General features: G+C 65.5%; 84 protein-coding genes and 1 pseudogene (1 of these 85 running past the window's edge). 55 read left to right on the forward strand and 30 right to left on the reverse strand.

Annotated features, from left to right (window positions below):
- The 4 genes and pseudogenes from ACT531_RS09670 to ACT531_RS09685 all read left to right on the forward strand — a co-directional run.
- Positions 1-2,396, forward strand: partial view of a DNA internalization-related competence protein ComEC/Rec2 gene (locus ACT531_RS09670; protein WP_476017269.1) — the 3' portion only. 172 nt of this gene lie to the left of the window's left edge; the window shows 2,396 of its 2,568 coding nt (coding positions 173-2,568); the start codon falls outside the window, past its left edge; its stop codon occupies positions 2,394-2,396.
- Between the two features lie 85 nt (positions 2,397-2,481).
- Entirely contained in the window at positions 2,482-3,996 is a 1,515-nt protein-coding gene (locus tag ACT531_RS09675) for a circularly permuted type 2 ATP-grasp protein (RefSeq protein WP_476017270.1), read from the forward strand.
- Position 3,997: 1 nt separating this feature from the next.
- Positions 3,998-4,066, forward strand: a pseudogene (locus ACT531_RS09680) (alpha-E domain-containing protein); the annotation flags it as partial.
- 71 nt (positions 4,067-4,137) lie between these two features.
- Positions 4,138-5,097, forward strand: a complete 960-nt coding sequence (locus tag ACT531_RS09685) for an alpha-E domain-containing protein (RefSeq protein WP_476017271.1) — start codon at positions 4,138-4,140, stop codon at positions 5,095-5,097.
- 35 nt (positions 5,098-5,132) lie between these two features.
- Here ACT531_RS09685 and ACT531_RS09690 read toward each other — a convergent pair whose 3' ends face one another.
- Complete coding sequence (locus ACT531_RS09690; protein ID WP_476017272.1) at positions 5,133-5,414, reverse strand: VF530 family protein; 282 nt, start codon at positions 5,412-5,414, stop codon at positions 5,133-5,135.
- 149 nt (positions 5,415-5,563) lie between these two features.
- Positions 5,564-6,481: a LysR family transcriptional regulator gene (locus tag ACT531_RS09695; protein ID WP_476017273.1), complete on the reverse strand. Its 918-nt coding sequence runs from the start codon at positions 6,479-6,481 to the stop codon at positions 5,564-5,566.
- Positions 6,482-6,673: 192 nt separating this feature from the next.
- Here ACT531_RS09695 and ACT531_RS09700 point away from each other — a divergent pair, with 192 nt between their 5' ends.
- The 4 genes from ACT531_RS09700 to ACT531_RS09715 all read left to right on the forward strand — a co-directional run bounded on the left by ACT531_RS09700 (position 6,674) and on the right by ACT531_RS09715 (position 14,154).
- Positions 6,674-7,555, forward strand: coding sequence for an alpha/beta hydrolase (locus ACT531_RS09700; RefSeq protein WP_476017274.1), 882 nt, complete (start codon positions 6,674-6,676; stop codon positions 7,553-7,555).
- Positions 7,556-8,026: 471 nt separating this feature from the next.
- Entirely contained in the window at positions 8,027-9,289 is a 1,263-nt protein-coding gene (locus ACT531_RS09705) for an efflux RND transporter periplasmic adaptor subunit (RefSeq protein ID WP_476017275.1), read from the forward strand.
- A gap of 34 nt (positions 9,290-9,323) precedes the next feature.
- Positions 9,324-12,557: an efflux RND transporter permease subunit gene (locus ACT531_RS09710; protein WP_476017276.1), complete on the forward strand. Its 3,234-nt coding sequence runs from the start codon at positions 9,324-9,326 to the stop codon at positions 12,555-12,557.
- A gap of 100 nt (positions 12,558-12,657) precedes the next feature.
- Complete coding sequence (locus ACT531_RS09715) at positions 12,658-14,154, forward strand: efflux transporter outer membrane subunit (RefSeq protein WP_476017277.1); 1,497 nt, start codon at positions 12,658-12,660, stop codon at positions 14,152-14,154.
- A gap of 882 nt (positions 14,155-15,036) precedes the next feature.
- Here the strand turns inward: ACT531_RS09715 and ACT531_RS09720 are convergent.
- The gene (locus ACT531_RS09720) at positions 15,037-16,209 is read right to left on the reverse strand and encodes a pyridoxal phosphate-dependent aminotransferase (protein WP_476017278.1); all 1,173 of its coding nucleotides are present in this window, start codon (positions 16,207-16,209) and stop codon (positions 15,037-15,039) included.
- A gap of 88 nt (positions 16,210-16,297) precedes the next feature.
- Here ACT531_RS09720 and ACT531_RS09725 point away from each other — a divergent pair, with 88 nt between their 5' ends.
- Together ACT531_RS09725 and ACT531_RS09730 are read left to right on the forward strand one after the other, a co-directional pair.
- Complete coding sequence (locus ACT531_RS09725) at positions 16,298-17,734, forward strand: NAD-dependent succinate-semialdehyde dehydrogenase (RefSeq protein WP_116749398.1); 1,437 nt, start codon at positions 16,298-16,300, stop codon at positions 17,732-17,734.
- A 168-nt stretch (positions 17,735-17,902) separates the two neighbouring features.
- On the forward strand, positions 17,903-18,676 hold the full coding sequence (locus tag ACT531_RS09730) for a hypothetical protein (protein WP_476017279.1): 774 nt from the start codon (positions 17,903-17,905) through the stop codon (positions 18,674-18,676).
- A 25-nt stretch (positions 18,677-18,701) separates the two neighbouring features.
- Here ACT531_RS09730 and ACT531_RS09735 read toward each other — a convergent pair whose 3' ends face one another.
- The 6 genes from ACT531_RS09735 to ACT531_RS09760 form a co-directional block, all read right to left on the reverse strand.
- Positions 18,702-19,424 carry a formylglycine-generating enzyme family protein gene (locus tag ACT531_RS09735; protein ID WP_015013362.1) on the reverse strand — a complete coding sequence of 241 codons (723 nt, stop codon included), beginning with the start codon at positions 19,422-19,424 and terminating at the stop codon, positions 18,702-18,704.
- Positions 19,425-19,710: 286 nt separating this feature from the next.
- A complete protein-coding gene (locus ACT531_RS09740; protein ID WP_015013363.1) occupies positions 19,711-20,679 on the reverse strand; it encodes a porin in 969 nt (322 codons plus the stop codon).
- A 455-nt stretch (positions 20,680-21,134) separates the two neighbouring features.
- Positions 21,135-23,324, reverse strand: a complete 2,190-nt coding sequence (locus ACT531_RS09745) for a TonB-dependent siderophore receptor (RefSeq protein WP_476017280.1) — start codon at positions 23,322-23,324, stop codon at positions 21,135-21,137.
- 87 nt (positions 23,325-23,411) lie between these two features.
- Positions 23,412-24,167, reverse strand: coding sequence for a TonB-dependent receptor (locus tag ACT531_RS09750; protein ID WP_476017281.1), 756 nt, complete (start codon positions 24,165-24,167; stop codon positions 23,412-23,414).
- Positions 24,168-24,422: 255 nt separating this feature from the next.
- The gene (locus tag ACT531_RS09755) at positions 24,423-24,647 is read right to left on the reverse strand and encodes a hypothetical protein (RefSeq protein WP_476017282.1); all 225 of its coding nucleotides are present in this window, start codon (positions 24,645-24,647) and stop codon (positions 24,423-24,425) included.
- Entirely contained in the window at positions 24,644-25,846 is a 1,203-nt protein-coding gene (locus ACT531_RS09760) for a PepSY-associated TM helix domain-containing protein (RefSeq protein WP_476017283.1), read from the reverse strand. The genes ACT531_RS09755 and ACT531_RS09760 overlap by 4 nt, the downstream gene beginning before the upstream one ends.
- A gap of 476 nt (positions 25,847-26,322) precedes the next feature.
- Here ACT531_RS09760 and ACT531_RS09765 point away from each other — a divergent pair, with 476 nt between their 5' ends.
- Positions 26,323-27,081 (forward strand): hypothetical protein, encoded by a 759-nt coding sequence (locus tag ACT531_RS09765; RefSeq protein ID WP_476017284.1) that lies wholly within the window; start codon positions 26,323-26,325, stop codon positions 27,079-27,081.
- Positions 27,082-27,249: 168 nt separating this feature from the next.
- Here ACT531_RS09765 and ACT531_RS09770 read toward each other — a convergent pair whose 3' ends face one another.
- The 5 genes from ACT531_RS09770 to bfr form a co-directional block, all read right to left on the reverse strand.
- The gene (locus tag ACT531_RS09770; RefSeq protein WP_476017285.1) at positions 27,250-29,436 is read right to left on the reverse strand and encodes a TonB-dependent receptor; all 2,187 of its coding nucleotides are present in this window, start codon (positions 29,434-29,436) and stop codon (positions 27,250-27,252) included.
- 176 nt (positions 29,437-29,612) lie between these two features.
- Positions 29,613-29,945, reverse strand: coding sequence for a DUF3325 domain-containing protein (locus ACT531_RS09775; RefSeq protein ID WP_476017286.1), 333 nt, complete (start codon positions 29,943-29,945; stop codon positions 29,613-29,615).
- A 5-nt stretch (positions 29,946-29,950) separates the two neighbouring features.
- Positions 29,951-31,774, reverse strand: coding sequence for a PepSY-associated TM helix domain-containing protein (locus ACT531_RS09780; RefSeq protein ID WP_476017287.1), 1,824 nt, complete (start codon positions 31,772-31,774; stop codon positions 29,951-29,953).
- Positions 31,771-32,079: a DUF3649 domain-containing protein gene (locus ACT531_RS09785; protein WP_476017288.1), complete on the reverse strand. Its 309-nt coding sequence runs from the start codon at positions 32,077-32,079 to the stop codon at positions 31,771-31,773. Before ACT531_RS09785 ends, ACT531_RS09780 begins: the two co-directional genes overlap by 4 nt.
- A 445-nt stretch (positions 32,080-32,524) precedes the next feature.
- Positions 32,525-33,001 (reverse strand): bacterioferritin, encoded by a 477-nt coding sequence (gene bfr / locus ACT531_RS09790; RefSeq protein ID WP_015013372.1) that lies wholly within the window; start codon positions 32,999-33,001, stop codon positions 32,525-32,527.
- A 284-nt stretch (positions 33,002-33,285) separates the two neighbouring features.
- Here bfr and ahpC point away from each other — a divergent pair, with 284 nt between their 5' ends.
- The 7 genes from ahpC (at position 33,286) to ACT531_RS09825 (ending at position 42,888) form a co-directional block, all read left to right on the forward strand.
- A complete protein-coding gene (ahpC, locus tag ACT531_RS09795) occupies positions 33,286-33,861 on the forward strand; it encodes an alkyl hydroperoxide reductase subunit C (protein ID WP_056061816.1) in 576 nt (191 codons plus the stop codon).
- Positions 33,862-34,015: 154 nt separating this feature from the next.
- Entirely contained in the window at positions 34,016-35,629 is a 1,614-nt protein-coding gene (gene ahpF / locus ACT531_RS09800; RefSeq protein ID WP_476017289.1) for an alkyl hydroperoxide reductase subunit F, read from the forward strand.
- Positions 35,630-36,309: 680 nt separating this feature from the next.
- Positions 36,310-37,587: a TolC family protein gene (locus ACT531_RS09805; RefSeq protein WP_476017290.1), complete on the forward strand. Its 1,278-nt coding sequence runs from the start codon at positions 36,310-36,312 to the stop codon at positions 37,585-37,587.
- Positions 37,588-37,622: 35 nt separating this feature from the next.
- Positions 37,623-38,195 carry a hypothetical protein gene (locus tag ACT531_RS09810; RefSeq protein ID WP_476017291.1) on the forward strand — a complete coding sequence of 191 codons (573 nt, stop codon included), beginning with the start codon at positions 37,623-37,625 and terminating at the stop codon, positions 38,193-38,195.
- Entirely contained in the window at positions 38,192-39,322 is a 1,131-nt protein-coding gene (locus tag ACT531_RS09815; RefSeq protein WP_476017292.1) for an efflux RND transporter periplasmic adaptor subunit, read from the forward strand. Before ACT531_RS09810 ends, ACT531_RS09815 begins: the two co-directional genes overlap by 4 nt.
- Before the next feature lie 9 nt (positions 39,323-39,331).
- Positions 39,332-42,451, forward strand: coding sequence for an efflux RND transporter permease subunit (locus ACT531_RS09820; RefSeq protein WP_476017293.1), 3,120 nt, complete (start codon positions 39,332-39,334; stop codon positions 42,449-42,451).
- Positions 42,452-42,489: 38 nt separating this feature from the next.
- Positions 42,490-42,888, forward strand: a complete 399-nt coding sequence (locus ACT531_RS09825; RefSeq protein ID WP_295940137.1) for a hypothetical protein — start codon at positions 42,490-42,492, stop codon at positions 42,886-42,888.
- A gap of 235 nt (positions 42,889-43,123) precedes the next feature.
- Here ACT531_RS09825 and ppsR read toward each other — a convergent pair whose 3' ends face one another.
- A complete protein-coding gene (gene ppsR, locus ACT531_RS09830; RefSeq protein WP_015013375.1) occupies positions 43,124-43,945 on the reverse strand; it encodes a posphoenolpyruvate synthetase regulatory kinase/phosphorylase PpsR in 822 nt (273 codons plus the stop codon).
- A gap of 264 nt (positions 43,946-44,209) precedes the next feature.
- Between ppsR and ppsA the strand changes: the two genes are divergently transcribed.
- The 4 genes from ppsA (at position 44,210) to ACT531_RS09850 (ending at position 49,749) form a co-directional block, all read left to right on the forward strand.
- Positions 44,210-46,600, forward strand: a complete 2,391-nt coding sequence (gene ppsA, locus ACT531_RS09835; RefSeq protein WP_476017294.1) for a phosphoenolpyruvate synthase — start codon at positions 44,210-44,212, stop codon at positions 46,598-46,600.
- 76 nt (positions 46,601-46,676) lie between these two features.
- Positions 46,677-47,021: a DUF4212 domain-containing protein gene (locus ACT531_RS09840; RefSeq protein WP_476017334.1), complete on the forward strand. Its 345-nt coding sequence runs from the start codon at positions 46,677-46,679 to the stop codon at positions 47,019-47,021.
- Entirely contained in the window at positions 47,014-49,110 is a 2,097-nt protein-coding gene (locus ACT531_RS09845; protein ID WP_476017295.1) for a VC_2705 family sodium/solute symporter, read from the forward strand. Before ACT531_RS09840 ends, ACT531_RS09845 begins: the two co-directional genes overlap by 8 nt.
- A gap of 123 nt (positions 49,111-49,233) precedes the next feature.
- Positions 49,234-49,749 carry a hypothetical protein gene (locus ACT531_RS09850; protein WP_476017296.1) on the forward strand — a complete coding sequence of 172 codons (516 nt, stop codon included), beginning with the start codon at positions 49,234-49,236 and terminating at the stop codon, positions 49,747-49,749.
- Positions 49,750-49,892: 143 nt separating this feature from the next.
- On the opposite strand, the gene ACT531_RS09855 is transcribed toward ACT531_RS09850, so the two are convergent.
- From ACT531_RS09855 to ACT531_RS09865, 3 genes are all read right to left on the reverse strand, one after another.
- A complete protein-coding gene (locus ACT531_RS09855; protein ID WP_476017297.1) occupies positions 49,893-50,252 on the reverse strand; it encodes an FKBP-type peptidyl-prolyl cis-trans isomerase in 360 nt (119 codons plus the stop codon).
- A 154-nt stretch (positions 50,253-50,406) separates the two neighbouring features.
- Complete coding sequence (locus tag ACT531_RS09860) at positions 50,407-50,715, reverse strand: winged helix-turn-helix transcriptional regulator (protein ID WP_015013381.1); 309 nt, start codon at positions 50,713-50,715, stop codon at positions 50,407-50,409.
- A 205-nt stretch (positions 50,716-50,920) separates the two neighbouring features.
- Positions 50,921-51,823: a LysR family transcriptional regulator gene (locus ACT531_RS09865; protein ID WP_476017298.1), complete on the reverse strand. Its 903-nt coding sequence runs from the start codon at positions 51,821-51,823 to the stop codon at positions 50,921-50,923.
- Positions 51,824-51,942: 119 nt separating this feature from the next.
- Here ACT531_RS09865 and ACT531_RS09870 point away from each other — a divergent pair, with 119 nt between their 5' ends.
- The 3 genes from ACT531_RS09870 (at position 51,943) to ACT531_RS09880 (ending at position 55,274) form a co-directional block, all read left to right on the forward strand.
- Entirely contained in the window at positions 51,943-52,920 is a 978-nt protein-coding gene (locus tag ACT531_RS09870) for a hydroxymethylglutaryl-CoA lyase (protein ID WP_476017299.1), read from the forward strand.
- A 23-nt stretch (positions 52,921-52,943) separates the two neighbouring features.
- Positions 52,944-54,158: a CaiB/BaiF CoA transferase family protein gene (locus tag ACT531_RS09875; RefSeq protein ID WP_476017300.1), complete on the forward strand. Its 1,215-nt coding sequence runs from the start codon at positions 52,944-52,946 to the stop codon at positions 54,156-54,158.
- A gap of 78 nt (positions 54,159-54,236) precedes the next feature.
- The gene (locus tag ACT531_RS09880) at positions 54,237-55,274 is read left to right on the forward strand and encodes a Bug family tripartite tricarboxylate transporter substrate binding protein (protein ID WP_476017301.1); all 1,038 of its coding nucleotides are present in this window, start codon (positions 54,237-54,239) and stop codon (positions 55,272-55,274) included.
- 204 nt (positions 55,275-55,478) lie between these two features.
- Here ACT531_RS09880 and ACT531_RS09885 read toward each other — a convergent pair whose 3' ends face one another.
- The 4 genes from ACT531_RS09885 to dnaG form a co-directional block, all read right to left on the reverse strand.
- The gene (locus tag ACT531_RS09885; protein WP_476017302.1) at positions 55,479-57,053 is read right to left on the reverse strand and encodes a methyl-accepting chemotaxis protein; all 1,575 of its coding nucleotides are present in this window, start codon (positions 57,051-57,053) and stop codon (positions 55,479-55,481) included.
- Positions 57,054-57,102: 49 nt separating this feature from the next.
- Positions 57,103-58,131, reverse strand: coding sequence for a Bug family tripartite tricarboxylate transporter substrate binding protein (locus ACT531_RS09890; RefSeq protein ID WP_209817041.1), 1,029 nt, complete (start codon positions 58,129-58,131; stop codon positions 57,103-57,105).
- Positions 58,132-58,475: 344 nt separating this feature from the next.
- Positions 58,476-60,854: an RNA polymerase sigma factor RpoD gene (rpoD, locus tag ACT531_RS09895; protein ID WP_476017303.1), complete on the reverse strand. Its 2,379-nt coding sequence runs from the start codon at positions 60,852-60,854 to the stop codon at positions 58,476-58,478.
- Positions 60,855-61,121: 267 nt separating this feature from the next.
- Positions 61,122-63,194 carry a DNA primase gene (dnaG, locus tag ACT531_RS09900; RefSeq protein WP_476017304.1) on the reverse strand — a complete coding sequence of 691 codons (2,073 nt, stop codon included), beginning with the start codon at positions 63,192-63,194 and terminating at the stop codon, positions 61,122-61,124.
- A 58-nt stretch (positions 63,195-63,252) separates the two neighbouring features.
- On the opposite strand from dnaG, the gene ACT531_RS09905 reads away from it, so the two are divergent.
- The 3 genes from ACT531_RS09905 (at position 63,253) to ACT531_RS09915 (ending at position 67,789) form a co-directional block, all read left to right on the forward strand.
- Positions 63,253-64,359, forward strand: coding sequence for an ABC transporter substrate-binding protein (locus ACT531_RS09905; RefSeq protein ID WP_476017305.1), 1,107 nt, complete (start codon positions 63,253-63,255; stop codon positions 64,357-64,359).
- 13 nt (positions 64,360-64,372) lie between these two features.
- The gene (locus tag ACT531_RS09910; protein WP_476017306.1) at positions 64,373-66,040 is read left to right on the forward strand and encodes a diguanylate cyclase domain-containing protein; all 1,668 of its coding nucleotides are present in this window, start codon (positions 64,373-64,375) and stop codon (positions 66,038-66,040) included.
- 102 nt (positions 66,041-66,142) lie between these two features.
- Entirely contained in the window at positions 66,143-67,789 is a 1,647-nt protein-coding gene (locus ACT531_RS09915) for an acyl-CoA synthetase (protein WP_476017307.1), read from the forward strand.
- Between the two features lie 9 nt (positions 67,790-67,798).
- Here the strand turns inward: ACT531_RS09915 and ACT531_RS09920 are convergent, their stop codons facing one another.
- From ACT531_RS09920 to ACT531_RS09930, 3 genes are all read right to left on the reverse strand, one after another.
- Complete coding sequence (locus ACT531_RS09920; protein WP_476017308.1) at positions 67,799-67,939, reverse strand: hypothetical protein; 141 nt, start codon at positions 67,937-67,939, stop codon at positions 67,799-67,801.
- Positions 67,940-68,058: 119 nt separating this feature from the next.
- Positions 68,059-68,556, reverse strand: coding sequence for a hypothetical protein (locus ACT531_RS09925; RefSeq protein WP_176886469.1), 498 nt, complete (start codon positions 68,554-68,556; stop codon positions 68,059-68,061).
- A gap of 191 nt (positions 68,557-68,747) precedes the next feature.
- On the reverse strand, positions 68,748-69,635 hold the full coding sequence (locus tag ACT531_RS09930; protein ID WP_288853598.1) for a helix-turn-helix transcriptional regulator: 888 nt from the start codon (positions 69,633-69,635) through the stop codon (positions 68,748-68,750).
- Between the two features lie 131 nt (positions 69,636-69,766).
- Here ACT531_RS09930 and ACT531_RS09935 point away from each other — a divergent pair, with 131 nt between their 5' ends.
- From ACT531_RS09935 to ACT531_RS09950, 4 genes are all read left to right on the forward strand, one after another.
- The gene (locus ACT531_RS09935; protein WP_436075478.1) at positions 69,767-70,333 is read left to right on the forward strand and encodes a carboxymuconolactone decarboxylase family protein; all 567 of its coding nucleotides are present in this window, start codon (positions 69,767-69,769) and stop codon (positions 70,331-70,333) included.
- A gap of 217 nt (positions 70,334-70,550) precedes the next feature.
- Complete coding sequence (locus tag ACT531_RS09940) at positions 70,551-71,180, forward strand: pyridoxamine 5'-phosphate oxidase family protein (RefSeq protein ID WP_099729827.1); 630 nt, start codon at positions 70,551-70,553, stop codon at positions 71,178-71,180.
- Positions 71,181-71,363: 183 nt separating this feature from the next.
- On the forward strand, positions 71,364-72,119 hold the full coding sequence (locus ACT531_RS09945; RefSeq protein WP_056743307.1) for a sulfite exporter TauE/SafE family protein: 756 nt from the start codon (positions 71,364-71,366) through the stop codon (positions 72,117-72,119).
- A gap of 79 nt (positions 72,120-72,198) precedes the next feature.
- On the forward strand, positions 72,199-74,148 hold the full coding sequence (locus ACT531_RS09950; protein ID WP_476017309.1) for a sensor domain-containing diguanylate cyclase: 1,950 nt from the start codon (positions 72,199-72,201) through the stop codon (positions 74,146-74,148).
- A 146-nt stretch (positions 74,149-74,294) separates the two neighbouring features.
- On the opposite strand, the gene ACT531_RS09955 is transcribed toward ACT531_RS09950, so the two are convergent.
- The 5 genes from ACT531_RS09955 to ACT531_RS09975 all read right to left on the reverse strand — a co-directional run bounded on the left by ACT531_RS09955 (position 74,295) and on the right by ACT531_RS09975 (position 81,522).
- Positions 74,295-74,936, reverse strand: a complete 642-nt coding sequence (locus ACT531_RS09955; RefSeq protein WP_476017310.1) for a hypothetical protein — start codon at positions 74,934-74,936, stop codon at positions 74,295-74,297.
- Positions 74,937-74,987: 51 nt separating this feature from the next.
- On the reverse strand, positions 74,988-76,835 hold the full coding sequence (locus ACT531_RS09960) for a gamma-glutamyltransferase family protein (protein ID WP_476017311.1): 1,848 nt from the start codon (positions 76,833-76,835) through the stop codon (positions 74,988-74,990).
- A 264-nt stretch (positions 76,836-77,099) separates the two neighbouring features.
- Entirely contained in the window at positions 77,100-78,683 is a 1,584-nt protein-coding gene (locus tag ACT531_RS09965; protein ID WP_476017312.1) for an alkaline phosphatase D family protein, read from the reverse strand.
- Positions 78,684-78,852: 169 nt separating this feature from the next.
- The gene (locus ACT531_RS09970; RefSeq protein ID WP_476017313.1) at positions 78,853-80,388 is read right to left on the reverse strand and encodes a GGDEF domain-containing protein; all 1,536 of its coding nucleotides are present in this window, start codon (positions 80,386-80,388) and stop codon (positions 78,853-78,855) included.
- Between the two features lie 159 nt (positions 80,389-80,547).
- A complete protein-coding gene (locus ACT531_RS09975; protein WP_476017314.1) occupies positions 80,548-81,522 on the reverse strand; it encodes an NADPH:quinone oxidoreductase family protein in 975 nt (324 codons plus the stop codon).
- A gap of 184 nt (positions 81,523-81,706) precedes the next feature.
- Between ACT531_RS09975 and surE the strand changes: the two genes are divergently transcribed.
- From surE to ACT531_RS10090, 23 genes are all read left to right on the forward strand, one after another.
- On the forward strand, positions 81,707-82,495 hold the full coding sequence (surE, locus tag ACT531_RS09980) for a 5'/3'-nucleotidase SurE (protein WP_015013404.1): 789 nt from the start codon (positions 81,707-81,709) through the stop codon (positions 82,493-82,495).
- Complete coding sequence (locus tag ACT531_RS09985) at positions 82,495-83,277, forward strand: protein-L-isoaspartate(D-aspartate) O-methyltransferase (protein WP_476017315.1); 783 nt, start codon at positions 82,495-82,497, stop codon at positions 83,275-83,277. The genes surE and ACT531_RS09985 overlap by 1 nt, the downstream gene beginning before the upstream one ends.
- A 12-nt stretch (positions 83,278-83,289) precedes the next feature.
- Positions 83,290-84,219, forward strand: coding sequence for a peptidoglycan DD-metalloendopeptidase family protein (locus ACT531_RS09990; RefSeq protein ID WP_476017316.1), 930 nt, complete (start codon positions 83,290-83,292; stop codon positions 84,217-84,219).
- Positions 84,220-84,224: 5 nt separating this feature from the next.
- Complete coding sequence (locus tag ACT531_RS09995; protein WP_476017317.1) at positions 84,225-85,265, forward strand: RluA family pseudouridine synthase; 1,041 nt, start codon at positions 84,225-84,227, stop codon at positions 85,263-85,265.
- A 147-nt stretch (positions 85,266-85,412) separates the two neighbouring features.
- On the forward strand, positions 85,413-86,150 hold the full coding sequence (gene scpB, locus ACT531_RS10000) for an SMC-Scp complex subunit ScpB (protein ID WP_476017318.1): 738 nt from the start codon (positions 85,413-85,415) through the stop codon (positions 86,148-86,150).
- An 11-nt stretch (positions 86,151-86,161) separates the two neighbouring features.
- The gene (locus tag ACT531_RS10005) at positions 86,162-87,724 is read left to right on the forward strand and encodes a pseudouridine synthase (RefSeq protein ID WP_476017319.1); all 1,563 of its coding nucleotides are present in this window, start codon (positions 86,162-86,164) and stop codon (positions 87,722-87,724) included.
- 83 nt (positions 87,725-87,807) lie between these two features.
- Entirely contained in the window at positions 87,808-88,233 is a 426-nt protein-coding gene (gene ndk / locus ACT531_RS10010) for a nucleoside-diphosphate kinase (protein WP_015013410.1), read from the forward strand.
- A 90-nt stretch (positions 88,234-88,323) separates the two neighbouring features.
- On the forward strand, positions 88,324-89,436 hold the full coding sequence (gene rlmN, locus ACT531_RS10015) for a dual-specificity RNA methyltransferase RlmN (protein WP_291441702.1): 1,113 nt from the start codon (positions 88,324-88,326) through the stop codon (positions 89,434-89,436).
- A 34-nt stretch (positions 89,437-89,470) separates the two neighbouring features.
- Entirely contained in the window at positions 89,471-90,307 is an 837-nt protein-coding gene (gene pilW / locus ACT531_RS10020; protein ID WP_295940028.1) for a type IV pilus biogenesis/stability protein PilW, read from the forward strand.
- A gap of 16 nt (positions 90,308-90,323) precedes the next feature.
- Positions 90,324-91,241 carry a helix-turn-helix domain-containing protein gene (locus ACT531_RS10025; protein ID WP_476017320.1) on the forward strand — a complete coding sequence of 306 codons (918 nt, stop codon included), beginning with the start codon at positions 90,324-90,326 and terminating at the stop codon, positions 91,239-91,241.
- Positions 91,241-92,521, forward strand: coding sequence for a flavodoxin-dependent (E)-4-hydroxy-3-methylbut-2-enyl-diphosphate synthase (gene ispG, locus ACT531_RS10030; RefSeq protein ID WP_291441705.1), 1,281 nt, complete (start codon positions 91,241-91,243; stop codon positions 92,519-92,521). Before ACT531_RS10025 ends, ispG begins: the two co-directional genes overlap by 1 nt.
- A gap of 154 nt (positions 92,522-92,675) precedes the next feature.
- Entirely contained in the window at positions 92,676-93,938 is a 1,263-nt protein-coding gene (hisS, locus tag ACT531_RS10035) for a histidine--tRNA ligase (RefSeq protein ID WP_476017321.1), read from the forward strand.
- Between the two features lie 14 nt (positions 93,939-93,952).
- Positions 93,953-94,645: a YfgM family protein gene (locus ACT531_RS10040; protein ID WP_476017322.1), complete on the forward strand. Its 693-nt coding sequence runs from the start codon at positions 93,953-93,955 to the stop codon at positions 94,643-94,645.
- Between the two features lie 2 nt (positions 94,646-94,647).
- Entirely contained in the window at positions 94,648-95,811 is a 1,164-nt protein-coding gene (gene bamB, locus ACT531_RS10045) for an outer membrane protein assembly factor BamB (RefSeq protein WP_476017323.1), read from the forward strand.
- Positions 95,812-95,824: 13 nt separating this feature from the next.
- The gene (gene der, locus ACT531_RS10050) at positions 95,825-97,168 is read left to right on the forward strand and encodes a ribosome biogenesis GTPase Der (protein WP_295940017.1); all 1,344 of its coding nucleotides are present in this window, start codon (positions 95,825-95,827) and stop codon (positions 97,166-97,168) included.
- Positions 97,169-97,273: 105 nt separating this feature from the next.
- On the forward strand, positions 97,274-97,528 hold the full coding sequence (hfq, locus tag ACT531_RS10055; RefSeq protein ID WP_015013419.1) for an RNA chaperone Hfq: 255 nt from the start codon (positions 97,274-97,276) through the stop codon (positions 97,526-97,528).
- A gap of 93 nt (positions 97,529-97,621) precedes the next feature.
- Positions 97,622-98,773 (forward strand): GTPase HflX, encoded by a 1,152-nt coding sequence (hflX, locus tag ACT531_RS10060; protein ID WP_476017324.1) that lies wholly within the window; start codon positions 97,622-97,624, stop codon positions 98,771-98,773.
- A gap of 53 nt (positions 98,774-98,826) precedes the next feature.
- Positions 98,827-100,200, forward strand: coding sequence for an FtsH protease activity modulator HflK (gene hflK, locus ACT531_RS10065; RefSeq protein ID WP_476017325.1), 1,374 nt, complete (start codon positions 98,827-98,829; stop codon positions 100,198-100,200).
- Positions 100,201-100,209: 9 nt separating this feature from the next.
- Entirely contained in the window at positions 100,210-101,118 is a 909-nt protein-coding gene (hflC, locus tag ACT531_RS10070) for a protease modulator HflC (RefSeq protein WP_476017326.1), read from the forward strand.
- 29 nt (positions 101,119-101,147) lie between these two features.
- Positions 101,148-101,327 (forward strand): DUF2065 domain-containing protein, encoded by a 180-nt coding sequence (locus ACT531_RS10075; RefSeq protein ID WP_476017335.1) that lies wholly within the window; start codon positions 101,148-101,150, stop codon positions 101,325-101,327.
- A 90-nt stretch (positions 101,328-101,417) separates the two neighbouring features.
- Positions 101,418-102,566, forward strand: coding sequence for an ATP phosphoribosyltransferase regulatory subunit (locus tag ACT531_RS10080; protein ID WP_476017327.1), 1,149 nt, complete (start codon positions 101,418-101,420; stop codon positions 102,564-102,566).
- Positions 102,567-102,593: 27 nt separating this feature from the next.
- Positions 102,594-103,970, forward strand: coding sequence for an adenylosuccinate synthase (locus ACT531_RS10085; protein ID WP_422849219.1), 1,377 nt, complete (start codon positions 102,594-102,596; stop codon positions 103,968-103,970).
- Positions 103,971-104,025: 55 nt separating this feature from the next.
- Entirely contained in the window at positions 104,026-104,550 is a 525-nt protein-coding gene (locus ACT531_RS10090; protein ID WP_060986468.1) for a phosphoribosyltransferase, read from the forward strand.
- Positions 104,551-104,664 lie beyond the last annotated feature (114 nt).

A 104,664-nucleotide genomic window follows, 5' to 3' on the forward strand; every position in this document is an offset into this window, starting at 1 on the left:
GGTTGTTGATGGCTGGCCTGCTGCTGGGCGGTGGTGCGGTGGCTGCCGCGCGGCGGCACCCCGGGCTGCGCCGGGCTCGCAGTGTGATCGCCATGTCGCCCTGGCTGATGTTGCTGGCGGGGGTGCTGGCCATGTTTGGCGGCACCGGCCTGCGGGCCGTGGCCTACCAGGCCCAGGCGTTGCCTGCCGCACTGGAGGGCAAGGACCTGCGCATCACCGGCGTGGTGGCCGCCATGCCGCAGGTCAACGAGGCTGGAACCCGCTGGCGCATGGCGGTGGAGTCCGCAACGCTGCAGGGCATACCCGTGGCCATGCCGCCGCAGATCGATGTGGCCTGGTATGGCGGCGCCTTTGGCGGTGGTGGCGAGGTGCTGGACCTGCAACGCCAGCCCGCGCCTGTGCGGGCGGGCGAGCGGTGGCAGATCACCGTGCGCCTGAAGGCGCCCCATGGCCTGCGCAACCCGCACGGCTTTGACTATGAGCTGTGGATGTGGGAGCAGGGCGTACAAGCCACAGGCTACGTGCGCGCCGGACCCAAGGACGAGCCACCGGTGCGTGTGGCCGCCACTTGGCAGTACCCGGTGGAGCAGCTGCGCCAGCGCGTGCGGGACGCCATCATGGAACGTCTGGTGTTTGGGCACGATGGGGCGGCCAATGAATCCGCTGACACCACCCGCACGCGCACTGCAGGTGTGGTGGCGGCGCTGGTCACGGGCGACCAGCGCGCCATCGACCGTGCGGACTGGGATGTGTTCCGCGCCACCGGGGTGGCCCACCTCATGAGCATTTCGGGCCTCCACATCACGTTGTTTGCCTGGCTGGCCGCGTTGGGGGTGAGGGCGCTGTGGCGGCGCTCACCCCGGCTGAGCCTGGCGGTGCCAGCGCAGTCCGCCGCGCTGGTGTCGGGTGTGTTGCTGGCCACGGCGTACGCGCTGTTCAGCGGCTGGGGCGTGCCCGCGCAGCGTACCGTGACCATGCTGGCCATCGTGGGGCTGCTGCAGCTGAGCGGGCGCCGCTGGCCCTGGCCCCAGGTGTGGCTGCTGGCCTGCGGGTCCGTGGTGTTGCTGGACCCATGGGCGTTGGCGCAGGCAGGCTTCTGGCTGAGCTTTGTCGCGGTGGGTGTGCTGTTTGCTACCAATCCGATAGCTACTCAGGCAAATAGCACTAGCGCTATAGGCCATTTTTATGCCTTGGTGCGTGAACAATGGGTCGTGACACTGGCATTGACGCCCCTGGGCTTGTTGCTGTTTGGCCAGGTGTCGCTGGTGGGTTTTGTGGCCAACCTGGTGGCCATCCCCTGGGTGACGCTGGTGGTCACGCCGCTGGCGCTGGGTGGCGTGCTGTGGGCGCCGTTGTGGAGCGTAGCAGCCATCAGCTTGCAGCCGCTCACCGCATGGCTGCAGTGGCTGGCGCAGTGGCCCTGGGCCGCCGTGTTTTTGCCGGCAGCGCCGCTCTGGGCAGGCGTGGCGGCGGTGGCCGGGGGTGCGCTCTTGGCCATGCGTCTGCCCTGGCGCCTGCGTTTGCTGGCGCTGCCTTTGCTGCTGCCGGTGTTGTGGTGGCAGCCCGCGCGGCCCGCAGCGGGGCAGTTTGAGCTGCTGGCCGCCGACATTGGCCAGGGCAATGCCGTGCTGGTGCGCACGGCCACGCACACCCTGCTGTACGACGCCGGGCCGCGCTTCAGCCGCGAGAGCGATGCGGGCCACCGCGTGCTGGTGCCGCTGCTGCGGGCGCTGGGAGAGCGGGTGGATGTGCTCATGCTCAGCCACCGCGATGCCGACCACACGGGCGGCGCGGCGGCCGTGCTGGCCCAGCAGCCCCGCGCCGAACTCACCGGCTCCATCGAAGCTGAGCACGCCCTGCAGCGCCTGCGCCCCAGCCGCCCCTGCCTGGCCGGACAGCGCTGGGAATGGGATGGCGTGGTGTTTGAGGTGCTGCATCCCCTGTCTGGCGACGACGCACCGGGGGCGGCCAAGCCACCGCGCCCCAATGCGCTCAGCTGCGTGCTGCGCATTTCCGCCGCAGGCACCGAGGGCGCGTCGGCCTTGCTGGTGGGCGACATCGAGGCACCGCAGGAGCAGGCCCTGCTGGCGCGTGGCGCACCGGTGCGGGCTGACTTGCTGCTGGTGCCCCACCATGGCAGCAAGACCTCGTCGTCGGCGGCTTTTCTGGAGGCCGTGCAGCCGCGCACCGCTTTGGTGCAGGCTGGGTATCGCAACCGCTTTGGCCATCCTGCGCCAGATGTGCTGCAGCGCTACCGCGCGCGCCAGATTGCGGTGGTGGAGTCGTCGCGCTGCGGGGCGGCTCGTTGGTCCTCGTCACAGCCGGGCCAGGTGGCCTGCGAACGCGACACCGGCGAGCGCTACTGGCAGCACCGCATGGTGCCACGGGACAACTGAGTCGGGGCCCATGGCGCAGCGCCGTCAGGGGTGTTGTGCGGGGGCGGGCTCACAACTTGCTATCCTGACTGCAGGAGGCCCGTTCATGCAGAAATTTGACGAGATGTACGCCATGCTGCCGTTTGATGGCAGCGACGTGCGGGAACACTACAAGCGCTACGCGCAATGGTTGAGCAAACAGCCCCCTGACGTGATGCAGGCCCGCAGGGCCGAGGCCGAGATGATCTTCCGGCGCGTGGGCATCACCTTTGCCGTGTACGGCGCCAAGGACGAGGGCGGTGCAGGCAACGAGCGGTTGATTCCGTTTGACCTGATCCCCCGCATCATCCCCGCCCACGAGTGGGCCAGCATGCAGCAGGGGCTGGTGCAGCGCGTCACGGCGCTCAACCGCTTCATCAATGACGTGTACCACGGCCAGGACATCATCCGCGCCGGCATCGTGCCCGCCGACCTCATCCTGAACAACGCGCAGTACCGCCCCGAGATGGCCGGTGTGCATGTGCCGCAAGACATCTACGCGCACATCGCCGGCATCGACATCGTGCGCGCTCCCGATGCCCAGGGCAACGGCGAGTACTACGTGCTCGAAGACAACCTGCGCGTGCCCAGCGGCGTGAGCTACATGCTCGAAAACCGCAAGATGATGATGCGGCTGTTCCCCGAGCTGTTCAGCCTGCACAAGGTGGCGCCCGTGGCGCATTACCCCGACATGCTGCTCGAAACCCTGCGCGCCAGCGCCCCGGCCACGGCCGACGAGCCCACGGTGGTCGTGCTCACGCCCGGCATGCACAACAGCGCCTACTTTGAGCACGCCTTCCTCGCGCAGCAAATGGGCGTGGAGCTGGTCGAAGGGCAGGACCTGGTCGTCAAGGACAAGTTTGTGTACATGCGCACCACGCGCGGCCTGCAGCGGGTGGACGTGATCTACCGCCGCGTGGACGACGACTTCCTCGACCCGCAGGTATTCCGTCCGAATTCGACGCTGGGCTGCTACGGCCTCATGGAGGCCTACCGCGCGGGCAACGTGGGCATCTGCAACGCCGTGGGTACGGGCGTGGCCGACGACAAATCCGTGTACCCCTACGTGCCCGAGATGATCCGCTTCTACCTCGGTGAAGAGCCCATCCTGAAAAACGTGCCCACCTGGATGTGCCGCAAGCCGGACGACCTGCAGCATGTGCTGGCCAACCTCAAGGACCTGGTGGTGAAGGAAGTGCACGGCGCAGGTGGCTACGGCATGCTCATCGGCCCAGCCGCCACGCAGGCCGAGATCGAGGACTTCCGCCGTGCGCTGATCGCCAACCCCTCGGGCTACATCGCGCAACCCACGCTCAGCCTCTCTAGCTGCCCCACGTATGTCGAAAGCGGCATCGCCCCGCGCCACATCGACCTGCGCCCCTTCGTGCTCAGCGGCCGTGAGGTGCAGATGGTGGCAGGCGGGCTCACGCGCGTCGCACTGCAGGAGGGATCGCTGGTGGTGAATTCGTCGCAGGGCGGAGGCACCAAGGACACCTGGGTGCTGGGCGAAGGCCGCAGCACCACGCCCATGACACAGTCGCAGACCCTGGGCGGCATGACCCAAACGCAAGGAGGGTTCTGAGATGCTGAGCCGCACCGCCGACCATTTGTTCTGGATGTCGCGCTATACGGAGAGAGCAGAAAACGCCGCCGAAGGCGGGGTTTCACTACAACACAGCCAGCGTGCGCAGCACGCGCGGGGTTCTCTGCCCGGGGAGGAAAAATGCTAAGTCGCACTGCCGATCATCTGTTCTGGATGTCCCGATATACAGAGCGGGCAGAGAACACCGCGCGCATGCTCAATGTGAGCTATGAAATGTCCCTACTGCCGCAGTCCGCCGACGCAGCGCAGGCGGGCTGGGAAGGCCTGCTGTCCATCAGCGAACTGATCCCGGCCTACACCGCCAAGCACGGCGAAGTGACGCCTGTCAACGTGCTCGAATTTATGGTGCGCGATGGCAACAACCCGTCGTCCATCCTGTCGTGCCTGCGTGCCGCGCGCGAGAACGCGCGGGCCGTGCGCGGCGCGCTGACCACCGAGGTGTGGGAGACGCAGAACCAGACCTGGCTGGAGCTGCACCGGCAGCTGGAAGGCGGCGCCTTCGAGCGCGACCCGGGCCAGTTCTTTGAGTGGGTGAAGTACCGCTCGCACCTGTCGCGTGGCGTGGTGCTGGGCACCATGTTGCAGGACGAGGCGTTTCACTTCCTGCGCATGGGCACCTTCCTGGAGCGGGCGGACAACACGGCGCGCCTGCTCGATGTGAAGTTCCACGCCGTCAAGAACGACTTCTTCGGCCGCACCAGCGACCGCAACCAGGAGAGCGACTTCTACCACTGGAGCGCCATCCTGCGCAGCGTGTCGGCGTTCGAGGTGTACCGCAAGGTGTACCGCGATGTGATCACGCCCGGCCGCGTCGCCGACCTGCTGATCCTGAGCCGCGACATGCCGCGCTCATTGCACGCGTGCCTGCGCGAGGTGGTGGACAACCTGGCTGTGCTTGCCAACGGTCAGTCTGCCGAGACCAGCCGCAGGGCAGGGCGCCTGCTGGCCGACCTGCAGTACGGCCGCATCGACGAGATCCTGGCGACGGGCCTGCACGCGTTCCTCACGCAGTTCCTGGACCGGGTGAACGACCTGGGCGGCGGGATCAGCCGCGATTTTTTGGTGACCTCGGGCGACTGAGAGCGCCCTGAAAACGGCGTAGTGCGTGGACTGGTTCAGTCCTGCGCGTTGCGCCGCTGGTCGCGCAGCATGAAGAGGTAAAGGCTTTCCACCTTTTCGCGCGCCCACGGCGTCTTGCGCAGGAACTTGAGGCTGGAACCCACGCTGGGGTCGATCTGGAGGCAGCGGATGGGAATCTGACGCCCCAGCTCGTCCCAGCCAAAGTAATCGGCCAGGCCCACGACCATGGCTTCGAGTGTCACGCCGTGCAGGGGATTGCGCGGCTGGGCGGGCTTGTTGGCCGGTGGGGCGGGCGGCGGGGGCTCTGGGGTGCTCATGGCGCGAAGCATACAGACTGGGAACGTACCCGGGCTCTTGTTGCGGTCCTGTCGTTTGTTGCAGACGAGAAACCCACTGGCGCCGCTGCAGGGCTGGCCGCGCCAGACCAGGGTTCGCGTCACCCTGGACGGGCGACGCAAAGTGAGGTTCAGGCTTTGCGTTGCAGATGGTCTTCCCGCTGAAAAAGCTCGGCCGCCCAGTCCACAAAGGCGCGTACCTTGGCGCTCAGGTGCCGGTTGGGGGGGTACACCACATACACGGGCAACAGGGGCTGGGTCCAGTCGGGCAGCAGTTGCTCCAGGGCTCCGCTGGCCAAGTAGCGCTGGGCTTGCCAGCTGGTGATCTGGCCAATGCCCAGGCCCGCCACGATGGAGGTGACGTAGGCGTTGGCCTCGTTCACGCTCAGCTGGTAGGGGCCGGTGATGTCGATGGACTCATCCCCCCGGCGAAACTCCAGCGGGTAGTGCCGCCCGCTTTGGGGCGAGAAGTAGATGACGCTGGCGTGTTTCTCTTCGATCTCCAGCGGGTGCGTGGGGGTGCCTTTGCGCTCTAGGTAGGCGGGTGCGGCGGCGGTGATGAACTCCAGGTTGCCAATGCGGCGCGCCACCAGCGACTGGTCGCTCAGCTCGCCGCCCCGGATCACGCAGTCCACGTTGTCGCCGATCAGGTCCACCGTGCGGTCGCTCACGCCCAGATCCACCTGGATGTCCGGGTAGCGGGCATGGAACTCCGCCAGGTGCGGAATGATGAGCAACTGAGCCACCGACGTGCCCACGTCGATGCGCAGCCGCCCGCGCGGGTTGGCGCGCGCGTTGGTCATGCTGGCCTCGATGTCGTCCAGATCGGTCAGCAGCCGCACGGTGCGGTCGTAGTAGGCCGCACCGTCGGGTGTGACGGTCACGCGGCGGGTGGTGCGGTTGAGCAGCTTCACGCGCAGCCGCTCCTCCAGCGCCTGCACATGCTTGGTCACCGTGGCTTTGGGCAGGTTCAGCGAATCTGCTGCCCGGGTAAACGTGCCGGCCTCCACCACCCGCACGAATATGCGCATGGCCTGAATCTGGTCCATGGCTTCTCCTTGAGTCTTCAGCACCCAGATTGGGTGCTGGGGAATTCTCACACGGGCACCCTGGTTTGATTGTTGAGCTTTTAGAAACAGTGCGGTGGTGTTTGACCTGTTTATCAGAAAAGCCCAAGCCACTACATTTCATCCATCGTCAACCGATGCTCCACCTCATCACCTAACTACTGGGTACCTGCCATGCAGCCCGACCACCCGTCCTCGTCCTCTTTGCCCACGCAGCCCGCTGCGGCGCCTGCCAAGGCGTCTGGTGTGGCTTCGTCCGTCTGCACTGATTCCACCATTGAGGTGGCCCAGGGGCAGGACGTGGCGGTGCGCATGTACGGCCGCAAGAAGACCGGCCACACGTCGCCGGTGGTCGTGCACTTCCATGGCGGGGCCTTCATGTCGGGCGACCTGGACAACGGCTGCACCGTGGCCTCGCTGCTAGAGAGTGCCGGGTCGGTGGTGGTGTCGGTCGCGTATCCGCTCACGCCCTTTCCGCAGCCGGTGGACACGGGCTACGGGGTGCTCAAGTGGGTGCACAAGCACCGCACCAAGCTTGGCGGGCAGGGCGCTGCCGTGTACCTGGCGGGCGAAGAAGCCGGGGGCAACCTGGCGGCGGCTGTGGCGCTGATGGCACGCGACCAGTCGCACCCTCCGCTGGCCGGGCAGATTCTGCTGTCGCCCATGCTGGACCCCTGCGTGGGCACCGCGTCGCTGCGCGAGGCCACGGGGGATTCCACCGGCTGCAAGTGGACCGAAGGCTGGCGCAACTTTCTGCGCTGCCCGCGCGATGCTGAGCACCCCTATGCCGTGCCGGCCGGTGCACAGCGCCTGGCGGGGCTGCCACCCACGCTGATCCTGGTGGGCGACACCGACCCCATGCACGACGAGGCGCTGGCCTATGCGGCCCGGCTGGAGGCCGCCGGCCTGCAGGTCACCCGCCATGTGTTCTCCAAGAACCCGCAATGGCCCGATGCCCTGCTGCAGACTGGCCCGCACGAATGTCCGTGTGCGGCGGGGGCGCAAGAGCAGTTCCGGCAGTTCTTTGCCGCCACGCGAAGTCCGGTGCCGTCCTGACGACGGCCCCTGACACCTTCTCACACCCCTGACTGCTGCTGACCTCCACCCCGGTGGAGGCAGAGAAACGCGGGCTCTGCGCGAGCCCCACTCCCTTTTTGCACCTTGATTTCCGGCCTGGCGTGCCGGAGGGGAAGCGCTTGCCTGGCGTTACCCGCTCCGCACGTCCTGCGGCCCACGTTAGCCATTCAAACAACACGGAGGAAAGAACACACCATGCATGCATTCCTGACCACACCGGCCTGGGGCGACTGCCATAGCGCACCCGGCCGCACCGTCTTTTGACGATTCCCTGCAGGCCGCCCTGGTGTTTGTCGCCGGGGTATTGACCTTTCCACCGTGTCATTGCCGAGACTGCATCCCGCCCCCTTTGCATTGACCCCTGCCTAGCGCAGCCCACAGGCGCCAGCGCACGGCAGACCCATTTCACAGCGTGCTTCACAAGGGCACACCTACTGATCGAAAGTGACCATGAACTTCCCATCCTTCTCCAAGTTCTCCCAGCGCCGCCCCCTGGGTCTGGCCACCCTTGCCACGGCCTTGACGGCCACCGTGGCGGCTGCCGTTCTGGTGTTCCAGGCGCCCGTGGCGCAGGCAGATAGCGCCCCTGCCGCACCCCCTGCCATGCCGGTGTCGGTAGCCGCCGTGCTGCAAAAAGACATCGCCCTGTGGGACGAGTTCTCTGGCCGACTCGAAGCCGTGCAGCGCGTGGATGTACGCCCCCGTGTCTCGGGTGCTGTGCAGGCCGTGCACTTCCGCGAAGGCTCGCTGGTCAAGCAGGGCGACCTGCTGGTGACCGTGGACCCGGCCCCCTACGCCGCCGAGGTGGACCGCGCCGAAGCCCAGGTGGTGGCCGCGCAGGCCCGCCTGTCGTACACCCGCAGCGAGCTGGAGCGTGCCACCCGCCTGCTGGACGAAAAAGCCATTGCCCAGCGCGAGCATGACGAACGCCTGAACGCCCAGCGCGAGGCCGATGCCAACCTGCGTGCGGCCCAGGCTGCGCTGCAGACCGCCAAGCTGAACCTCTCGTACACCCAGGTGCGTGCCCCCGTGGCGGGCCGTGTGGGTCGCATCGAAGTCACGGTGGGCAACCTGGTGGCGGCCGGTGCGGGCGCCCCCGTGCTGACCACGCTGGTGTCGGTCAGCCCCATCTACGCGAGCTTCGACACCGATGAGCAGATCGTGGTGAAGGCCCTGGCGGACCTGCAAAGCGGCCAGCGCGGCAACAGCGCCCGCCAGCTCATCGAGCGCATCCCGGTGCAGATGGGCACCGGCACCACGGGCGGCACGCCGCACGCCGGCCGCTTGCAGCTCATCGACAACCAGGTTGATGCCAAGAGCGGCACCGTGCGCGTGCGCGCCGTGTTCGACAACGAAGACGGCTCGCTGATCCCCGGCCAGTTCGCCCGCATCCGCATGGGCCAGGCCCGCAACACGCAGGCGCTGCTGATCAACGAGCGTGCCGTGGGCACCGACCAGAACAAGAAGTTCGTGATGGTGGTGGGCGAGGGCAACAAGGCCGAGTACCGCGAGGTCACCCTGGGCGCGCCGATTGACGGCCTGCGCGTGGTCACCTCGGGCCTCAAGGCGGGCGAGAACATCGTCGTCGCCGGCCTGCAACGCGTGCGCCCCGGTGCCGTGGTCGCGCCCCAGTCCGTGCCCATGACCGCCAAGGCCGAGATTGCGGGTGATCGCAAGGAAGCCAAGAACAACAGCAAGTCGCCCGCCGCCTGAGCGTGCGAAACAGCGACGCAAGGAATTTGCATCCATGAATCTGTCCCGCTTTTTCATCGACCGCCCCATCTTCGCCGGGGTGCTGTCGGTGCTCATCTTCCTGGGGGGGCTCATCGCATTGCGCGGTCTGCCCATCTCCGAATACCCTGAAGTCGCGCCGCCCTCCGTGGTGGTGCGCGCACAGTACCCGGGCGCCAACCCCAAGGTGATCGCCGAGACCGTGGCCACGCCGCTGGAGGAATCCATCAACGGCGTGGAAGGCATGCTCTACATGGGCAGCCAGGCCACCACCGACGGCGTGATGACGCTGACGGTGACGTTTGCCCTCGGCACCGACCCCGACAAGGCCCAGCAGCTGGTGCAAAACCGCGTCTCGCAGGCCGAGCCGCGCCTGCCCGAGGAAGTGCGCCGCCTGGGCGTCACCACCGTCAAGAGCGCGCCGGACCTGACCATGGTGGTCCACCTGGTTTCGCCCAACAACCGCTACGACATCGACTACCTGCGCAACTACGCTGTGCTCAACGTGAAGGACCGCCTCGCGCGCATCCAGGGCGTGGGCCAGGTGCAGATCTTTGGCGGTGGCGACTATTCCATGCGTGTATGGCTGGACCCGCAGAAGGTCGCGCAGCGCGGCCTCTCGGCCAGCGATGTGGTGACCGCCATCCGCGGCCAGAACGTGCAGGCCGCCGCCGGCGTGGTGGGCGCATCGCCCGGCCTGCCCGGCGTGGACCTGCAGCTGTCCATCAACGCCCAGGGCCGCCTGCAGACCGAAGAAGAGTTCGGCGACATCATCGTCAAGACCGGTGCTGATGGCGCCGTGACGCGCCTGCGCGACATCGCCCGCCTGGAGCTGGGCGCGGCCGACTACTCGCTGCGCTCGCTGCTCAACAACGACCCGGCCGTGGGCATGGGCGTGTTCCAGGCCCCCGGCTCCAACGCGCTCGACATCTCGGCCAATGTGCGCAAGACCATGGACGAGATCCAGAAGAACATGCCCGAAGGCGTGGAGTACCGCATTGCTTACGACCCCACACAGTTCGTGCGGGCGTCCATCCAGTCCGTGATCCACACGCTGCTCGAAGCCATCGCGCTGGTGGTGCTGGTGGTGATCCTGTTCCTGCAGACCTGGCGTGCTTCCATCATCCCGTTGCTGGCGGTGCCGGTGTCGGTGGTGGGTACGTTTGCCGTGCTGCACCTGCTGGGCTTTTCGATCAACGCACTCTCTCTGTTCGGCCTGGTGCTGGCCATCGGCATCGTGGTGGACGACGCCATCGTGGTGGTGGAGAACGTGGAGCGCAACATCGAGGCGGGCCTGACCCCGCGCGAGGCCACCTACCGCGCCATGCGCGAAGTGTCCGGCCCCATCATCGCCATCGCGCTGGTGCTGGTGGCCGTGTTCGTGCCGCTCGCTTTTATCAGCGGGCTCACCGGCCAGTTCTACCGCCAGTTCGCGGTGACGATTGCGATCTCCACGGTGATCTCGGCCATCAATTCGTTGACTTTGTCGCCCGCGCTGAGCGCCTTGCTGCTCAAGGGCCACGACGAGCCCAAGGACGCGCTCACGCGCGGTATGGACAAGGTGTTTGGCGGCCTGTTCCGTGGCTTCAACCGCATGTTCCATCGCGGCTCCGAGGCGTACAGCGACGGCGTCAAGCGCGTCATCGGCCGCAAGGCGCTGATGTTCGTGATCTACCTCGCGCTGGTGGGTGCCACCATGGGCCTGTTCAAGATCGTGCCCGGCGGCTTCGTGCCCGCTCAGGACAAGCAGTACCTGATCGGCTTTGCGCAGCTGCCCGACGGCGCCACGCTGGACCGCACGGAGAACGTGATCCGTCGCATGGGCGAGATCATGAAGGAGAACCCGAATGTCGAAGACGCGATCGCCTTCCCCGGCCTGTCGATCAACGGCTTCACCAACAGCTCGAACTCCGGCATCGTGTTCGCTACGCTCAAGCCCTTTGCCGAGCGCACCCGCGCCGACCAGAGCGGTGGCGCCGTGGCGGGCCAGCTGAACCAGGCGTTCGGCAGCATCCAGGACGCGTTCATCGCCATGTTCCCGCCACCCCCAGTGGCGGGCCTGGGCACCACGGGCGGCTTCAAGCTGCAGATCGAAGACCGCGCATCGCTGGGCTACGAAGCCATGGACAATGCGGTGAAGGCCTTCATGGGCAAGGCCTACCAGACGCCCGAGCTGGCGGGCCTGTTCACCAGCTGGCAGGTCAACGTGCCGCAGCTGTACGCCAACATCGACCGCACCAAGGCGCGCCAACTGGGCGTGCCGGTGACGGACATCTTCGACACGCTGCAGATCTACCTGGGCAGCTTGTACGCCAACGACTTCAACCAGTTTGGCCGCACCTACAGCGTGCGCGTGCAGGCCGATGCAGCCTACCGCGCGCGGGCGGAAGATGTGGGCCTGCTCAAGGTGCGTTCCAGCACCGGCGAGATGGTGCCGCTGTCGGCGCTGATGAAGATGGAGCCCAGCTTTGGCCCCGAACGCGCCATGCGCTACAACGGCTACTTGGCTGCCGATGTGAATGGTGGGCCTGCGCCCGGTTATTCATCGGGCCAGGCGCAGGCAGCCATCGAGCGCATCGCCAAGGAGACGCTGCCCCAGGGCATCACCTTCGAATGGACCGAGCTGACCTACCAGGAAATCCTGGCCGGCAACTCTGCCGTGCTGGTGTTCCCGCTGGCCATCCTGCTGGTGTTCCTGGTGCTGGCCGCGCAGTACGAAAGCCTTACGCTGCCCATCGCCATCATCCTGATCGTGCCCATGGGCATCCTGGCCGCGATGACGGGCGTGTGGCTCACCAAGGGCGACAACAACGTGTTCACGCAGATCGGGCTCATCGTGCTGGTGGGGCTGTCGGCCAAGAACGCCATCCTGATCGTGGAGTTTGCGCGTGAGCTGGAGTTTGCCGGGCGCACCCCCGTGCAGGCCGCCATCGAGGCCAGCCGACTGCGGCTGCGCCCCATCCTGATGACCTCGCTGGCCTTCGTGATGGGCGTGCTGCCCCTGGTGCTGTCCACTGGCGCGGGCGCCGAAATGCGCAGCGCGATGGGCGTGGCGGTGTTCGCCGGGATGATCGGGGTGACGGCCTTCGGCCTGTTCCTCACGCCCGTGTTCTACGTGCTGCTGCGCAAGCTGGCGGGCAACCGCCCGCTGGTGGAGCATGGTGCGCATGTGGCGCCCATCTCGCACGCCCCGGGTTCTGGTGGTACGGCCCACCCCGTGCTGGCCGCGTCGCGCAAAGAGCACGAGTGATGCTTCTGACCACGGTGACAACACAAATTTTTGTGGCCCTCGCCACGTGCTCCGCGCTGCCGATTGCAGCGGGTGCAGCGGCCAGGGCAGGAGAACAACCATGACCGATTTGCTTTTGACAAAAAACTCCACCGACGGAGCCCTCGCAGGGCGCAAACGCAGCCTGCTGGCGCCCCTGGCCGCCGCCCTGGTGCTGGCCGGTTGCATGACCCAGCCCGTGGCCCCCGCGCCGCATGCGGGTGTGCCTGTGCCCGCCAGCTTCACGGCAGGGGGCGATGCGTTGCCCACAGCCCCCTGGACGGTGGCGGCCCCCGCTGAGGCGCAGCCGCGCGGCGAGTGGTGGCTGGGCTTTCAAGACCCGGTGCTGGCCGACCTGGTGCAGCGCGCGGGCACGGCCAACACCAGCATCCAGCAGGCGGCCGCACGGCTGGCCGAGGCGCGCACGCTGCTGCGCTCGGCCGACGCCGCGCGCTCGGTGCAAGTGGGCGCATCGGCGGGTGTGACGCGCCAGGCGGGCGCTGCCACCACGGGCAGCGCTGCCCCTGCCACGCTGGGTACGGCGGGGCTCAACGCCTCGTACGAGCTGGACCTGTTTGGCCGCCTTTCGCAGACCAGCGACGCCGCGCGCCTGGACGCCGATGCGCGCGAAGCCTTGCTGCAAAGCACGCGCCTCATGGTGCAGGCCGATGTAGCGCAAACGTACTTGCAACTGCGCGCCGTGCAGGCCGAGCAGGTGCTGGTGCAAGAGAGTCTGGCCGCGTACCAGGACACCCTGCGCCTCACGCAGCGCCGCCTGCAGGCGGGCGACGTGGCCGAGCTGGACGTGGCCCGTGTGCAGACCGAGGTGGCCGCCACCGAGTCTGATGCACTGGCCTTGCAGCGCCAGCAGGCCCTGCTCACCAATGCGCTGGCCGTGCTGGCGGGCGAGGTGGCCAGCGGCTTTGTGCTGCCGCCAGCGACGGGCGATGCTGCGTTGCCCGTGATCCCACCGGGCGTGCCCGGCACGGTGCTGGCGCGTCGTCCTGATGTGTCGGCTGCGCAAGCCGCTGTGCTGGCCGCGCAAGCCCGTGTAGGTGTGGCGCAGAAGGCGTGGTTCCCGGCCGTCACGCTCACGGGCAATGCGGGGCATGCGTCGCCCGAGTTGGGGGACCTGTTCAAGTGGTCGGCTCGCGCCTGGGGCGTGAGTGCGCTGCTGTCGCTGCCGATCTTTGACGGCGGCCAGCGCGATGCCCAGATCGAAGGTGCCAAGGCACGCCTGGAGGCTGCGCTGGCGGACCACCGGGGGCAGGTGCTCAACGCGTTTCGTGACGTGGAGGACCAGCTGACCTCGCTGCGTTTGCTCTCCGGCCAGGCCGAGGCGCAGGGGCGGGCGGTGACGGCTGCGCGGCGGGCGACGCAGTTGTCGGATGTGCGGTATCGCAATGGGCTGGTGAGCCAGCTGGAGTTGCTGGACGCGCGGCGCAGCGAGTTGCGCAATCGGCGGCAGGAGTTGCAGGTACGGACGGCGCAGTATGTGGCGACGGTGGGGTTGATTCGGGCGCTTGGGGGGGCGTGGGGGGATCAGCCTGCGGTGAAGATGGCTGCGGTGTCGCAGTAGCTTTTTTCGCGGATTTGGCTGCTTGCGCTAGTGGGATATGCGGTGGTTGCTATTGATTTTGTAGTATTGGTTTTTGTGCGCTGATTGAGCCGCATGCCTCGGTTGAGTGCGGAGGCCGGGAGTCGCCCCGGCGGGCGAGGTACTTTTCTTTGCTTCGCCAAAGAAAAGTACCCAAAAGAAAGGCGACCCCCAGTCTGCGACCCCTGCGCTTCGCTACGGGGCCAACCTGCGGCGGGTCGGTTGCGGGGTGCGCCGCAGAACTCACTGCGCGCTGGCGCGCTCCGTTCAGACAACTGCGGCGAGTCAGTTCACGAAGCATGGGCGCTTCGACGCCCATGCTCACCCCACATCCGCCCCGCCGCAGGCGCAGCCAGCAGGGGTGGGGATCCGAACATCCAGACAACCGAACAGCCGAACAGCCGGACATCCATTCGGGCCATCGCTGCGCTCGGCTTGGCCTGCGCAGCGCGTGGCGCTTGCGCCCGCGAGAATGGGCCGAGCGAAGCAAAGGCCCGTGTGGATGTTCTGCCCCCTTTGCCCCTCTGGATGCGCCGAGGAGCGCAGGGTTTGGCGGATCAGGGCTCGCGATTGTCTGAGCGAAGTGAAACGGAGCGAGTTCGAGCGAGACCCCGCCAAACCCGAGCACCGCAGGTTGCCCCGGAGCGCAGCGCAGGGGACGCAGACAGTGGGGTCGCCCTTTCTTTGGTTCCTTTCTTTCGGCGACGCGAAAGAAAGGGACTCGCCTGCCGGGCGACTCCCGGCCTCCGCCCTCAACCTAGGCATGCGGCCAGCTCAGCGCCCCCAAGAAAACACTACAAAATCAATAGCTACCAGTGCATATCCCACTAGCGCTTGCGGCCAAAAAAGCTCAAAAACCTCAGCTCACCCCTTCAACCACCCCCTCAACCTCCCCACGCCTTCCTCCAATCTCCCCACATCCCGACTCGCAAAACACCACCGCAACCACCCCGACGCCTCTCCCCCAAACGCACTGCCCGGCGCCAACCCCAACCCCGCCTCCCGCACCAGCCGCTTGGCCAGCGTCAGGCAGTCGTCATGCCCGTCGATGTGGAAAAACGCATACATCCCGCCACGCGGCGTGGCCACCGACACTCCCGGCACATCGGCCAGCAACGGCACCAGCGTGTCCCGGCAGTTGCGCAGATGGTTCACCAGCGCAGGTGTCACCTCCTCCGTGCGCTGCAGCGCCACCGTGGCCCCACGCTGCACAAACACCGGTGCGCACGAGGTGTTGAACTCGATCAACTTGCCGACGGCATGCGTCAGCGACGGCGGCAGCACCAGCCAGCCCAGACGCCAGCCGGTCATCAGGAAGCTCTTGGAAAAACTGTGCGTCACCACCAGCCGGTCTTCCGGCTCGGCCACGTCCAGAAAGCTGGGCGCGGCGCCGTTGAGCGTATCGCCCGCGTAGTACAGCCGCTCGTACACCTCGTCCGCCAAAATCCACGTACCCGTGCGGCGGCAGTGCGCCAGGATGGTGGCTTGCTCCTCGCGCGTCAGCGTCCAGCCCGTGGGGTTGTTGGGGGCGTTGATGACCAGCAGGCGCGTGGTGGACGTGATGGCACTGAGCAGTGCGTCCATGTCCAGGCGCCAAGCGCCCTGTGAGTCGGCCACCAGCGGCACGGTGCGCACCTGCGCACCCAGAATGCGCGGCTGCGCCACCAGGTTGGGCCATACGGGCGTGACCAGCACCACTTCGTCGCCCGCGTCCACCAGGGCCTGCACGGCCACCATTAGGCCGTTCACGCCGCCCGATGTGACTGCTATGCGGTCGAACCACGCATCGGTGTGCTGCTGCGGGTGCAGGCCGTGCATGTAGCCCGCAATCGCGTGGCGCAGTTCGGGCAGGCCCAGGTTATGGGCATAAAAGGTTTCACCGTGCTGCAGCGACGCAATGGCCGCCTCGCGGATGAAATCGGGAGTCACCTCGTCGCTCTCGCCAAACCAGAACTTCAGCACATCGCTGCGTCCCAGGCCTTCGTTGGCCACTTCGCGGATGCGCGACTCTTCGAGGCTTTGGACTACTTCTCGCATGCAATCTCCTTGAAATACACAGCCATCATCGCAGGCGTATAGTCGTTTTTTTGATTTTTTCACCACAGTGGCTGACCAACCAACGCTCATGACCTATCCCAACACCCAGCTCTTCATCGCAGGCCAGTGGCAAGACGCCGCCGAAGGCAAGACCCTTGCCGTGTTCAACCCCGCCACGGGCAAAGAAATCGGCCGTGTGGCCCACGCCACCAAGGTGGACCTGGACCGCGCGCTGGACGCCGCACAAAAGGGCTTTGAAGCCTGGCGCGACATGCCCGCCGCCGAGCGTGCCAAGACCATGCGCCGCGCCGCCGCCCTGATGCGCGAGCGCGCCGAGGCCATCGCTGCCATCATGGTGCAAGAGCAGGGCAAGCCCCTGGCCGAAGCCAAGGTCGAGACCATGGCGTCCGCCGACATCATCGAATGGTTTGCCGACGAGTCGCTGCGTGTGTACGGCCGCATCGTGCCCTCGCGCAATCTCAAGGCCACGCAGATGGTGCTGAAGGACCCGGTGGGCCCCGTGGCGGCCTTCACGCCGTGGAACTTCCCCATCAACCAGGTGGTGCGCAAGCTGGCCGCTGCGCTGGGCGCAGGCTGCTCCATCCTGGTCAAGGCACCCGAAGAAACCCCCGCCAGCCCGGCCGAGCTGATCCGTGCGTTTGCCGATGCGGGCGTGCCCGCAGGCACCGTGGGCCTGGTCTATGGCGACCCTGCTGAAATCTCCAACTACCTGATTCCGCACCCCATCATCCGCAAGGTCACGTTCACCGGCTCCACGCCCGTGGGCAAGCAGCTGGCGGCATTGGCCGGCAAGCACATGAAGCGCGTGACGATGGAACTGGGCGGCCACGCACCGGTCATCGTCGCGGAAGACGCCGACCTGGAGCTGGCCATCAAGATCGGCAGCGGCGCCAAGTTCCGCAATGCGGGCCAGGTCTGCATCTCGCCCACGCGCTACCTGGTGCATGAAAGCATCCGCGCCGACTTTGCGGCCGCGTTCGCCAAATATGCCCAGGGCCTGAAGGTCGGCGACGGCCTCGCGGCTGGCACGCAGATGGGCCCGCTGGCCAACCCGCGCCGCATCACTGCCATGGCCGATTTGCTGGCCGACGCGGTGCAGCAGGGCGCCAAGGTGCTGACCGGTGGCGAGCGCATCGGCACCGAGGGCAACTTCTTCCAGCCCACCGTGCTGAACGATGTGCCCCTGTCGGCCCGCATCGTGAACGAAGAGCCCTTTGGCCCCGTGGCCGCGATTCGCGGGTTTGAGAAGATTGAAGACGCCATAGCCGAAGCCAACCGCCTACCGTTTGGCTTGGCGGGTTATGCGTTCACCTCGTCGCTGAAGAACGCACACCTGCTGGCCCAGCGCCTGGAAGTGGGCATGCTCTGGATCAACCAGGCCGCCGCCCCTGCGGCCGAGCTGCCCTTTGGCGGCCTGAAGGATTCGGGCTACGGCTCAGAGGGTGGCCCGGAGGCCATCGAGGCGCACCTGAACACGCGCCTGGTGTCGATCATGAACGTGTAACCATCGCGATCTTTGCTGCTTGGACACAGGCCCCCGGTGCCATGGGCATCGGGGGCCTTTTTGCTTTTGGAAGACTGCACAGGGCGGCACAATGGCGTGGCGTTGAAGACCTGCGGCCACCAAAGGTGGCAGTTACCCACCGTCCCCCATGTCAGGAGTGCCCCGCCCATGCTGCCCCGGCAATGCCTCGCCCTCATCATTGCGCTGGCCTGCGTGCCCCTTGCCTGGGCGGGCGAGGAGAAGGAGAGCTCCAGTCAGCGGCCCGGACTGTTCTTTGCCTGGCTGTCGCCCGACGATGGCCCGGTGTGGGCACACTTTGAGAACCCCGCGCACCTGCAGCAACTGGTGCGGCACTGCAATGCCCGTACGCCGGTATTTGCGCTGCAATCAGGCACCCGCTACCAGTGCAAGGCAGAACTGCCGCCGAAGTCTGCCGGGCAGGAAGAACCCTACGCCGCAGCCCTGACCGTGCAGGGGCCCAGGCCCCAGACAGACAACCCGCAGTACCGGCTCTTCGCCCTCACGCCGCCGCGCACGCCCCAGTGGCTGGTTGCCAAACCCGACGCCGAGCAGCTTGGCGCACTGCAGTCGTTCGTGCAGTCGGACGACCGCCGGTTTGGCGCGCTGCGCCGCCAGCTCCAATGGGGTGCTGCACGCACGATTCAGCAGCCCCAGGGCGCACGCACCACCGTGGTGGTGCCTGGCAGGGTGGTGCGCGACCCGGACGCTTTTTACGGAGCCCAGCGGCACCATGTTTTTGTGCGTGGCAGTAGCGGCTATGCCTACATGGGCGAGGTGCCCGGCAAGCCCGACAGCTACGTGGACATCGACGGCAACGACCTGCCGGGCCTTGTGGTGTCTGAGGGGTGTGACGGCTGGTGCGTATCGCTGTGGGGCCTTACGGGCGGGCTGCGGCAGGTAGCGAGGTTCGGCGGGCACTGAGTTCGCACCCGCACAGTACGGGTTCTCAGCGCTGTTTCACCGGGTCGTACACGCAGCGAAAGCCGATGTACACCGCATAGAAGTCCGCAGGCTTCCAGGCCTCGACATCCGCGCGCATTTGCGAGGCGGGATACCACCAGGATCCGCCCATCGTGCGCCGCTCGTCGCCACGCGCATCGGCCGCCCATTCCCACACATTGGCGCCCATGTCGTGCAGGCCGTTCACTCCGGCCACAGTGGCGTTGACGGGCGCGGCGCGGGGCCAGGGGTCGGGGTCGCTGGTGTTGGCGCCCTGCGGGCTGTGGCCCGTGGTCCAGGGGTAGGTGGTGCCACGCACCCAGGGCGTGGGTGGTTGGCTGCGCAGCTCGGTAAAGCCGGCGGTGCGCCACTCGGCGGCGGTGGGCAGGCGGCCGCCGGCCCATTGGCAGTACGCCTGGGCCTCGGTGTGGGTGAGGTGCACGGCGGGCAACTGGTCGGTGTCGGGCGGTGAGCCGTCGGGGCGCTGCCAGGTCCAGCCCGCGCGGCGCTGCCAGCCGCCCACGTATTCAAAACCGCCGCCTTCGCGCTCGGCACGGGTGGTGGTGCCGGTGGCCCGCGCGTAGCGCGCAAACTGGGCGATGGTGACTTCGGTCTTGTCGATGCGCAGGCCGTGCAGGTCGTCCAGCACCACGGGCGCTGGGGTCTGGGCAGATGCGGCCAGGGCCCAGAACGCCAGGGTGGCGATGACTGCGTGGCGCGGTGTTGGCATGGTCCTGTGCTCCCCGTTTCACAGCCAGGCAGCCATTGCCGGGCCTGTGTGGCGCAGAGTATCGGCCGCTGCAAAAGCCTGTGGGCGGGGCTGGGTTTGCAGTGGCTGAACGGCCCTGTGGGGGGCGCCGGGTTGGGTGGTCGGCGCCGCGTCCGCCCAAGGGCTGTGTGCCTTTTCCAACCGGTAGCAGGCATAAAAAACCCCGCACTCCCAAAAAAAGGAGTGCGGGGTAATTGGCTGTGTGTCTGCCCTCCCACCAGTCAGGGCAGCAGCGTGTGGGGCGCTATCAGAAGTTGTGGCGCACGCCCACGGCGAAGGAGCTGAAGTCGTTACCCGGAGCCGACACGCCGTAGGTGGCTGCCTGGCTGTTGTTGATGCGGGTGTAGTACGTGTAGATCTTGGTGCGCTTGCTCAGGTTGTAGTTGTAGCCCAGTGTGTACTGGGTGGCGGCGCTGTTGGACACGTTGGAGTAGTTGCCAGCACGGCCCACGTTCACGTGGAACTCGGACACACCCATGATGTAGGCGGCCGACAGGCGCAGGTTGGTGCGGTTGCCGCCGTTGGCGATGAACACGTTCTTGTCGCGTTGCACGTAGGCGCCCATCACGAAAGGACCGGTGGAGTACGAAGCGCGCACTGCGAACTGGTTCTGGTCGCCCAGCTTGGAGTAACCAGCGCCCAGGCCCAACTTGCCGATTTCGTAGTTGGCAGCCAGGTCCAGGCTGTTCTTGCCGCCGGTGCCGCTGGGCTGCTCGTGCTGGGCCCAGCCGGCTTCGAACGTTGCGCCGCCCAGGCTGGGGGTGCGGTAAGCGATCTTGTTCACGTCACGGGCGGGGTAGGCGTACAGGGCGTCAGCCGACGAGCCGGTGTCGTGGTTGTGGTTGCTGATGAAGTCGGCCGTGGCGTAGTACGACTCGGACGTGAAGTTGCCCAGGCGTACCATGCCGAAGCCGCCGGACAGGTTCACTTCGCTCTGGCGGGCAAAAATGCCGCGCGAGTCGGAAGCGCCGGAGCTGGAGTCAAAGCCGCTTTCCAGTTGGAAGCCAGCCATAAGGCCGCCGCCCAGGTCTTCCTGGCCCTTGAAGCCGAAGCGGGAGGAGTTGTTGAACAGACCGGTCTTGGAGACATCGCCGTCTTTTTGGTGTTCGAAGGTCGTGTTGACCCGGCCGTACAGGGTGACGCTGCTCTGTGCAAAGGCAGCAGACGTACCCACCAGGGCCAGCGCGGCGAGGGCGCAGCGGTTCAATGTTTTCATTCGCGAGGTTCCTTAAATCAAATTTTGTTTGACGACAAATAATCACCGGCCAAAAACGCACAGGGGTGATGCCTTCGGGCCGCCGCTACAAGCAAGTTTGATGCCTGTGGTGATGTGATCGTTGCACTTTGCAACGGAGGGGGATGCTACTGGCCGCCGTGATTGGCCGCCAGCGGGGTAAACACCTTTTTGTCATCCAAATGTCGTTGCGGCGCAACATGGTTCTGGTATGGCGCGCCAGAACCCAACTTCGGGTGGAGCCCGGAGCCCCTTTGAGTCCCTTGGAGCCCCTTGGAAGGTCGCGAATGTGGTGCAAGCCCCGCGCGGGCTGGCACCGGCGTGGCGCTGCGTACAGGCCACTGCCGCCGTGCGAGCCCTGCACGGCAGCTTGTGGCGTGGCGGCGATCCCTTGACTATCCCTTGTGGGATCGCCAACCGGCGCCTAGAACCGGGACTTAGAACCGGTACGTCGAGGTCAGCGTGTAGGTGCGCGCCTGTCCGTAAAAGCAGTCCCCGCGTGCCAGGCACTGGGTGATATGCACCTTGTCGGTCAGGTTCACCACGTTGAAGGCCACGCGCCAGTCGCCAGCGTCGTAGGCCACCATGGCATCGGCCAGGGTGGCCGCCGGGGTGGTGATGGCGCTGGTGCCCGTCCACTGCGAGCCGGTGTAGCGCACGCCCGCGCCCACCACCCAGCCGCCACGCCCCTGCGCTGCAAAGCGGTGGCTCAGCCAGGCCGATGCAGTGTGCCGGGGCACGCCGGCCACGGCCTGGCCCTGGTCGCCTGCGTTGCTGCGGCTGATCTGGGCGTCGGTGAAGGCGTAGGCCAGCGTAAAGTCCCACTGGCGCGCCAGGCTGGCCTGCACTTCGGCCTCGAAGCCGTTGACCTTCACTTCGCCGATCTGCAGGCTGTTGAGCGGGTTGCTGGGGTCGGTGGTCTTGCGGTTCTTTTCGCGCAGGGTGTACACAGCGGCAAACGCGCTGATGCCCTGGCCCGGCGGCTGCCACTTCACACCCGCCTCCCACTGTTCACCGCGCTGCGGCTTGTAAGGGGTGCCGTACGCGTCAAGCCCGCCCAGGGGCTGGAACGATTCGGAATAGCCCACATACGGCGCCCAGCCGCCGTCCATCTGGTACGTCACGCCCGCACGTTTGGTCCAGGCTTTGTCGTCCACGGCAGCGGCAGGGCGGCCCTCGGTATCGGTCTGGGCGCTGTCATGGCGCAGGCCCAGCGTGGCCGTCCAGCGGCCCCATTGGATCTGGTCTTGCGCGTAGAAGCCCAGCTGCTTTTGCACCACGCTGGGCTGGCGCACCAGCTGTGCCGCCGTGGGCGGCGTGAAGTTGCCGTACACCGGGTTGTACACATCGATGGACGACGCCACCGCGCGCCAGGCCTGCTGGCCGGTGTGGTTGCGCTGCACGTCCAGGCCGGCCAGCAGCGTGTGTGCGGTGCTGCCCGCCTGCAGCTTGCCTTCGAGCTGCGTGTCGATGAGCAGCATGCGGCCGGTGTTGAGGTTCCACACCGCGTCGCGTACCAGCGTGCGGTTGTCGCTGTTGAACACCGGGCGCGCAGGGCGGCCCGTGGCGGCGTTGGCGGTGAAGCTGGTGTAGATGGTGCGGTAGTCCACCTCGCTCACGGTGCGGCGCAGGTTCTGGCGCACCGTCCAGTCGCTGTTCAAACGGTGACTGAACAGGTAGCCCCACGAATTGTTGCGGGTGTCGTATGCATCCCAGCCCGGCTCGCTGATGAAGGTGTTGCGCGGAATCTGGCCGTACTGGCTGGGCAGCTGCGTGCCTTGCCACGGGAAGAATCCGATGAGCGAGCCGCTTTGATCCTTCTGGTGCAGCGCCTGCAGCGTGAGCGACGTGTCGGCGTTGGGCTTCCAGGTGAGCGATGGCGCAAACACCACGCGGTTGTCGTCCACATGGTCCACCTGCGTGCCGCTGTCGCGGCCCACGGCCACCAGGCGATAGAGCCACTGGCCGTCCTGGTCGAGCGCGCCCGTCAGGTCGGCCGCGATCTGCTTGCGTGCGTTGTTGCCCAGCTGCACCTGCACCTCGCGCAAGGTGTCGGCCTGCGGGCGCTTGCTGGTGAGGTTGAGCACGCCGCCCACGCTGCCCTGGCCGTACAGCACGGAGGTGGGGCCACGCAGAAACTCCACGCGCTCCAGCGTGTAGGGGTCTGGCCGGCTGGTGTTGTAGGTGCCATAGGTGCGCAGCAGGCCGTCCTGGTATTGCGAGACATCGCCACTGCGTGCCTTGAAGCTGTCCACGCGGCTGTCAAAGTAGTTGGACACCGCGCCTGCGGTGTACGCCGTCACCTGCCGCAGCGTCTGCACGCCCTGCGCCTCCATCTGGTCGCGGGTGACCACGCTGATGGCTTGCGGGGTTTCGATGAGTGGCGTGTCGGTCTTGGTGGCGCTGAGCGCACGCTGGGCCACAAAGCCGGTGACCGGTGCCGTCGGGTTCTCTTGCTCCGCGCCCGAAGACACGGTGACCGGGGCCAATGTGGCCTCGGCAGTGGGCGACGGGACGGTGGTGGTCTGCGCCTGGGCCGCGGCACTGCACAGCACCAGCACGGCGGCCTGTGCAACGGCGGTGCGCGGCGCGCGGCATGCGCGCGAACGGGATGGGAAAGGAGGCATGGTTTGCTATTGATTCGATAGCTGCTTGGGCATGTTCGACTAGCGCAAGCGGCCGGTTTTGCTTGAATTGCTTGAAATGGGCGCTGATCAGCGACCAGCGGGTGCGGGCGTGGCCGCTGGCGGCAACGACGGCGAGGGCATGCCCTCGGCCAGCACAAAGCTCAGCGTCGTCACGTAGCTGGCTTCGCCGTACGGCGCGCCGTGCGCCTCGCCCGGCGTCTTGTCGCTGTGCTTCACCTCGGCCACGTACTGGCCCTTCCAGGGGGTGACAAAGGTCACCCTGCCGTCTTCACCCGCCTCGGCCTCGCGCGTCCAGCCCGAGGGCGCGGCCAGTTGCACCTTGGCCTTGGGCAAGGGGGCGCCCTGGTAGACCACTTTCAGCTCACCGGGCTTACCGGTGGGCACCAGGTCCAGCGCAGCGGTGGGTGCCACGGGCTTGGCCAGGCTTGCTACCCAGCGGGCCGCGGGCTGCCAGTACATCGCGGGCAGGTTGCGCTTGCTGCGGTCGATCACGGGGTAGGTAGGCGTTGCAAACAGCGTGTCTGGGCTGCCGGTGGTGGCGTAGACGAAGGCATCTTTGCCCAGTTGGCCGTCCACGCGCTGCGCCGGGGCGCCGGTGCGTTGTTGTTCCAGCAGGGGCACGCCCTTGAACTGGTCGAGCCGGCCAGGCGATGTCTCGCGCAGGTTGTCGTTGAACTCGCCAAAGTGCAGGCGCGCCTGGCCCCCGGCGTTCTCCAGCCACACCTGGTGGGCGTGGGCAGGGGCCAGGGCAGATACGCCGGCAATGGCCAGCACGGCAGCCAGCCAAGGGCGTGGGGAGGTGGGAGCGCAAGACATGGACATGGATATTTCCTCTCTTTGGTTTGGGATTCCGGAGCGCTGCTCCAAACGCAGCGCGCAGCCCGCTGCACCACCGCAAGGGTGGGTGCAGTGAAGCTCATTTTCTGATAGCTGCCTGCGCTTGATGGATGAGCGCTGGGTGGCTTTTTGATCTGAACGTTGCAGCGCTGGGCTCACACCGGGCGACAGCGCAGACGGGGGCATGAGAGCCGCTTCAGCGGCCGTCATAAGGGCGTCATGTCGGCCGCCAGTAACCGCTTACCGCTCCACGCTTGCGCGCGGGTTCTTCGTTGGAGGCGTCGGCTCTGGCGCGCGCGGCCGGCCGTACCAGCCCATCACCGCGACGGGGACGCCCAGCCCCACCCACGACCACCAGTCGCCCCAGGTGTCGGACACCAGTGCGGTGATCAAGCCGGTGGTGGTGAGCACACCCATCACGATGGGCCCGCCCCACAGGGCCCAGAAAGGGCGGTGCTTTTTCATGCGGTGCCCTCGGTGGAGCGCGCAGCGCCCGATGTGGGCAATGCGCTGCCCGCAAAACCCCCCGTGGCGCTGCCTGCGGTGGGTGTTGCGGAGCTTGCCGCCTGCACGCCCTTGCGCAGCCACAGATACAGCCCGCTGCCCAGCACCATGATGGTGGCGATGTCCAGCAGCGCCCACAGGATCTTCATCGGCATGCCGCCGTAGTCGCCAAAGTGCAGCGGCTGCGACACCAGCAGCGCGGTCAGGTACCACGGCAGCTGGGGCGACGCGGTGACCTGCGCGGTGCGCGCATCCACCAGCACCGGTTGGAGCAGCTTGGAGGTCAGCGGCTCATTGCCGCGCAGGAAGAACGTGTTGTGGTGCGGGCTGGAAAACGCCGTGCCCGGGAACGCAATGAATGACAGCTTGGTGCCCTGCGCCTGGGCCTGCGCGGCCTCCAGCGCCTGCTGCAGCGGCCCGCGCTCGGCCACGGGCACGATGGGCTGGCCTTCGTAGGGCTTGAGCAGCGCCGAGAGCTGGTCGTGCTGCCAGTACTTGATGAGCAGGTCGGCCCACGTATTGATCATGCCCGTGCCGCCCACCACAAACGCCCACACCAGCGTGACGATGCCCAGCAGGTTGTGCAGATCGAGCCACTTCACCCGCGTGGACCGACCGCGCCGCACCTCGCCAAACGCCAGCTTGCGCATGAACGGTGCATACAGCACCACGCCCGTGACGATGGCCACCAGCAGCAGCAAGCCCATGAAGCCCAGAAACAGCTTGCCCGGCAGCCCTGCGAACAGGTCCACGTGCAGCTTGAACATCACGTACATGAAGCCTTCGTCAAACCGGGGCTGCGCTAGCACCTGCGCCGTGCGCGCGTCCACCGCCACCGAGCGGAAGTCATCGGTGGGCGCCGGGGTGGGCGTGAGCGTGACGAACCACACGTTGTCATCGTCCTCGGCGTGTGATGCGAACTGCACCACCCGGTCCGGGTGCAGCGCTTTTGCCGTGGCCAGCACCTGGTCCAGGCTGGCGCGCGGCGTGTTGGCGGGCATGGCGGGCGCCTCGACCTCGGTGCCCAGCAGGTGGCCGATTTCGTGGTGAAAGATCAGCGGCAGGCCGGTGATGCACAGCAGCAGCATGAAAACGGTGCACACCAGGCTGGACCACTTGTGGGTCCAGCTCCAGCGGCGCAGGGCGGTGGGGCTCAGCATGGCGTGGGGGCGGTGTGGCAAGGGCCGTCGGGCAGTCGCACCACCGCCAGCGCCGCCCCAGGCACAGGGTGCGCTGTCGCAACAGAAAGGGCGAACAAGTGATTCATCAAGCCAGACAACCCGGAAACATCGGAAGACGGTGGGTGCTGGCTGCAGCCGGGAGGCCTGTGAAAAGGCTCGCGGCAAGGGCTATGGCTGGCGGAAATCCAATTTTACATTGCAAATGGGAATTGTTTGTATTCGTGATGGTGTGTGGGGCAAGGATGTTGCGAAATCGCTGCGGCCTGCTCCCGACCGGACACTGCGAAGGAGAGGAAGCATTGCGCGCGCGGGGGCTGGGGCGCAGGGCGGGGTGGGCGCCTGCAGGCTATAGTGCCGTCGCCCCAGCGTGCTGGTTTTGCAGACATTCACACCCGCGTTTGCGACCCTTGCATGGGCTTCATCCCCCGGCTGCGAGCCGCTTTCAGGAGAGTTCCGTGTCCACGATATTCGGCGCCGTTCAGCCCGTTGCGCACGCATCTGCGAGAGGCATGGGGGCTTTGTACCGGACGGCCTTGCCATGGCTCGCTGTGGTGGCCATTTTGTGTACAGGCAACGTACGCGCCACAGACGAAAGCACCTCTGCGGAGCAAAAGGCACGGCTTGCAATACCCCCCGAGTTTCGGCATCCCGATTTTGTCTGGACCACTGCAGAAGGCGACTTGAACGGCGATGGCATCCCTGACCTGGCCCTGTTGCTGACAAAGCAAAAAGGAGAAGGCCAGCGAGAGGAGCGGTTGCTTGTCCTGACCGGGAGGGCGGATGGCAGCTATCAGGTGCTCTCAACGTCCGGCGAGTTCTGCTACCCCAGCAAGTTCTACAACCTGGAAATCAAGAGCAATTCATTGTTCGTTCAGGCGGTCTACTACGCAGACGCCGCCCGGTTCTCGGGCTTCACGCTGCAGTTCCGCTACAACGCCAAGATCAAAGACCTGGAACACATCGGCGAGCAGCAGGACGATGAAGACTATTCCAGCAATGCCTCCCACCGCGTGAGCCTCAACTACCTGACCAACGCCACCATTGATTCGCGGCGTGCTGGCAAGAAGTACAAGGAGGCCCGAGGCCGGATCGTTGGTGGTCCGGGTGTGCTTCCTTTGAATGGGTTCGTCTGCGAAGGCTATGGCATGACGGGGTCATCGGTCTACCTGGATGAAAGCTTCAAGGTGCACAAGATGGGCGTGACACCTCCGTGATGCCAAGCGGGTTCGCCGCAAGAGCCCGCAGTGGGGGTTGATGACAGCCACGCCCTGTTCCAGCACGCGGTTGCGGCCGATGGAGCGCCGGTTTTGGGCATCCGGCGGAAGAGGCCACATTCCTTTGAAACTGGGGCCCTTGGCTCACTTCCGCCGTTCACTTGGGCCTCAGAACCGCGTCCGCAACGTCACCTGCACCGCACGCGGCGAGCCGGGCAGGATCAGGTTGTCGTTGCTCCCGTGGGCCGACACGTAGTACTTGCGGTTGGCCAGGTTCTTGATGTTTACGTCCACATCCCACTGACCCAGCGTGTACTGCAGGGCGGCGTCCACCGTGGTGTAGCCGGGCAGGGTGACCAGGTTGGTCAGCGAGGTGAAGCGCGCGCCCACGTAGTTCACGCCGCCGCCCACGCGCAGGCCGTGGCCCAGGTCCTTCATGGCCCAGAGGAAGGCGGAGTTGCGAGGCGTGAGCGCGGGCACCTTGCCCTGGGCCGCGATGGCAGCGGTGGGCAACTGGGTGGAGGTGGTGGTGGCCAGTGATTTCGTCATGCGGCCGTCCAGCCAGGCGTAGCCTGCGCTCACGTCCCAGCGGCCGGGCAGGCGGCCGTTGGCGGTCAGTTCCAGCCCGTTGGTGCGCTGGGTGCCCACGTTGATCTGGCGCGAGGGGTTGGTCGGGTCGGTGTTCTTGATGTTGGTGCGCTCCAGGTTGAAGAGCGCGCCGGTCACGTTCATACGGCCATCGAGCAGGTCGAGCTTCACGCCGATTTCCTTGTTCTCGGTGATCTCGGGCTCGGCGCCGGTGGTGTTGGCGGCGAGCGCAAAGGTCTCGGCCGAGGGCTGGAACGACTTGCTGTACGACACGTAGTACGACACGGTATCGCTGGGCTGCCACACCAGGCCCGCGCGGGGGCTGAACTTCTTGTCGGTGCGCGACAGTGTGCTCAGCTTGCGGTCGAACGTGGTTTCTTGCCAGAACACGTCGTAGCGTGCGCCCACCAGCGCCTTCCATTGGGGCGCGAGCGTGATCTGGTTTTGCCAGTACAGCGCGGCCGTGTCTTGCGTGGTGTGGCTGGGGATGGCGCTGTCGGCGTTGTAGCTGGCGGCCGGGATGGCCGGGGCGGGGCGGTTGCCGGGGTTGAGAATGGGCACGCGGTCCGCGCCGCCCGAGACGGACTCGGCGCGCTTCTTCTGCTGGCCCAGTTCCACGCCCATTAGCCACTCTTGCTTGAAGCCGCCGAGCTGGTTGCGCCAGGTCACATCCGTCTGGTTGAAGAAGCCTTTTTCGTCGCGCAGGATGAACGAGCGCGTGCGGCCCACGGTCATGTCCACGGGGTTGGTGGTGCCGCCGGGCAGGGTGTTGTAGCGGTCCAGCGTGTAGTCGTACAGGCGCGTGACGTTGCGCACCGACCAGTCGTCGTTGAAACGGTGGTTGAGTGTGGCCGCGAACGACTGCATGGTGCTGGTGGTGGTGTCGTCCTGCGCCGCGTTGCTCGAGCCGTAGTAGGTGCCGGCGGGCACGTTGACGGGGCGACCGTTCAGCGCGGGGATGCCGAAGTCCGTGAGGCGCTTGTCGCGGGCGTTGGTGTACTGCAGCAGCAGGTCGGTCTGCGCGGCGAGTTTGAGCGCGAGCGAGGGCGCGAAGTTGTGCCGCTTGACGAACTGCTGGTCGCGGTAGCTGCCCGAGTCCTCGACGGCGGCATTGATGCGGAAGGCTGCGGTGTCGCTGATGCCCAAGTTCACATCGGCCGTCGCGCGCCGGTAGTCGAAATTGCCCAGGCCCAGCGATGCCTCGCCCGAGGTCTCGCCGAATTTCGGCTTCTTGGTCACGCGGTTGATCAGGCCGCCCGATGAACCCCGCCCGTACAACACGGCGGCCGGGCCCTTGAGCACTTCCACGCGCTCGATGTCGGCGAGATCGCGGAAGTACAGCGCGTCGTCGCGCACGCCGTCCACAAACTGGTCGGCAATGGCCGTGAAGCCGCGTATCACCACCTGGTCGCGCTGGCCGTCGCCATGGCTCATGGCCACGCCGGGCACGTTGCGCAGCGCGTCTTCCATCGACCGCGCGCCCTGGTCGCGCATGAGCTGCTCGGGCACCACGTTCACGGCCTGGGGCACGTCGCGCAGCGGCGCGCTGCCCTTGGTGGCCGAGGTACTGGCGGCGGGCGAATAGCCGTCATCGTCGCTGGTGGACTGTACGGTGACCTCGCCCAGCGTCTGGGTGGGGGTAGCAGGCGCCGGGGTTTGTGCCAGCGCGGTGCCGCAGAAAGCGACCAGGATGGCTGCAACCAGCGGGTTCATGGCCTGCGGGTGGCGGAACGACTGTTGGAGGGAGTTGTGTTGAGGTGCGTGCATGCTTTGTCCTTGGTGTGTGCGCAACGCGGTGGAAAACGGCTCCGCAGGCACCGGGCCTGGCGCGGGCCTTTGGGGCCGTGGCTGGGAGGGGTGCGGAGAGCGGGAGAAAAGGAAGCAGAGGAGGGCGGTGGATCAGAAGGAGCGACGGGCCCGCAGGGCCGCTGCATCCCTCGCGCTTACCACCCCCAGGTCCAGGCGCCGAGGCCGGCCACCAGGGCCATCCCTGCCAGCAGCGGTGCGCGCCGGGGCTGCCAGGTCACGGAGGCCGTCACGGCCACAGCGGCCATCGACAGGGCCACCGTCCATTTGGTCACGCCCAGCGAGGCAGGCACACCATCGGCGGGGTGTGCGGCCAGCCACAGCGACAGCAGCAGCAACAGCCACCCGGTGCGGCGCAGCTGTTGCAGGCTGCGGGCCGCGCCTTCGCGGCCTGTGGCGTCTTCGTGGTGGCGGTCCATGCCCAGCGCAATGGCTGACCAGGCCGCAAAACACAGCAGAAAAGCGGACATGGTGCTCAGGCCCCCGAGGTGGACGCGGATACATCGCTGGCCGCAGGCAATGCAGCTACCGGGGTTGTGCGCTGTGCCTTGGTTGCAGCGGCTTTGCCCCGGGGTGCGCGGCCTGGGCGCAGGCGCCACGACAGCCCGCCCAGCAGCAGCCCGGTGGCCAGGAAGGCCAGGTCCATGCTGGCCCACACCCACTCGCCCGCAGGCAGCGTGGTGCCCAGGTGGGTGTGCGTGGTCAGCGCATTGATGACCGGCAGCAGCGCCCACACCAGGCCTGCCGCGCCCAGCGGCACCGACCAGCCCATGCGGCTGGGCCGCACCACGGCGCAGGCCAGCGCCCACAGCAAGGCCAGGCCCCAGGCGCTGAAGAACCAGGCCAGTTCCACATCGGCCCGGCCCTCCACGTTCAGCGGGACCAGGCGGTTGGAGGCGATGTACACGCCGCAGGCCAGGGGCAGGCCCGCCAGCGTGGCGATGTTGATGGCCGCCACCAGGCGCTCGCCAAACGGCGCCTTGGGTGTGGCGGTATCAGCTGCGTTGGCAGCCCCTTTGCGGCTGGCCTGCGTCTGTGACTTGGCGCTGCGCTTGACCGACCACAGCACCATGCCGGTGGCAATCATCAGGCTGCCCAGCACACCAAAACCAAACAGCGCCCAGCGCAGGCCCACATCGGCAAACCGCGCCATGTGCAGGCCGTACAGCACGCCGTAGGTCTTGACGGCAGGGCCGGTGGCATCGGCCTGGTCCAGCCACTGGCCGGTGGGGGCATCAAACAGCAGGCGCGGCGGGCGGTATTGCAGGCGGTCGCCCTCGTGGCGGGTGACTTCGACCACGGCGCGGCCCTTGGCATCGCGGCGTGCCTGCACGCTGCCAATGCGCCCGCCGTCCCAGCGGGTGCGGGCCTCGGCCAGGATGGGCGGCAGGGCGATGGCGGGCAGGGGCTCCACCTTGTCGCCGGGGCCGCGCCGGGGGCGGCTTTCGGCCTTCTCGCCCTGCAGGTCGGCAAAGTACGCGTTGGAGTCCACGCCTTTCTCACCCTGGTAGGCCGTGGCAATGCCCGCAGGCATGTACAGCGTGTGGAAGATCATCAGCCCGCTGAAGGTGATCATCAGATAGAAAGGCAGCACCAGCACGCCGGTGACGTTGTGCGCGTCTAGCCAGGCGCGCTGCCCGCCCTTGGCGGGGCGGAAGGTGAAGAAGTCCTTGAAGATGCGGCGGTGCGTGATCACGCCCGAGATCAGCGCCACAAACATCAGCATGGTGGCCACGCCCACCACCCAGCGGCCCTGCAAGGTCCAGCGGCCCTTTTGCGCGGTGCGCAACTCGAAGTGAAAGCGGTAGAAGAAGTCGCCGCCCATCGTCTGGCGGGTGTCGATGGCCTCGCCGGTCTGCGGGTGCATGCGCAGCGTTTCGAAGCGGCCATTGCCCGTGTCGCGCCACAGGATGTTGACGGCGGGGTCGCGGTCGTCGGGCAAGTGCATGATCCACTGCGTGGTGTTGGGCACCTTGCGCACCAGCGCGTCCAGGGCCCTCTGCGCCGTTTGCGCCACCTGGGGGGCGGCGGCCTCCACCGGCTGCAGGCCGTGCATCTCGGGGCGCATCCACAGGTTGAACTCGTTCTTGAAGAACGACAGCGTGCCGGTGAGGAAGATCGCAAACAGCAGCCAGCCCAGGATGAGCCCCGCCCAGGTGTGCAGCCACGACATGGCCTGGCGAAAGCCCTCGCGGTCGTTGAGCGCCTTGGGTGGTTTGGCTTTGCGGGCTTGTTCAGAAGCGGTGCTTGCAGATGCCCGATCGACTGGCTGGCATGCAGGGGCCGTGATGCGGGTCATGCGGCGGCCCTCATCCATTGAGGTGCCGTGGCGCATGCGCCCAGCACCATTGCGGGCAGCAGCGTGCCACCCCACGCGCCCCAGGCGGTGCGTGCATAAAAGGCCCAGCCTGCGGCGATGGCATACACCACCCACGACAACATGGTGGCCGTGAGCACGGCTTCCACCCGTGGCATGCACTGCGCCAGCAGCAGCGACAGCGCCGCAGTGAAACCGGCGGCCAGCGCATAGCCGCCCCCTATTGCGGCCACGGCACGCGAGGTGATGGCCAGCCGGTAGCGTCCATCGACGCGAGTGGCCTTCATGGCTGCGAGACCATCGGCGCAGTGACTGGGCGATCAGGGGGGGACAGCGCCTCCGAAGGGCAGAGGCGGGCAAGGCTGCGCAGCATGGGCAAGGGCTCCAGTCGTTGGATGGGTGAACAAACCAAACGCTGGCTGTTGCCGGTGATGCGGGTCACCGGCTGGCTGGCTTCCAGGTGAAGTCATCGCCCTGCGGGAGCAGGCGCTTGCCTGCTCATGCGCACTGCAACGGGAGCCGGTGCGCAGGATGCGGCAGGGGATGATCGACCGCTATTTTAATGTGGTTGCAAATCATTCGTATTAACTAACAAAGAAACTGCGAGGTTTGATGTGCAGTTGCAACAGAGTGTGCGCAGTTCGCGCCAGCACGGGCGAAAAAAAACGGGCCGAGGCCCGTTGGGAGGTCAGAGGGGGGCCATGTCGGGGTACCCCTTAGTCACTCATTGGCTCACTCGATCTCGCCCATCTGCGATTGCAGGTAATTTTGCAGGCCCACTTTACCGATCAGGTCGATCTGGGTTTCGAGGAAGTCGATGTGCTCTTCGGTGTCGTCCAGGATCTTTTGCAACAGGTCGCGCGACACATAGTCACGCACGCTTTCGCAGTGGGCAATACCCTCCTTGATGGTGGCTTGGGCGCCCTGCTCGGCGCGCAGGTCACAGGCCAGGATCTCCGGCACGTCTTCGCCCACCTGGATCTTGGCCAGGTCCTGAAGGTTGGGCAGGCCGTCCAGCGTAAAGATGCGGTCCATGAGCCAGTCGGCATGCTTCATCTCGCCGATGGATTCCGAATACTCCTTCTTGGCCAGCTTGTCGAAGCCCCAGTGCTTGAGCATGCGGTAGTGCAGAAAGTACTGGTTGATGGCCGTAAGTTCGTTCTTGAGCTGGGCCTGCAGATGGCCAATGACCTGTGCGTCACCTTTCATGGGGACTCCTTGTAATGTGTGAATTCGGCGCTGATTGTCGTGACCCGCATCAAGCAGCGCAAGGCAAGCCCCTGCTATGGCGTGCGGGCTGCGTGTGATGCTGAGAGGCGTTCGCGTTCACAGGCTGAGTTCCCCGTGGCGCACCAGGGTTGTCATGGGGAGGCCACAGTGGGAGTTGTATAGTAATTGACAATTGATTCAATGCAATCAATTAATTGGATTGATGGCTTGGAAATGCCTAAACTTCAGTCCTGTTCAGTCAACCAACCACTAAGGAAACAGCAATGTCCCTGATCAATACGCAAGTTCAGCCCTTCAAGACCACCGCTTTCGTCAACCGTGGCGGCAAGGGTGAATTCATCGAAGTGACCGAGCAGTCCCTCAAGGGCAAGTGGTCCGTGCTGATCTTCATGCCCGCAGCGTTCACCTTCAACTGCCCCACCGAAATCGAAGACGCTGCCGACAACTACGCTGAGTTCCAGAAGGCCGGTGCCGAGGTCTACATCGTGACGACCGACACCCACTTCTCGCACAAGGTGTGGCACGAAACTTCCGACGCCGTCGGCAAGGCCAAGTTCCCCCTGGTCGGCGACCCAACGCACCAGCTGACCAACGCCTTCGGCGTGCACATCCCTGAAGAAGGTCTGGCGCTGCGCGGCACGTTCGTGATCAACCCTGATGGCGTGATCAAGACGATGGAAATCCACTCCAACGAAATCGCCCGCGACGTGTCGGAAACCCTGCGCAAGCTCAAGGCTGCCCAGTTCACCGCCGCCAACCCTGGCCAAGTCTGCCCCGCCAAGTGGAAGGAAGGCGCCAAGACGCTGACGCCTTCGCTGGACCTGGTCGGCAAGATCTAATCCACGGCTCCCCCAAAGCCGGACAGCGTCATGGCGCCATCGCGCCATGCCGTCCGGCTTTTTTACGCCCGGACGTTGACCAGCAGGCTTGAACTGCAGCCCTTTTGGCATCAACCTCCCAGGCAGAACGACTCAAAATTGAAAGGACACCACCATGCTCGACGAACAACTCAAGACCCAACTCGCCGCCTACCTGGAGCGCGTGCAGCAGCCGTTTGAGCTGGTGGCTTCCCTGGACGACAGCGAGACTGCGCGCGACATGCGCGAGCTGCTGACGACCATCCAGTCGCTGCGCGGCGACAAGATCACCCTGCGCACCGACGGCAACGATGCGCGCAAGCCATCCTTCAGCCTGGAGCGCGTAGGCGCCAGCAACAGTCTGCGCTTTGCCGGCCTGCCGCTGGGCCATGAGTTCACTTCCCTGGTGCTGGCCCTGCTGTGGACGGGTGGTCACCCGCCCAAGGTGGAGCAGGACGTGATCGATTCCATCAAGGCCCTCCATGGCGACTTCAACTTCGAGGTCTACATGAGCCTGACATGCCACAACTGCCCGGACGTGGTGCAGGCCCTGGCGCTCATGGCCGTCGTCAACCCGAAGATCAAGACCACCGTCATCGAGGGCGGCGCCTTCCAGCAGGAAGTGACCGAGCGCGAAATCATGGCCGTGCCCATGGTGTTCCTCAACGGCCAGGTGTTCGGCTCCGGCCGCATGACGATTGAAGAAATCGTGGCCAAGCTCGACACCGGCTCTGCCGCCCGCGAAGCCGCCAAGCTGTCTGCCAAGGACCCGTACGACGTGCTCATCGTCGGCGGTGGCCCCGCTGGTGCCGCAGCCGCCGTGTACGCAGCCCGCAAGGGCATCCGCACCGGCGTGGCCGCCGAGCGTTTTGGCGGCCAGGTGAATGACACGCTGGCCATCGAGAACTACATCTCGGTGCTCGAAACCGACGGCCCCAAGTTCGCCGCTGCGCTCGAAGCCCACACCCGTGCCTATGGCGTGGACATCATGAACCTGCAGCGTGCCGACAAGCTCATCCCTGCTGCGCAGCCCGGTGGCTTGATTGAAGTGCAGCTGGCCAACGGCGGCTCGCTCAAGGCCAAGACGGTGATTCTGTCCACCGGCGCCCGCTGGCGCAACGTGAACGTGCCCGGCGAAGCCGAGTACAAGAACAAGGGCGTGGCCTACTGCCCGCATTGCGATGGCCCGCTGTTCAAGGGCAAGCGCGTTTCGGTCATCGGTGGCGGCAACAGCGGTGTCGAAGCCGCGATTGACCTCGCTGGCGTGGTGGCCCACGTCACGCTCATCGAGTTTGCCGACCAGCTCAAGGCCGATGCCGTGCTGGTCAACAAGCTCAAGAGCCTGCCCAACGTGACCATCCACACCAACGCCCAGACCACCGAAATCACGGGTGCTGACGGCAAGGTGAACGGCCTCAAGTACAAGGACCGTGCCACGAACGTGGAGCACACCGTGCAGCTCGAAGGCGTGTTCGTGCAGATCGGCCTGGTGCCCAACACCGAATGGCTCAAGGGTACGGTGGAGCTGTCGCGCTTCGGCGAAATCATTGTCGATGCCCACGGCCGCACCAACATCCCCGGCGTGTTTGCGGCGGGCGACTGCACCACGGTGCCGTTCAAGCAGATCGTGATTGCAGCGGGCGAGGGCTCCAAGGCAGCGCTGAGCGCGTTCGATCACCTGATCCGCATGCCCGTGGTGGCTGAAGGTACCAAGGCGCAGGCCGCGCAGCCCGAGGCAGTTGCTGCTTGATGTAGCGGGGGACGAGGGGGCAGATGCTGCCCTCGTCCCTGCGGTGGTGCGGCCTGTAGGCCTTCCATCCTCCAAAGTCCTTTGAATCGGTCCGGGCGATCCGCTGTGTTTGTAGGGGTTCTACAAACCTCCCTAGAATCCGGCTGCCCATGCGCCGCTTGCTTTTGATCTTTCTATTGGTGTTCATGCCGCTCCAGTCCATCTGGGCGGCCGCTTCGCCTTATTGCGGGCATGAAGCGGCACCGCAAGCCTCGCACTTTGGCCACCACGTACACGATCACGTGGCCCACGAGTCCCCCGCCCATCCCGCCAAGACAACCACAGCCACCCCGGCGGACATGGACTGTCACGCCTGCCACGGCGCGGGTAGCGGTCTCGCGCACAGTCTGGGTGACCACGCCATCGTGGTGACTGCAGCCCGCCCGCCGGCCCAGGCGGCACCAGCCTGGCCTCCAGCCCCCCTTTCACGCCCCGAACGTCCCAACTGGCTCGTCCTCGCCTGAGCGGCGAGGCGGGGGCTCCGGGCTGTCCCGTTTTCATTTGGATGTGGATCGAGACCGGCCTCGCGGGGCAGTCACGACGCGTGCGCTGACGCTTGCGCGCGCTCTTGATCGTTTCTGACCACCATCGCGCCTCGCCGATTTCAACCTGTGGCCCTCCGGCCATTGCAGAGGAATCGGATGCAATCAACGAAACAACGACAACACACGCCCATCGCCGCGCTGGTGGTGATGGCGCTGGGCTGGGCACTGCTGGGCAGTGCCGCACAGGCCCAGACTTCTAACCCCCGCACAGGGCCCCTCACGCTCCAGGCCCTGTTTGACCAAGCCTGGCAACGCCAGCCTGAGGCGCAGTCTGTCGCTTTGCGGCGCGAGGCCGCGCAGGCCACACGCAACGCAGCGACAGCCTGGACGGCCGAGCCGGTGGCGCTGGAGCTGTCCACCAAAACAGACCGCCCTGGCAGCAACCAGGGCAGCCGCGAAGCCGAGGTGGGCCTGGCCCTGCCGCTGTGGTTGCCCGGCGAGCGCGCCCGCAAGGCCGCGCTGGCCGACGCCGAAACGCAGGCGCTGGACAGCCGTCAGCGCGCCGCGCAGCTGCAACTGGCCGCCAGCGTGCGCGAAGCGTGGTGGGCCGCGCAGCGCGCGCAGGCCGATCAGGCACTGGCGCAAGACCGGCTGCTGAACGCGCAGCGCCTGGCCGCCGACGTGGCGCGCCGCGTGCGTGCGGGAGACCTGTCGCGCGCCGACCAGGCGCAGGCCGACGGCGCCGTGGCCCAGGCCGAAGCCGCCATGGCCGAGGCCCAGGGCGCACGGGACGCAGCGCAGGCCGCACTGGCTGCCTGGGGCGTGCAGGCCGCGCCCACCCTAGCGCTGGCGGACGGGGCAGAGCCCGAGCCCCCCGTGCCAGAAGCCACGGCAGCCGCTGCCCAGCACCCAGCGGCGGCCGACTGGCAGGACCAGGCCGAGGTGGCCCGCCGCGCCGCCGACCTGGCCGCCGTGCAAACCCGTGCCAACCCCGAGCTGACGGTGGCCGCCACGCGCGGCCGCGAGCAGGCGGGCGACCGCTACCAGCAGACCTTCACCGTGGGCCTGCGCGTGCCCTTGGGCGGAGGCGATCGGGCGCAGGCCAAGCAGGCCGCCGCCCGCGCCGAAGCCCTGGCCGCAGAAGCACGCGCTACGGCAGAGCGTGACCGGCTGGCTGCCGACATCGCCGCCGCCGTGGCGCGAGTGAAGGCCACACAGACCCAGCGCGATGCCTTGGCACGCCACGCAGCGCTGGCGCAGGGCACACGCGGCTTTATCGACAAGGCCTTCCGCCTGGGCGAAGCCGACGGCCCCACGCGCCTGCGCGTAGAACTGGAGGCCGCCCAGGCCGAACGCCAGTTGGCCCGCGCCCGCATCGACGCAGCAGCCGCCATCTCCCATCTGCGCCAGGCCCTGGGCCTGCTGCCGCAATGACGCCCTTGAGGCCCTCACCACTTTTGCTGAACACCATGAAACTCTCTTCCACTTTCTCCACTCTGGGCCTGGCCCTGCTGCTGGGCTTGCTGCCGCCGACCGCGCTGGCTGGCGCAGGCCATGACCATGGCGAAGCCCCCGCTGCCGCAGCGGGCACGGCCCTGCCGCGCTTTGCCGCCACCTCCGACCTGTTTGAGCTGGTGGGCGTGCTTGACGGACAAAAAATCGCGCTCTATTTAGACCACGCGGGCGACAACAGCCCCGTGAAAGACGCCCGGCTGGAGCTGGACATTGCGGGCACCAGCGTGCCCGTCACCCGCGTTGCGGAGGGCGAGTTCCAGGCCACCTTGGCTGCCCCGCTGGCCCAGGGCGTGAGCCCCGTCACCGCCACCGTGGCCGCAGGCAATGACACCGACCTGCTGGCAGGCGAGATCGACCTGCACCCCGCCGCCCACACCGATGCCGCCCCCGCAGGGCTTGCCCGCCGCACCGCGCTGATCGCAGGCGCCGCAGCCGCCGTGCTGCTGGCGCTGGTTGCCGCATGGCGCCTGCGCCGGGGCCGTGCTGCCCGTATGGGCAACGCCCAGCGCGTGGGAGGTGCCGCATGAAGCGCCTGCACCCCGTGCCCTCTTTGCCCACCCTGCTGGCCCTGCTGATGGCCACCGCGCTCAGCGCTCCCCTGCCAGCCCTGGCAGGCCCCGGCCACGACCATGGCGACGCGCCGCCCGCGCCCACCGGCAACGGCCCCAATCGCCAGCCCGATGGCAGCGTGTTTTTGCCCAAACCCGCGCAGCGCCAACTGGGCGTGCGCACCTTGGTGACTGCCGCTGGGCAGCACGCCAAGGCCTTTGAACTGGCGGGCACCGTGGTGATGGACCCCAACGCGGGCGGCAAGGTGCAGGCCGTGCTGGCCGGGCGGCTGGAGGCCGGGCCCAAGGGGCTGCCCGGTGTGGGCCAAGCCGTGCGCAAGGGCGAGGTGCTGGCCTATGTGGTGCCCACGGCGGGCGCCATCGAGCGATCCAACCAACTGGCCCAGCAGGCAGAGCTGCGCGCTGCACGCGACCTGGCCGCACGGCGCGTGGCGCGCCTGCAAGAGCTGGCCGACACCGTGCCGCGCAAAGACATCGAAGCCGCCGAGAGCGAGCTGCACAGCCTCACCCAGCGCCTGGGCGCTGTGGGCGCGGGCTTGGCCACGCGCGATGCGCTGGTGGCCCCGGTGTCGGGCGTCATCGCTTCGGCCAACGCCGTGGCCGGGCAGGTGGTGGATGCGCGCGAACTGGTGTTTGAGGTGGTGGACCCATCGCGCTTGCGCATCGAGGCCCTGGCCTACGACCCGGCACAGGCCCAGAGCGTGGCCGGTGCCACGCTGGCCGTGGGCGGGCAGCGCGTGCCGCTGCGCTTTGTGGGCGCGGCGCGCAGCCTGCGTGATCAGGCGCAGCCGCTGCAGTTTGCGGGCGACTCCACCGCGCTCGGAAATCTTGCCATCGGCCAGCCCGTGCGCGTGTTCGTGCAGTCCACCGACAAGGTCGATGGCATGCAGGTGCCCGCTGCCGCGCTGCTGCGCAACCCGGCCAACCAGACCATCGTGTGGGTCAAGGAGTCGCCCGAGCGCTTTGCGCCACGGGTGGTCACGGCGGTGCCACTGGATGGCACCTCGGTGGCCGTGACCTCGGGCCTGCAGCCCGGCGACCGCGTGGCCACGCAGGGCGCCACGCTCATCAACCAGGTCCGCTAAGGAGTCACGATGTTCAAGTGGCTTCTCGAAAACAGCCTGACCAACCGGCTGCTGGTGCTCATCGCCGCCGCCGTGCTCATGGCCTACGGCGCCTTCACGCTCTCGCGCACGCCGGTGGACGTGTTTCCCGACCTCAACAAACCCACCGTCACCCTCATGACCGAGGCGGGCGGCATGGCCGCTGAAGAGGTGGAGCAGCTCATCACCTTTCCGCTGGAGACCACGATGAACGGCCTGCCCGGCGTGGAAAGCGTGCGCTCCACCTCCAGCGCGGGGCTGTCGTTCATCTACGTCACCTTCGACTGGAGCACCGACATCTACCGCGCGCGCCAGATGGTGTCTGAACGCCTGTCGTCCATGGAAGAGGGCCTGCCCAGCGGCATCACGCCGCGCATGGGGCCCATCAGCTCCATCATGGGCGAGATCATGCAGGTGGCCATCCCCATCGACGCGGACAAGACCACGCCCATGGCCGTGCGCGAGTACGCCGACTGGGTGCTGCGTCCGCGCCTCATGGCCATCCCTGGCGTGGCGCAGGTGATCCCCATCGGTGGCGAGGTGCGCCAGTTTCAGGTGCTGCCCGACACGGCACGCATGGCGGCGCTGGGCATCACGCACGACCAGCTCACGGGCGCGCTCAAGGGCTTTGCGGCCAACACCTCGGGCGGGTTTCTAGAGCTGGGCGGGCGCGAATACCTCATCCGCCACCTGGGCCGCACCTCGCGGCTCGAAGACCTGCAGAACCTGGCCCTCACCGCCAAAAACGGCCAAAGCGTGCTGCTGCGCCAGGTGGCCGACGCCACCTTTGCCGCTGCTACCAAACGGGGCGATGCAGGCTTTGAAGGACTGGGCGCCGTCATCCTGGGCATCCAGAAGCAGCCCACGGCCGACACCATCGGCCTCACGCGCAGCATCGAGGTCGCGCTGGTGGACCTGAAGAACTCGCTGCCCGCAGGCATGGAGGCGCCCCGCGTCACCTTCCGCCAGGCGAGCTTCATCGAGGCCTCGGTCACCACCTTGCAGGGCAAGCTCATGGGCGCCTCGGTGTTTGTGGCGGTGATTTTGTTCGTGTTCCTCGGCACGCTCAGGCCCACGGTCATTGCGCTCACGGCCATCCCGGTGTCCATCTTCATCACGGCGCTGGTGTTCAAGTATTTCGGCCTGTCGATCAACACCATGACGCTGGGCGGCCTGGCCATTGCCATCGGCGGCCTGGTGGACGACGCGGTGGTCGATGTGGAAAACGTGCTGCGCCGCCTGAAGATGGACCGCGCCAAGCACCCCCACCACCGCCTGCATCCCATTGAGGTGGTCAAGCTCGCGTCGATGGAAGTGCGCTCCGGCATCCTGTATGCCACGGCCATCATCGTGCTGGTGTTCCTGCCGCTGTTTGCGCTGCCGGGCATCGAGGGGCGGCTGTTCGTACCGCTGGGCATTGCGTTCATCGTGTCCACGCTGGCGTCGCTGCTGGTGTCGGTCACGGTCACGCCGGTGCTGGCCTTCTATTTGCTGCCGCGCATGAAGAACCTGGACCACGGCGACACCCGCGTGGTGGCCTGGCTCAAGGCGCGCTACCGCAACGGCCTTGCAGCCGTGCTGGCGCGCCCGCGCAGCGCCCTGGCCGTGAGCGCGGTGGCGGTGGCGCTGTCGGCAGCGGCGGTGCCGTTCTTCCCCACCACCTTCTTGCCGCCGTTCAACGAAGGCACGCTGCTCATCGGCATGCGGCTCAACCCCGGTGTCACGCTGGCCGAATCGAGCGCGCTGGCCCGCCAGGCCGAGGGGCTGGTGCGCCAGGTGCCCGAGGTCACCCACGTGGGCCGGCGCAGCGGCCGAGCCGAGCTGGACGAGCATGCCGAAGGCGTGCACGTGAGCGAGCTGGATGTGGGCCTGCTGCCCGCAGCACAACTCCAGCGCAGCATGGCCGAAGTGCAGGCCGACATCCGCAGCCGCCTTGCCCACCTGCCTGCCGCCATCGCCATCGGCCAGCCCATCTCGCACCGCATTGACCACATGCTGTCGGGCGTGCGCTCGCAGATCGCCATCAAGCTCTTTGGCGACGACCTGGACACCCTGCGCGGCCAGGCCGAAGCCCTGCGCGCACGGCTGGCCACCATCCCCGGCCTGGCCGACCTGGAGGTAGAAAAGCAGGTGCTGGCGCCGCAGATCACCGTGCGCGTGGACTACGCCGCCGCTGCCCAAATGGGCGTGCCCGCCCCCCAGGTGCTGGCCGCGCTGCAGACCCTGGTGGAGGGCGAAAAAGTGGCCCAGGTGGTGGAGGGCAGCCGCCGCTTTGCGCTGGTGGTGCGCCTGCCCGACAGCGCACGCTCCATCGACGGCCTGGCGCGGGTGCTCATCGACACGCCCCGTGGCCCCGTGCCGCTGTCGCGCCTGGCCACCATCGAAGAGGGCGACGGCCCCAACCAGATCAGCCGCGACGATGGCAAGCGCCGCATCGTGCTGTCGGCCAACGCGCAGGGCCGGGCGCTGTCCGACGTGGTGGCCGACATCCGCCAGGCCGTGGGCGACACCCGCCTGCCCGAGGGCTACTTCATCACCCTGGGCGGCCAGTTCCAGGCGCAGGAAGAAGCCAGCCGCCTGGTGGGCCTGCTGGCCATCGTCTCGCTGGTGCTGATGTTTGTGGTGCTGTACACCCGCTACCGCTCGGCCACGCTGTCGGCCCTCATCATGGCCAACATCCCGCTGGCCCTGGTGGGAGCGGTGCTGGGGCTGTGGGTGTCGGGCCAGCCGCTGTCGGTAGCGGCGCTGATCGGCTTCATCACCCTGGCGGGCATCTCGGTGCGCAATGGCATTTTGAAGGTGAGCCACTACCTCAACCTGATGCGCGTGGAGGGCGAGCGCTTTGACACCGCCATGATCGTGCGCGGCTCGCTAGAGCGCCTGAGCCCCGTGCTCATGACGGCGCTGGTCACGGCGTTTGCCCTTGCCCCGTTGCTGCTGGAGGCCGAACGTCCCGGCACCGAAATCCTGCACCCGGTGGCGGTGGTCATCTTCAGCGGCCTCATCAGCTCCACGCTGCTCGACACCTTCCTCACCCCAGCAATGTTCTGGCTGTTTGGCCGCAAGGATGCCGAACGTCTGCTGGACGACAAGAACGCCGAGGCGTTCTGAGCTTTGCTTTTTTTCATCCACCCTTTGAAAGGACTCCCATGAAAACCACCCGCCATCTCTTCACCGCCCTGGCCCTTGCCGCTGTGGCCACCACCGCCGCCCATGCCGCAGGCGACCACGGTGCAGGCCACGACCACAAGCCCCAACACGGTGGCATCGTCGCCGAAGCCAACGACATGGACTACGAACTCGTTGCCCAGCCCGACACCCTGACCCTGTACCTGCGCGACCACGGCAAACCCGCCAAGACCGAGGGTGTGAGCGCCAAGCTCACCCTGCTGAACGGCACCGAAAAATCCGAGGCGGTGCTGGCGCCTGCGGGCGAGGGCAAGCTCGAAGCCAAGGGCGCCTTCAAGGTGGCTGCTGGCACCAAGGTGGTGGCGCTGGTGACGCTGCCGGGCAAAAAGGCAGCGAATGTGCGGTTTGCGGTGAAGTAGGGCGGCGTGTGAAGAGGGGCGGTGGCCCCTTGCACCGCCTGCCACCGCTGCGTCTTGCGGAGCCTGCTGTTCTGCGTTGCAGCGGATTTTTACGCAAAAACGGGCGCGAGCGCTAGTGCATCATGCGCCTGTAGCTATAAATTTGATAGTTGTAGCAGCATCAATGGAACCGTGAGCGCCGAGCCGAGGGGAAACACAGGCGCCGTGCTGAACCTGGCTGCAGTGCGCGCCAGGGTCAATACACCAGCCGCTCCGGCCGCACTTCCTGCAGGATGGTGGTGGCAATCTCTTCGATGGACTTGGTGGTGGTGGACAGCCACCGGATGCCCGCGCGGCGCATCATGGCCTCGGCCTCGGCCACCTCGGCGCGGCAGTTTTCAATGCTGGCGTACTTGGAGTTGGGCCGGCGCTCGGCGCGGATCTCGGCCAGGCGGTCGGGGCTGATGGTCAGGCCAAAGATCTTGCTGCGAAACGGCACCAGGGCTGGGGGCAGCTGGCGGCGCTCGAAGTCTTCGGGGATCAGCGGGTAGTTCGCCGCTTTCAGGCCGCACTGCATGGCCAGATACAGGCTGGTGGGGGTCTTGCCGCTGCGGCTCACGCCCACCAGGATCACGTCGGCACCGGCCAGGTCGCGGTTGCTCTGGCCGTCGTCGTGGGCCAGGCTGAAGTTGATGGCCTCGATGCGGTCGGTGTATTCCTTGCTGCGGCTCACATCGCTGAAGCGGCCCACGCGGTGGTGCGACTTGATGCCCAGCTCCTGCTCCAGCGGGTGCACAAAGGTGCCAAACATGTCCAGCAGCATGCCCTTGCAGCCGTCCTGGATCACTTTAAGCACCTCCATGTTGACCAGGGTGGTGAAGACGATGGGCTTTTTGCCCTCGACCTCGCCGGTGTGGTTGATTTGCCGCACCGCCTGGTGGGCCTTGTCCACGGTGTCGATGAAGGGCAGGCGCACATGGCGCGGCTTCATCTCAAACTGGGCCAGGATGGCGTTGCCGAAGGTTTCGGCGGTGATACCGGTGCCGTCAGAGACAAAAAATACGGTGCGCGAGTGCATGGAGCCCCTTTTTTTGGATGCGGCTTGCGCCAGCGGGGTGGACACCACCAAAAGGTGGCAATGACCCGTTTTGCGTCAGTCGCGTGAAAGCGTCAGCCCGTTGCCAGAAGCTCGGGCCTACAATTGTCACAATTATCCAATTCTCACCATGCACCGCGTCGGCCCACAACCACAACGACAAAGCCTCAGGCCGTGCATGGCCGCCTGCCAGGAGCCATCCAGGGCCCGGCACGCAGACCCGGTTTCAACTTCTGGAGCTTTCCCATGTCTGCACTTTTCAGCCCGACCGCCCTGGTCGTACCGTTTGAAAACCTGAGAATGACCGATGTCGAGGTCGTTGGCGGTAAAAACGCCAGCCTCGGCGAGATGATCTCCCAACTGCCGCAAGGCGTGCGCGTGCCCACCGGGTTCGCCACCACCGCCCACGCGTTCCGTGAATTCCTGGCCTACGACGGCCTGGCCGACCGCATCAGCTCCAAGCTCAAGAGCCTGGACACCGAAGACGTGCGCGCCCTCGCGCAGGTCGGCGCCGAAATCCGCGCCATGGTCGAGGCCCAGCCCTTCCCGGCCGACCTGCAAAAGGCCATTGCTGACGAATTTGCCAAGCTGAGCGCGGGCAACCCCGCTGCCTCGTTTGCCGTGCGCTCGTCCGCCACGGCCGAAGACTTGCCCGACGCATCGTTTGCCGGCCAGCAGGAAACCTTCCTGAACGTGGTGGGCATCGACGAAGTCATGCACAAGATGAAGGAAGTGTTCGCGTCGCTGTACAACGACCGCGCCATCTCCTACCGCGTGCACAAGGGTTTCGAGCACGACGTGGTCGCCCTGTCCGCTGGCGTGCAGCGCATGGTGCGCTCCGACCTCGGCGCAGCAGGTGTGATGTTCACCATCGACACCGAATCCGGCTTTGAAGACGTGGTGTTCATCACCAGCAGCTACGGCCTGGGCGAGACGGTGGTGCAGGGCGCCGTGAACCCCGACGAGTTCTACGTGCACAAGCCCATGCTCCAAGCGGGCAAGAAGGCGCTGATCCGCCGCAACCTGGGCAGCAAGCTGATCCAGATGGTGTTCTCCACGCCCGAGGAAAAGGCCGCCAGCGGCAAGCTGGTCAAGACCATTGATGTGCCCACCGAGCAGCGCAACCGCTACTCGCTGACCGACGCCGACGTGGAGCAACTGGCCCGCTACGCGCTGGTGATTGAACAGCACTACGGCCGTCCCATGGACATCGAATGGGGCAAGGACGGCACTGACGGCCAGCTGTACATCCTGCAGGCCCGTCCCGAGACGGTGAAGAGCCAGGCCAAGGGCCAGGCCGAGCTGCGCTACAAGCTCAAGGGCCACGGCACCGTGCTGGCCGAAGGCCGCGCCATTGGCCAGAAGATCGGCACCGGCCCCGTGCGCCTGGTGCACAACATTTCCGAAATGGACAAGGTCCAGCCCGGTGATGTGCTGGTGACCGACATGACAGACCCCAACTGGGAGCCCGTGATGAAGCGCGCCAGCGCCATCGTCACCAACCGGGGCGGCCGCACTTGCCACGCCGCCATCATTGCGCGCGAGCTGGGCATTCCGGCGGTGGTGGGCTGTGGTGACGCGACCGAGCGCCTGAAAGACGGCACGCTGGTCACGGTGAGCTGCTCCGAGGGCGACACGGGCAAGATTTACGACGGCCTGCTCGAAACCGAGGTGACCGAAGTGCAGCGCGGCGAGATGCCCTCCATCAAGACCAAGATCATGATGAATGTGGGCAACCCCCAACTGGCGTTTGACTTTGCCCAGCTGCCCAACGCTGGCGTGGGTCTGGCCCGCCTCGAGTTCATCATCAACAACAACATCGGCGTGCACCCCAAGGCGATCCTGGACTACCCCCAGATCGACGCCGATCTGAAGAAGGCCGTGGAATCCGTGGCCCGTGGCCATGCATCGCCCCGCGCGTTCTATGTGGACAAGGTCGCTGAAGGCGTGGCCACCATCGCTGCCGCCTTCTGGCCCAAGCCCGTCATCGTGCGTTTGTCGGACTTCAAGTCCAACGAGTACCGCAAGCTCATCGGCGGCAGCCGTTACGAGCCCGAGGAAGAAAACCCGATGCTGGGCTTCCGCGGCGCCGCCCGCTACATCAGCGAAGACTTCGGCGAAGCCTTTGCGATGGAATGCGAAGCGCTCAAGCGCGTGCGCAACGACATGGGCCTGACCAACGTGCAGGTGATGGTGCCCTTTGTGCGCACGCTGGGCCAGGCCGAGCGCGTGACCAAGCTGCTCGCATCGCATGGCCTGCAGCGCGGCAAGGACGACCTCAAGGTCATCATGATGTGCGAAGTGCCCAGCAACGCCATCCTGGCCGAGCGCTTCCTGGAGTTCTTCGACGGCTTCTCCATCGGCTCCAACGACCTGACCCAGCTGACCCTGGGCCTGGACCGCGACTCGGGCCTGGAGCTGCTGGCCCAGGACTTTGACGAGCGCGACCCTGCCGTCGAGGCACTGATCCACCAGGCCATCAAGGCCTGCCTGGCCCAGGGCAAGTACATCGGCATCTGCGGCCAGGGCCCCAGCGACCACCCTGACTTTGCGCAGTGGTTGGCCAAGGAAGGCATCTCGTCGATCTCGCTCAACCCCGACAGCGTGATTGCCACCTGGCAGCAACTGGCAGGCTGACGCACCGACCGGGCTGCCCTGTGCACCATGTGCCCACTGCACCACCCGCCATCGCGTCCGTGATGCCGCGCCCGTGATGCCGTTGCAGCAGCCCGCCAAACGCCCCGCCGACGCCGAGATGGCGGGGCCGTTTCCCCCCGATTTGCACGACGTGCGCCATCTGTGGCTCAAGGCAGGTTTGCTCCTGCTCTGGGCCCTGGTGTCGTTTGGCGCCACCTACTTCGCCCGCGACCTGCAGGTGCTGGTGGTGGGGGGCTGGCCCCTGGGCTACTGGATTGCGGCGCAGGGTGCGGTGCTGGTGTTCATCGCGATCGTGGTCGCTTACGGCTGGGCCATGAACCACTTTGAGCGGCAGGACCAGCAGCAGCGCGAGGCGCTGGAGCTTTCCGCCCCTGCCGCAGAAGACCGCACCCATGGCTGAGCGCAAGCCGGGCAGCGCTGCGGCGGACCGCGCCTATTTGTGGCGGTTGCACCGCATCCTGGCGCTGTACGTGGCGGGGGTGCTGGGTTTTCTGGCCCTGATGACCTGGGCCGAGCACCAGGGGCTGTCGCGCCACTGGATCGGCCCGATTTTTCTGTTCCTCACCGTGATGGTGTACGCCGGCATCGGCGTGTACGGCCGCACGACCGACCCTGAGGACTACTACGTGGCGGGGCGGCGCATTCCGCCCATGTACAACGGCATGGCCACGGCGGCCGACTGGATGAGTGCGGCGTCCTTCATCAGCCTGTCGGGCGCGCTGTACCTGCAGGGCTTCTCGGGCACGCCAGGGCAGGCCGGTGGTTTGGCCTATCTGCTGGGGTGGACAGGGGGCTTCTGCCTGGTCGCCATGCTGATTGCGCCGCACCTGCGTGCCATGGGGCTGTACACGATTCCCGATTTTTTCCATGTGCGTTTTGGCGGGCGCTGGCCGCGCGTCATCGCTGCGCTGGCTGCCGTCTTGTGCTCGTTCACTTACGTGGTGGCGCAGATCTACGGCGTGGGGCTGATTGCGTCGCGCCTCACCGGCGTGCAGTTCGAAATCGGCATCATGCTGGGCCTGGGCGGGGTGCTGCTGTGCTCGTTCCTGGGCGGCATGCGGGCCATCACCTGGACGCAGGTGGCGCAGTACGTGGTGCTGCTGCTGGCGTTCATGATCCCGGTGTCTTGGCTGGCGTACAAGCAACTGGGCAACCCGCTGGCGCCGCTGGTGTATGGCGCGCAGATCAGCAAGATTGCCGACCTGGAGGCGCAGCTGCTCGACTCCCCGGCCGAGCACCAGGTGGTACAGGCCTACCTGCAGCGCGCCAAGGACTTCGAGGCACGCCTGCAGGATGTGGATGCGGCCCTTGAGCGAGAGCGTGAAAAGGGCCGTGAGCGCATCCGGGCGCTGCGTGCGCAGAACGCGGATGTGGGCCTTATCGTCTCCGCCAGCCGCGAGCTGGCCGCGCTGCCGCGCGATGCGGCTTCTGCGCGCGAACGCTGGACCCGCGAGATGCGCGAGAACTACGAGCGCGCGCGCCCCCTGGGCGGGCTGCCGCCCCACAGCCAGGCCTATGCGGGTGACCCCCATGGCACGCCGGAGGAGCAACGCGACTACGAGCTCACGCGCCGTAACTTCCTCGCGCTGATGTTCTGCCTGATGGTGGGCACCGCCGGGTTGCCCCACCTGCTGACCCGGTACTACACGTCGCCCACGGTGTCGGCGGCGCGCGCGTCGGTGGGCTGGTCGCTGTTTTTCATTGCGCTGCTGTACCTCAGCGCGCCCGCGCTGGCGGTGCTGGTGAAGTTCGAGGTCATGCAGAACCTGGTGGGCAGCAGTTTCGAGGCCCTGCCCACCTGGATGGCCCAATGGGCGCGGGTGGACAGCTCGCTGCTGTCGGTCGAAGACGTGAACGGCGATGGCCTGATCCAGTTTGGCGAGATCCGTCTGGGGGCCGACCTCATCATGCTGGCTACGCCCGAATTGGGCGGGCTGCCCTATGTGGTGTCGGGCCTGGTGGCGGCGGGGGGGTTGGCAGCGGCGCTGTCCACGGCCGACGGTTTGCTGCTCACCATCAGCAACGCGCTGGTGCGCGATCTCTATTTTCAGGACACGCGCCGCCAGGCGTCGCCTGAGCAGCGCGTGATCTTGACCAAGTTCACGCTGCTGGCCGTGGCCTTGTCGGCTGCGTTTGTAGCAGCGCTCAAGCCGTCCGAAATTTTGCCCATGGTGTCGGCCTCGTTCTCGCTGGCGGCGTCGGCCTTTGTGCCGGTGATGGTCCTGGGCATCTTCTGGCGGGGCACCACGCGGCAAGGCGCGGTGGCCGGCATGCTGGGCGGACTGGCCATCACGGTGTACTACATGCTGTCGCATGTGCCGGCCATGCAGGTGCTGCCGCGTTGGCTGCTGGCCGACGGGTTGTGGTTTGGCATCCAGCCCATCTCGGCGGGGGTGTTTGGGGTGCCGTGTGGCCTGCTTGTGACCCTGGTGGTCAGCCGGATCACCCGGCCTGCGCCGCCGCTGCCCCGCATCCGCTCGGAGATGTGAGGGTGGGCACTGCGCGGGGGTTATGTGTAAACCCCGATTTGCAGAGGTGCCAAAACATGGGATTCTGGTTTGCGGGTGATAGTCTTGCGGCCTTCCCCACCCTTGCTCATAACTAGGAGACTCATGGTTCTCGTCAAAACCCCCGCAGGCCAGGAAGCACTCAAGGACCGCCACGGCAGCCTGAGTTCACGCCAGCGCTCGGCCTTCATTTTGTTTGACGGCAAGCGCACCACGGGGGAGATTTTGGCGGCCACGGCGGCCATGGGCATCACGCAGGACGACGTGCAGGCCATGATCGCCCAGGGGCTGCTGGCACCGGTGGGTGGGCAGATGCCTGCGGCTGCAGCCAACCCGGTGGCTGGCCAAGCCGCCCCTGCGTTGGCAGAGGCTCCTGCCACCGATCTGGGCACCGTGGAGTCGCCGGTTGAGGGCTCGGGACGCTCTCCCATGGAGCGCTACAAGGCGGCCTATCCCATCGCCACCGAGCTGACGGCGGGTCTTGGCCTGCGCGGTTTTCGCTTGAATCTGGCGGTAGAAGGTGCTGGCAGCTTTGAAGACCTCGCCGCCCTGGCCCCCAAGATCCGCGAGGCGGTGGGTGATGCCAAGTTCGAGCGGCTGGACAAGGCACTGTTTGATTGAGGCTCTGGGGTTCTGGCGCGCTCTGGCTGGATAGGAGCGTGGGGACTCAAACTCTGCAGACCGTTCGCCAGACAGGCGAGCATGAAAAAAGCGGCCCGAGGGCCGCTTTGGTTTTGGCGATGCAGACCGGAAGGGGGCTGAGATCAGCGGCCCACCTTCAGCAGTTCCACGTCGAACTTGAGCGTGGCGTTCGGGGGGATCACGCCGCCCGCGCCGCGTGCGCCGTAGCCCAGGGCGGCGGGGATGATCAGCGTGCGCTGGCCGCCGATCTTCATGCCTTGCACGCCTTCGTCCCAGCCCTTGATGACCATGCCGGCGCCCAGTGCAAATTCAAAGGGGTCGTTGCGGTCGCGGCTGGAGTCGAACTTGGTGCCTTGCTCGCCGTTGTTGTACAGCCAGCCGGTGTAGTGCACCGACACGTTCTGGCCCTTGGTGGCTTCGGCGCCTTCGCCCACGGTGGTGTCTTCGTATTGCAGGCCGGATGCGGTGGTGGTCAGTGCCATGGGAATTCCTTGGTTACTATTAAAAGTATAGCTTCAGGCGCATGTATTGATTGCGCTTGAAGCTATTTTGACCCCCATTTTAACGAAAGCCCCGCGCGGAGGTCCGGCGGGGCTTTTCCCTGCGGGGCAGGGCAAACGGGGGAGGGAAGAGGGCTCAGGCCTTCTTGGCGCGGCCTGCGACCCAGCGGGTGGCAAAGGCCTGCACGTCCGACAGGCGCTTGAGCAGGTCAGCGCCCGAGGGGGTGACGGTGTAGCCGTCGCTGCCATGGTCCACAAAACCGGCTTCGCGCAGCTCTTTGATGCGGGTGTTCAGCGTGTTGGGGGTGATGCCACCCACGCTGTCCTGCAGCAGGCGGAACGTCTGGGGGTGGCCGTCCTTCAGGGCCCACAGCACGCGCAGCGCATAGCGGCATTCAAGTTTCTCGAAAAGCTGGTTGATGGAAGCATTTTCTTTGGAGCTCATGGACGCTTCTCCTCGCGCAAGTGTTGGATCTGGATTCAGTGCGGGCGGCCGTCAACCGGGCCCGCTGATGCGCTGAGACTATAGCGCGGAACCCATTTTGCTACAAGTTTAGTAGCTCAGAACGCACAGCACACATGCGCTAGTGGCGAAAAATACAATGTTGCGTATCAAACTGTTGCGACAGGGCCACGGTTTTTGGCCCTGGTCAGGCACGCCCCAGCCCCGCCAGATGCCCCACCAGCAACTGGGCCGCAGGGGGCAGCCACTGGGCGCTGCGGTAGCAGATGGCAAAGCGCCGCTGGGCCCAGGGGTCGCTCAGCGGGACGATGCGCACCGGCGCCAGCTGGGCAAACGGCAGGGCCACCTCGCGCGGCACCACGCTGATGGCGAGGTTGGCGCGCACCACCCGCAGCGCGGCGTCAAAGTTGGACACCAGCACGCGGTGGGCCAGCATTTTCCCTTCCACGGCAGCGGCGCGCGCCAGCAGCACCTGCACCGCGCTCAGTGCAGGCATGCTGACGAATTCATGCTCCAGCACGTCGGCAAACCGCACGCTCTGCAGCTGGGCCACGGGGTGCGACTCGTGCGCCACTACGGCCAGGTGGTCGCTGCGGTAGGCGCTGGTTTCCAGACCCGACAGGTCGGCCGCGTCCCAGCAGATGCCGATGGACGCGCTGCCGTCGCGCACGCCTTGCACCACGTCCGGGCTCACGCGTTCTTCCAGGCTGATCTGGATATTGCGGTGCGCCGGGTCTTGCAAGAAGGCCGCCACGTCGTCGGCCAGCGACTCAGCCATGACCGAGGCCGTGACCAGCATGCGCACATGGCCGCGCGTGCCGGTGGCGTAGGCCGCCATGTCGCGCTCGATCTGCCCCACGCTGGCCAGCATGGTGCGGGCGTGCTCCAGCAGCGTCTCGCCCGCCGGGGTGGGCACCACGCCCCGGCGCTTGCGCAGCAGCAGCGGCGTGCCCACGGTGTCTTCCAGCTGCGCCAGCCGCTTGCTGATGGCCGAGCCCACGATGGACTCCTGCTCCGCCACGCGCGCAATGCTGCGCTGCTCGCACACGGCGGCAAAGAGGCGCAGGGTCTGCAGATCCAGGTCGCGCATGGCAAACCTCCAAGTATTGTGATGTTCCGTTTGGGAATGTTATGGCTTCCGAGATGTATTTTCTGATTCATTCGGGAATTTTTAGAATCTTGCCCAGACCCACCCCAAAGAGACATCCCGTGCACACCTCCCCGATCCCGTCCGACCTGCAGCCCCCGGTGGCCCGCGCCATCGTCCGCGAAGTGGGCCTGCGTGACGGCCTGCAAAGCATTGCCACGGTGGTGTCCACCGCGCACAAGATCGACTGGCTCAACGCCGCCTACGCCGCCGGCCAGCGCGAGATCGAGGTGGGCTCCTTCGTGCCCGCCCGCCTGCTGCCCCAGCTGGCCGACACGGCCGAGGTGCTGGCCCATGCCAAAACGCTGCCCGGCCTGGTGGCCTCGGTGCTGGTGCCCAATTTAAAGGGCGCCGAGCGCGCGCTGGAGCAGGGTGCCGACTTGATGATCGTGCCCCTGTCCGCCAGCCACGCCCACAGCATGGCCAACCTGCGCAAGACCCCCGACGAGGTGGTGGCCGAGGTGGCCCGCATCCGCGCGCTGCGCGACGCGAGCGGCAGCCGCACCCTGATCGAAGGTGGCGTGGGCACGGCCTTTGGCTGCACCCTGCAGGGCGAGGTGGCTGAGAGCGAAGTGCTGCGCCTGATGCAGGCGCTGCTGGATGCGGGCGCCGACCGCGTGAGCCTGGCCGACACCGTGGGCTATGCCGATCCGGCTGCGGTCGCCCGCCTGTTTGGCAAAGCGCGTGCGCTGGTGGGCGACCGCCTGGCCTGCGCGCACTTCCATGACACGCGCGGCATGGGCCTGGCCAATGTGTATGCCGCCTGGCAGGCAGGCATCACGCGCTTTGATGCCTGCCTGGCGGGCATCGGCGGCTGCCCGCACGCGCCGGGCGCCAGCGGCAATGTCACCACCGAAGACCTCGTGTTCATGCTGGAGCGCATGGGCATCGCCACCGGCATCGATGTGACTGCGCTGCTCGCGCTGCGCCAGCGCGTGGCCGGATGGCTGGCGGGCGAGACCCTGCATGGCACCCTCTGGCAGGCCGGGCTGCCGCAGAATGCCGCACCCGCCGTGCTGCGTGAAGCAGCAACGGCCTGAACCCCTTTCTGAACGCTCTGAACATGCACGACACATCCGCCCCTCTCTCGTCCCCCCGCCTGCCGCTGGAAGGCCTGCGCGTGGTGGAGTTCACCCACATGGTCATGGGCCCCACCTGCGGCATGGTGCTGGCCGACCTGGGGGCCGAGGTCATCAAGGTCGAGCCGGTGGACGGCGACCGCACCCGCCACCTGCTGGGCGCGGGCGCGGGCTTCTTCCCCATGTTCAACCGCAACAAGAAGAGCATTGCGCTCGACCTGCGCAGCCCCGAGGGCCTGGCGGTGGCGCGCAAGCTGGCCGCATCGGCCGACGTGGTGGCGCAGAACTTCAAGCCCGGCGTGATGACCAAATACGGCCTGGACTATGCCGCGCTGAGCCAGGTCAACCCGCGCCTCATCTACGTCAACCACACCGGCTTCTTGCCCGGCCCGTACGAGCACCGCACGGCGCTGGACGAGGTGGTGCAGATGATGGGCGGCCTGGCCTACATGACCGGCCGCCCTGGCGACCCGCTGCGCGCGGGCAGCAGCGTGAACGACATCATGGGCGGCATGTTCGGTGCCATCGGTGCCATGGCGGCGCTGATGCAGCGCGGCATCACCGGGCGCGGGCAGGAGGTGGACTCGGCCCTGTTCGAGAACAACGTGTTCCTGGTCGGCCAGCACATGATGCAGTACGCCGTCACCGGCAAACCGGCCGCGCCCATGCCCGACCGCATCTCGTCCTGGGCCGTGTACGACGTGTTCAGCGTGAAGGACGGCGGGCAGATCTTTTTGGCCGCCGTGAGCGATGCGCAGTGGCAGACCTTCTGCGACGCCATGGGCTATGCCGACCTGAAGGCCGACACCAGCCTGGCCACCAACAACGACCGCGTGCGCGCCCGCCCCACGCTGATGCCCCTGCTGCGCGAGCGTCTGGCGCAGCACACGGCCGACGAACTGGCGGCCATCTTCGAGCGCCACGGCCTGCCGTTTGCCCCCATCCGCCGGCCCGAAGAGCTGTTTGACGACCCACACCTGCAAGCCACGGGCGGCCTGGCCGACATCACGCTGCCCGATGGCGAGCGCGCCGGGCAGACCGCGCAGATCACGCTGATGCCGTTGCGCATGGACGGCCAGCGTCTGGATGTGCGCTGCGACCCGCCGCGCCTGGGCCAGCACACGGCCGAGCTGCTGCGGGGCCTGGGCTACACCGCCGATGAAGTGGCCGCGCTGCAGGCCAGCGGAGCCATTGCCTGATTTTTCCTTGACGACCGGGGCACCTCACGCGGCGCAGACCGCAGGCCCCGGATTCCAACCCCACTACCGGAGACAACCGTGCCCCAGCCCACCCCCGCTTTTGACTCGCCCCGCATAGCGCCTGACCCCCACGGCCTGCCTACGCGCCGCCAGGCCCTGGCCACCGGCGCCGCCGCGCTGGCGGCTGCGGCCTGGGGCCTGCCGCGCGTGGCCCGCGCCCAGGGCGACGGCAAACCGTTGCGTGTGATCCTGCCGCTGTCGGCGGGCTCGGGGGCTGACGGCGCCATCCGCGCCATCAGCACCAGCCTGGCCAAGGCGCTGGGCCAGCCCATCGTCATCGAGAACCTGCCGGGCGCGGGCGGCATCACCGGCACCACGCAAATCGTGAGGGCGCCCAAGGACGGCTCGGTGATCGGCGTGGTGTCCAACAACCACGTGGTCAACCCCAGCGTGTACAAGAACATCCCGTTCGACTCGCTGGCCGACATCACGCCCATCACCATCCTGGGGGCCACGCCGTTTGTGCTGGTCGCGCACCCTGCGGTACCCGCCAAGACGGTGCAGGAGCTGATCGCGCTGGCCAAGTCCAAACCGGGTGTGCTCAACTACGGCTCGTCGGGCAACGGCACCATCCTGCATCTTGGTGCGGCCATGTTCGTGGACCAGGCCAAGCTCGACATCAAGCACATCCCCTACCGGGGCATGGGCCCGCTGATGAACGACATTTTGGGCGGGCAAGTGCAGCTGGGCGTGGTGGCGGTGGCACCGGCGGCTGCGCACATCAAGGCGGGCTCATTGCGCGCCCTGGGCGTGACCACGGCCACCCGCGTGGCGGCATTGCCGGGCGTGCCCACCATCGCCGAGCAAGGGCTGCCGGGCTATGAGCTGGACGGGTGGATTGCCCCGGTGGCGCCTGCGGGCCTGCCCAAGGCGGAACTGGCGCGGCTGTACAACGGCTTCAAGGCCGCCATGGAGATGCCCGAGGCGCGCGACGCGCTGATTGCGCAGGGTTACGAGATCAAGCTCACCCCGCCTGAGCCAGCAGCCGCCTTCTTCCGCAGCGAAGCGGCGCGCATGGCACAGGTGGTGAAGAACGCCAACGTGAAGATCGACTGACGCAGCGCAGAGAGAGGCCGCCTGCGGCGTGTTTTTGCAGGGCGTCAGGCCGGTTTTGAGGGTTTTTCGGCGCATGCGCAAGTGCAATATGCCTGAGCAGCTATCGTATTAATAGCATTCGCGTGAACGCTAGGGCACTGCCTCCGCAGGCCTGCGGTGCCATCGCAGGTCAGCGTGAGGGGCAACTGCTCTGCGCGCCCGATGTCAGGCGCGCGGCGCGGGCAGTGCAGTGTGGGTGTGGCGCAGGCGGAACACCTCCACGGCCTGTACCAGTTGCTGCGCTTGCCCGCTCAGGCTGCCTGCGGCGGCGGCGCTTTCTTCGACCAGGGCAGCGTTCTGCTGCGTGGCCTCGTCCATGCGTACGATGGCCTGCGTCACGCGCAGCATGTCGCTGGTCTGCGCGGCGCTGGCCTGGCTGATCTCTTCCATCAGCGCGCTCACGCCCTGGATGGACGACACCACCTCGGCCATGGTGGTGCCTGCATTGCGCGCCAGGTCCGAGCCGGCCTGCACGCGCTCCACGCTGGTCTGGATGAGCTGCTTGATCTCGCGCGCGGCGCTGGCGCTGCGGGTGGCGAGGTTGCGCACCTCGCTGGCCACCACGGCAAAGCCCCGGCCTTGTTCGCCCGCGCGCGCGGCCTCGACGGCGGCATTGAGCGCGAGGATGTTGGTCTGGAACGCGATGCCGTCGATGACGCCAATGATGTCGGCAATGCGGCGCGAGCTGTCCTGGATGCCCTGCACCACCTCCACCATCTGTGTGACCACATCGCCCCCCCGCTGCGCCACGGTGGCGCCGTTGCGCGCCAGCTCGTTCGCGCGCTGGGCGTTGGAGGCGTTCTGCTGCACGGTGGACTGCAGCTGCTGCATGGACGAGGTGGTCTCGTCCAGCGACGAGGCCTGCTCTTCGGTGCGATGGCTCAGGTCGGCGTTACCCTGGGCGATTTCAGCGCTGGCGCTGGCCACGCCTTCAGCGTTGCTGCGCACGCCGGAGACCACGTTTTCGAGGTTGTCTTGCATGGCCCGCAGGGCCTCCAGCAGGCGCGCGGGCTCATCCTTGCCCTCGACCTCGATGCGTGTGGTCAGGTCGCCCGCCGCCACCTTGTGCGCCACCGACACCGCCACACCCAACGGGCGCACCACCGACCGCGTCAGCAGCCAGCCCGCGCAGGCCCCCAGCGCCGTGACCAGTGCAAGGGCGACCAGACTGCTGAACAGTGCGCGCCGGGCGTCTTGCGCTGCTTCCTGGGCGATGGCCGCACTGCTCGCGGCCACCTGCTGGCTCAGCTCGGTGAGCAGCTTGGCGGGGCCCTGGTCGATGTCGGCCACGTCCGCATCGCCGGCCGACGGCACAAAGCCGAGCGACTGGAACACTTCAAAGCCTTTGCGGTAGCCCTGCGCCATCTGCGCGTGGGCCTGGGTGAACTTTTGCAGCGCCGCTTTTTCCTGCGCGTCGGTCAGCTGGGGCTCCAGCGCCTTGGCGGCATCGGCCACCCGCTTTTCACTGGCCTGGAACGCGTTCCAGTGCAGCTCGCGCTTGCGCGAGTCCTCGCCCCGCAGCAGGGTGTTCTTCCACTCCAGCACCTGGGTCTTGAACTCGCTTTCCATGCGGCTCACGGCACGCTCCTGCGCGACGCGCTGTTGCACCGTGGTGTCGTAGGTGCCCAGCGTTCGGTACAGAGCGGCGATGCCGAACAGCGCGGCCCCCAGCAGCAGGGCCAGCACCAGGCCCAGGGCCGTTGCCATGCGTGCGCCGATGGAGTAGTTGGACATTTTCATCAGAGGCTCCAAAGGTTCTGCAGTGGACCCGGAGGGCCTGGTGGTGAGATCAGGCCTTCAGCTTGAGCAAATAGACCATCACGCGGGCGGTGGTGAGGTCCAGTTCCATGAACTCTGCCAAATCCTTGCCGGTGAGCCAAGAGGGTTCCCACCGGTTCTGTTTGAGCGTGCGCAGCCAGGATTCGTGGTGGGTGGCGGCCTCGACAGCGGCCAGCATCTCCGCAGCGCGCGCGGCGGGCACGCCCTTGCCGGTGAACACGCCCCGCCAGTTCGCCATCACGGCGTCCAGCCCTTGTTCGCGGAACGATGGCAGACCAAAGACGCTGCGGCGCGACGACACGCCCACCGCGCGCAGCTTGCCGCTGGCAATCGCATCGTTGAACTCGCTGTAGCCCGACAGGCCCAGCGCTGCGTTGCCTGACAGCACGGCCTCGACCACCTCGGCACCACCGGGGAAGGGCTTGTAGACCAGTCCTTCGGGGTTGGCCTTGGCCGCACGCGCCAGCACGCCCGCGTAGATGTGGTCCACGCCACCCGCAGAGCCGCCGGCAATCGGTACGGCCTTGAGGTCAGCGCGCATTGCGTCGGCCAGGTCCTTGGTGGTCTTGATGGGCGAATTGGCTGCCACAGCGGCCACCAGGTAGTCGCTGGTGAGTCGCGCCAGGGGCTGGATGTGGGTCATGTCCACCGCAGGCTTTTGCAGCGCCACGGCGCCCACCATCACCATGCCGCCCATCAGCAGCGTGTTGGGGTCGTTGCTGTACTTTTCGGCGTACTTGGCCAGGCCAATGGTCCCGCCCTTGCCGCCGATGTTTTCGTACTCCACCTGGTCCGCAGCGCCCGCAGCGACCATGGCGGCGCCCAGGGCGCGGCCTGTCTGGTCCCAGCCGCCACCGGCATTGGCCGGGATCACGATGCGCACGGTGCCTGCCAGCTTGGCTGCCTTGGCGGCTGCCGGGGCAGGGCGTGCAGCCGTCGCAGCGCTCTGTGCCCAGGCGGAAGGGCCGAGCGTGCTCCAGGCCAGGGCGGTAGCGACAGATTGGGCGATGGCCCGGCGGCGGTCGATGGCTGCAGACATGGAAAGTCCTTTGACAAGTGGGGAGGCAGGAAAGGCGTCGGGAATCAGATATTCAGGCCGCTGCAGGAGCGCCCTGAGTGTGTTTGCGCGTTGCCACGCCGAGGCAACGCCGTCAGCCGGTGGGGTATGCGCAGGGAAGGACCTGCGCACCACCACCTGGGCTGCGCGCAATGGTCGCCAGCCAAGCTGTCAGTCTGCTGTCGCTGGCATCAGGGTAAACGCGGGGTTGGGGGCGCCATCCAGAGCGGTCGAGCGGATCTGTGCACCATGAAAAACGCCCTGCGCCGCAGGTGCGGGGCAGGGCGTTGGAGCCAGCAAAGGCTGGGTTGAGACGCTTACGGCGCTTACAGCGAGTCGATGAAGCTGCGCAGCTTGTCGGAGCGGCTGGGGTGCTTGAGCTTGCGCAGCGCCTTGGCTTCTATTTGGCGGATGCGCTCGCGGGTCACGTCGAACTGCTTGCCCACTTCTTCCAGCGTGTGGTCGCTGGTCATCTCGATACCGAAGCGCATGCGCAGCACCTTGGCTTCGCGCGGGGTCAGGCCATCGAGGATGTCCTTGACCACGTCGCGCAGGCCGGCCTGCATGGCGGCTTCGATGGGGGCGGTGTTGGCACCGTCCTCGATGAAGTCGCCCAGGTGGCTGTCGTCGTCGTCCCCGATGGGCGTTTCCATGGAGATTGGCTCCTTGGCGATCTTCATGATCTTGCGGATCTTGTCCTCGGGGATTTCCATCTTGGCCGCCAGGATGGACGCATCGGGCTCGAAGCCAAACTCTTGCAAGTGCTGGCGGCTGATGCGGTTCATCTTGTTGATCGTCTCGATCATGTGCACCGGGATACGGATGGTGCGCGCCTGGTCGGCGATCGAGCGGGTGATGGCCTGGCGAATCCACCAGGTGGCATACGTCGAGAACTTGTAGCCCCGGCGGTATTCGAACTTGTCCACCGCCTTCATCAGGCCGATGTTGCCTTCCTGGATCAGGTCGAGGAACTGCAGGCCACGGTTGGTGTACTTCTTGGCAATCGAGATCACGAGGCGCAGGTTGGCCTCGATCATTTCCTTCTTGGCATCGCGCGAGGTGGCTTCACCTTCGTTCATGCGCTTGTTGATGCCTTTGAGCTCGGCCAGCGGCACCACGACGCGCGACTGCAGGTCGATCAGCTTTTGCTGCAGATCCTGGATGGGCGGGATGTTGCGCGCCATCACGGCCGACCAGGGCTTGCCAGCGGCGGCCTGCTTCTCGACCCACTGCAGGTTCAGCAGGTTGGGCGGGAAGTCCTTGATGAAGGTCTCCTGCGGCATGCCGCACTTGTCCACGATGATGCGGCGCAGCTCGCGCTCTTTCTTGCGCACATCGTCCACCTGGCTGCGCACCATGTCGCACAGCTTCTCGATGGTCTTGGCGGTGAAGCGGATGGTCATCAACTCGGCCGACAGGGCCTGCTGGGCCTTGATGTAGGCAGGCGTGCCATAGCCTTCCTTGTCGTACACCTTGTGCACTTTTTCAAACAGCTCGCGCAGCTTGTCAAAGCGCTCCAGCGCCTGCTTCTTGAGTTCTTCGAGCTTCTTGGTCAGCGCCTTGCTGCCGCCCTTGCCGTCGTCGTCGTCGGCTTCGTCGAATTCGTCGAAGTCTTCTTCGGCCACATAGTCGTCGGCCTCATTGGGGTTGGAGAAGCCGTCCACGATGGTCGAGATGACGACTTTGCCTTCGCGGATTTCCTCGCCCATGTTGAGGATCTCGGCGATGGTGGCGGGCGATGCACTGATCGCCTCCATCATGGCCATCAGGCCGCCTTCGATGCGCTTGGCGATTTCGATTTCGCCTTCGCGGGTCAGCAGCTCCACCGTGCCCATTTCGCGCATGTACATGCGGACCGGGTCGGTGGTGCGGCCGAATTCCGAGTCCACGGTGGACAGCGCGGCTTCGGCAGCTTCTTCAGCTTCTTCTTCGGTGGCACCTGCGGGAGCGTTGTCCGTGATGATCAGCGCTTCGGCGTCAGGCGTCTGCTCGTACACCGCCACGCCCAGGTCGTTCAGGGTGGTGATGACGGCTTCGAGGGTTTCGGCATCGACCAGCTTGTCGGGCAAGTGGTCGTTGATTTCCACGTGCGTGAGGTAGCCGCGGGTCTTGCCCAGCTTGATCAGGGCCTTCAGGCGCTGGCGGCGCTTTTGCATGTCTTCTTCGGACAGGACGGTTTCGTCCAGGCCGAATTCCTTCATCAAGGCGCGTTCCTTCGCCTTGCTGATCTTCATGCGCAGGGGCTTGACCTTCTCGACCGTGGCGGCGGCCTCAGGGGTCTCTTCGATCTCGCCTTCGAGGTCGGCTTCGATGTCCGACAGGTCGGTATCGTCCACGCTCTCATCGCCACCGGCGGCTGCCTTGGGCTTGCGGCCGCGCTTGGCGGGGGCTTTGGCTTCGGCGGCACCAGCGGCCTTGGCAGGGCGGCCAGGCTTTTTCTTGGGCGCTTCTTCGTCGTCGGCAGCTGCGGCGACGGCCTTGGCGCGGGCAGGTTTTTTCTTCAGCAACTCATCGGCAGCTTTGATCAGCTCGGCGGTACTTTTCACGGGCACAGTTTTCACTTTCTTGGCGACCGGGGCGGGCGCAGCGGCAGCGGCCTTTTTGGGGGCCGCCTTGGCCGGCGCTTTGGCCGCGGTTTTGGAGACAGCCTTTGCGGCAGTGCCTGAGGCAGACTTGGGCGACTTCGCGGACTTTTGAGCGGGCATGGAGCAACCTCAGAATCAAAAACGGACACAAAGAAAACGCAAGCGCCTCAGATCCCGGCGCGGGTGGCAACGCAAAGCAACAGGGGCTTTGCGCTTGAGGGGGAGCCCTCAGCGGCAAGATGTCTGGGCGATCATTTGGTGTGCAGTCCTTGCGATAAGTGGGCCCATCAGCGCATAGGTGCGCGTTTGTCACGGTGGCCCGGCTCGGAGGTGCTGCTGTCGCTCTTGCCTAATAACTAACCTTATATTATACCGCCCCCACCCGATTCAAGTGGTTTTTGGCGCTATTTGCTCCAGCTCCTTGCGCTTGTCGGCCAGCGCCCGGTAGCGCTCCAGGGCAGACGGGTCTTGTGCCACCTGCAGCACCAGCACTTTTTGCTGCTCCTTGATGTCTTCGATCTGCATGCGGGTAAGCAGGTCGCGCAGCTCCAGCCGCAATTCGTGCAGCTCGCCCTCGGTCTGCGCGTGCGAGCCGGTCATCACCTTGACGGCCAGTTCTTCGCACTCGTGATCGCGCAGGCTCTCGCGCAGCACGGCCCAAGCCAGGGGGCCGTGTTCGTGGAACTGTGCCTCCAGCCACGCGAACAGCGGCCCATGGGGCCCCGGCTGGGCCGCCAATATGGTGTGGTCGTCGTGCGTCAGCTCTTCCAGAAACGCCATGTGCGACAGCAGCAGCCGCGCGGCGTGGTCGGCGCGGCTCATGGCCGGCGTGCGGGGCAGGCGGGGTTGGGGCGGCCAGGGGGCGTCCTTGTCGCGCTTTTTCCAGCCGCCGCCGCTTTTCCAGTCGCCCCCCTTGCGAAATGGGGGCTTGCTGCCGCCATAGCCGCTTTGGCCACTGTGACCGTTTGGGCCTCCGTAGCCGCCCTGGTGGCTGTAGCTGCCGTATCCGGGGTCGTAGGCCGGGCCCGCAGATTCGGGGTGGGGCTGCCAGCCATCGGCGTCGGGCGGGGCGTCCCAGCTGGGGGCGTCATCGGCCGTGGGGCGGGGCTGTTGGCGCTGGGGGGGCGCGTGGTGCGCGGCGCGCACGCCGTCGCGGGCGGCAGCCTGGCCCCACAGGTCCGACAGGTCGCGGGCATTGAGCTGGGTCAGCTCGGCCAGCTCGCCCAGCAGCTGGCGTTTGAGTACGCCATCGGGCAGCGCCGTCCACAGTGGCCGTGCGTTGCTGGCCATGTGGGCGCGGCCCTCGGCGGTGGCCAGGTCGCAGCCCTCGCTGGCTGCTTCCACCAGAAACCGGCTCAGCGGTGTCGCTTGCTCGACATGGCGCGCAAACGCGTCCGTACCGTGCTCGCGGATGAAACTGTCCGGGTCGTGCTCGGCGGGGAGGAACAGAAACTTGATGCTGCGCGTGTCGGTCGCATGGGGCAGGGCGCCGTCCAGCGCCTTGCGGGCCGCACGCCGCCCGGCGCTGTCGCCGTCAAAACTGAAAACCACCGCGTCCGTAAACCGCAGCAGCTTTTGCACATGCTCGGGCGTACATGCCGTGCCCAGCGTGGCCACCGCGTTCGGAAAGCCCAGCTGCGCCAGCGCCACCACGTCCATGTAGCCCTCGGTGACGAGTGCGTACCCCGCCTCGCGGATGGGCGTGCGGGCCTCGAACAGGCCGTACAGCTCGCGCCCCTTGTGGAACACCGGGGTTTCGGGGGAGTTGAGGTACTTGGGCTTGTCGTCGCCCAGCACCCGGCCGCCAAAGCCGATGTATTCGCCTTTGACGTTGCGGATGGGGAACATCACCCGGTCGCGAAACCGGTCGTAGCGTTTGCCGCCGTCTTCGTCGTTGACGATGACCAGGCCGCTTTCCTCCAGCAGCGGGTCGTCGTAGCTCGGGAACACGCTGGCCAGGCTGCGCCAGCCCTCGGGTGCGTAGCCCAGGCCATAGCGCTTGGCCACCGCGCCCGAGACGCCCCGGCCCTTGAAGTACCCGATGGCGCGCTGCGACTCGCGCAGGTGGCGGCGGTAGGCGTCGGCGGCTTTCTCCAGCACCTCGTTCAGCGTGGCTTGTTTCTGTCGCGCGGCGGCGGCGCGTTCCTTTTCCTGCGGGGAGATGTCGTCATCGGGCACCTGCAGGCCCACGCTCTGGGCCAGGTCCTGGACGGCCTCGACGAACCCCATGCCCGCGTGGTCCATCAGAAAGCTGATGGCATTGCCGTTCTTGCCGCAGCCAAAGCAGTGATAGAACTGCTTGGCGGGGCTGACGCTGAAGGAGGGCGACTTCTCTCCGTGAAAGGGGCACAGCCCCATGAAATTGGCGCCGCCTTTTTTCAGCTGGACGTAGCGCCCCACGATGTCCACCACGTCCACACGGGTGAGCAGTTCCTGAATGAAAGACTGAGGGATCGTCACGCGCCCTATTGTCCGCGTAAACTCTTTGTAACCAGTTATTGCTGGAAAGGCTTTTGGCATGGGGTTCGCGGCACGGGGGCGGGTGTGGTGGGGTGGGGCGCTGCACAGGTGGTGCGCCAGCCTGCCCGCCTTTCTGCTGGCCCTGGTGGGGCTCACGCTGCTGCTGCCGGGGGCTGCGCGGGCCGAGGCGGTGCTGCGGGTGCTGGCCTGGCCGGGATATGCGGACCCTGACTTTGTGGCGGTGTTCGAGAAGCGCCATGGGGTCAAGGTGGAGATCACCATCGTGGCATCGGACGACGTCTTGCGCGCCAAGATGGAGAGCACCGAGGGCCCGGGGTTTGACCTGGTGGCTGCCAACACGGCAGAAATTGCGCGGCTGATCCTGCACGACAAACTCGCACCGTTGCCGCTGGGCAACATCCGCAACACCGCCGGGCAGCTGCCCCGGTTTCGCCAGCTGCACACCATCTCGGGCATTGGCTGGCGGGGCGAGGTTTACGCCATGCCCTTCACCTACTCCGAGATGGGGCTGGTGTACGACCGCCAGCAGTTCAGCACGCCCCCGCAGTCGATTGCTGTGCTGTGGGACCCGCGCTGGCAGGGCAAGGTGCTGGCTTTTGACGGCAGCAGCCACGGTTTTTCGCTCGCGGCCATGCGCCGGGGCCTGCCGCCGTTTCGCATCGACCCGGACCGCTTCAGCCCCCTGGCCAAGGACCTGGTCGCACTGCGGCGCAACGTGCGGTCGTTCTACAGCCTGCCGGAGGAGTCGGTGGAGCTGTTTCGCAAGCACAAGGTGGCGGTGATGCATGCCAACTACGGCCAGCAGCAGCTCAAGCAGCTGCGCGATGCAGGGCTGGATGTGGGCTATGTGGTGCCCAAGGAGGGCGCGCTGGCCTGGCTGGACTGCTGGGCCATCACCCGCCGCTCCACCCAGGTGGCGCTGGCTGCCGAGTGGATCAACTACATGCTCGACCCGGCCGTGAGCCGCGAGTTCACGCGGCGCCAGGGCCTGGCCAACACCCTGGACGAGCCGCCTGCGCTGGCGGGCGAAGTGCCGGGGGGCACCATGGGCCCCATCGTGTGGCTGGAGCCGGTGGAAGACGAAGCCCTGCGCGCCCGCCTGTGGCAACGCATCGTGTCGGGCGACCGACCCAACCGGTTCTGACAGGTTCTGACCCATGGCCCGCTTCCAATGGAGCATCGCGCTGAAGCTGGGGGCCCTGTTGGCCTCGTTCAGCGTGTTCGCGGCCATTCTGGCGGGCTATTACACCTTTGATTCGAGCCGCGAACGCCTGCAGGGTCGGGCTGAGCGCTCGCTGCTGGCCACCACGCAGGTGCTGGCGCGGCACATGCAGGCGGGTTTTGGCACGGTGGCGCGCGACACGGCCTTTCTGGCCGACGCCGCTGCCGTCGAACAAGACCAGGGGCGGCTGGCCGACCTGTTCAAGGCCAACCTGCAGGCCCATCCTGCGTATTTGCAGATCCGCTACATCAGCGCCAGCGACTATGGGCTGGAGCTGGTGCGCATCGACCGCCAGGGCGACAAGCTGGTGCGCGTGCCTGATGACCAGCTGCAGGAGAAGTCGCACTTTCCGTTTGTGTTCGAGGCCCTTAGCCTGCCCGACGGCGAGGTGTATGTGTCCGAATTCGGCATCAACCACGAAGACGCCGCACAGGAGGCTGCCGTGCCCGTGTTCAACATGGCGTCGCCCGTGGTGCAGGGGGGGCAGCTGCGGGGCGTGGTGGTGGTGCGGGTGGCGGCGGCGCCGTTCCTGCACAACTTCAACGCCGCGCTGCCCACCCCCTACGGGTTTTATCTGAGCAACCGCTGGGGCGACTTTTTAGTGCACCCGGACGCCACGCAGACCTTCGGCTTTGACCGGGGCCAGCGCATCCTGATCCAGGAGTCGTTCCCGCAGGTGGCCGCGCTGGTCGATGGTCGCGCCGAAGAGGCGGTGCTGAGCCAGCCAGGCACCGACGACGAAGAGGCGCGCGTGTTCGCCTTTGTGCGCATGCCCTTTGGTAACGCGGAAGAGGGGCGCTTCATGGTGGTGGGGCTCTCGCAGCCGCTGGCCGTGGTGCAGGGCGAGGTGCTGGACCTGGGGCGCAGCATCCTCAAGATCTTGCTGGTGCTCAGCGTGGTGGGTGTGGCCCTGGCGGCCGGCGTGTCGCGCCTGGTGACCCAGCCGCTGCAGGCCATGGTGAAGGCGGCGCAGGCGTTTTCGCGCGGGGAATCCCACGGCGCGTTGCCGGTGCACCGGGGCGACGAGGTGGGCGAGCTGGCCCGCAGCTTCCAGGACATGGAGCAGCAGATCAGCCGCCAGCTGGCCGAGCTGAACCTGAGCCGCGACGCCATGGCCCACCTGGCGCACCACGACGCTCTCACCGGCCTGCCCAACCGCCGCATGTTCGAGCAGCGCCTGGGCCAGGTGCTGGAGCTGTCGCGTCGCAGCGGCCGCAGCTGCGCCCTGCTGTTTGTGGACCTGGACGACTTCAAGGCCATCAACGACACGCGCGGGCACGCCGTGGGCGACCTGGTGTTGCAGGCCGTGGCCCGCACCATCGTCGGCGCTGTGCGGCAGGTGGACACCGTCGCCCGATTGGCCGGGGATGAGTTCACGGTGCTGTGCGAAAACGTGGATTCCGAAGAGGCCGCGCTGCAGATCGTGACCAAACTGCAGCACGCCTTCGAGCCGCCGCTGGACATTGACGGTGAGCCGCTGGCCGTGCGCGCCAGCATCGGCCTGAGCCTGTTTCCCCGCGACGCGCAGGATGCGCGCACACTCATGGCCAGTGCCGACGCGGCCATGTACCGCATCAAGCAAGGCCACAAGCGCAAGTTGTGAGACTGCGCGCTGCGGCCCACCTTGTCCACGCGCCGGCCCGTGTTGCTTTCGTGTCAGCCTGCGGCGCTAGGCTGTGTGTCGTTCACCTTCTTGCACTGACCCATGACCTCCATCTTTGACCAGCACCTGCCCCGCAACGAAGCCAACTTTGCCGCCCTGTCGCCCCTGTCGTTCATCGAACGCACGGCCGAGGTCTACCCCGACCGCCTGGCCATCGTGCACGGTGACTTGCGCCAGACCTGGGCCCAGACCTACGCGCGTTGCCGCCAGCTGGCCAGCGCGCTGACGAACGCGGGCATCGGCAAGAACGACACCGTGGCGGTGATGCTGCCCAACACGCCCCCAATGGTGGAGGCGCACTTTGGCGTGCCCATGGCGGGCGCGGTGCTCAACACCCTCAACACCCGGCTGGACCCGGAGGCCATCGCCTTCATGCTGGACCACGGCGAGGCCAAGGCCGTGATCGTGGACCCGGAGTTCACCGGCACCATGGCCAAGGCGCTGGCCCTGCGCACCGCCAGCACGCCCATCCGCGTGATCGAGGTGCAGGACGCGCTTTATGGCCCCGCCGTTCAAAGCCTGGGCGGCACCGACTACGAAGCCTTTGTGGCCAGCGGCGACGCGGCCTTTGCCTGGAGCCTGCCCGCCGATGAGTGGGATGCGATTGCGCTCAACTACACAAGCGGCACCACCGGCAACCCCAAAGGCGTGGTCTACCACCACCGGGGCGCCGCCACCAACGCCATCAGCAACGTGCTGGAGTGGGACATGCCCAAGCACGCGGTGTACCTGTGGACGCTGCCCATGTTCCACTGCAACGGCTGGTGCTTTCCGTGGACCATTGCGGCCCGCGCAGGCGTCAACGTCTGCCTGCGCCGCGTGGACGCGCAGGCCATCTTCGACGCCATCCGCAACCACGGCGTCACGCACTACTGCGGCGCGCCCATCGTGCACGGGCTGCTGGTCAACGCGCCCGAGGCGATGAAGGCGGGTGTGCCATCTGGCGTCAAGGCCATGGTGGCAGGCGCGGCGCCCCCGGCGTCGATGATCGAAGGCATGGAAAAAATGGGGTTTGACCTGACCCATGTGTACGGCCTGACCGAGGTGTACGGCCCGGCCACCGTGTGCGCCAAACACGAGGCCTGGGATGCCCTGGACATCGGCGAGCGTGCCCGCCTCAACGCCCGCCAGGGCGTGCGCTACCACCTGGAGCGCGACGTGCGCGTGCTCGACCCCGAGACCATGCTGCCCGTGCCGCAGGACGGCGAAACCATGGGCGAGATCATGTTCAAGGGCAACATCGCCATGAAGGGCTACCTCAAGAACCCCAAGGCCACCGACGAGGCCTTTGCGGGCGGCTGGTTCCACAGCGGCGATCTGGCCGTGCAGTACCCTGACGGCTACATCAAGATCAAGGACCGCAGCAAGGACATCATCATCTCGGGTGGCGAGAACATCTCGTCCATCGAGGTCGAAGACGTGCTCTACCGCCACCCCGACGTGCTGGCCGCTGCCGTGGTGGCCAAGCCCGACCCCAAGTGGGGCGAGACGCCCTGCGCGTTTGTAGAGCTGAAGGCCGGTGCGCAGACCACGCCCGAAGACATCGTGGCGCACTGCAAGAAGCACCTGGCGGGCTTCAAGGTGCCACGCGCCGTGGTGTTTGGCGAGCTGCCCAAGACCAGCACCGGCAAGATCCAGAAGTTTGAGCTGCGCAAGCAGGCCGGGTCGGCGGCCGCCATCAACGTCTGATCACCCGGCTCAGCCAAAACCGCACGCCAGCGTCTGCCGACCGCCCTCCAGGTTGTATTCGGACTTCCAGTAGTGCCGGTCTTCGATGGCGGTGAACTCCACGCCAGGCCCGGTCGGGTAGGCCGTCGCGAAAGGGCGGCGCAGGATCACGAGCAACTCGCACCGTGGCGGCCAGTCCGCCACCTCGTCGATAACGTTGCCCTGCGCCAGTTCGGCCTCCAGGATCGCACGCAGCGGGGCGGCCAGCGCGGCGAGAACCTGCTGGCGGCTTATGCGCAGGGCTGGCTGGCGGCAAGGGGCCTCGCCGACCGCTGGGTCGCCGCATCGTCCAGCAGCCGCTGCAGCGCCTGCACCTGCCACTGGTGTTCCGGCTCAAACGCCGAGAGGTCTTGCACCGCATACCCGCCATAGGCATACACCGTGGCATAGGCCGCGTAGCTGGCGGCCTCCAGCGCCCGGCCCGCCAGCGCGTTGGCCACGGCGTAGGTGGCCGACACGGCGGCATGGGCCGACCCGTCCAGCGACTGCGAGCCCCGGTGGTGCGAGGCCACCGCTTTCAGCCGCTCTGCTGCGTTGGCCAAAGTGGCCGCATCCACTGTGCCCGCCGTGAACGCGGCCAGCACGTCGAGGCCGGCGATGGCCTCCGGATCTTCCAGCAGATGGCGCACGCGCTGCACACAGGCCAGGCCAAAGGCCAGGCGCAGCGGGGTGTGGGCGTCGCTGGCCAGCCCGCAGTCGGCTGCCAGTTGGGTGAGAGCGGCGTTCATGGCGTGAATCCTTTCCGGCGGCTGATCCATTTACAGAGTTTTGCTATCATTTACATAGCTTTTTGCGCAATCAGGATAAGCGCCAGGGCCTGTTTTTATCAAAATCCTGGAGCTGCGCAGCCGACGCAGGAAATTGTGGCGGCCCGTGGGCCGCGCGTCCAGCCGGGCAGAGGAGGTGGCGGCTTAGCTCGCTATGCTGCAAGGCCCTCCAGCCAGACCCGTGGCGACATGCCCACCTTCTGCGCAAACACGCGCGACAGCGCCGAGGGGTTGGCGTAACCCAGCTCGTTGGCAATCGACTTCAACGACCGTCCGCCGCGCAGATGGGCCTGCGCCAGCGTCAGCCGCCAGTGCGCCAGGTAGTCGGCGGGGGTGTCGCCCACCACCGCCTTGAAGCGGGCCGCAAACGCACTGCGCGACATGCCTGCCTGCGCAGCCATCTGCGCCAGGCTCCATGGTTGGCCCGGCGCATCGTGCAAGGCGGTGAGGGCGCGGGCCAGGGCAGGGTCGGCGAGACCCGTGAGCAGGCCGGGCGGCATGTGCGCCTGCTCGGGGTGGTCCAGCAACCAGCGTAGCAGTTGCAGCAGCACCACTTCAAACAGCCGGTCGGCCAGCACGCGGTGGCCGCAGCGCAGGCGGTCGGTTTCTGCAAACAACAAGTCCAGCGACTGCTGCAGCCCGTCCACCGCGCCCAGCGGCAGCACCACCAGCGGGGGCAGGGCGCGGGCCAGCGGGTGGCTGGCACCGCCGTCAAAGTCCAGTGCGGCGCAGGTGAAGTCCGACCCCTCGGTGGGCGCGTTGTGAAAGAAGTGCTCCAGCGGTCGGGCATAGAACAGCAGGCTGGGCTCGCACACCTGAAGCCGCTCGGGCGGGCCCGCCTGGGGCTGGTGCGTGACCACCATCTCGCCCTGGCGCAGCACATGCAAAAAGCCCCGGCCCGGCGCCGCCGCAAAGTGCGTCACGCCACACAGTGGCCCGTTGTGGAACAGGTGCGCCCGCACCCGAAACCGCTCCAGCAGCGGCGACAACCGGTCGAGCGGGGTGGAGGCCTGCGCGGGTGTAGGAACGCTTGGTGGCATGGTTTTGGATGATTGGGTATGAATTGTGGATTTTATGTGCCCAATGGTACACGCTGGCGCCGGACACTGCAGGGGTGCCGAGAACAGGCACAAGTTCTCACCAACCCTTCATGACCTTCAAGGAACACACCATGTCCGCTACTTCTCCTTCTGTCGCCCGCGTCCCTCTCGTCGACCGCACCGCCGCCACCGGCACTGTGCGCGCCGTGCTCGACCAGGTCCACGGAGCCTTTGGCGCCACGCCCAACATGTTCCGCGCCGTTGCCAACTCGCCCGCTGCGCTGCAGAGCATGTGGGGTGCGTTTGGCGCCTTGGGCGGCGGCGTGATCGGCGCAGCTTTGGGCGAGCAGATCGCCGTGGCCGTGGCCAACCGCAATGCCTGCGACTACTGCCTGGCCGCCCACACCGCACTGGGCCGCAAGGCCGGCGTGAGTGGCGAGGCCCTGGCCGCCGCGCAGGCGGGCGAATCGGCCGACCCGCGCACGGCCGCCATGCTGCGCTTTGTGCTGCAACTGGTCAACGAACGCGGCCAGGTCGATGCGGCCGATGTGCAGGCCCTGCGCGACCAGGGCGTGAACGACGAGCAGATCGTCGAGATCGTGGCGCATGTGGCGCTCAACCTGTTCACCAACTATGTGAACGTGGCGCTGGCCGTGCCGGTGGACTTCCCTGGCGTCAAGCTGCGCCCGGCGCGCTGAACGAGGGGGCGGCGCGCGTCTGGCCGGTGGGCTGGGTGCGCGCCGCTTCTGTTGCTGCTGGCGCGGTCCTGTGGCGAAGCCATCGCAGGCAGTCCTTCGCAAAACCCATGCGTGCATTTTTTGCACGCATGACCGGCTGCAAAGTCGTTTGTCAGCGCTGCAGGCCTGCTGCACCATGGCCGCTCCCTTGCCCACCCACCCGAAGGAAGCCGCCCCCATGACACCCGCCCGCGACGAGCACGCCATCGACACCCTGCCACGCCTGGAGGCCCTGCTGGGCACGCTGAGCGATGCCTCCGTCCACAAAGAGCTGCCGTATGTGCACCCCGCCTACCGCGCCATGATCGCGGCGTCGCCCTTTGCCGTGCTGGCCACCACCGGCCCCGGCGGGCTGGATGCCTCGCCGCGCGGCGACCCCGCCGGCTTTGTGCAACTGCTGGACGACAAGACCCTGCTGCTGCCCGAGCGCCGTGGCAACAACCGCGCCGACAGCCTGCGCAACATCGTGGCCGACCCGCGCGTGGCGCTGCTGTTCCTCATCCCCGGCGTGGGCGAGACGCTGCGCGTCAACGGCAACGCGCGCATCAGCGTCGCGCCCGACCTGCTGGCGCGTTTCGTGGTCAACGGCCAGCCGCCAAAGTGTGTGATCGTGGTGGATGTGCAGGCGGTGTACTTCCAGTGCGCACGCGCCATCCAGCGCTCGCGCCTGTGGCATGCCGTGCCGCCCGGCACCCCGCGCCCCGTGCCCACCCCGGGCGCCATCCTGGCGTCCATCACACAGGGCGCATTTGACGGCGCTGCCTACGACCGCGAACTGCCAGCGCGCCAGCAGGCCACCCTGTATTGAACCGGCACCGCGATCCGTCGCCACAGCGTTGCCCCTGCTGCCAGCGCACACAATGGCGGCTGGGCGCGCAGGGCTTGCGCTTCATGGACTCTCCGGCCGAACGCGCAGATGCGTGAGGAGCGTGGAGCTCCGTGGGGCGTGAAGCCTACTCATGCGCACGTTCACACCAAGTGAGGGGGAGACATGGATTCCGTGCTGTTGATCGTGGCCCTGGGCGCAGTGGCCGCCGGGTTTGTGCAGGGGCTGTCGGGTTTTGGTTTTGGCATGGTCGCCATGTCGTTCTGGGCCTGGACGCTGGAGCCCCGCCTGGCCGCGCTGCTGGCGGTGTGCGGCGCGCTCACCGGCCAGCTGGTGGCGGCGGCCACGGTGCGCCGGGGGTTTGACCGGGTGCGCCTGCTGCCCTTTGTGCTGGGTGGCCTGGTGGGCATCCCCATTGGCGTGGCCGTATTGCCCCGGCTGGACATGGACGCGTTCAAGGTCATTCTGGGCACGCTGCTGGTGCTGTGGTGCCCGGCGATGCTGATGGCCAAGCAGTTGCCCCGCATCACGCGCGGCGGGCGCGTGGCCGACGCGCTGGTGGGCATGGCGGGCGGCGTGATGGGCGGCCTGGGCGGCTTCACCGGCGTGCTGCCCACCCTGTGGTGCACCTTGCGCGGTCTGGACAAGGACGTGCAGCGCGCCATCATCCAGAACTTCAACCTGGCCATGCTGCTGGTGACCTTCATCACCTACCTGGCCACCGGTCTGGTCACCCGCGAGGCGCTGCCGCTGCTGGCCATTGTGGTGCCCGCCATGCTGGTGCCCGTGCTGCTGGGAGCGCGGCTGTACCACGGTATCAGCGACGCGCGGTTCCGGCAGATCGTGCTGGGCATGTTGACCCTGTCGGGCGTGGCGATGCTGGTGGCCAGCCTGCCCAAGGTGCTGGCGCGGCTCGCGTAGGGTTCCATTTGCGTGGGCCGCGGCTGGTGGCCATCCTGTTGTCGACTTGTCGCACATGCCCCGCTACATTTCGAGGGGCATGGAGCAAAAAGATGACACCACGCGGCCACCGGACGCGGACGACCGTCTTGAGGCCGGGGCCCCGCGTCGCCGCTATCGCCTTGTCACGCCGCTGAGCCTGGCGATTGCGCTGGGCTGCATCGTTGCCGTGGCGGGCTTGTGGCTGGTCACGCTGCAGCGTGTGGCGTTCGAGCGCGAGCAGGCCGTTGCCTCCGCCATGCAGTCCAATGCCAACCTGGCCATCGCCTTCGAGCAGCAGGTGTTCCGCACCCTCAAGGCGGCCGAGCAGGTCGCCGCCTTTGTGCGCGAGCAGTACCTGCAGCAGGGCACCGACATTGACCTGCGCGACTGGGTGGAGCGGGGGGTGATCCGCGAGCCCATGTTCACCATCATCAGCGTGGTGAACGAGCAGGGCGACATCGTCAGCAGCAGCCAGGAGACCGGGGCCGTCAACTACAGCGATCGCGCCTTTTTCAAGGCGCTGCGTGCCAGCGATCGCGACGACCTGTTTGTGAGCGAGCCTGTACTGGGCCGTGTGTCGGGGCAGTGGCGCATTCCGATGGCGCTGCGCATCATGAGCGAGGGCGGTCGCTTTGGTGGCGTGGTGGTGATGTCGGTGGACCCGACGAACTTCACCGACTTTTACCGCCAGGCCGACCTGGGCGCACAGGGGCTGCTGGAGCTGACAGGGCTGGACGGCGTGGTGCGCGGCCGCAAGGCCGGGGGCAAGATCAGCTTCGGTGGCGATGCGCGGGGCCTGCCCTGGTTTCAGCTTCGCGCGCAAGACCCTGAAGGCGAACTGATCGATGAGAACGGCGCGGTGGACGGTGTGCCGCGCATCCTCAGCTACCGCAGTATGGCGGGCTACCCGTTGATGGTGACGGTGGGGGCGACCTCCGACGAGGTGCTGGCGCCGGTGATGCAGCGGCGCGTTGACTACCTCGCCCTGGCCGCGGGGGCCAGTGTGGCGCTGCTGTGTTTTGGCGCGCTGCTCATTGTGGTGCTGGCACGCCAGCGGGCCGTGGCCGATGCACTGGCGTCCAGCGAAGGCTTGTTCCGCGCCACCTTCCACCAGGCGGCCACCGGCATCGCCCACATCACGCCCGAAGGCCGCATCCTGCGTGCCAACGACAAGTTCTGCCGCATGCTGGGCTTTTCGCTGGAGGAGCTGCGCCAGCGCGACCTGTTTGCGCTGAGCGACGAGGGCGAGCGTGAAGCCCTGCGCCGCTTTCTGGCGCGGCGCCTGGTGGCGCACTCGCCCGTGTTCTCCCCCGAGATGGAAAAGGCCTACCGGCGCAAGGACGGCGGCCTGTTGTGGGTGTACGAAGCGCTGGGCCTCGTCAAGGACGCCCAGGGTCACCCGGACTTTCTGGTGGTGGTGACGCAGGACATCAGCGCGCGCAAGGAGCTGGAGATGCGCCTGTCGCACGATGTGCTGCACGATGCGCTCACGGGCCTGTCCAACCGCGTGATGTTCCACGACCGATTGGCGCGTGTGCTCGAAACGGCCCGGCGCCACGGGCGGCACGCCGCAGTGCTCTATGTGGACCTGGACGGGTTCAAGTCCGTCAACGACCAGTGGGGCCATGCAGCGGGCGACCTGCTGCTGCAGCAGGTGGCTCGGCGGCTGGAAGACTGCGTGCGCGCCGAAGACACCGTGGCGCGCCTGGGCGGCGACGAGTTCGGCATCGTGCTGGCCACCATCGAGCGGGCAGACCACTGCGAGGTCGTGGCGGGCAAGGTGCTGTCTGCGATGGAGCAGCCTTTTGTGCTGGAGGGGGCTGTTGCCCACATCTCGGCCAGCGTGGGCGCGGCGCTCTACCCGCGCCATGGCGCCGACGCCGATGCGCTGCTGGCCCAGGCCGACGCAGCGATGTACGCAGCGAAGCAGGCGGGCAAGAACCGCTTCAACATCGACACCGCATTGAGCCCGCTGGCTGATGGGGGTGTTGCAGGTCCGCCGGGCTGACTAAGGCCTGGTGGTGATTCGCAGCAGATGCTGGTGCTATTTATTTGGGAGCTATTGGCGCTTTATTCATATGCGCTAGCAGCCTTTTCCACTCAGATCACGACGTCGGAAGCGTAAAGCTGGGCGCGTGATGGCCCGGCCGCACATCACAGCTCGCTGGCGTCCTTGCCCTCGCTCTGCTTGATCACCCACCGCACCGTGGCGCGCGGTGCGGGCACGCGCTGGGCGTACACCTCCAACCCTTCGTGGGTCCACGCGGCATAGCTGCCGCTGGGGTCGTTGGCGGCAGTCTCCGGCCCGTAGGTGCTGCGGCCAAACGCGAGCAGGGCGCCAAACGCTGCTGCGCCGCCATCGGCCAGGTCACTGGCATCAGCGACGAATTCGACCCGCCGCAGCTCCCGCCCGCTGAAGAAGAAGGTTTGCGCACCGGACAATCCGGCGATCACCACAGGCTCCAGCCGCCAGAGGCCCGCCAGCCCTCCAGCCAGGCGCTGCGGGCGCAGCACGCGGGCCGCGCCGGGTACCGCGTCGCGCAGGGCGTCCGCGCCCATGCCCAGTTCAACGCCTGCGGGCAGCGGTTGTAGCTGGGCCGGTGTGGGCGATGGGATCGGCGCGGCCATGGCCAGTGTGGTGGGCCACTGTGCGGGGTGCTGTGCAGCAGTCGCACGCACCTGGGCCTGGGCGGGCGCCATGCCCAGGGCGCAGGCAAGGGTTGCGCCCTGGACGCTGCGCCACAGGTGCCGGTACATGGTCAGCGGTAGCGCGGGGATGAATCGGTAGAGGTTCATGGTGAGGATTTTCGCTGGCGCGCGTGCAGGCCAGCGTTGCAGCGCAGGCGCTCAGTCGCCCATCACCACGCCCTCGCGGCGCGGGTCGGCACCGCCCATCCACAGCTTCTTGCCATGTGCCTGCCCGCGTGTGATGGCTTGCAGGCCGCTGGTCATGTTCATCTCACGCACTTCGGCGCCCCGTGCGCGCAGGGCTTCGACGGTGGCGGGTGGGAAGCGCTTTTCTTCCAGCAGCGTGGGGCCGTTCATCGAGCCGAAGTTGGGCAGGTTGATGGCCTGCTGGGGCATCAGGCCCCAGTTGAGCACGCCATACAGCGTCTTGGCCGTGTAGTGGATGATGGCTGCGCCGCCAGGGCTGCCGCCGCTCATCAGCAGCTCGCCCGTGGCTTTGTCGAACACCAGCGTGGGCGACATGGACGAGCGCGGGCGCTTGCCGGGCTGCACGCGGTTGGCAATGGGTTGGCCTTGCGCGTCGGTGGGGGCAAAGCTGAAGTCGGTGAGTTCGTTGTTGAGCAGGAAGCCCTTCACCATTTGCCTTGCGCCGAACTGGTCTTCGATGGTCGTGGTCATGGCCACCGCGTTGCCAAAGGCATCGACGATGCTGATGTGGCTGGTGCCGTATTCGGGCTGGTCGGGCATGGGCGCAAAGCCCGTCTTGACGACGCCGGGGTTGCCGGGCTGGGCGACCTTCATGCTCTGCGTGCCGATGAGCTTGGCGCGCTCGGTCAGGTAGGCGGGCGCGAGCAGGCTGGTCCAGCTGCCGGCGGGGGGCTGCACAAAGTCGGGGTCGGCCACGTACTGGGCGCGGTCGGCAAAGGCCAGGCGGGCGGCCTCGGTGTAGAGGTGCAGCCAGTCTGCGCTGGGCAGGCCGTCCTGCAGCGGCTTGGCGGCGGCGTCGGTGTTCTTCAGGATGCCCAGGATCTGCCCGATGGCGATGGCCCCGGAGCTTGGGGGCGGAAAGCCGCACACGCGGTAGTCCTTGCTGGCCACCTGGTAGTCGTGGCACAGCGCCTCGCGCTTCTTGGGCTGGTAGCCCGCCAGGTCGGCCAGGCTGAGCTTGCCGGGGTTGGTGGGGTGTTTTTGCACCTTGTCCACGATGGCCTGGGCGATCTCGCCTTCGTGCAGGGCCTTGCTGCCTTCGGCGGCGATGCGGCGCAGCACGGCGGCCAGCTCGGGGTTGCGCAGGTTCACGCCCACATCGCGTGCGTCGCCATCGGCCTTGTAGAAGTAGGCGGCGGCCACCGGGTCCTTCTTGAGGTGGGCGTCGGCCTTGACCAGGGTGTTGAGCCGCGCGCTGACCTTGAAGCCGCCTTCGGCCAGCGTGATGGCGGGCTGGAACAGCGTGGCCCAGGGCAGCTTGCCGTGCTGCTTGTGCGCCATTTCCAGCATGCGCACGGTGCCGGGCACACCCACCGAGCGGCCGCCCACCACGCCGTCGTAGAACGGCACGGGTTTGCCGTCGGCGCCCAGGAAGAGTTTTTCATCGGCGGCAGCGGGCGCGGTCTCTCGGCCATCGTAGGCCTCTACCACCTTGCCGTTGCTGTGCAGCAGAAAGGCACCGCCACCGATGCCGCTGGACTGGGGCTCCACCAGCGTCAGCACCATCTGCACGGCGATGGCGGCATCCACCGCCGAGCCTCCGGCCTTGAGGATCTGGTAGCCCGCGTCGGTGGCCAGCGGGTTGGCAGCGGCCACGGCGAACTTCTCGGTGGCCCAGCCCGGTTTTTCGGTGTAGCCGGACGAGCCTTCGGGCTGAGCGGGCACGGTGTAGGCGAACTGGGAGGGAGCGCTGGCGCAGCCCGCCAGGGCCACCAGGGTGGCGAGGGCCGCAGGGGCCAGCAGGTTGCGACTGAACGGGCGGCGCAGGGGCGACGTGGCAGGCAGGGCAGTGGGTGACATGCGGGTCTCCTGTGGGTGCAAGCAGCGAAGCGGCCATGGTAAGGGGCCTTGGTGCAGCCTGCGAGGGCGTGCCAGGGGCTGCTGGAGGGGTTTGCGCAGCGATTGAAGGTGTTTTGTGGCGGTAGCGCTAGTGCAATATGCCTGAGCAGCTATCAAAAAGATAGTTGTTACCGACCGTCAGCGGCTGTTCTCTGGTCATCTCTGAGCCCTTGTGCGGCGTAGTTACAAGGGGCTCCCGGGCCTGGAGGCTTGCGCCACGCCCTCTCAGGCCGCCTGGGGCCCCGCGCGGCCGTCTTCCACCACAAACCGGGCGAGCGTGGATGCGCCGCTGTCCGCGCGCAACGGGTCGTCCACCACGCGCAGCGTGGTGGTCCAGCGCGCCGGGGTGATGTCGGCCAGGCCGTAGCCGCGCTGGTCGCAGCGTGCCAGCAGCACATGCGGGTTGTGGCGGACGATGGCGTCCACCTTCGCCTGCGTGGTGCCCGACCGCGAACTGATGGAGGTGCCGCAGAACTCGCTGGCCAACACGGCCGAGTCGGCGCGAGCGGCATCGGCATGCACGCGGCAGACGTAGTTCTGGTGGATGTCTCCGCCCAGCAGCACCGTGTTGCGCGGCGTGTGCCGGGCCACCGATTGCAGCAGGCGCTGGCGTGCGGCGGGGTAGCCGTCCCAGGCGTCGGTGGGCACGGTGCCGGATGGGTAATGGCGCGGCGAGAACAGCGTCTGCTGTGCGATCACGCTCCAGCGCGTGGCCTGTGCGCTCGCCGTATCAGTGGCCAGGCCTGCGTCCAGCCAGCGCTCTTGCGCGCTGCCCAGCAGGCTGCGCTGTGGCTGGGCCAACTCGGCGCAGTCGGCGGGGCGCACGGCGGGTGCGCTGCTGGCATCGGGCGTGCGGCAGGCTTGCCAGCTGCGGTATTGGCGACTGTCGAGCAGGTGGATGTGCGCCAGCCGGCCCCAGCGCAGGCGGCGGTAGATTTGCAGAGCGTCCCAGCCCGTGGTGGACGCGGGGCGCTGAAGGCTGGCCGCGCGCAGCGGCATGTTTTCGTAGAACGCCTGCCACGCCGCGCTGCGCTGGGCCAGAAAGGCGGCGCTGCCCGCAGCCTCGCCGCGGCCTGCATCGGCGGCGTAGTCGTTTTGCACCTCATGGTCGTCCCAGGTCACGGCCCAGGGGCAGGTGGCGTGGGCCAGCTGCAGCGCGGGGTCGCTTTTGTGCAGGGCGTAGCGGTCGCGATAGTCGGCCAGCGTGGTGGCGTGGCGCAGGCTGTGGGTGCGCGCCAGGTCGGTGGTGGTTTTGGGGGTGGCGTATTCGTAGATGTAGTCGCCCAGGAACAGCACCAGGTCCGGCTGGTCGGCGGCCAGATGGCGCCAGGCCGCGTAGTGCCCATGCTCCCAGCGCTGGCAAGAGGCAAACGCCACCCGCAGCGCTCCGGGCAGGTCGCCCGCCGCAGGCGCGGTGCGCGTGCGGCCTGTGGGGCTCACTGCGTCGCCCAGCATGAAACGGTAGTGGTACCAGCGCGCGGGTTGCAGGCCTTGCAACTCCACATGCACGCTGTGGCCCAGCGCGGGCAGCGCGGAGGCCTCGCCCTTTTGCACGATCTGGGCAAAGCTTGCGTCGTGTGCCACCTCCCACCGCACGGTGTGTGTGGCCAACATCTGCGCCGGATCAGTCAGTGCGAGCCGCGTCCAAAGCACCACGCCATCAGGCGCCGGGTCGCCGCTGGCTACGCCCATGGCAAAGGGGTTGTTTTGCAGCGCGGGCGGGGTGCTCCAGGCCCAGCGGGGGAGGGTGGCGACGGAGGCAGTCAGCGCTGCATTGCGCAGGAACTGCCGTCTTTGCTCGGATATCAATTCAGCTGCCCTTCGCGTCGGGCAGCCGTGCTCAGCAACTGACGCAGCCCAGGCCAGTGGCCGCCGCGCAAGGGCCGCCCCGCCGCGCTGGCGGCGTTCCCCTGCCCGCAGCGCGTAGCGCTGCGAGAGCGGGGGGAAGGCGCGCAGCGCCTCAGGGGGTTGTTCCTGCTCAAGCCGCCATCACCCTGTTCTTGCCCGAGCGCTTGGCGAGATACATCGCTTGGTCGGCCCGCACGATGGCGTCGGTGGCGCTCTCGCTGTCACTCAACTGGGCCACGCCCGCGCTGAAGGTGATTAGCACCTTCTCGGTGCCTTGCAAGAAGAAGCGCGTGGTCAGCTCGCGCTGCAGGCGGGTCATGGCCGCAACGCCGGCTTCGACCGTGGTGTCGGGCAGCACGATCACGAACTCTTCGCCGCCATAGCGGGCCAACAAGTCCTGCGGCCGCATGACTTCGCGCGTGACCTGTGCCAAGTGCACCAGGGCTGCGTCGCCCCCGGCATGGCCCAGCCGGTCGTTGATGGTCTTGAAGTTGTCCACGTCCAGCAGTGCCAGGCACAGTGACGAGCCCAGGCGGTGGGCGCGGGCGATCTCGCGTTCCACGGCCTCGTCCAGGCCCTTGCGGTTGAGGCTGCCGGTCAGCGGGTCGTGGCGCGCCTGGGCGCTGGCGCGGTCCAGTTCTTCCTGCAGTTTGGCGACCTCGGCGCGCTTGGCCTCGGTGCGCTCGCGCAGGTCTTGCAGTTCGTCGTGGGTCACGCGGCTGTCCAGCGCCATGGCGCGGGTGGCGCTCATCACTTCCTGCAGTACAGGGGCGATCTCCTGCAGGGTGCTGGCCTTGCCGATCAGGTCGGCGCAACGCTCCATGGTGCCCTGGTAGCTGGTGCTGGATGCGGTGATGCGCGCCAGCCGCTCGATGAAGGTGGCCAGCATTTCCTTCATCTGCTCTTGCGCCTCCAGCGACCGGGCCTTGGCTTCGGTCTGCTTGAAGATCACGTCCTTGAGCCGGCGCTGCACATCGTCCAGCCGCCGCAGCGTCAGCGGCGGGGTCGAGGCACTCATCAGCGCCTCGGCCTGGCCCTGCAGCCAGCGGTCGTCCACACTGAGCACGGCGATGTTCTCGAAGATCATGTGCAGCAGCTCCAGCAGGCTGGTGCGGATGGAGGCTTGTTCTTCGGTGGCGAACGACAGGCGGTAGCTGAAGTTGCCCAGCATGAGCTGCGCGGTGGTCACCAGGGGGGCGGGCTCCCGCAGAAAGGTGATGAGCTGCTGCGCCATGTCGATGACGCGGGGGTCGTCGTCGCCCAGTGCGGGCAGGGTGTTGTCTATCAGGCGGGCCAGGGCCTCGGCAAACTCGGTGGGCAGTTCGCCCAGCGCGGTGGGGGCATCGGCCACCTCGATGGGTTTGGACGCCGTGGCCGGGTGCAGCCCCAGGTTGGCATAACCCACCATCACGCTTTGCAGCGACGTCCAGTCCTTGGTGATGATGGCGCGTTCGAACTGGCCCAGCAGGCGCTTTTGCGCGGGTGTCTGGCCGGGCAGCACCCGCTGGATGCTGCTCAGCGGCCCTTCCGGGAACGGCTGCGGGCTGCGGATGCCCGCTATTTCATCGTAGATCGCGAGGTAGTTGTCTGGCGTGGGGGCCAGTCGGCGTGCGGCCAGTTGTTTGAGCGTCTCGCGCGCGATCTCGGAAGGTGGTCGGTCGGCCATGGAGGGGCACCAGTGTCAGGGGGGCTGGAATGCGCAAGTGTGACACAGGCAAGGCCTGGAAGGGGCTGGCATACCGCGCCACACGGGTATGCCAGCCGGGAACGTGGCGGCGGCCTTGCGGCGGGGCCTGCCGTACGTTCCGAGGGGGGCAGCCAGCCGTCAGTTCACCATGACCAGCTTGCCCATCACGCCGCGTGAGCCCATGTGCGCGTAGGCAGCGGGCAGTTCGGCCATGGGCATGGTGCGGTCGATCACGGGCTTGATCTTGCCCTGGGCGTACCACTGGGCCAGCTCGCCCATCATCGCGGCGTTGGCCTTGGGTTCGCGCTTGGAGAACTCGCCCCAGAACACGCCCACGATGGAGGCACCCTTGAGCAGCGCCAGGTTGAACGGCAGGGCCGGGATGGGGCCGGACGCAAACCCGACCACCAGATAGCGGCCGCGCCAAGCGATGGAGCGGAAGGCGGGCTCGGCAAAGTCGCCACCCACGGGGTCATAGATCACGTCGGGGCCCTTGCCGTCCGTGAGGGTCTTGATGGCCTCGCGCAGGTTGTCCTTGCTGTAGTTGATGGTCGCGTCGGCTCCGATGGAAGTGCACAGCGCGCACTTTTCGTCGTTGGATGCGGCAGCGATCACTCGTGCGCCCATGGCCTTGGCGATCTGAATGGCGGCCGTGCCCACGCCCCCGGCAGCGCCCAGCACCAGCACGGTCTCGCCCGCCTTGAGCTGTGCGCGGTCCACCAGCGCATGGTGCGATGTGGCGTAGATCATGATGAAAGCGGCGGCATCGACATGCGAAAAGCCGTCTGGCAAGGGCATGCACAGGGCGGCCGGGGCGACGGTGTGGGTGCCAAAGCCACCCGTGCCCGACAGGCAGGCCACGTTCTGGCCGACCTTGAGGTGCGTGACGCCTTCGCCCACAGCGGCCACCACGCCCGCGTATTCCGAGCCGGGCACAAAGGGCAGCGGCGGCTTCATCTGGTACTTGTTCTGCACGATGAGCAGGTCGGGGAAGTTCAGGCTGGCGGCCTTGATTTCGATGAGCACCTCGCCCGCCTTGGGGGTGGGGGTGGGCAGCTCCGTCCAGGTGAGCGCTTCGACGCCGGTGGGGTTGGTGCAAAGCCAGGCATGCATGGGGAAGTCTCCTGTCGGTCGGTCTTGTCAATGATGGCCCGCATGATAGGTGGCGCGTCGGTGTGCTGGATGTCCCACGAGCGACGGGCGCCAGGGGTGCCGTCGGCGCAATGTGGTCAACGGGCGTCCGTCGGCGGTGCAGCAGTCCGGCCACCTACAATCCGTTGCAACCCCTACCCAGACCATGAAGATCCTGATATCCAATGACGACGGCTTCCAGGCCCCCGGCATCGTGGCGCTGCATGATGCGCTCAAGACCCTCGACGGGGTCGAGGTGGAGGTCGTTGCGCCAGAACACAACAACAGTGCCAAGTCCAATGCGCTGACGCTGCATTCCCCGCTGTACGTGCACAAGGCAGCCAACGGCTTTCGCTACGTGAATGGCACCCCAGCAGATTGCGTGCACATTGCGCTGACCGGCCTGCTGGGCTACCGGCCCGATCTGGTGGTGTCGGGCATCAACAACGGCGCCAACATGGGCGACGACACCATCTATTCCGGCACGGTGGGGGCGGCCATGGAGGGATATCTCTTCGGCATTCCGGCCATTGCGTTCTCGCAGGTAGACAAGGGCTGGGCCGAGCTGGAGGCCGCTGCGGCCAAGGCGCGTGAACTGGTGGCGCAGATGCGTGCGCAGCAACTGGTCAACGAAACCCCCTGGCTGCTCAATGTGAACATCCCCAACATGCCGCTGGAGGCCTTGCGCCCGGCCAAGCTGTGCCGCCTGGGGCGCCGCCATGCGGCAGAACGGGTCATCGTGCAGGAAAGCCCTCGGGGCGAAGCCATGTACTGGATCGGCGGTGCCGGTGCCGCCAAGGACGATGCCGAAGGCACGGACTTTCATGCCACGGCGCAGGGCCATGTGTCCATCACGCCCCTCAAGGTGGACCTGACCGATCACGACAACCTCGGCTACTGGGCGCAGACCGCCGCCCGGTTGGCGACAGGGGCGGCTGCCGCCCCTGGAGCGTGATGCAGCGCCGCCCAGGGTTCCCGGCCAAGCTGCCGGTGCCGGGCAACGCCGCCGCGGGCAAGCCGGTGGTGGCACCCCCGTCTGTGGCCTTGCGCAAACCGGCCGTCGCCCCGGCGCCCGCGGGGTTGGGGCTGGACTCGTCGGCAGTGCGTGCCCGGATGGTGCAAAAACTGGCGGCGGGCGGCATCACGTTGCCTCCCGTGCTGCAGGCCATGGGCGCTGTAGAGCGTCACCGGTTTGTGGACAGTGCACTGGTCAACCAGGCCTATGAAGACACCAGCCTGCCGATAGGCTTGGGCCAGACCATCTCCAAGCCCAGCGTGGTGGCGCGCATGTGCGAGCTGCTGCTGGGTGCCGAGAGTGCACGCCATGGCGGGCTGGGCCGTGTGTTGGAGATCGGCACGGGCTGCGGCTACCAGGCTGCTGTGCTGAGCCTGCTGGCCCGCGAGGTGTACACGCTGGAGCGCCTGCGCGGCCTGCACGACAAGGCGCGCGACAACCTGCGGCCGTTCCGCCTGGCCAACGTGCACCTGCTGTTTGGTGACGGCATGCTTGGCTATGCCAAAGGTGCTCCCTATGCAGCCATCATCGCCGCGGCCGGCGGCGATGCCGTGCCCCTGGCGTGGTGTGATCAGCTGGCCGTGGGTGGCCGTCTGGTAGCGCCCATGGCGTTGTCCGGCGGGCAGCAGATGTTGCTGGTGATCGACAAAACCCCGCACGGATTGAAACAAAACGTGCTCGAGCCCGTGCATTTTGTCCCCCTAAAATCGGGGATTGCGTAAAGGGAATTGCTTATGTTCGTATCGCGTGGTCTTGTGGTGGGTTTTACCGTGGCAATGGCGGGTCTGGTGCTCTCCGGCTGTGGCACCCGCATGAACAAGGCTCCTGTGGAAGATCGGGGCACCTCTTCGTCGACTTCCGCTCCCGCCCCCGCAGCCCAGCCCGGCGTGGTGGTGGCCACCCCCATCAAGCCACTGCCAGGCGCAGAAAACGCGGGCAAGCCTGGTTACTACACGGTCAAGCCTGGGGATACCCTGATTCGCATTGGTCTGGAGTCCGGGCAAAGCTGGAAAGACATCGCCCGCTGGAACAATCTGGAGAATGCCAACCTGATCGAAGTCGGTCAGGTGCTGCGTGTACTGCCGCCTGGCGCTGCCCCCGCCGCTGTGGCGGCTTCCGAAAATGGCGTGGTGACACGCCCGGTCACGTCTTCTTCCGTCGCTCCTGCCAGCACGCCGGCTGCGGCGCCTGCATCAGCTGCCAGCGGCGCCAAGCCCGCAGCCCCCGCTGCATCGGGCACGGTGGTGGCGGTCGCACCCGCTACACCAGCACCTGCAGCAGCGCCTGCGGGTGAGGACGAGCTGGCATTCATCTGGCCTGCGTCGGGTTCGCTGATTGCCGGCTTTGACGAAGCGCGCAACAAGGGCTTTGACATTGCCGGCAAGGCGGGCGACCCGGTGCTGGCGGCGGCGGATGGCCGTGTGGTGTATGCAGGTGCAGGCCTGCGCGGCTACGGCAATCTGATCATCCTGAAGCACAACAACACCTTCCTGACCGCCTACGCGCACAACCAAACACTGCTGGTCAAGGAAGACCAGGCGGTGCGCAAGGGGCAAAAAATCGCTGAGATGGGCAACACCGACGCCGACCGCGTCAAGCTGCACTTTGAAATCCGCCGGCAGGGCAAGCCGGTCGATCCCACGCGCTATCTGCCCTCCCGTTGAGCCCGATGGCGGATCAGTCGCCGGGCGGTCGTCCGGACGCTCCCGAGACGACTGGGCAGGAGGGCGACTCCCTCCTGTTGGCCGATGAGTCGGAAGCCCTGACCGACGCGGACAGTGAGCTGCGTGCCTTGCAGATGGGGCCCGGCCAGCACGCAGAGCGGCTGGACCGCGCGCTGGTGGAGCTGGTTCCCGAGTTCTCCCGCAGCTATCTGCAGCAACTGCTGGCCCAGGGGCTGGTCAGCCTGAATGGCAAGCACGCTCTCAAAGCCGCCGTGCGGGTCAAGGCTGGCGACCAGGTGGTGCTGGAAATGCGGCCCACGCTCCAGAGCCAGGCCTTCCGGCCCGAGCCCATGGCGATTGATGTGGTGTACGAAGACGAGCACCTGCTGGTGGTGAACAAGCCCGCAGGTTTGGTCGTGCACCCTGCGCCTGGCAACTGGAGTGGCACCCTGCTCAATGGACTGCTGGCCCGGGACGACAAAGCCTTGCGGGTCCCCCGTGCGGGCATCGTGCACCGTCTGGACAAGGACACCAGCGGCCTCATGGTGGTAGCCCGGGACCGCGCGTGCATGGACGCCCTGGTGGCGTTGATTGCCGAGCGCAAGGTCAAACGCCAATACGTGGCCATGGCACATGGTGCCTGGACGGGAGCCGCGACACGCTCGGTGGACGCACCCATCGGGCGAGACCCTCGCAATCGTCTGCGCATGGCGGTGGTGGACTTGGCGTTGCACCCGGGTAAAACCGCTCGGACGGATTTCCTGTGTCTTGAAGGCGGTGAACGAGGGTGCTGGGTGCAATGCACCTTGCACACTGGGCGCACGCACCAGATCCGTGTGCACATGGCGTCTTTGCGTCATCCCTTGGTGGGCGATGCCCTGTATGGCGGTGCGCCCGTCGGAGCCTTGCAACGCCAGGCCTTGCACGCCTACCGTTTGGCTTTCGCGCATCCGGTGACGGGGGAGCCTCTGGAGTTCCGTGCCTCCGTACCTGACGATATGCGCCAGGCGCTGTCAGAATGGGGTCTCGGCTACAATGCGCCGTAGATGGCCGTGACGGCCCCAGCCCGCAGCCGGAATCCCGCCGGGCTCTACCAACGCACCGGCGCCATTGCGCGGTGCACCAATGATTGCCCCTGCTGTTGATGTGACACCCGTTGCAACGCGTGGCACCTTTCCAGGAATCGCTGAACCATGAACACGGTGGATGCCAAGAGGGTCCTCGAAACTGCGCTGATCTGCGCGCAGCAACCCGTGCCTGTGCGCGAGTTGCGGGTGCTGTTCAATGATGCGCTGGGGTCCGACACCCTCAAGGTGCTGCTGCAGGAATTGCAGCTTGATTGGGCGCAACGCGGCGTAGAGCTGGTGCAGGTAGCGACAGGGTGGCGATTTCAGAGTCGCCCCGAAATGCGGGAGTATCTGGACCGGCTGCACCCCGAAAAGCCGCCACGCTACACCCGTGCCACCATGGAAACCTTGGCCATCATTGCCTACCGGCAACCGGTCACGCGTGGGGATATTGAAGACATTCGCGGTGTGACGGTCAACAGCCTGATCATCAAGCAGTTGGAAGATCGGGGTTGGGTGGAGGTCATCGGCCACCGCGAAACGGTGGGGCGTCCGGCGCTGTTTGCCACCACCCGTCAGTTTCTGGACGATATGGGCTTGCAGTCCCTGGACCAACTGCCGGTGCTCGACGACCCGACAGGCAATGCCAATGTGCTGGAAGCCATGGCCGCTGTGACCCAGGAAGCCATGGATGTCGAACCCGATCTGCTGGCGGCTTTGCCCCAAGATGCTGGTTTGCAGCCGTCTGTGGAGGTTGCCGAGGTGGTGCCGGATGCGGGCGCTGTCCGGCCCGTGGATGATTTTTTTCAGGATGTGGAGATGGATCTCCATGACGACGATGTGGATGCCGCTGGTGGTATCTAGGGAAATACTTGATGAACGACTCGACTTCCGAAAAGCCGGCAGATCTGCCCGGGTTGAATGCCGCAGACGCGGAGCCCGTTGCCAAGAAGCCTGCCGCCAAGCGGGCTCCCCGCAAAAAGGCGGTGGCTGCCCCTGCTGAGGTGGCAGCGCCTGAGGCCGTGACTGCTGCGCAGGTGCGTGCTCCAGACCCTGTGGTCGAAGCCTCCGCGCCTGAAGTTACAGCGGTGGAGTCACCGGCAGTTGCTCTGGAGTCGCCCGTAGCAGATGCCACAGCGGTCGTGGGTGACGGCAGTTCGGAGCAACGGGGGCGTGGTCCTCGGGGGGGGCGCCGCGAGCGGCCCACTCGCTCTGAAGGTGCGGGGCGCGACAAGCGCAAGGCCGCGCCCGTAGTGGAGGGCTACCAGTTCGAAGACGTGGTGTCCGGTCGTTTTGACGAAGAGGATGCGTCTGCGGATGCGGTACCGCCGAAGCGGGTGCTGCTGCCTCAGGTCGAAACCCCCAAATTGCACAAGGTGTTGGCCCAGGCGGGTCTGGGTTCGCGCCTTGAAATGGAACAGCTGATTCTGGAAGGGCGGATTTCGGTCAATAACGAGCCCGCTCACATTGGTCAGCGCATCCAGTTTGGTGATCAGGTCAAGGTCAACGGCAAGCCGATCCGCTATCGCATCGACCCACCCCCAGCGCGTGTGATCGCTTACCACAAGCCGGTGGGCGAAGTCGTGACCCATGACGATCCTCAAAACCGACCCACCGTATTTCGCAAACTGCCCCGGCTCATGCAGGGCAAGTGGCAGTCGGTTGGGCGTCTGGATCTGAATACCGAAGGTCTCCTGCTGTTTACCAGCTCGGGGGAGTTGGCCAACAAGCTGATGCACCCCCGCTTCGGGCTGGAGCGTGAGTACGCCGTTCGGGTGCTGGGTGCTTTGAGCAATGAGGAGAAGCAAAAGCTGCTGGACGGTGTGCGCTTGGACGACGGCATGGCATCTTTCGGCTCCATCGAAGACGGCGGTGGCGAAGGGTCGAACTGCTGGTATCGGGTCACCATCTCCGAAGGCCGCAACCGTGAAGTGCGTCGCATGCTGGAATCGGTGGGTCATGCGGTCAGCCGCCTGATCCGCATTCGCTATGGAGCCATGGTGCTTCCGCGCGGTCTCAAGCGCGGAGCCTGGCTGGAACTCGACGAGAGTGATATCCGCGCCTTGGTGCAGGCCGCGGGCGCTGGCCGCCCCGAGTCGGTGGAGGGGCGTCCGGAAGGTGCGGCTGGTGGTGCGCGCAATGGCAGGTCGCGCAACCGTGGTCGTGGCGGCCCACGGGGTGACGGCTCGCGCCGCGACATGCCACCATCAGCGGCCCCTGGCGGCCCCCGTGGTCAAAAGCCGCGCCGGGATGGTGGTCCAGGTCCGGCCCGTGGCAACAATGCGGCAGGCGGAGATCGCCAACGGGGAGGCGCAGCCCAGCCTGATCCGATGAAGACCTCGGTGGGTTACATCGGTATGGACAGCCTTTCACGGCACCGCCAGGACAAACGCCGCCCGGGTGGCGGTGGCCCTCGGCGTGGCGGAGGAGGGCGCTGAGCGCCACTCCCGTCACACTCCCCGGTTAGAATCGAGGGCTTTGTCCGGTGGACAAACGAATCACAGCAACAAAGGAAATCAACATGGCAATCGAACGCACTCTCTCCATCATCAAGCCTGACGCAGTCGCCAAGAACGTCATCGGCCAGATCTACGCCCGTTTTGAAGCCGCTGGCCTCAAGATCGTGGCGGCCCGCATGGCCCACCTGTCGCGCCTGGAAGCCGAGCAGTTCTACGCAGTGCACAAAGAGCGTCCTTTCTTCAAGGACCTGGTGGACTTCATGATCTCGGGCCCCGTGATGATCCAGGCCCTGGAAGGCGAGAACGCCATCCTGAAGAACCGTGAACTCATGGGCGCAACGGACCCCAAGAAGGCTGAAGCCGGCACCATCCGTGCAGACTTCGCAGACAGCATCGATGCCAACGCAGTGCACGGCTCCGACGCCGCTGAAACCGCACAAGCCGAAGTGGCATTTTTCTTCCCCGGCCTGAACATCTACTCGCGCTGAGATGTCGACGCTCCCCATGCCCGCACCCGCCTCGGTGGGAATTCCGTGCCATGGGGGTAGCTGTGCCTGGTCTACGGTGGGTTCGGCACCATGAGTACGAATCTGCTGGAATTCGATCTGGACGGCTTGGCTGCGTTTTGTGAACGGCTGGGGGAAAAGCGCTTTCGCGCCACCCAGCTGTTCCGCTGGATACACCAGCGCGGGGCCAGTGATTTTGACGCCATGAGTGACTTGGCCAAGGCCTTGCGCGACAAGCTCAAAGGCTGTGCTCGGGTCGAGGCGCTTCCCGTTATCTCTGAGCACGTGTCTTCAGATGGCACGGTCAAGTGGCTGTTTGATGTCGGTGATGGCAATGCGGTGGAAGCCGTGTTCATCCCCGAGGATGATCGCGGGACGCTCTGTGTGTCATCCCAGGCTGGCTGCGCCGTCGGTTGCCGTTTCTGCTCGACGGGTCATCAGGGTTTCAGTCGCAATCTGACGACGGGTGAGATCGTTGCCCAGCTGTGGTTTGCAGAGCATTCGCTGCGCAAGCGCCTGCAGACCGAGGAGCGTGTGATCTCCAACGTGGTCATGATGGGGATGGGAGAGCCGCTACAGAACTATTCGGCACTGGTCCCTGCGCTCAAGGTCATGCTGGATGACCACGGCTATGGCTTGTCACGCCGCCGCGTGACGGTGTCCACGTCGGGCGTGGTGCCCATGATGGACCGTCTTTCGCAAGATTGCCCTGTGGCGCTGGCGGTGTCACTGCATGCGCCCAACGACCCGTTGCGCGACAACCTGGTGCCGCTCAATCGCAAGTATCCGATCAGCGAGTTGCTGGATGCTTGTAACCGCTACTTGCAGCATGCGCCCCGTGATTTCATCACCTTCGAATACTGCATGCTCGACGGCGTCAACGACCAGGTGGAGCACGCGCGCCAACTGATCGAGTTGGTCAAGCGCACCGGTATTCGCTGCAAGTTCAATCTGATTCCTTTTAATCCGTTTCCTGCATCAGGGCTGTTGCGGTCTCCGCACAATCAGGTGCAAGCCTTTGCAAAGATGCTGAGTGACGCGGGCATCATCACCACCGTGCGCAAGACGCGAGGGGATGACATCGACGCAGCATGCGGTCAATTGGCGGGCGATGTCAAAGATCGCACCCGCGCCGCAGAGCGCATGGCAAAGCAGCGCACAATCGTGCTCAAACCGGTGACTTGATCAGGCTAGTTGGCAAACTTCAAGGAGGCTCTACATGGCGGGAATGGTTGGACGCTGGCGGCAGATTGGCCGCTGGACACTCACGGCATGCAGTGCGGTGGTTTGCATTTGGGCGCTTCAGGGGTGTGCAACCAACACTTCTTCGTCTGGAGTCAGCGACGCTGACGCCGGACTGGTAACACCGTCCGATGAGCCAGAGTCGCGGCGCCGCGCGCGCATTCGGCTGGAGTTGGCTTCCAACTATTTCGAACTGGGGCAGACAGCGGTGGCTTTGGATGAGGTCAAGCAGTCTCTGTCCGCAGACCCTTCTTACGCAGATGCTTTCAATCTGCGTGGTCTGATTTACATGCGGTTGAATGACTATCCGCAGGCGGAAGACAGTTTTCGCCGCGCTTTGTCGCTGCGCGCAAACGACGCCAACATACTGCACAACTATGGCTGGCTGATGTGCCAGCAGCAAAAGTATGCAGAGGCTGACTCATATTTTTCGCGTGCCATAGCCAACCCTGCTTATGCAGCGCGTGGCAAAACCTGGATGGCGCGTGGCCTGTGCCAGTCGGGAGCAGGACAGTTTCCTGAAGCGGAACAGTCGCTTCTGAAGGCTTATGAATTCGATGCGGCTAACCCGGTGGTCGGTTACCACCTGGCTGCGCTTTTGTTGCGTCGCAATGAGCTTTCGCGCGCGCAGTTTTACATCCGACGGCTCAACAACAGTGATTTTGCAAACTCCGAATCCTTGTGGTTGGGCATCAAGGTGGAGCGGGCTTTGGGCGACGTCGTGGCAATGAGGCAACTGGCGGCTCAGTTGCGCAAGCGTTTCCCAGATTCCCGGGAGTTGAGTGCATACGAACGCGGGGCTTTCAATGAGTGAGGTGGTGGAGAGTGGAATGACGGCGGGCGGTTTGCTCAAGGAAGCCCGGCAGGCGGCCGGCATGCACATCGCGGCCTTGGCTGTGGCGCTGAAGGTGCCCGTGAGCAAATTGGAGGCGCTGGAGGCAGACAACTACGCGGTGTTGCCTGATACCGTCTTTGTGCGTGCCCTGGCGTCGAGTGTGTGTCGCACCCTCAAGATAGACGCGGCGCCGATTCTGTCGTTGTTGCCCCAGAGTCAGAGCCCCCGGTTGTCTGTGGACAGCGCCGGTATCAATGCGCCTGTGAAGGGGAGTGCTGGCAAGTCGTCCGCATCTTCAGCCGCATCGTTTGCGGGCTCGGGTTCTGGCTCGCGCTCCATGGTCTTGGTGGTCCTGGCACTTCTGCTGGGGGCGGTCGTCCTGTTTTATGTCCCGCGGCATTCCGCCCCTAGTGATACGGCCGATCCTGCGCCGGTCGCGGTGCCGGATGCTTTGCCTGCAAACACTTCCGAGCCTGCGCCTCCTGTATTGGCAGCGCCATCGGCGACAGAGCGCCCCGCTGATTCATCTGCTTCTGCGGCGCCCGCCGCTGTGGTGGCAGCTTCATCGCCCGTGCCCGCTACCCCTTCCGTTGCAGTATCTCCTGCGCCTTCTGCAGCGGCCAGTGGCGCGACGACGAGTAACGTATCTGCTGCTGATGGCGCGGTAGATGCCGCCGCCGGCCCGCTGGTATTGCGTGCGCGCAGCGCGTCGTGGGTGCAGGTCCGCGATGCCAATGGAGCCCTGGCGCTGCAACGCAACCTGGCGGCTGGAGAGACCGTGTCGGTGTCAGCGCCCACACCTTTGGCGGTGATTGTGGGACGCGCGGACGCCACCGAGGTGACTGTGCGTGGAAAGCCGTTTGATCTGACGGCTGTTGCCCGTGAAAACGTAGCGCGTTTTGAGGTGAAGTAGTGCAAAACTCCCCGCATGATTTTGGGCCGATAGCGATTGCCTCGCCCTTGCCACGGCGCTCGCGTCAGGCCAAGGTTGTCTGGGGTTCACGTGTGGTGACGGTGGGCGGGGACGCCCCCGTGCGCGTGCAGTCCATGACCAACACCGATACCGTCGATGCCATCGGAACGGCGATTCAGGTCAAGGAACTTGCCCAGGCGGGTTCGGAGTTTGTCCGCATCACGGTCAATACCCCCGAGGCGGCTGCGGCGGTGCCCTACATCCGCGAACAGCTGGACCGCATGGGTGAGAGTGTTCCGTTGGTTGGTGATTTCCACTACAACGGCCACCGCCTGCTCACAGAGTTTCCCGACTGCGCCCAGGCCTTGTCCAAGTATCGGATCAACCCTGGCAATGTGGGCAAGGGTGACAAACGCGACAAGCAGTTTGGCCAGATGATCGAAGCGGCCATGCGCTGGAACAAGGCGGTGCGCATTGGTGTCAACTGGGGCAGTCTCGACCAGGAACTGTTGGCCGAGCTGATGGATACGAACAGCCGTCGCAGTACCCCCTGGGAGGCTCGTCAGGTCATGTACGAGGCCCTCATCACATCGGCCATTGAATCTGCGCGTCGTGCGGAGGCCATGGGGATGGACGGCAACCAGATCATCCTGTCGTGCAAGGTCAGCGGTGTGCAGGATCTGATTTCGGTGTACCGCGAGTTGGCGCGCCGTTGCGACTACGCCTTGCACCTGGGCCTGACGGAAGCGGGTATGGGTACCAAGGGAACGGTCGCTTCGGCGGCCGCTTTGTCCGTGCTGCTGCAAGAGGGTATTGGCGACACGATTCGTGTGTCGTTGACACCCCAACCCGGTGAGGCGCGTACCCAGGAAGTGGTTGTGGCATCCGAAATCTTGCAGGCCTTGGGGATGCGGGTTTTTGTGCCCAGCGTCACGGCTTGTCCTGGATGTGGCCGTACCACCAGCACCACTTTTCAGGACTTGGCCAAGCAGATTGACGATTTCCTGCGGGCACAAATGCCTGTGTGGCGTGTGCGTTATCCGGGCGTGGAGACGTTGCGGGTGGCGGTCATGGGTTGCATCGTCAACGGCCCGGGTGAAAGCAAGCACGCGGACATCGGTATCAGCCTTCCAGGCACGGGAGAGGCGCCAGCCGCACCGGTCTTTATCGACGGGGAAAAGGCAATGACCCTGCGTGGCGACGACATTGCCAATGAATTTCATCGCATCGTGGAGCAGTACATCGAAAAGCGTTTTGGCGCTGGAGTCGCTGCTGCTTGAACGATGGCGCTGCCATGGCCTGTCCTGGAATGTATTCAGGGACAGGGCCAGAGCAGTTTTGGTCAGTTTCTGCAAGACATAGAAGAGAAGCGCTGTGAGCAACGAAAAAAGCACCCCCTCGCCCAAGCCGGAGAAGCTGGTGGCGGTGAAGGGCATGAACGACATCCTGCCGCCAGAATCCGCCCGCTGGGAATGGTTGGAGGCCAAGGTGCGCGACCTGATGGCGCGCTATGCCTACCGCAATATCCGCACTCCGATTGTCGAGCCCACGCCCCTGTTTGTGCGTGGACTGGGCGAGGTCACCGATATTGTGGAGAAGGAGATGTACTCGTTTGAGGACCGCCTCAACGGAGAGCAACTCACCCTTCGCCCCGAAGCGACGGCCGGTGTGGTGCGCGCCGTCGCGGAGCACTCCATGCTGTACGACGGTGGCAAGCGGCTTTATTACATGGGCCCCATGTTTCGTCATGAGCGCCCCCAACGAGGACGCTACCGCCAGTTTCACCAGATCGGCGCCGAGGCACTGGGTTTTCCCGGCGCCGAGGTGGACGCAGAACTGATTCTGCTGGCCTGTGCACTGTGGCGCGATCTGGGCCTGCAGAATGTGCGCCTCGAACTCAACAGCTTGGGGCAGCCGGACGAGCGCAAGGCACACCGAGCAGCCTTGATTGCGTATCTAGAAAAGCACATCGATCTTTTAGACGAAGAAGCACGCCGACGGCTGCACAGCAATCCGCTGCGCATCCTGGATACCAAGAATCCAGCAATGCAGTCAGTGGTGGAGGCCGCTCCCCGGTTGATTGACTTCCTGGGCGAAGAGTCTTTGGCCCACTTCAATGCGGTCAAGGCCATTCTCGACGCCAATGGCGTGGCCTGGACGGTGAACCCTCGCCTGGTGCGTGGCATGGACTATTACAACCTCACTGTGTTTGAGTTTGTGACCGATCAGTTGGGCTCGCAGGGCACGATTTGCGGTGGAGGTCGTTACGACTATTTGATCGAACAGATCGGAGGCAAGGCCGCACCCGCAGTGGGCTGGGCGCTGGGGGTGGAGCGCGTTCTGGAGCTGCTCAAGGAGCAGCAAAGTGCACCTCCATCTTTGGCTCCTGATGTTTATGCGATTGTTCCCTCGTCGGCTGTGTTGCCTCGGGCGGTGACCACCGTCGAGCAATTACGTCAACACGGTATTCGCGTGCAAATGCATGCGGCTCCTGCGCTGGATGGCATGGGCAGCATGAAGTCGCAGTTCAAGAAGGCTGATGCCAGTGGCGCCGCGTACGCCATGGTGTTTGGTGATGATGAGCTGTCTCGTGGCATGGTGACCGTCAAAGCCTTGCGAGATGGCGCAGGTGAGCAGACAGAGCGCTCGCTGGAATCAGTTGCCCAATGGGCGGCCACCCTACAATCCACCCGCTAAACCAATCACATTCCATGGCAAATCATCTCGACCTTGAAGAACAAGAGCAGTTAGACCAGCTCAAACATTTTTGGAATACCTGGGGCACTTTGATCAGCTCTGTGGTCATCGTCGTTGCGGGCGGAGCGGCAGCATGGAACGGTTACCAGTACTGGCAAACCCGTCAGGCCACGCAGGCCGCCGCTTTGTTTGATGCTGTGGATGTGGCAGCACGGTCTGCAGACAATGCCCGCATGGGGCAGGCATTTGCTGATTTGAAGGCCAAATATGCAGGGACCGTGCAGGCTGGACAAGCAGGTCTGACGCTCGCCAAGGCCATGCAGGGGGCTGGCAACGCCGATGGTGCGAAAGAAGCGCTCGCCTGGGTCGCAGAGCAATCTTCGGATGAAGGCCTCAAGGCTTTGGCCAAACTGCGGCTGGCAGGTGTGCTGATGGATCAGAAGAATTACGACGAAGCGCTCAAGCAGCTGTCTGGCAGTTTTCCGCCCGAGTTCTCGTCCGTTGTGGCAGATCGCAAAGGTGATGTGCTGGCACTCCTGGAAAAGCGCGCGGAAGCGATTGCCGAATACACCAAGGCATACAAAGGGTTCGAAGACAGTGTGGAATACCGCCGCCTTGTGGAAATCAAGCTCAACGCACTGGGGGTCACGCTGCAAGGTGTGACTGTGGCCGCTGCGGCAACCGCAACCCCTGCAGAGTCCAAATAACCATGACATCGCCTATCAACACAAGGTCTGGGCACCTGTTTTTCGTCCGGGGGCTGTTGGCGGCATTGGTGGCCACCACGTTGGCTGGTTGCTCTTTGTGGAGTGCTGACAAGGCAAAACCGGTGCCTGCGGACCTTGGCGCCAATGTGGCTGTCCTGGGGGTGAGGCAGGCGTGGACGGCGCGCGTCGGTAGCGTGGCGGGCTTGCCTCTTGAGCCCCATGTTGCTGGAAATGTCGTGACGGTGGCGTCCGCTGATGGTGCTGTGGCGGCCTTGGACGCGCGCACCGGTGGAGACATCTGGCGTGTGGCGCTGGCCGAGCCCTTATCGGCAGCTGTGGGCAGTGACGGCAAATTTGTGGCGGTGGTATCGCGCAACAACGCACTCATCGTGATGGATGGTGGCCGTGAGCGTTGGCGTGAGACGCTTGCCGCACAGGTCTTCACTCCCCCCTTGGTCGCAGGCGGTCGTGTGTTTGTGCTGTCGGCAGATCGATCAGTGTCTGCCTTCGATCTTGCCACGGGCCGTCGTCTCTGGGCGCAGCAGCGCCCTGGGGAGCCGTTGATACTGCGTCAAGCCGGTGTCTTGCTGGCAGTAGGTGACACTCTGGTAGTGGGCTTGTCGGGCCGCTTGGTCGGCTTGAATCCTGACAACGGCAGTGTGAGGTGGGAAGCTCCGATCGCCAGCCCTCGTGGCACGAACGATGTGGAGCGCTTGGTTGAATTGGTGGGGCGCACCAGCCGTGTGGGTGAAACCGTGTGCGCTCGGTCTTTCCAAGCCGCTGTCGGTTGTGTGAACACAGCCCGGGGGACGACACTTTGGACGCAGCCCGCCAGCGGTTCTGAAGGTATTCATGGGGATGCGGACGCCATTTTTGGCTCAGAAAGCAATGGGACGCTTGTCGCTTGGCGCCGTGCGGATGGCTCGCGCCTGTGGAGTATCGACCGACTCAAGTACCGCAAACTCACGGCACCGTTGCTTTTGGGGCGCTCGGTTGTTGTCGGTGACGATGCGGGCTTGGTGCATCTGCTGTCTCGCACCGATGGCTCCTCTCTGAACCGGCTGGCAACAGATGGTTCAGCCATTGCGGCTGCCCCGGTGGTGGCGGCAGATACGCTGGTGGTGGTTACCCGCAACGGCGGCATATACGGATTCCGTCCAGATTGATCGGTCTTATTCAATGAAGCCAGTAATCGCCCTCGTGGGGCGTCCGAATGTCGGTAAGTCCACGCTTTTCAATCGCCTGACCAAGTCGCGAGACGCTATCGTTGCCGACTTTGCGGGACTTACGCGTGACCGACACTACGGGAACGGCAAGCAAGGAAAACACGAGTACATCGTCATCGATACGGGGGGCTTTGAGCCCGATGCCTCCAGCGGCATCTACCGCGAGATGGCCAAGCAAACCCAGCAGGCGGTCGCCGAGGCGGACGTGGTGATTTTTGTGGTGGATGCCCGTGCGGGTGTCTCGGCGCAAGACCACGACATTGCGAATTACTTACGTCGCTTGGGCAAGCCTTGCGTGCTTGTCGCGAACAAAGCGGAGGGCATGCTCCAGGGCGTCCAACTGGCGGAGTTTTACGAGCTGGGGCTGGGCGAGGTTTATCCCGTGTCCGCGGCCCACGGGCAAGGCATACGCAGTTTGGTGGACATTGCACTGGAGCCGCTCAATCTGCCCGAGCCAGACGATTCGGACGCAACGTTGGACAAGGGCGTGATCAAGCTCGCCGTGGCGGGACGTCCTAATGTGGGCAAGTCCACCCTCATCAACACATGGCTTGGTGAAGAGCGACTGGTGGCATTTGACATGCCGGGTACGACCCGCGATGCCATCACTGTACCTTTCGAGCGCAACGGTCAGCGCTTTGAACTGGTAGACACCGCAGGATTGCGCCGCAAGGGCAAGGTGTTCGAAGCCATCGAAAAATTCTCGGTGGTGAAAACGCTCCAGGCCATCGAGTCTGCGCACGTGGTGCTGCTGCTGCTCGATGCCACCCAGGGTGTGACAGACCAAGATGCACACATCGCAGGTTACATCTTGGAGAGCGGTCGTGCCGTGGTTCTCGCGGTGAATAAATGGGATGCCGTGGATGACTATCAGCGGCAGCTTTTAGAGCGCTCCATTGAGACGCGACTGGCGTTTCTGAAGTTTGCTTCGCTGCACTTCATTTCGGCGAAGAAGCGTCAGGGGCTTGGCCCTCTTTGGACGTCGATTGCCCAGGCCCACCGGGCTGCCACCTGCAAAATGTCCACGCCGGTGCTCACCCGCTTGTTGCTGGAGGCCGTTCAGTTCCAGAGCCCCAAGCGGGCTGGGATGTTCCGTCCCAAAATGCGATATGCGCACCAGGGCGGCATGAACCCGCCTGTGATCGTGATTCATGGCAACTCCCTAGAGCATGTGACGGATGCCTACAAGCGATTCCTGGAAGGGCGCTTCCGCAAGGAGTTCGATCTTGTCGGGACTCCACTGCGCATCGAGATGAAAACCTCTCACAACCCATTTGTGGACAAAGACGAGGCCTGATTGCAAAGGCTCCTGAGTCGAGGGGCCATGCACGTTGAAGCTGGGGTATGCGTCTGGCTGTGGTAAGGTGATGGTTTACAACAACACTTGAACACGGAGAATATCGTGAGCAATAAAGGCCAGCTTTTGCAAGACCCCTTCCTCAACGCGCTGCGTCGGGAGCATGTTCCAGTGTCCATTTATTTGGTTAACGGGATCAAGCTGCAGGGGCAAATCGAGTCTTTCGATCAGTACGTGGTGTTGCTGCGCAATACAGTGACACAGATGGTCTACAAGCACGCGATTTCTACGATCGTCCCAGGTCGAGCCGTCAATTTTTCTACTTCAGAAACCCCTGATGCGGACAGCAGCAACTCTTAAGTTGTTGTTTAGTGGCGGAACTCGCTTTTTGAGCGAGGCAAAGCAAAAAGAGGGTGGTGGGCTTTGAGTTCTGCTTCCGCATCCTCGCCCGCCATGACTCCGGTGTTGCTGGTGGGGGTGGACTTCGGCCTCCCCCATTTCGATGCTGAGTTGGAAGAGTTGGGGCTGCTTGCCCAAACCGCCGGTATGCAGCCTGTCGCACGCATCACGTGCAAGCGCAAAGCACCAGATGCAGCGCTTTTCATTGGCAGTGGCAAAGCGGATGAAATTCGCACTTTGGCTCACATGCATGGAGCGGTCGAGGTGCTGTTTGACCAGTCTCTCAGCCCTGCGCAGCAGCGGAATCTGGAGCGCCATATTGAGCTGCCAGTGAATGACCGCACTCTGCTCATTCTGGAAATCTTTGCACAACGGGCGCGCAGCCATGAGGGCAAGCTTCAGGTGGAGCTTGCCAAGCTGCAGTACGTGAGTACGCGCCTGGTGCGCCGCTGGTCTCACCTGGAGCGCCAAACCGGCGGTATCGGCGCTCGTGGCGGCCCTGGCGAAAAGCAGATCGAACTGGATCGGCGCATGATTGGCGATGCGATCAAGCGCACCAGAGAGCGCTTGGTCAAGGTCAAACGCCAGCGGTCTACACAGCGGCGCCAACGCGAAAGACGCGACACCTTCAATATTTCACTCGTTGGATATACCAACGCGGGCAAATCAACCCTTTTCAATGCCTTGGTGAAGGCCAGGGCGTACGCTGCGGATCAACTTTTCGCCACGCTGGACACCACGACGCGGCAGTTGTACCTCGCAGATGCGGCACGATCCGTTTCGTTGTCCGACACGGTGGGCTTCATTCGGGATCTTCCCCACGGGCTGGTCGATGCGTTCCAGGCCACGCTGCAGGAGGCGGTCGACGCAGATTTGCTGCTTCATGTGGTGGACGCTTCCAACCCGGATTTTCCTGAGCAGATGGCGCAGGTGGAGCGGGTGTTGCAGGAAATTGGTGCCTCGGACATCCCTAAGATACTGGTCTTCAACAAGCTTGATGCTTTGCCTGAAGAGCGACGTCCGCCTGTGTTGGTGGACCAATACGAAGTGGGGGGGCAGTTGTTGCCCCGACTGTTTGTCAGTGCTCGATCTGGCGAGGGGCTGGATGAGCTGCGCCGTGCCTTGGCGGCCAGGTTGATGGCTGCGCAGGAGGTTCTGGATATGACCCCAGTAGACACCCTTGAATTGCCGGATGCTTTGTCCTGATTGGGCACAATGCACCACCGGATGATGCCATCAGAGAACCAGAGATTTTGCGCATGAATTTTCATAATCGCACCCTACGTTGGGCTTCATTGCCAGACCGTATTCGGGGCATGTTCAATCTGAACGATCCACGTTGGGGTCGCGGTGATGACAAGTCCGATGACGGCGGTGTGCGTCCTGAGGATCGGCCTGCAGCGCCACCGGGCGGCCCAAGGGGCGGCGAGCAACGGCCGGGCAACGGCCAGCAGCCACCGGATCTTGATGAGCTCTGGCGTGATCTCAATCGCAAGCTTGGTAGCCTGTTTGGCGGGAAAAACGGCTCGGGTCGCGGTCCCGGTGGAGGTGCGGGTGGCGGCTTTCAGCCAGATATGAAAAGCGCAGGTGTCGGTGTCGGTCTGATTGCCGGTATCGCGTTTGTGATCTGGATGGGCACCGGCTTCTTTATCGTGCAGGAAGGTCAGCAGGCCGTCATTACCCAGTTCGGAAAGTACAAGAGCACCGTGGGCGCGGGTTTCAATTGGCGCCTGCCTTATCCGATTGAGCGTCATGAACTTGTTTTTGTGACGCAGATCCGCTCTGCCGATGTGGGACGTGACACGGTCATCAAAAGCACCGGCTTGAGAGAGTCCGCGATGCTGACTGAAGACGAGAACATCGTCGAGATCAAGTTTGCCGTTCAGTATCGTTTGAGCGATGCCCGGGCTTGGTTGTTTGAAAGCAAGAACCCTTCGGACGCCGTGGTCCAGGCCGCTGAAACGGCTGTTCGTGAGGTTGTAGGCAAGATGCGCATGGACACGGCGCTGGCGGAGGAGCGTGACCAGATAGCGCCGCGCGTTCGCACCCTCATGCAGACGATCCTGGACCGGTACAAGGTCGGTGTCGAGGTGGTCGGCATCAATTTGCAACAGGGCGGGGTGCGGCCGCCTGAGCAGGTCCAGTCATCGTTTGATGATGTACTCAAAGCAGGGCAGGAGCGCGAGCGCGCAAAGAACGAAGCCCAGGCCTATGCGAACGACGTGATCCCGCGTGCTGTGGGCTCTGCGTCACGTCTGAATGAAGAGGCGGCGGCTTACAAGGCAAGGATTGTTGCGCAGGCGCAGGGCGACGCACAGCGGTTCGCGTCGATTCTGGCGGAGTACCAGAAGGCGCCTCAGGTAACCCGGGATCGCATGTATCTGGAAACGATGCAGCAGATTTATGGCAACGTGACCAAGGTGCTGGTCGAGTCGCGTCAAGGTTCCAATTTGCTGTACTTGCCCCTGGACAAGATCATGCAAGGAGTTGCGAGCGGCTCGGGGGCGCTGGATGCGCCTGCCGCGACCAGTCCGTCTCCGGCGGTGTCGTCCCCGGCGACACCCGCCCCCACCTTTTCGAATGATTCTCGGGCGCGCGATACCAGCCGTACCCGGGAACGTGAATCCCGCTAGGAGTAGTTCGTGAACAGAGTCGGTTTTATTGCATCTACTCTTCTGGTAGTGCTTGCTCTCATGAGCTCCATGCTTTTTGTGGTGGATCAGCGTCAGTTTGGCGTGCTGTATGCGCTGGGCCAGATCAAGGAAGTGATCACTGAACCAGGGCTCAACTTCAAGCTGCCCCCGCCCTTCCAGAACGTCACTTACATCGACAAGCGTCTGTTGACCTTGGACAGTACGGACACAGAGCCCATGCTGACGGCTGAAAAGCAGCGTGTGGTGATCGACTGGTATGTGCGCTGGCGCATTTCCGAGCCCACCGAGTACATCCGCAACGTGGGACTGGATGAGACGGCAGGTGCCATGCAACTGAACCGTGTTGTGCGTAATGCTTTCCAGGAAGAAATCAACAAGCGTACCGTGAAGGAATTGCTCTCACTCAAGCGCGAAGCTTTGATGGCCGATGTCAAGCGCGAGGTTCTGGAGACTGTTCGTGGCTCTAAACCCTGGGGGGTGGATGTGGTGGACGTTCGCATCACCCGTGTGGACTATGTGGAAGCTATCACCGAGTCGGTATACCGGCGGATGGAGGCAGAACGTAAGCGTGTTGCCAATGAGCTGCGTTCCACAGGGGCGGCCGAGGGCGAAAAGATACGGGCCGACGCGGATCGCCAGCGAGAGATCACGATTGCCAACGCGTATCGGGATGCTCAGAAACTGAAGGGTGAGGGCGATGCCGAAGCTGCTCGCATCTATGCAGAAGCCTTTGGGAAGGATCCCCAATTCGCTCAGTTCTATCGCAGCCTGGAAGCCTACAAAGGCAGCTTCAACAAGAAAAGTGACGTGATGGTGCTGGACCCGTCGTCTTCAGATTTCTTCAAAGTCTTTCGTGGATCGGTCCCCGCACCGGCGCCTGCGGCACCGCGCAAGTAAAAAGGCGCAATGGCCGTGAAAGGCAAATGATGTGGGACAGTCTTTGGACGGCCTTTGCCTTGGTGTTGATAATCGAGGGCTTTTTGCCTTTTCTGTCCCCCCAGATCTGGAAACGCACGGTGGTCCAGATCGCGCAATTGCAAGATGGTCAGATACGTTTTTTTGCGTTGTTGGCCTTGGGTGCGGGCGTCCTGATGCTTTGTTTCTAACTGCTGTCACACTGTGCGGGCAGGAGATTCTTTGAGGAGTCTCGTCGCGTCCCGGTAGAATCGCGGTTTTAACAGCCTCCCCTTTTCTCCATGTCTGCTTGGGTCCTTCCGGATCACATTGCCGATGTCTTGCCGTCTGAAGCTCGGCACATCGAAGAATTGCGTCGCGGGCTGCTCGATACAGCCCGTTGTTATGGTTACGAGCTGGTCATGCCCCCGCTGCTGGAGCATCTGGAGTCTCTCCTCACCGGTACTGGGGAGGCGCTGGATCTGCAGACCTTCAAGCTGGTCGACCAGCTGTCCGGTCGCTCCATGGGTTTACGGGCCGATACGACACCCCAGGTGGCTCGTATTGACGCGCATTTGCTCAATCGCAAAGGAGTGACGCGTCTTTGCTATTGTGGTCCCGTGTTGCACACGCGTCCTGATCGCCCCCATGCCACCCGGGAGCCTCTTCAGTTTGGCGCCGAGATCTATGGGCATGCTGGGGTGGAGGCGGACCTCGAAGCGCTTCAGTTGGCCAGGGAGTGTCTGCGAGTTGCCAATGTACGCAACACCACGGTAGACCTTGCGGATGTGCGTATCGTCCGCAACCTGTTGGCTGGAGTGAGCGTCAGCCCGCAACTGCTCAGCGGAATTCACTCTGCCTTGGCTGCCAAAGATGCGGGTGAGTTGTCGGTTCTGACGCGTGGCTTTCCGGTCGAATCTCGACAGGGCCTTCTAGCCCTGGTTCAGTTGTACGGTGACTCTGCCGTCTTGGTGGAGGCAGAAAAAGCACTCAAACGCATTGATGGTATACCTGAAGTGCTATCAAATTTGAAGTGGTTGGCCTCCCGTCTTGAAGGAGCAACCGTTACTTTTGACTTGGCTGATTTGCGTGGATACGCCTACTACAGTGGCGCGCGCTTTGCTGTCTATGCCCCAGGTGCCAGCGATGCCTTGGTGCGCGGTGGTCGATACGATGAGGTCGGTGCAGTCTTTGGCCGGAATCGCCCTGCGGCCGGATTCAGTCTGGATATCAAGCAGGTGGTTGGTGTGGTGCCACCCCGTGCCTTGAAGGCTGCGATTCGTGCCCCTTGGGGGGAGGCTGCAGATGTGAATGCGGCTATCGCGGAGCTTCGGACTGCCGGTGAAACGGTCGTGTGTGTTTTGCCTGGGCACGAGAGCGAAGTGGATGAGTTCCACTGTGATCGTGAACTGGTTCAGGTTGCTGGCCGTTGGGTCGTGCAGGCTGTTTGAGCAATTGTCATTTGAATTGGGTTTGAGATGAAAGCAACCAAAGGTCGCAACGTAGTGGTGGTCGGTACCCAGTGGGGCGACGAAGGCAAAGGCAAGTTGGTCGATTGGCTGACGGAAAGCGCTCAAGGCGTAGTGCGCTTCCAGGGGGGGCACAACGCTGGCCACACATTGGTGATCAATGGCGTCAAGACGGCTCTGCATTTGATTCCCAGCGGCATCATGCGTCCAGGGGTCAAGTGTTACATCGGCAACGGCGTGGTGCTGTCCGCAGCAAAGTTGTTCGAAGAAATTGAAGGCCTGGAGAAAGCCGGTGTCGAGGTGCGTTCGCGCTTGCGAATCAGTGAGGCGTGCCCGCTGATCCTGCCCTTTCACGCTGCCATCGATGTGGCGCGCGAGGCGGCCAGGGAGCAGGGCGGAACAGAGAAGATCGGTACAACCGGTCGTGGCATCGGTCCGGCATACGAAGACAAGATCGCGCGTCGTGCACTGCGCGTACAGGACTTGAAGTACCCAGAGCGTTTTGCAGCCAAGTTGCGTGAATTGCTGGACCTGCACAACCACGTGCTGACCACCTACCTGGGGTCCGCAAAGTTCGTGTTTGGCGATGCGCTCAAGCCTTACATCCAGGATGGCAAGGTGCAGTTTGATGTGGTTTATGCCGAAGCCATGCGCCATGCAGAGCTGCTCAAGCCCATGATGGCTGATGTTTCGCGCGAATTGAATGAGGCCAACCGGGCTGGCGCCAATCTGCTATTCGAGGGTGCCCAAGGCACGCTGCTCGATGTGGACCATGGCACATATCCATATGTCACTTCCAGCAATTGCGTGGCTGGCAATGCAGCTGCTGGTTCTGGTGTGGGGCCTGGCATGCTGCATTACATCCTTGGCATCACCAAGGCGTATTGCACGCGGGTGGGCGGCGGTCCCTTCCCTACCGAGTTGGATTGGGAAGTTCCTGGTACTCCTGGTTATCACATGAGCACGGTCGGTGCCGAGAAGGGTGTGACAACAGGACGCAGTCGCCGCTGCGGCTGGTTTGATGCCGCGTTGCTGAAGCGCAGCGCCCAGGTCAATGGCCTCACTGGTCTGTGTATCACCAAGCTGGACGTGCTGGACGGATTGACCGAGTTGTTGCTGTGCACAGGTTATGAACTCGATGGAGAGCGCATTGATCTGCTTCCCATGGGCGCCGAAGATATCGCCCGATGCACACCCATCTATGAAACGTTGCCAGGCTGGAGCGATTCCACGGTTGGAGTGACCGACTACGACAAGTTGCCCGCCAGCGCGCGCCGCTACCTCGAGCGTATCGAAGAAGTGACAGGCGTTCCGATCGACATGATTTCAACCAGTCCTGATCGCGACCATACGATCATGATGCGTCACCCTTATGTCGCCGTGTGATCGACAGACTTGTCTTGCTGCTATCAATTAATTGCCCACTATCGAGGAGTCACCTATGTTGACCGAAGACGGAAAACATCTCTATGTCAGCTATGACGAGTACCACAGCCTCATCGAAAAACTGGCGCTGAAGGTGCACCAGTCGGGTTGGGAATTCGACACGATTCTGTGCCTTGCTCGTGGTGGGCTGCGACCAGGTGACATTTTGAGCCGGATCTTTGACAAGCCACTGGCCATCATGTCAACGAGTTCCTATCGCGCAGAGGCTGGCACGGTCCAAGGGCATCTGGATATTGCACGTTTCATCACAACGCCCAAGGGTGAAATTGCAGGACGGGTGCTTCTGGTGGATGACTTGGCCGACTCTGGGCACACTCTGCATGCGGTGATCAACATGCTCAAGACCAACTACGCGCCCATCACAGAGCTGCGCAGCGCGGTGATCTGGACCAAGGGGCTGTCGACGTTTTCGCCGGACTATTCCGTCGAGTTCCTTCCGAGCAATCCCTGGATCCACCAGCCCTTCGAAGGTTACGACAGCCTGAGTCCTGAGAAGCTCCTGGAAAAGTGGCGTGTTTGATTTTTTCTTGCAAGCTAGCCGAATCGTGCTATAATCAAGGGCTTCGCTACTGAGACCTGAGTGCAAAAGTGTTCAGGCTCTCTGGGTGGTTTGTGATGGTGCTTAGGCGCTGCT

The sequence above is a fragment of the Acidovorax sp. DMC1 genome (genome assembly GCF_056314325.1).

Coding starts and splice junctions, on each gene's coding strand:
- ACT531_RS09675 (WP_476017270.1), top strand. CDS start 2,482: ATGCAGAAATTTGACGAGATGTACGCCATGCTGCCGTTTGATGGCAGC.
- ACT531_RS09685 (WP_476017271.1), top strand. CDS start 4,138: ATGCTAAGTCGCACTGCCGATCATCTGTTCTGGATGTCCCGATATACA.
- ACT531_RS09690 (WP_476017272.1), bottom strand. CDS start 5,414: ATGAGCACCCCAGAGCCCCCGCCGCCCGCCCCACCGGCCAACAAGCCC.
- ACT531_RS09695 (WP_476017273.1), bottom strand. CDS start 6,481: ATGGACCAGATTCAGGCCATGCGCATATTCGTGCGGGTGGTGGAGGCC.
- ACT531_RS09700 (WP_476017274.1), top strand. CDS start 6,674: ATGCAGCCCGACCACCCGTCCTCGTCCTCTTTGCCCACGCAGCCCGCT.
- ACT531_RS09705 (WP_476017275.1), top strand. CDS start 8,027: ATGAACTTCCCATCCTTCTCCAAGTTCTCCCAGCGCCGCCCCCTGGGT.
- ACT531_RS09710 (WP_476017276.1), top strand. CDS start 9,324: ATGAATCTGTCCCGCTTTTTCATCGACCGCCCCATCTTCGCCGGGGTG.
- ACT531_RS09715 (WP_476017277.1), top strand. CDS start 12,658: ATGACCGATTTGCTTTTGACAAAAAACTCCACCGACGGAGCCCTCGCA.
- ACT531_RS09720 (WP_476017278.1), bottom strand. CDS start 16,209: ATGCGAGAAGTAGTCCAAAGCCTCGAAGAGTCGCGCATCCGCGAAGTG.
- ACT531_RS09725 (WP_116749398.1), top strand. CDS start 16,298: ATGACCTATCCCAACACCCAGCTCTTCATCGCAGGCCAGTGGCAAGAC.
- ACT531_RS09730 (WP_476017279.1), top strand. CDS start 17,903: ATGCTGCCCCGGCAATGCCTCGCCCTCATCATTGCGCTGGCCTGCGTG.
- ACT531_RS09735 (WP_015013362.1), bottom strand. CDS start 19,424: ATGCCAACACCGCGCCACGCAGTCATCGCCACCCTGGCGTTCTGGGCC.
- ACT531_RS09740 (WP_015013363.1), bottom strand. CDS start 20,679: ATGAAAACATTGAACCGCTGCGCCCTCGCCGCGCTGGCCCTGGTGGGT.
- ACT531_RS09745 (WP_476017280.1), bottom strand. CDS start 23,324: ATGCCTCCTTTCCCATCCCGTTCGCGCGCATGCCGCGCGCCGCGCACC.
- ACT531_RS09750 (WP_476017281.1), bottom strand. CDS start 24,167: ATGTCCATGTCTTGCGCTCCCACCTCCCCACGCCCTTGGCTGGCTGCC.
- ACT531_RS09755 (WP_476017282.1), bottom strand. CDS start 24,647: ATGAAAAAGCACCGCCCTTTCTGGGCCCTGTGGGGCGGGCCCATCGTG.
- ACT531_RS09760 (WP_476017283.1), bottom strand. CDS start 25,846: ATGCTGAGCCCCACCGCCCTGCGCCGCTGGAGCTGGACCCACAAGTGG.
- ACT531_RS09770 (WP_476017285.1), bottom strand. CDS start 29,436: ATGCACGCACCTCAACACAACTCCCTCCAACAGTCGTTCCGCCACCCG.
- ACT531_RS09775 (WP_476017286.1), bottom strand. CDS start 29,945: ATGTCCGCTTTTCTGCTGTGTTTTGCGGCCTGGTCAGCCATTGCGCTG.
- ACT531_RS09780 (WP_476017287.1), bottom strand. CDS start 31,774: ATGACCCGCATCACGGCCCCTGCATGCCAGCCAGTCGATCGGGCATCT.
- ACT531_RS09785 (WP_476017288.1), bottom strand. CDS start 32,079: ATGAAGGCCACTCGCGTCGATGGACGCTACCGGCTGGCCATCACCTCG.
- bfr (WP_015013372.1), bottom strand. CDS start 33,001: ATGAAAGGTGACGCACAGGTCATTGGCCATCTGCAGGCCCAGCTCAAG.
- ahpC (WP_056061816.1), top strand. CDS start 33,286: ATGTCCCTGATCAATACGCAAGTTCAGCCCTTCAAGACCACCGCTTTC.
- ahpF (WP_476017289.1), top strand. CDS start 34,016: ATGCTCGACGAACAACTCAAGACCCAACTCGCCGCCTACCTGGAGCGC.
- ACT531_RS09805 (WP_476017290.1), top strand. CDS start 36,310: ATGCAATCAACGAAACAACGACAACACACGCCCATCGCCGCGCTGGTG.
- ACT531_RS09810 (WP_476017291.1), top strand. CDS start 37,623: ATGAAACTCTCTTCCACTTTCTCCACTCTGGGCCTGGCCCTGCTGCTG.
- ACT531_RS09815 (WP_476017292.1), top strand. CDS start 38,192: ATGAAGCGCCTGCACCCCGTGCCCTCTTTGCCCACCCTGCTGGCCCTG.
- ACT531_RS09820 (WP_476017293.1), top strand. CDS start 39,332: ATGTTCAAGTGGCTTCTCGAAAACAGCCTGACCAACCGGCTGCTGGTG.
- ACT531_RS09825 (WP_295940137.1), top strand. CDS start 42,490: ATGAAAACCACCCGCCATCTCTTCACCGCCCTGGCCCTTGCCGCTGTG.
- ppsR (WP_015013375.1), bottom strand. CDS start 43,945: ATGCACTCGCGCACCGTATTTTTTGTCTCTGACGGCACCGGTATCACC.
- ppsA (WP_476017294.1), top strand. CDS start 44,210: ATGTCTGCACTTTTCAGCCCGACCGCCCTGGTCGTACCGTTTGAAAAC.
- ACT531_RS09840 (WP_476017334.1), top strand. CDS start 46,677: ATGCCGTTGCAGCAGCCCGCCAAACGCCCCGCCGACGCCGAGATGGCG.
- ACT531_RS09845 (WP_476017295.1), top strand. CDS start 47,014: ATGGCTGAGCGCAAGCCGGGCAGCGCTGCGGCGGACCGCGCCTATTTG.
- ACT531_RS09850 (WP_476017296.1), top strand. CDS start 49,234: ATGGTTCTCGTCAAAACCCCCGCAGGCCAGGAAGCACTCAAGGACCGC.
- ACT531_RS09855 (WP_476017297.1), bottom strand. CDS start 50,252: ATGGCACTGACCACCACCGCATCCGGCCTGCAATACGAAGACACCACC.
- ACT531_RS09860 (WP_015013381.1), bottom strand. CDS start 50,715: ATGAGCTCCAAAGAAAATGCTTCCATCAACCAGCTTTTCGAGAAACTT.
- ACT531_RS09865 (WP_476017298.1), bottom strand. CDS start 51,823: ATGCGCGACCTGGATCTGCAGACCCTGCGCCTCTTTGCCGCCGTGTGC.
- ACT531_RS09875 (WP_476017300.1), top strand. CDS start 52,944: ATGCACGACACATCCGCCCCTCTCTCGTCCCCCCGCCTGCCGCTGGAA.
- ACT531_RS09885 (WP_476017302.1), bottom strand. CDS start 57,053: ATGAAAATGTCCAACTACTCCATCGGCGCACGCATGGCAACGGCCCTG.
- ACT531_RS09890 (WP_209817041.1), bottom strand. CDS start 58,131: ATGTCTGCAGCCATCGACCGCCGCCGGGCCATCGCCCAATCTGTCGCT.
- rpoD (WP_476017303.1), bottom strand. CDS start 60,854: ATGCCCGCTCAAAAGTCCGCGAAGTCGCCCAAGTCTGCCTCAGGCACT.
- ACT531_RS09905 (WP_476017305.1), top strand. CDS start 63,253: ATGGGGTTCGCGGCACGGGGGCGGGTGTGGTGGGGTGGGGCGCTGCAC.
- ACT531_RS09910 (WP_476017306.1), top strand. CDS start 64,373: ATGGCCCGCTTCCAATGGAGCATCGCGCTGAAGCTGGGGGCCCTGTTG.
- ACT531_RS09915 (WP_476017307.1), top strand. CDS start 66,143: ATGACCTCCATCTTTGACCAGCACCTGCCCCGCAACGAAGCCAACTTT.
- ACT531_RS09925 (WP_176886469.1), bottom strand. CDS start 68,556: ATGAACGCCGCTCTCACCCAACTGGCAGCCGACTGCGGGCTGGCCAGC.
- ACT531_RS09930 (WP_288853598.1), bottom strand. CDS start 69,635: ATGCCACCAAGCGTTCCTACACCCGCGCAGGCCTCCACCCCGCTCGAC.
- ACT531_RS09935 (WP_436075478.1), top strand. CDS start 69,767: ATGTCCGCTACTTCTCCTTCTGTCGCCCGCGTCCCTCTCGTCGACCGC.
- ACT531_RS09940 (WP_099729827.1), top strand. CDS start 70,551: ATGACACCCGCCCGCGACGAGCACGCCATCGACACCCTGCCACGCCTG.
- ACT531_RS09945 (WP_056743307.1), top strand. CDS start 71,364: ATGGATTCCGTGCTGTTGATCGTGGCCCTGGGCGCAGTGGCCGCCGGG.
- ACT531_RS09950 (WP_476017309.1), top strand. CDS start 72,199: ATGGAGCAAAAAGATGACACCACGCGGCCACCGGACGCGGACGACCGT.
- ACT531_RS09955 (WP_476017310.1), bottom strand. CDS start 74,936: ATGAACCTCTACCGATTCATCCCCGCGCTACCGCTGACCATGTACCGG.
- ACT531_RS09960 (WP_476017311.1), bottom strand. CDS start 76,835: ATGTCACCCACTGCCCTGCCTGCCACGTCGCCCCTGCGCCGCCCGTTC.
- ACT531_RS09970 (WP_476017313.1), bottom strand. CDS start 80,388: ATGGCCGACCGACCACCTTCCGAGATCGCGCGCGAGACGCTCAAACAA.
- ACT531_RS09975 (WP_476017314.1), bottom strand. CDS start 81,522: ATGCATGCCTGGCTTTGCACCAACCCCACCGGCGTCGAAGCGCTCACC.
- surE (WP_015013404.1), top strand. CDS start 81,707: ATGAAGATCCTGATATCCAATGACGACGGCTTCCAGGCCCCCGGCATC.
- ACT531_RS09985 (WP_476017315.1), top strand. CDS start 82,495: ATGCAGCGCCGCCCAGGGTTCCCGGCCAAGCTGCCGGTGCCGGGCAAC.
- ACT531_RS09990 (WP_476017316.1), top strand. CDS start 83,290: ATGTTCGTATCGCGTGGTCTTGTGGTGGGTTTTACCGTGGCAATGGCG.
- ACT531_RS09995 (WP_476017317.1), top strand. CDS start 84,225: ATGGCGGATCAGTCGCCGGGCGGTCGTCCGGACGCTCCCGAGACGACT.
- scpB (WP_476017318.1), top strand. CDS start 85,413: ATGAACACGGTGGATGCCAAGAGGGTCCTCGAAACTGCGCTGATCTGC.
- ACT531_RS10005 (WP_476017319.1), top strand. CDS start 86,162: ATGAACGACTCGACTTCCGAAAAGCCGGCAGATCTGCCCGGGTTGAAT.
- ndk (WP_015013410.1), top strand. CDS start 87,808: ATGGCAATCGAACGCACTCTCTCCATCATCAAGCCTGACGCAGTCGCC.
- rlmN (WP_291441702.1), top strand. CDS start 88,324: ATGAGTACGAATCTGCTGGAATTCGATCTGGACGGCTTGGCTGCGTTT.
- pilW (WP_295940028.1), top strand. CDS start 89,471: ATGGCGGGAATGGTTGGACGCTGGCGGCAGATTGGCCGCTGGACACTC.
- ACT531_RS10025 (WP_476017320.1), top strand. CDS start 90,324: ATGACGGCGGGCGGTTTGCTCAAGGAAGCCCGGCAGGCGGCCGGCATG.
- hisS (WP_476017321.1), top strand. CDS start 92,676: ATGAACGACATCCTGCCGCCAGAATCCGCCCGCTGGGAATGGTTGGAG.
- ACT531_RS10040 (WP_476017322.1), top strand. CDS start 93,953: ATGGCAAATCATCTCGACCTTGAAGAACAAGAGCAGTTAGACCAGCTC.
- bamB (WP_476017323.1), top strand. CDS start 94,648: ATGACATCGCCTATCAACACAAGGTCTGGGCACCTGTTTTTCGTCCGG.
- der (WP_295940017.1), top strand. CDS start 95,825: ATGAAGCCAGTAATCGCCCTCGTGGGGCGTCCGAATGTCGGTAAGTCC.
- hflX (WP_476017324.1), top strand. CDS start 97,622: ATGACTCCGGTGTTGCTGGTGGGGGTGGACTTCGGCCTCCCCCATTTC.
- hflK (WP_476017325.1), top strand. CDS start 98,827: ATGAATTTTCATAATCGCACCCTACGTTGGGCTTCATTGCCAGACCGT.
- ACT531_RS10075 (WP_476017335.1), top strand. CDS start 101,148: ATGTGGGACAGTCTTTGGACGGCCTTTGCCTTGGTGTTGATAATCGAG.
- ACT531_RS10080 (WP_476017327.1), top strand. CDS start 101,418: ATGTCTGCTTGGGTCCTTCCGGATCACATTGCCGATGTCTTGCCGTCT.
- ACT531_RS10085 (WP_422849219.1), top strand. CDS start 102,594: ATGAAAGCAACCAAAGGTCGCAACGTAGTGGTGGTCGGTACCCAGTGG.
- ACT531_RS10090 (WP_060986468.1), top strand. CDS start 104,026: ATGTTGACCGAAGACGGAAAACATCTCTATGTCAGCTATGACGAGTAC.